The organism is Leptospira yasudae, from assembly GCF_003545925.1.
GTDB lineage: Bacteria > Spirochaetota > Leptospiria > Leptospirales > Leptospiraceae > Leptospira > Leptospira yasudae.
In genome coordinates this window covers 210,515-325,857 of the sequence record NZ_QHCU01000004.1, presented here as the reverse complement: position 1 = coordinate 325,857, position 115,343 = coordinate 210,515, and the positions used below count along the sequence as shown (strand labels likewise).

Below are 115,343 nucleotides of genomic sequence, written 5' to 3'. Positions count from 1 at the left end.
TCCTTTACTCAGAGCAGGCTTATCATGAGAGGAAGGCAGAACTTTGACGAAATTACGTTCAATTATACCACCGGTTCGAATCCTACCTTTCAATTCGACAAGGAAGGAAAGACCACGCAGCAGATCGTCTTGCCGGGATTCGGGATTACATACGATCTTTTCGATCATTTTACCTGGTTTTCGGGAATTCATCGCGGTTTTGCGCCTCCACGCTATGAATCCGCAATTTCCCCTACGGCACAAGACCTCGCCCTAAAGGCTGAAAAATCCTGGAATTATGAAACGGGTGTAAGGGGAGATATCACTGAGTATCTGAACTTACAGGTGGTCGGATATTTTCTGGATTTCCAAGACCAGATCATCAACAGTTCCGCAGCGGGAGGAAATTTAGGCGCACGACCGATAAACGCGGGAAAATCCCAACACAAAGGTGTGGAAACTAACTTTACGTTCGATTTCGGAAACTTCTTTCATTGGAACATGAACGTTCCGTTAGACGTTATTTACACGAGAAACGAGGCGAAGTCGAACCAATACACCTACAATCTAGACGCATGGATCAAAGGTAATACGGACCCTCTCCTCCATAAAGACACGAACGGAAATTGGCTTCCTTACGTTTCAAAGGACGTAGCGACTCTTGCCATCGGGATCATTATGAAATCCGGTTTTTACGTAAGGGCGGAATGGCAGTATTTTTCCAAGCAGTTTCACGACTTGCAAAATACCAGATCCGTTTATTGGTACGACACTGCGGCCTCGGACAGTCAAATAAAGAGTTTGCTGGAATATAACAATATCAAGTCGGACTCTGACGGTCTTAACGGAGTCATTCCCGCTTACGAACTTGTAAACGTCAACATGGGATATAAAAAGAATAACTGGTCCTTATTTATTTCCGGAAAAAATCTGCAAGACCGGAGATACATCTCGACTCGGCTTCCGGAAGGAATCCAACCGGGCTTGTTTCGACAAATCAACGTCGGGTTTACGATTCATCTGTAGATCCCCGTTCGATTGAGAACCCACCCTGTATTTCAAACCGCGCGGATGATCCCGATTTCGGGCCGCGCGGTTTTTTGTTTCCTATAAGAACGCAACTCGCAATCATTCCGGTCCGTTTCGAAGCGGAACGAAAAAATGGAATGAGCGCGTCGCTTCGCTAACGTTATGCGATTTTGGATTCTTTTTTGAGAACTAAGGTAGGAGTCACTCGGTCCGTGATCACTTCCGCCGTGATGATGACTTCTTCGATGTCCTTGCGGGAAGGAATATCGAACATCAGATCCAGCATGATGTTTTCCACGATCGCTCTGAGTCCTCTTGCACCGGATTCCCGTTTGATCGCGAGTTCTGCGATTTTGTCGATCGCATCTTCGCGGAATGTGAGTTTCACGTTTTCGAGTTCGAGCAGACGAGTGTATTGTTTGAGAACGGAGTTCTTCGGTTCGCGGAAGATTTGTTTGAGCATATCCACGTCCAACTCCTGTAGAGTCGCGACGATCGGAAGTCTTCCGATAAATTCGGGGATTAAACCGAACTTGATCAAATCCTCGGGAATCACCTGTTCCATCAAAGAATCCTTGCTGTCGGCTTGGATTCTTTGTTCTTCCGAGCCGAAACCGATCGTTTTTACGCCGGTTCTGGATTTGATGATGTTCGGAAGATCCACAAAGGCTCCTCCAAGGATAAACAGAATGTTCTTCGTATCTACTTGTAAATATTCCTGATGCGGATGTTTTCTTCCGCCTTGCGGAGGAACGTTCGCCACAGTTCCTTCGATGATTTTTAAAAGAGCTTGTTGAACGCCTTCTCCGCTTACGTCTCTCGTAATCGAAGCGCTGTCGGATTTGCGGGCAATCTTATCGACCTCGTCGATGTAGATGATTCCCACTTCCGCTTTTTTGATGTCGTTGTCCGCGTTTTGAATCAACTTGAGAATGATGTTCTCCACATCTTCTCCCACGTAACCCGCTTCGGTAAGAGCGGTCGCGTCCACGATCGCAAACGGAACCTTTATGATTCTTGCAAGTGTTTGTGCGAGAAGGGTTTTTCCGCTTCCGGTCGGTCCGATCAAAAGAATGTTCGATTTTTCGATTTCGATATCGGATTTCTTTTCTTTCAGATTCACGCGTTTGTAGTGGTTGTAAACCGCTACGGAAAGGGCCTTCTTCGCGTGATCTTGTCCGATCACATACTGGTCCAAAATGGATTTGATGTCCGCGGGACTTGGAACCTCGCTGAATACTTCCGACTTCTCGTGAGTATGATCGTGATCTTCCGCTATGATTTCGTTACAAAGAGAAATACACTCGTCACAGATATAAACACCCGGACCCGCGACTAAACGTTTTACTGCATCCTGTTCCTTTCCGCAAAAAGAGCAGAATAGTTTTTGTTTACCGTTGGTTCCCGGTGTTTTCTTAGCCAAGGGATTTCTCCTTATTAAGCCTGTTTGCGGTCGATCTGAATGACGGTGTCGATGATTCCGTAATTCTTCGCTTCTTCCGCAGTCATATAAAAGTTTCTTTCGGTATCCTTCTGAATTTGCTCAACACTCTTTCCCGTATGTTTGTGGTAAATGGAGTTGAGAATTTCTTTCAGCTTGAGAACTTCTCTTGCTTGGATCTCAATGTCGCTCGCCTGTCCGGTCGCTCCGCCCATTGGCTGGTGCATCATGATTCTTGAATTCGGAAGCGCGGAACGTTTTCCGGCCGCCCCTCCCGCAAGAAGCAGAGCCGCCATGGAAGAAGCCTGTCCCAAACAAAGCGTTCTTACATCCGGTTTAATATACTGCATTGTATCATAAATTGCAAGACCGGAAGAAACGTATCCGCCGGGAGAATTGAGATAAAGATAAATGTCTCTTTCGGGGTTTTCGGCCTCGAGGAATAACAACTGCGCCGTAATCACGTTCGCGTAATCATCGTTGATTGCATTCCCGAGAAAGATGATTCTATCTTTTAAAAGGCGGGAAAAAATATCATAGGATCTTTCCCCTCTACTCGTCTGCTCGATCACATACGGGATTACACTCATGCTTTCTGTTCTTCCTTTTGGTTCAGATAGTCTTTCACTTGCGCAATACTCAATTTGTCAGTGTATTTCTTTTCTACAAGATCAAAGAGGGTATCATCCACCTTTTTTGCGAAAAAATTCTCTCGATAATTATCCATGAGTTTTCCCTTTTCCAGCTCTTTTTTAAGATCGGACAGGGAAATTTGGTAACTTGACGCAAGTTTTTCTAAATCTGCATCAAAATCCGCATCGGAATAGGTGATATTCTCGGTTTGCGCGATTTTTTGACGGGTAAAGAAGTGCTTGAGACGGGTTTCAGCCAGATTCTTAAAGGATTCTTGAACTTCCTTCAGATCCTTTTTGATCATCTCGGCGTATTTTTCCATGGTAATGTGCGGAAGTCTGAATTCGTGGATCATGTTATGGAACACGTGCTCGGATTCTTCCTTCACGTACGAATCAGGGAAGATATACTTGGAATCGTCGATGACTTCCTTGTAGATCTCCTCCATCTTTTTATTGCGGATTCCCTCTTCGAAACGTTCCTTCAGATTTTTGCGGATCTTGTCCTTGAGAGAATTTAACGACTCGGAACCGTCGAATTCGGAAGCGAGATCGTCGTCCACAGCGGGAAGTATGTTCGCGTACAAAGCCTTGATCGTAACGGAATATTCGAAGGTTTTACCTGCGACTTCGTTTTGGGAATAATCGTCCGGGAATTTATGGGAGAATTCCTTCTTATCTCCTGCTTTCAAGCCGTAGAGGTTTTCGTCGAATCCTTTCAGATTGCTTTCGTGACCCAGGTGATAGTCGTTGGAAGTATTGCTCGCGTTTTTCGGTTCCTGGCCCGTTTCATGAACCGTATATTCCATATCGATAATATCTCCGGAAGCGGCTACTTGCCCTTCTTCCTTGAGCTGTTTGCGTGCGAGTTGTTTGCGAATTGCTTCGATCTCGTCCGCAACGTCCGAATCCGCAACCGCGACTTCGGGAAGTTTTACTTTTACTTTTTTATATTTTCCGAGGGTAACTTCCGGATTGGTTTCATACACCGCGGTCGCGACGAGAGTTTTACCCGGTTGATAGTCTTGGATTTCGAATTTCGGAAAACGAACCATCGGATGTTCGAGTTTGGTAAGAATGGAAGTCATCCCGTCGATGATGAGATTGTTGATCGCGTCACTCGCAACCGCGTCTCCCAGTTGTTTCTTTACCAGGTTGAGAGGAGCCTTTCCTTGACGAAAGCCCGGAATTTTTACGTCTTTCTGTTTTTCTGCGTAGGTTTTATCAAAAGCTTTTTCGATGTCTGCAGCTTCGAAGGTAAGTTTAATATCAACGGTAGCGTTGGAATTTTTTTTTGTTTTATAGTCCATGATGCAAATCGGCCTGGGGAAGGGTGATATAAAAGAAAAAGCGGGAAACGGGATTCGAACCCGCGACCCCCTCCTTGGCAAGGAGGTGCTCTACCACTGAGCTATTCCCGCGATTATTTCAGGTAGATCCATGATTTTCCCCAAAAGTCCGGTGTAAACACACTTTTTGGAGAATCATCCTTTCTTCAGAATTTTTTGAACAAAGGGGAAAAGATTTTTCGCGAGGATCCGATGTCCTTCCGCAGTGGGATGAATTCCGTCTTTCTGATTCAGCTTTTTGATTCCCGCAACCCCGTCCATAAAGAACGGAACGAGAGGAAGATTCTCTTCCTTGGAAAGTTTCGGATACACGGCTTCGAATTTCTGACGGTATTCTTTTCCTAGGTTCGGAAACGTTTTCATCCCCACGAGAAGAATCTTCGCTTTCGGATTTTTCTTTCTCACTCTTGCGATGATCTCTTTTAAATTCTTCTGCGTTTGATCGGGAGAAATTCCCCGCATCGAATCGTTCGCTCCGAGTTCCAAAACGAACACGTCGAACCCGCCCGACATCGCCCAATCCAAACGCGCGAGACCGCCCGAGGTCGTGTCGCCGCTCATTCCCGCGTTGATCGCTTGGGAAGAAATTCCATTTTTGGAAAGTTCTTTTGCGATCAGATGAGGAAACGCTTCTTCGGGAGAAGAGAGCCCGAGCCCCGCAGTCAAACTGTCTCCGAAAAAAAGAATTCTTACCGGAGAGGAATTCGAATCCGCATGGATCGAAGTGAAACACAAAGAACACAGAATTATAAGGTAGGATTGGAAACGGATCATAACGAAGGTTACCTCCCGGAATTTGTTTTTACAGAATTCAAGGTTTTCCTATTCTGTCAAACTATGATCCGACGATTTTCCTTTGCGTTCCTTCTTCTTTTGGGTTTCTTAGCCGTGTTTTACTACGTGAGTTCTTACCAACAAGAACTCCAAGCCGATAGCTGGGACGGATATTTAGAATCCCAAGCGAAAGCGATCGTAGATAAAATGACTCCCGAAGAATTGACCGGGCAAGTCATCCATGTGGCGATTCCGGGCAAGTCCTTGGATCAAACCGCTGAAAAGGAAATCGAAGAGATTCTTCCGGGAGGAATCATTCTGTTCGGAATGAATCTCGGAAGCAAACAAGAAATCTTAAAACTCAATTACGAATTACAGAAGAAGAGCATGGAATCCTCCAAACTTCCTCTTCTCATTTCCGTGGATCAGGAAGGCGGAAGAGTTCTCCGCGTCAAAGACGGAGTGACTCAGTTCCCCGGCGCAATGGCTTTGGGACAAACCAAAAACGCGGACTACGCGTACAAAGTGGGCTTCGTCACTTCCTATCAGCTGCGTAAACTCGGACTCAATTTCGTGTTCGCGCCCGACTTGGATATCAACAACAATCCCGATAATCCGGTCATCAACACTCGTTCTTTGGGAAGCACGCCGGAGATGGTTTCCACCGCTGGAATCGGTTACGAAAAAGGTGCGAGAGTCGGAGGAGCGATTCCTACGATCAAACATTTTCCGGGACACGGAGATACGAACGTGGACAGTCATCTCGGACTTCCGAAAATCGACAAGACCTTGGAAGAACTCGAGAAGATGGAACTCATTCCGTTTCAAGAATCCATTCGACAAGGTGCGGAAGTCGTGATGAGCGCGCATATCGTGTATCCGAAATTGGATCCGAACTTTCCGGCGACTCTCTCCTCCAAAATTCTCACCGGAATTCTCCGCGAAAAGATGGGATTCAAAGGAGTCATCATCACCGACGCGATGGAGATGGACGCGATCGACGTTCATTACAAGGACAGCGATCCGGGAGTTCTTGCAATCTTGGCGGGCGCGGATATTCTTTTGATGACGAGCTGGGGTAAGACCACGCGCGATATGAAGAATCAAATTCTCACAGCGTATAAAAAAGGAACGTTTCAAAAGGGAGAACGCGATCTTTTGAAAGAAGCCGCATACAGACAGGTTCTTTTAAAACTCAAACACGGAATCGTGTACGAATTCTCTCCGAAGAAATCCGCAGCGAAAGAAAAACTTACCGAACTCGAACAAAAGGAAATCAACTTCTTCCAAGAACAACTCGCGGAACGGGAAAAAAGTTTCTTGGAAATCTTTTCTCCGACTTTGAACGCGGAAGTTTCCAGAGCGTCCATCGTTTCCTTTCCGACTTCTTTGAATCCGACATCGGTCAAAGCGGAAGAAACGATCTTTGCGGTGCGCGGAAAGGAATTCGAAACCGTTCTTACCGAAAAAAATCTTCCGAACTTCAACTCCGGTAAAATCACGGCGCTTCTCAAAGAAAACAAATACAAACGCGTGGTAGTTACGACCTTCAGCCAATTGGAATTGGATCTGGCAGCGGGTCTTGCAAAACGTTATTCGGACATCGAAGTCGTTGCGCTTCACTACGGAACTCCATTCTTAAAATTGAATACGCTTTCGAACCTGAAAATTCTATTCTCGTTTTCCCCGACCGTAGAATCCAAAAAGGCCCTGTTGTATTCGGTCGTGGAAAGGACTTCTCCGATCCCCGTCGTGGATTTGATTCTGAAAAACTCGAGCGACAAAACCGCATCGAAAAAACAATGACGCCTTCTCCCGGAAATCCTGTGGCAAAAACGGGAATTCCGGGAATCTACGTCCACTACCCCTACTGCATTCAAAAATGCGAATACTGTGACTTCTATTCGATCGGGAACGGAAAAAATCCGATCCCGGACGAAACCTCCCTCTTTCGCAGATACAAGGAAGAAACGGAGCGCAGAATCGCGGACAATCCCTCCATCCTCGACCTGAAATTCGACACGATCTTTTTCGGAGGCGGAACGCCTTCCCGCGCGGACGTCTCTCAAATCGCGGATCTGATCGGTTTTTTCAAAAAAAACATTCAACTTTTAGAATATTCTGAAATTACGATGGAATGCAATCCCGAGGACATCACGTCCGATTTCCTGCGATCGATCCACCAAGCGGGAATCAACCGTATTTCCGTCGGAATCCAGAGCTTTGATCCGGCAAAGCTGAAATTTTTAGGAAGACACTACGATCCGGATCGATACGGAAGCATTCTCGAAACGGTAAAGAATTCTCCGATCTCCAACTTTTCCGCCGATTTGATCTACGGAATTCCGGGACAAACCGTGGATGCGATCGTAAAGGACGTCGTTCAGGTTTTGTCCGCGGGAGGAAAACACATCAGCCTCTACGCGCTCACCGTGGAAAAAGGAACCGAATATTCAAGAAAGGTAATGGATCACCTCGTCCCCGGACCCGAGGAAGAAATCCAGGAAGAAGTTCTCAAATTATTGCCGGAAATGTTGGCTCCGCACGAGTTGTTTCAATACGAGGTGAGCAACTATTCCAAACCCGGATTCTTTTCCAGACACAACCTCAAGTATTGGACGATGGAATACTATTTGGGAATCGGTGCGGGCGCACACGGTTATCTGCCTTCGGGAAGATATTCCAATCCGAGAAACGTGGAGACTTACAAACGAAGAGAATTCTCCGTCGAATACGCCAAACCCGATCTTTACGAAGAATTGATTCTATCTTTGTTCCGATTGTTCGGGCCGATTCAAATGGAAACTTTTTACGAACTGATTCCCGAAAAGAAAGAAGTTTTAGAACGACATTTGAAAGAACTCGCCTCTTCCGGGCTTTGTGATTTTTCCAATGGAATCTTTCGTTGGAAATCGGAAGCCGTTCTCTTTTTGGATACTTCCATCCTCAAACTCTCCTCCTTATAAGAGCCCGTTCCCGGAGCCGCCCTTTACGAATCGCAGCTTCCGATACGGAGCTTTGCAGCTTGTCTTTTTATCAAAGTAGAATTCGGTTTAAAGAAACGCCGTAAAGTAAAAAGAATTTATTTCCATTTTATAATCCACGTGCTTCACAAATCGCGCGCTTGAAAAAATGGAAACAAATTCGGACGTATTTGTTACTCGAAAACGGATCATTTACCGAAACTACGAATCATGTGTCATCCGATCTATTGGATAGAATATTCAAAAATAATTGTATACAATTTTCAATATATATCAGAATCATAATTGATAGGAGACCCAAGAAGGACGAACTCCGTTTTGTATCCAAACGATTAACACGCAACAAAACTAGATCAAAACGGTTTTCAAAGCAAAATCAGGAACGCATTCTTTTTATACCAAGCAGTTAGACAAAAGAGAGAACCATGATTCAATCCCATACAAAAACACACCAATTCGAAACTTCCTTCGCCAAACAACAATGTGACGCGAACGGAAGTTTAAACATAGAAAATGCGCAGAAACTTTTGAACGAAGCCAGAAAGGAGGCTTTAAAACAGGCGGGTTTCGATTCTTCCCAAACAAGTACGGCTCATATAGAACCGCTCGTTCTCTGGTCGGAAAGCGATTATAGAGGAACGATTCAATTTCCCGATTCGATTCTCATTCAAACCGAGTTTCGGATGATTACGAACGCACGGTATCGAATTCTTCAGAGATTGATTCGAAAATCGGATCGCAAGGTCGTATGCAATTCGAATTCTTTTTGTATACTTTTCGATTCCGATCGTAAACGACCTTGGAAACAATCCGTTTCCTTGCGGGCTGTTTGAGCTTTTAAAAGAAAAGATCGATCGGATCTTTTATCGATACGATTTAAGATCCGATGCTTCTGTATCGGAGCGCGATTTGTCCGGTGCGGACGATTTCCTCGATTCCGTATTTGGAAAGAATTTCGACGATCGCGTTTACCTTTCTGGAATTCCCGGAATACTCGATCGTGATCGAAGTGTGCGTAAGATCCGCGATCTTCGCTTCGAACACTTCGCATACGGAAAGAATTTCCGTTCTGGTCGCTTCCGTGATCTTCAGCACGAGCAATACCAATTCTCTGCTGACACAATCGTGATACGCGAGGTCTTCCACTTCCAACACGTCCGGCAATTTCAAAAGTTGTCTTTTTACTTGATCGACCGTGGACTCGTCCCCTTTGACCACGATGACCATGCTGGAGATCTCCGGATTCACCGTAACTCCCACAGCGATCGAATCTATATTATAACTTCTGCGAGTGAATAAGCCCGAAACGTGGCTCATTACTCCCGGATGATTGTTTACCAGAATTTTTAGAATGTGTTTCATGCTTTTTTCAGTCCGGCCAGATCCTTGAATTCGATCATATCTTTTTGCGATTTGCCCGCGGGAATCATAGGGAATACTTTTTCTTCGGCGGGAATCATCACTTCCAAGAAAGCGGCTCCGTCGTCTTTTGTGAAGAATTCGATCGCTTTGTCGATTTCGGATTTATCCGAAATCTTCATCGCGGGAATCGAATAGGCTTCCGCGAGTTTTACGAAGTCGGGATTGAAGTTCCATTCCGATTGAGAGAATCGTTCTTCGTAAAAGAGTTCCTGCCACTGACGAACCATTCCGAGAAAGTTATTGTTGAACACGAGAACTTTTACGCCGAGTTTGTTCGCGGCGATGGTTGCCAATTCCTGAATATTCATCTGAATCGAACCGTCGCCCGAAACGCAGATCACCATCTTATCCTTTCTTCCGAACTTCGCTCCGATCGCTGCCGGTAATCCGTACCCCATCGTTCCGAGTCCTCCGGAAGTCAGCCAATTGTTCGGCTCGTCCAAAAGATAATACTGCGCGGCCCACATCTGATGTTGTCCCACGTCCGTGGATACGATGGCCTGACCCCGAGTTTTTTTATAAAGACGTTCCAGGAAGTCCTGCGGTTTGATCGTGGAACCGGAGTTGTCGAAATCGAGAGGATGTTCTTTCTTTAGGTTTTGAAGATAAGAAACCCAGGAACCGTGATCCTGTTTTTTTACGAACGGAAGAATGGCGTTTAACGCGTCCTTCAGATCTCCGTGAAGAAGATAGTCCACTTGAATTCGTTTATTAAATTCGGCCGTGTCGATGTCGATATGCGCCCGTACCGCTTTTTCGGCGAATTCGCCGATTTTTGCCACGCGGTCGTCAAATCTTGCTCCAAGATTCAGGATATAATCGCATTCCAATACGGCTTTGTTGGCCGCTGCGGTTCCGTGCATCCCGAGCATTCCCACGCTCAAAGGATGTGTGCCCGGAAAAGAACCCAAACCCATCAAGGTTGTCGTAACGGGAATTCCGGCTTTCGTCGCAAGTTCGAAAATTTCTTTCGAAGCCCCTGCGTTGATCGCTCCCCCGCCCACGTATAGAAGTGGTTTTTTGGCCACGTTAAGCGCTTCCGCAAATTCTTCCACGTTTCCTTTCACTTCGGGCTTTTTATAATGATGCGGAGCGATTTTCAAACGGGTCGCCTTGCGAACGTTAGTCAGCTCGGTTTGAACGTCCTTCGGAAAATCGAGCAGAACGGGTCCGGGACGACCGCCTAACGCGATCAAGGTGGCTTCCTCGAAATGTCTCGCGATATCGTCCGCGGATTTCATGAGTGCGTTGTATTTCGTGATGGGGATCGTGATTCCGAAAATATCGGCTTCTTGAAACGCGTCGGTTCCGATCGTGTTGGTTGCGACCTGTCCGGTGATCGCGAGAACGGGTACGGAATCCATCTTTGCGTCGGTAAGTCCGGTTACCAAGTTGGTCGCGCCGGGTCCCGATGTTGCAATGCACACACCGAGTTTTCCGGTGGCTCTTGCGTAGCCTTCCGCCATGTGAACGGCGCCTTGTTCATGTCTTACGAGGATGTGTTTGATCTTTTTGCTTTTATAAATTTCGTCGTAAAAGGGAAGAATAGCTCCGCCAGGATAGCCGAAAACGATTTCTACCCCGTATTCTTCCAGAAGTTCCACCATCAGTCTGGCGCCTGTAATTCTTCCTGATTCTGCGGACATGATTCTACCCCTTATCGTCCATAAAGATACCGGAAAGGCTACTGTCAAGAGGAACCGTGTTCTTAGATCCGCTGTTCTCCCGATGAAAAACGCGTTTCCCAAAGGTTCCCATGTTCAAAAAATTAATGAGCAAATCGGAATCGGTCCGACGGTTTTCACAGGGAGACGACGTTGTTTATTCCAACTCAAATTCTTCGATTCAAAACATAGTTGCTATTGAATGAACATTTTTATAAAAAAGAGAAACGGAAATTTTTTTCCAAAATCTAATAGATAGAAAGGACTAATTTTTCGCTCAAATCACTTTTTATTTTAAGAATGTAGCTATCTGTTCTTATTTTCTTTACAGAATATTTGAGCCTCAAAAGAATATTCAATGAATCTTGTCCGTCGAAAAATAATAATGCGAATTCCAAATTTGGAAGAACGAAATTTAAAAAAGAGAGAATCAAATGGAAAATCCTAATATTGAAAAAGAAGAAGAGGACAAACAATTCGCAATCATCAAAGGCCTTGCAAAAGAAGCCTATAAACTTTTAGATTCTCACCAGTATCCTAAAGCCGAAGCGAAGCTTAAGGAACTTCTGGAAAAAGATCCGCATAACACATACGGTCTGGTCGGTATGGGCGACCTCTTCTTCAAGAAGAAAGACTACAAAAACGCCATCGAATATTATCATAAATGTATACAAGAAGATCCCTCAAACAAGTTTTCTCTGATGGGTCTCATGAACTGCTACCGCGAGATGAATCTTCTTTCCAGAGTGATCGAAGTCGCGGAGGATTACAGACATATCACGATCACGGACGCTTCCATCCTGAGCCGCGTCGCGGACGCGCATCGCAAACTGAAGAACTTTAAAGAATCGGAAATTTATTATATGCAGGCTCTGCAGATCAATCCTAAGGATCAGTACGTGATCGTGGGTTTGGGCCACCTCTACTTTGCCTGTCAGAAATACAAGGATGCGATTCACTGGTGGGAAAAACTTCTTCTCATCCAACCGGACAACATCAAGATTCTCACCGAAATCGGAAACTCCTACCGCAAAATCAAGGATTACGACGAGGCGATCCAATACTATCACAGGGCGGCCGAACTCGATCGTAAGAACTTTTTCGCGTTATACGGTCTTGCCGAAAGCTACCGCGGAAAAAAAGATTTCCACAAAGCCAATCAATATTGGGAAAGAATTCTCGAGTTCGACCCGGACAACAAACTCATCATCAACCGTTATGCGGACAGTTTGCGGGGGATGGGAGAATTCGACAAGGCCCTCGAGTGCTTCAACCGGATTCTCGCGGAAGGAGAAGACTACTTCGCTCTACTCGGTAAGGCTTCTTCCCTCAAGCTCATCGGCAAACGCGACAAAGCCGAAGAAATTTATCTCGATCTTCACAAGAAATTTCCGATGGACCCGAGACCCCTTCTCGAACTTTCGGATCTTTATGTGGAAATCGACAAACCCACCGAAGCGGTTCGTCTTCTCGAAGACTTCCAGAAAAAACAACCTCTCAACGAGGAAGTAAAACACAAACTGGAAAGCATTCGAGGCGAATAACGAACTCCGTCCGTTAAAACCGAGTTAGGCGAATTAGAAACAAACCCGTTTTGCGGAAAGTGTAAGCATCGGGTTGATCACGACCCTCGTTAATTGCAAATCGAAATTCGATTTTAGAATTCTTCGTAAGTAATTCCTGGAAAGAGAATTCTCCTTGTGCTTCCGAGCCTTCGTCTTGAAATTTACCTCAAACAAGACAAAGCGCATAACGCGTAAACGGCTTTGGAAAGCAACGTATGAATGATATCACCCGATCGATCCGCAATTTCACCTTTCAATTCATTTTAGTAACCGAGGTAATCGGCTTCTCTCTCGCGATCGTAGCCTCGATTGTCTTTTTCAGATCCTTTTTGGAGCTGGATTCGAGTCAGCTCCAGAACGCGATTCGTTTGACCTTGGGTGTTTCCGTTTTCACTCTCGCCTTTACCGTTTATTCCGATCTGAGAAAGCTGAAACCGATTTTAAAATACCGCAAGGTCGTCGAACAGGGAATCATCGATCGGGAAACTGCGTTTGCGGCGCAGAGATCTCTGACCCGACTTCCTTTGTTTCATGCGATCGAAATTTCCGCGCGTATCTTCGTCACCGCCACGCTCATCATTCTTCTTAGAAGTTTCACTTCTTCCGTGGAGATCGCCGACTTTTACAACCTATTCGCGATTACTACGATCCTTTCTTTGTCGCTCGGGGTTTATACGTTTTTAACCACGGAAAAATTGACGACTCAGCTGATCGAGTCCGGGGCCTTCAGCGTGATCGACGCTTCTTCCTTGTTGAAGATTCGGTTGACGACCTCGCTTACGATGATCTTTATCTTTATCGTTTTGATTCTCGCGGTGGGAGTTTCGAGTCTTGTGTATAAGTTCAATTACGCGGCGGTTCGAAAGTCTTACTTCAATCAGATGATCAACGTGAACGAAACGCTTCACATTCTCACGGAATCGATATTCGACGAAATGAAATCGGATGCGGAAAAGCTAATACACGATCCGATCTTTCTTTCCTATGCGGAGAATTACAAGCTGAACGAGGCGGAACGTTTTTTGGAAACGCTTCTCAGCCGTTCGCCCAAATACGAATCGATCTCTTTGCTCCAAGCCGAGGGAGAATCCTGGAGAATTCTTTCGGGAACCGGAACTCTCGCAAAAGAAGGAGAATCCCTTTTAAAACAGTTCCATCTTCCCTCGGCGAACAAGGTTCTGGAATCCGTTTCCGCAGAACGAACCTTTGTCAGCGAACCGACGGCTTCTCCGGTTTCCGGAACCCCGGTCGTTCTGATTCTGACACCGATTTCGTCTAACGCGAAACTTTACGTCGCCTATTCCCTTCGAATCGCGGATCTCACGAGCAAACTGATCGGTTCGATCCAGATCGGAAAAACGGGTTATCCCGGTCTTTTGGGGGCGAGCGAAGTCGTTCTCAATCACGTGAATCCCGCCTTGAATCTCAAACGTCTGCAGGACTTTCCGTTTTACGAGCAGGTTAAAGACTATCAGGACAACGTTCCGGTTCGTTATCTCTTCGGCGGAAAATACAAGTACATGATTCTTCTGAAGAACAAGAAATACGGATTCATCACGTTCGCCTCCGTGGAAAACGAAGAGATCACGGGAGAAGCGATCGTCGCCGTGTACGCAATGGCGGTGATTTCCTTTTTCGGTTTGATTTTGATCGGAATTCTCATCCACATCATTCTTAGAAAAAAACTGAAACCCCTCGAGGAAAGCCAAGAAGTTCTCGAATCGATGGCCGAAGGGAATCTTACGCAGTCCCTCAAAGTTCTCGCATTGGACGAAATCGGAGAAATGTCCATCTCGATCAATTCGTTTAACAAAAAGGTGAAAACGGTTTTGGGTAAGATCATAAACGCCTCCAACAACCTCGCGACTTCCTCGGATGAAATGTCCGGAGCACTGAATTTCATTTCGGATAACGCGCAGAACCAAGCGGCTTCTTCCGAACAAATCTCCGCATCGATCGAAGAGATTTCCGCGGGAATGGACGGAGTGGAAGCGCAGACCAAAGAACAGGTCGGTCTTTTGAACAAACTCGCTTCGGATATGAGACTCTTCTCCGATTCGATCCACGAAACTTCCAGAAACTTGGACAAGACCTTATTCGAAGTCGAAAAAATCACGCAAGACGCAAAGAAGGGCGGAAGTTCTCTCGAACTCACCAATCAATCGATCACTAAGATCAGCAGCAGTTCGGAAGACATCGCGGGAGTGATCGAAATCATCAACACGATCTCTGAACAAATTCATCTTCTTGCGTTGAACGCCGCCATCGAAGCGGCAAGAGCGGGAGCCGCGGGGAAAGGTTTTGCGGTCGTCGCCGACGAGATTTCCAAACTCGCCGATAAAACTACGAACAGCATCAAGGATATCGAACAGATCATTCAGAGTAACGAAGCGGAGATCGGAATCGGAATTCAGAACATCACCGATACGGTGACCGTGATCTCCGGTATCATCGCGGGAATTTCCGAAATCAACAGTCAGATGAAGGTCGTGAATCAATTTATGGAACATCAGCTTTCCAAAAACGATCAGATGAACTTCACCGCAAAGGAAGTCAAAGACAGATCCGACGTGATTCAAGGTGCGGTTCGGGAACAGAAAATCGCGATCGAAGAAATTTCAAGGACGATCACGACGATCAACGATCTCAATCAATCTTCCGCGGCTTCCTCCGAAGAACTCAGCTCGAGTTCGATCGGTTTAGCGAAATTAGCCGAGGATCTGAAACGAGAAGTGGATTTCTTTAAACTTTAAACCGCGCGTCGGGGAGAAGACCGACCCGACATCGCAAAAACCCTTGATTTTTCCCCCCGTGCTTTTACTTTGCACTTTATGGAATGGGAAAAGATACTCAGGGACTCCGTTAAGGACAATAAGATCAAGGAATTGCATCTTAGAAAAGTCCCAACCCTCAAGACCTGCGACGATTGGAGCAAGGTCCGGGAGATCGGCCTTATCGATCATAAAACAAAATACGCACATTATAAAGGTGGATTGGTTAAATACGGAGAAGCGCTTTTCTTCGTAACCGACGAAAGACTGCAAGCGATCGCTCCGTATCGCAAGTGGGAATTCAAAACCAAAATCAAAGTGGAAGAATAATCTTCCCGATTCCGAGCCCTTCGGCTCGGAAAAACATTCTCTCTACGACCCTCTTCGTATTTTCGCTTTCAGCATCGCCGTCGCGACGATCTTTCCTAGAATACAAATCCGTACATCAAAACCGGAAAGGATTTCGGTTTGAGCCGGACAAAACACGTCGAGTACGCGGAAGCGTACGCGCATGCGGTATTTCCATTTCGGATTAACGGGTGAGATTTACGATGAGATTGAGTTTTTCGGAAACCGTGATCACGTCCTGAACGCGGTTTTTGTCCACGAGAACCGCCGTTGGACCGATTTCGTCCAACACGATCTTCTTTCCTTTGATCTGTCCCAAAAGAAGTTCCATCGTATTTTGGTCCTTCGTACGAACGAGAACACAATCCTCGGTGATGTCGACGACCGGAAGATTTCCGCCCCAATCTTCCAATAAGAAGAGAAGGTTCTGCGCGAGATCCGCCTTGCTGGAATTCTTTAAGAAGTCGATGAACTCGGTCGGTTTGTATCCGAGCAGAATTCCCAATTGGAACGCTTCCTTGGTAAGAACGAAGGTATAAACCCGATCGTAGTCTTTGAGTTCGGTAAACGCTTTGAGAATATGAAGTCCGTGAATGGAAACACGATCCGGAAACGCGATGATCGTAAAGTCCGGATTGATCGTAATCCCGCCTTTTTCCGTTTTGTGGGAAAGTTCTCCGGTTTGGAAAAAGTATTCTCCCAATTTGGAAAGTCCGAGGAAACGGTTCGGATATTCGATTTCCAAAAGCCCGAAGAGATGCAGATAAAAGATCGCGCTCATGATTTCCTTGCGGAGTTCGGCGAGATCGGACTGAAAATTCTTCGTTCTGAATCCGGGAGAAAGAATCATGTGCTCCCGAATGATATTGGAAAAGATCACCGAAAGATGAATGCGTTTCGCCTTGATGATAAGGCTCACGCACTTGTCGAGAATCGGCTTATCGTAAAAAGGCATTTCCGTCGCGGTGAAAACTTCCGCAGGCACGACCCGTTTCATACGGGCTTCGTTGACCTCGTGAACGACGAGTTTCATGATTTCGAAAATATCCTTCTCGTTAAAACCGTTCACGTCTCCCTTGAGAATGATGTTTTCTCCCTTGATATCGACGAGGTTCAAGAGTTTCAGAACCGGAAGAATCAATTCCATCTGATAGATCTGACTCTTTTCCGGAAAAATTCCGATATCCGGATTGAGAAGTTCCTGTTCCGTCCGTTTGTGATCCGCTTGTTTTACCTTTCCGGATTTTGCAAGAACCAGCCCTTTGCGGCTGATGTAGGAAATCAGTTTTTTGATATTGAGAAAGAAGTCTAAATCGTTCGCCGCGAGTTTTTCCGTTCTTTGTTTCGTTCCTTTTTTGATCGAAGGAAGAATCGGATGCGTCTGAACGTATTTTAAAATTTCATCGGGGATCGCGAAAACGCGGACGAACTTCTCGTCCACAAAACAAACGTCCACTACCAACCCTTTCGCGATCAGCGCGGGAACGATCTGTTCGTATTTGCCTCGGCTCGTAACGACGTAACTGCGGATGTCTTCCGCTTCGGAAACTCCACCGCTCAAATAGATACGGACGAGAGTGTCTCTTTCCAAATCGGCAAGAGATTGAAGGTTGAGATCGATTCCTTCCTCGGAAGCGGCAATGGAATAAAACTTTTTGATCGAATCGAGTTGTTTCGGAGCCTTAACGGCAGCCTTCCACTCGTCCGCGATTTCGGTCGTCTTCTTGCGATCGAGATACTTCTCCAAAGAGATCTTGTATTTGTCTCCTTTGAGATTTTGATCCAAAGGAACGAGATCGGCGATCTCCTCAAACGCATGATATTTATCTAAATTGTTTGTAAGACGTTCGCGGTTTTTTCTCTGATAGACGAGCTGATATTTCCGGAGAAGGTTCAACTCCATCTCGACGTTGATCGGAGGAATGTTCACCTTTCTCGAAATTTCACCGAGGGTGAGAACGTTTTTATTCTTAAGAATGCTGGTATAAATCGTAACCTGAAGCTGAGTCAGCTTTTCCAAAACTCCTTTCAGATAAAATTCATCCTGAAAGGTTTCGTAAAGGTAGGCTACGTTCTTATTTTTTTCTTTATAAGGAAGTTTTGCAAGATTCCAGAGAGTCGCGACTTTCTTCAGATCGTTGAGTTCAAGTTTATCGAGTTCCTGAAGTAATACTGAATCGTTGCTCATAAGGAAAGATACGCCGGACGGTGTATTTTATGTAGCCATAATCAGAATTTGAGTTCGTTCGTAAACAAAAAACCAGTTTTGACCCGCAGGCAATTCGGGGAATTCTCCGGTTTTTTGAACCCCCTTTCTGTTGTTGTCTTTTGAAAGGAAGTTCAAAATCTTTGTGATTATGGCCGGTTTTTTTGATTCCCTGAAAATGGGTTTTGGCGGTGCCACCCGAATCCTCAATAGCGGTTTTGTATTCTCCACAAAGACCATTCTCCTTTTAAAGGATCTCGCCTTGGGCGGAGATTCGATGGAGACCTTTCCGATCCGACTTCGGGAGGCCTTTGAAGAGTTAGGCGCCACGTACATCAAGTTAGGTCAATTCATCGCGTCGGCTCCTTCCCTATTCCCCGACGAGTTCGTAACCGAAATGCAAAAATGTTTGGATTCGATTCGACCGATTCCCTATGCGACCGTCGAAAGAATCATTCAGAAGGAACTCGGCGGAAAACTCAGCGATCATTTTTACAGCGTGGAACCGGTTCCCATCGCTTCGGCCTCGATCGCGCAGGTTCATTCCGCGGTTACGAAAGACGGCTTGGACGTAGTCATCAAGGTTCAAAGACCGGACATAGAATCCACGTTATCCGCCGATTTAAACCTGATCTACTTCGCTTCGGTCTTGTTCGAACGATTCGCTCCGGGCCTTAGCAAATCCGGAATCTCGGACATGGTCGAACAGTTCCAAACATCCATATTAGAAGAAATTGATTTTTACAAAGAAGCGGATAACATCGAAGAGTTCGAACGGGAACTTCTTGCGATGGGCGAAACAAGGGCCCGCGTTCCGAAAGTTTACAGAGAACTTTCCACGAAGAAGATCCTCACCATGGAACGTTTTTACGGCGCTCCGATCACGGATGAGAATTCGATCCGCAAATATTCCTCCGATCCTCAAAAGACCCTCACCGAAGCTCTGGAAATCTGGTTTTCCACGTTGGCTCGCAACGGTTTCTTTCACGCGGACGTACATGCAGGAAATCTAATGATCCTTCGGGACGGAACCGTCGGTTTTATCGACTTCGGAATCGTGGGAAGAATTTCTCCTCGCGTCTGGGACGGTCTGATGATCTTTTTGGAAGGTTTAAGTCTGAACAGAACCGAAAAGATCGCGAAGGGTTTGATCCAGATGGATTCCACGGCCAAAGGAGTGGATGAAAAGAAACTCGCCAAGGATTTGGAAGCGGTTTTTTCCAGAATGACCGAAATGGTGATGAAGGTTCAGATGGGCGATCTAGAATCCTTGGACGACAAGAAGCTGAACGCGATCCTGTTCGAGTTCCGCGAAATTTCTCTGCGCAACGGATTGAAGATTCCGAAAGAATTCGGTCTTTTGATCAAACAGATTCTTTACTTCGATCGTTACGTCAAAACGATGGCTCCGGACATCGACCTCATCCGCGACCGTGATAAATTTCTAATATGACGAAATTGTTAAACGAACTCGAAAAAGGTCAGGAAGGTTCGATCCTTTCCCTTCTTCCGAAACCCGGAAAGGAAGATCTGTTTCGAAACATCCTCGACATCGGACTTCTACCGGGAACGAGAATTCTCGTTTTGGAAAAATATCCGACTCAAAAGAAAATCGTTCTTCGCGCCGGTGAAGTGGAAATCGCGATCCGGGAAGGAGAAGCGGAGCTCATCCAAATAGGAGAAGTTCGTGGGTCATTCTAACGTGGAAGCGCACGCAAAAACCTCCCGAATCCTCATGGCGGGAAATCCGAACTGCGGTAAATCGACCTTATTCAATCGCCTAACAGGGCTTAGACAAAAAACCGGAAACTATCACGGGGTCACCGTGGAAAAAGCCGAAGGGATTTTGGGACACGGAGAACATTCCCTGAAGGTTCTGGATCTTCCCGGTGCGTTCAGTCTCGGAGGAAACTCCGAAGACAAACAGATCACGAGCCGTGTTCTCATCGGTCACGAAGAAGGAGATCGGATTCTTTTCGTGATGGACGCGTCTCTCGCGGAAAGAAGTCTTCAGTTTCTGCTTCAGATTTTGGAACTCGACGTACCCGTGTTAGTCGCCGTGACGATGCGGGACGTTCTCGAAAAAAAACGGGTTCACTTGGATCTGGACGTTCTCTCGAGGGAATTCGGAATTCCGTTTCAATACGTGAATCCGAAAAACGGCGATGGAGTCCAGGAATTAAAGGACCTTCTCGTTTCTCCCGGAGCCTTCCGTCTTCCGATCCGTTCCTTCTCTTGGGATAAGGAACGGGAGAATTTTACGAACGCACTGCTGCGTTCGCTCGACTCCGAACATTCAAAATCTCTTAAATTCGTTTTATTGAATTCGTTGAAGGAACTTTCGGGAGAGACGCTTCAGAAAGGTCTTCCCGGTCTTACTCTGTTTTCCGAAGATTCTCAAAACTTGATCCGAAAAGAATTCTCCCGTTTCGGGAAATCGTTCACGTATCTCGAGGAACTCACTCAAAAATCCATTTACGTCAAAAAGATATTGGGAAACGCCCTCGGTGGAAACCCGCTTCCGAACGAACGCGTTCTTTCCAAGGCAGACAAGATTCTACTGCATCCGTTTTGGGGATTGGTTTCGTTTTTGGGAATCATGACCTTGATGTTTCAAGCCCTTTTCACTTGGTCGGAAACTCCGATGGATTGGATCGAGTCGAGCGTCCAAAGCGTCGGAAGTTTTGTCGGCGGATTTATGGAAGAAGGTCCGTTGCGTTCTCTCGTTCAGGAGGGGATCATCGGAGGAGTCGGCGCGGTTCTCGTTTTTATTCCGCAGATCAGTTTGTTGTTTTTCTTTATCGGAATTTTGGAAGAGACCGGTTATATCGCGCGCGCTTCGTTCGTGATGGATCGTTTTATGAGCAAGTTCGGTCTTTCCGGAAAATCGTTTATCCCCCTTCTTTCCTCCGCGGCTTGCGCCGTGCCCGCGATCATGGGTACAAGAACGATCGAAAACAAAGCGGATCGAATCACTACGATTTTAGTTTCACCTTTGATCACTTGTTCGGCGCGGTATCCGGTTTACATTCTCGTGATCGCCGCGGTGTTTCCCGCGACAAAAATCTGGGGAATTTTCAGCGTGCAGGCTCTGACGATGCTCGGCTTGTTCCTTGCCGGACTGATCGCATCCATGCTCGCGGCTCTCGTTTTCAAAAAGACGTTCTTTCGATCGGACTCTTCTTATTTTCTGATGGAACTCCCCGCGTACAACACGCCTTCGATCAAAAGTCTTTTGTTAAACGTATTCAAAAAACTGAAAGCGTTTTTATCCACCGCGGGTCAGATCATCCTTTTTATTTCCGTTCTCCTTTGGTTTTTGGCGAACTATCCTCGAATCGATTCCGCGCAATACCCGAACGCGACCGAAGCGGAACTCAAAAAAATCCAAATCCGCGAATCGTATGCGGGAGACGCGGGAAAATTCATGGAACCGGTTTTAAAACCGATCGGTTTTGATTGGAAGATGGGAATCGGAATCATCACTTCGTTTGCGGCGAGAGAAATCATGGTTTCCACCCTTTCCATCATCTACGGAGTCGGAGGGGAAGAATCGGAAGACGATCTCAAAGAAGCGATCCGCAAGGACAAGGATGAAAACGGAAAAGAAGTCTGGGGTTTGCGGAACTCGGTGAGCCTTTTGTTGTTCTTCGCCTTTGCCTGTCAGTGTATGTCCACGCTCGCGGTGGTCAAAAAGGAAACCAACTCGGTCGCCTGGCCTCTCTTTTTATTCGGATATATGACGTTATTAGCATATACTACTTCGTTTATCGTTTTCCAGGTCTGGAATCTGTTCTCCTAATATAGATTGCGGATGTTCCAAAGAATTCCTTCCAATCTCAGGATCTTTTTCGGTTATACGATCGGCTTTCTGATCCTGTTTCTGCTCTATCGGCTTTGTTTTTGGTTCGCCTTTTCTTCCAAGTTCGCGGCGGCGAATGTCGGGGAGATTTTACTCGCGTTGATCGCTGGATTCCGTTTTGACCTTTCTGTGTGTGCGATTTTACTGGGCCCATTGGCGATCGCATCCGCGATCCATCCTTTGAATCGCTTTCGGACGTATTCGTTGTTTTGGGGAATCGTTCCGATCGTTCTTTTCTTTTGGGTCTTCGGACATTTGATCGGAGACATTTTGTATTTCAGCGAAACGAACAAACACTTGGGTTATGAAGGATTCGTTTTTTTAGGTTCGGAATTTTTCATTCTTCTCAAGGCTTTTTTCTCGGGCAATACTTTACTCGCCTTTTTATCTTCGACCGCGATCTTGATTCTGCTTCCGCTTGCGAGCGTCCGGTACATTCAAAATTATTCCTATAGGTTCGATTCTTCGTTTCGAAAGCGCGAACTATGGCAGCTGCTGATTCTTCCTCCGGTTTTGTTTTTGTTTGCGAGGGGCGGGATTCAAGCAAGACCCTTACGGGCCAGCGACGCGATGATCTCGGAAACTCCGATCGTAAATCAGCTCGTATTGAACGGGGTTTTTACCTCCATCATGGACCTTAAAAATCAATCGATCCCGGCCAATCTGCGGCTTTCTTATACGGAATCGATCGACGTCGTCCGCAAAGAGATCGAATATCCGGGCGCGACCTTTATCTCGGAGGAATTTCCGATTCTCAGGGAAACGAAGGAAACGAATTCCCGTAGGCCGCCTAACATCGTTTTGGTGCTTCTCGAAAGCTGGACCGGCAAATACGCCTATTCCCAAGGACAAATTCTTCCCGAAGGAAAAAAAATCGCCCCTCACTTTGAAACGCTGATTTCCCAAGGAACCTACTTCTCTTCCTTTTTTGCGAGCGGAGGAAGAACCACGAACGGGTTGTTGTCCACGTTAACCGGAATTCCGGACGGTCCCGGTTTGACCGTGGTACGAACGCCGCAAATCTTAAGCCGTTTCGGAGGACTCGGAACGATTCTCAAGCCGCTGGGATACAAAACTCTCTTCGTTCACGGAGGAGACGTCAACTTTGACAACATGGGTTTTCTCTTTTCCCACTGGGGTTTCGATACGATCCTGGGTCAGGATTATTTCGACTCGTTGCGGAAATACGAACGAGGCCCTTGGGGTTATTACGACGGAGATTTGTTAAACGAATTTCATGAAATCCTAATGCAACAAAAGGATTCTCCCTTTCTTGCGGTCACTCTTACATTGACTACGCACTATCCTTACAAAACCCCTTCGAACGAATACGAAATCTTTTCACCGAAAACCGAAGAAGCGGAATACTTCAACGTCTATCGTTATGCGGACGCTGCGATCCATTCCTTTCTCGAAAAAGCGAAAAAGTCACCTTACTTTCGCGATACCGTCTTTATCTTCGTAGGCGATCACACGCATCATAGAAATCTGGATTATTTCGAGGATCGAAACGTTCCCTTTTTGATTTACGCTCCCGGAAGAATTCCCGCCAAGATCGATCCCCGCATTTCCTCTCAACTCGACGTCATACCCACCATCCTCGGAATTGTGGGTAAGAAAGTTCAATTCTCCGCAATGGGACGCGACCTCCTCGACCCCAAGCTGCCAGGAGGAATTGCCTACTTTGCGTTCGGCAACTTTATCGGTTGGATCGAGGGGAATTGGATTTTTTACAGCCTTACGGATAAGATCCGCATTTCTCCGTTTTCCATCTCTCCTAGAATCGGCGAAACGGAAGAATGCAAAACCGATCCGGCAAAATGCGACGCGTATCATACGAAAGCGAAATCATTTTGGAACTTAAGTTATGAGCTAATGAACCGAAATCTTATATATCCACTTAAAAAATAAAAGTACGAAGAATCACATGACCTTTCCAAAAGAATTCACCATCACCCCCGAACTTCCCGTCGGACCCGCGCATCCGCCCGTTGTCGTCGCCGAAATCGGACTCAATCACAACAACGACGAAGAAATCGGAAAACGAACGATCGCCGCCGCCAAAAAAGCGGGAGCACAGGCGGTAAAATTTCAATCCTATGTTACGGAAGAATTCATCGACGTTCACAATCCGGACGCAAAGATCCTAGTGGATATATTCAAAAAATATGAACTATCGGAAGCGATGCATAGGAAGTTTCAAAAGGCGGCCGAAGACGAAGGACTCGTCTTTTTTTCGACCCCTCTTTGCGTGAGTTCGCTGCAAATGCTCGTAAACCTAAAGGTTCCCGCGATCAAAATCGCAAGCGGAGACGTTACCAACAAATCGCTTTTAACGGAAACGGCGCGCACTAAACTTCCGGTGATCCTCTCCTCCGGCGCGGCGGATTTTTTCGAACTCAGCCGAGCGATCTCCTTTTTGGAAAAAGAAGGAACGGACAAACTTTGTCTTTTACATTGTGTTTCCTTATATCCGACTCCTCCGGAAAAAGCGAATCTGAAGGTGATAGAAACATTCAAAAATCTGTATCCGTTTCCGGTCGGTTTTTCGGATCATACTGCGGGAAGCGTCGCCTCGAGCGTAGCGGTTTCGCTCGGCGCCTGCATGATCGAAAAACATTTTACCTTGGATCACAAGTTGGACGGACCGGATCACGGAATTTCGGCCAACCCCGAAGAACTCAAAGCGGTCTGCGATACGGCTCTGACTTCCTGGAAGATGAAAGGAAACGGAGAAAAGAAACCTTGGCCGGAAGAAGTCGGCGGAAGATTTTTCGGAAGAAGATCCTTATACGCGGATGCGAAAGGCGCGCCGATCGCGCTCCGTCCCGATCTGACGCAAAAAGAATCCAAGTTTCTCGATTCTTGGGAAACGGAAAAAGCGAACGGACTCAAAGCGGAATCGGGCAAACCCTTTCATGTTTGATTCATTCCGTTTTTCTAAATTACGAAATCCGATCGTTACGATCGGATTTTGGTTTCTTCTCATTTCGACTTCCGGAGTCGCCGCTCCCGCGGCGTACGGCAATCTCGGTTCGGAAGTGGACTTTATCGATTTCGGAAGATGGACCACGGCTCCCTTTAGTTATTCGGTTTCTTCTTCGTTTTCACCCGAATACGGAGGTTTTAATCTTTTCGATTCGGACCCGAACACGCACTGGTATTCCTCCAACCGACCGGGGGCAGAATGGATCATCGTGGACTTCGGTTCCAAACGTCTGATCAACGGCCTGGAAATCACGGTTCCTTTGTTCCGCAAAGAGCGCGCCGTGAAAAAATACGAGATTCAGGTTCTGATCCGGGACGACTGGAGAACCATATTCACGAATCAGAATGTGGAATTGAACAACTTTCACAAGCTGGAAAGTCTGGACGCCTCGGTTTTACGGATTTATTTTCCGGACACGACGGACAGAGGCGTGGTGATCAGCGACCTCAAACTTTTTCTCAATCAAAGACTGTTGAACGGAATCGATCCCCGGCTCCGCGGATACACCTTTCCCGTTTCCGGCGGACTCATTCCTAGTTTCGATTTTCAGCTTCCGAACGCGCCCCGAGTGTATCGAAACGGGGTTCATAAGGGAATCGATATATACAAAAAACGAGATACGGACGGCCAGATTCGAAATCTGAACTTTCAAGACGAAGCGGTCGCCCCCGGGGACGGAACGATCGTACGTGCGGATCTGAATTATTCTCCTATGACCTTGGCCGATTACGAATATCACACGGCTCAATCGCAAAAAGGTACGGTCACCTTTGTCGAAAAGGATTTCGGCGGCAGACAAATCTGGATCGATCACGGTCACGGAGTCATGACGAGCTTCAATCATCTTTCCTCGATTCGGAAGAATCTCAAAGTAGGAGATAAGGTCAAACAGGGAGAAGTCATCGGTACGGTGGGCAACTCGGGTCTCATCGAAGAAGCGAAAGGAATCCCCGACAATACGCATCTTCACTTTGAAATCTGGGTGGACGGCGAATTTTTCGGAAACGGAGTCGCTCCGGCTCAAGTGCGGAAGATGCTTCAGTTCTTTTTCAAACGATCCGGATCGGATTGAATCCTCTCCGTTCCAACGAATCACAAGGCTCCGTAAGCCACCGCGAAAGCGATGGATATAAACTCAACAGAACGGCTTTCTATGGATCGCCGTTCTGGAGTCAAAAAATTGAAATTCAGAAACTAGAATATTCAAAAAATCAAATTCAATTTTTTGACTAAAGCCGAGAGCGCGGTTTTTCACCGCAAAGCGGTGAAAAATTCGCCCGCCTTTCACTACACAAAGATTCAGTACCCGATTCGTTTTTCTAAACACATTCAAAATGACGAATGAACGCGTTCCACTGCGCTTAACATTTGTGTACCGAAGGAAATTTTTCTAAAAAAATTTGAAAAGGGATTGTACTTTCTTTCCGATATTTGATTATGTCCCGTATTGTAAATTCGGTGGAGATTCGTTATGCCTGAGCAGTTACAGAAAATCTTAAACAACATCCGGGACTTTTTCACTTCCCTGGATACGACTAAAAAGCTTATACTCGGAGGGGTGGCGTTAACCGTTCTCATCGCGATCGGAATTCTTTCCACGATCTCCCTTCAAAAGAACCGAGTGGTTTTGTTTAAGGACTTAACGAGCAAGGACTTTGCCGAAGTCACCAAAAAACTCGATTCTCTCGGCTACCAATACGGCAGTTCCGATACGAGCATCATCACGGTCGATCCCGAACAAAGACAAGAGATCGTAACCAAACTCGCCCAGGAGAATTTAATTCCCGCGGGAGTTCAAGGCTGGGAACTATTTAATGTGGATAAATTCACGGAGACCCAGTTCGACAAGGACATCAAAAAATACAGAGCGTTAAAAGGCGCGATCGAACAATCCTTGATGACCCTTCGTTCCGTGGACAAGGCCTACGTCAACATCGCCTTTCCGGAAGACGAACTCTTCACGTCGAACGCTTCTCCCGTTAAGGCTTCCGTAATTCTCCACTACATTCCGGGCGTCGAATCTCTTTCCAGAAAGGAAGTCAAAGGGATCGTAAACTTGGTTTCCAGAGCCGTTCCCAAGTTGAAGCCGGAAAACGTAAGCGTTGCGGACGCGGACGGTAAGATCATCAGCGATTTCGAAGAGGACCTGGAAAAAGAAAGACTCGAACTCAGAATCGTTCAAGAGAAGTTGAGAATCGGCGAAGAACAGCGAATCCAACGTTTGATCGACATGAGAAACACCCTTCGCTGGCTGCTCGGCGGAGAAGAAAGAGTCGACATTACACGTTTTGAATATAACTTAAATTGGGACAAGGAATCCTACAAAGACAATTCCGTTTCTCCGGTTGTCGCGATTCCCGATAACCCGAACACCCCTTACTCCGAATTAAAACTCGTGGACGGATATTCTCTCAAAGTTTCCTCCAAAGAAACCAAAGAAGACTTCAAAGGAAGAGGTTTTACTCCGGACGGCCCCGCGGGAACCGAGCCGAACATTCCTCCCGGATACAAGGACACGGACTATCAAAAATCGGAATACAGCAAATCCGAAAACATCAACAACTACGAATTCAACAGAAGAGTTTCCGAAGTTCAAAAACAACCTTGGAAAGTGGAGAAGGTAAATCTCTCCGTAGTCATCGACGGTATGTGGGAAAAGAAAGAGAAAGAAGACGGAACCGGTTACGATCGTAAATACATCCCCGTTTCCGACGACGAACTCAGACAGATCCGCAAAAACCTGGAAGCAGCCGTCGGAATCGACAAGGCAAGAGGGGATCAAATCTCCGTCATCACGATTCCAAAAGACAGATCGGCTCAGTTCGCGGCGGAAGACGAAGAACTCCGCAAACAGAAAGCGATCCGTCAGATGATCATCGCATCCTTAATCATCATCCTTCTCCTGATCGTAAGCATCCTGGTTTACAGAGCGGTTAAGAAAGAAATCGCAAGAAGAAGAAGACTCAGAGAAGAAGAACTCGCCGCACAACAGCAAATGATGAGAGAAGCGGCACTCCGCGTCATGGACGAAGGCGGAGCCGAAGTCGAACTCTCTCTGGACGAAAAATACAGAAGAGAACTTCTCGAAAACGCGATCAACCTCGCCAGAGAAAAACCGGAAGAAGTCGCACAACTTCTCCGCACATGGCTCTCTGAAGAGGAAGCAAGCTGATGAACTCCCTGTCGTCCAGACAAAACAGAGCGGGAAGTCTCCTCCGGATCTTGGGGGAGCATCTCCCGCCGGAAGTCTACCGCCATCTGGGTCCGGAAGCGACGGGGAAACTTCTCGAAACGTTTCACAAAACCGGAAAGCCGGATTCGAAAGAAGAGAGAGAGGTTCTCTCTTCTTTCTTAAACTCTCTCACAAGAATTCAAAAAGAAGAAAGCATCGATCCCGAAAGTCTCAACCTGATCCGGGAACTCGAAGCGCTTCTCAAAGAGGAAAAGGAAGAACGGGATCTTCTTCAAGAGCTAAAGACAAAGAGCGCGGACGAAATCTCCAGAATCGTTTCCGGCGAAAACTCGGATATGATCGCCTTGGTTCTTTGTTTCGGAAATCCGGACGCTGCGGCCGCGGTGTTAAACGACTTCCCCGAAGCGAGAAAAGAGGAGATTTTGATCCAGATCCACGACTTGGATCTTTCCAGCGAATACGAAAAGAACCGCCTGGAACGCTTTCTTAAATTCAAACTCGAAGCCTTGGCTCTCGAAGAGAAAAGTCTTCCGATCAAAAACCAGAGGGGCAAAAAGGCGGCCGACCTTTTGGGCCGTTTACAACCCGGAGATTCGCAAAAAATCTTCGATCGTATCCGCGAGAAGCGCCCCGGTTTTGCCGAAAATATAATTGAACACTTCTTTCGGATGGAAGATCTGTTATTCTTGGAAAGGGACCCATTGAACCGGTTCTTTTCCTCCTTTCATCCGATCGTCCTCGCGTGCGCCTTGAAAGGCACGGAAACGGAAGTTCAGATCGCCATTCTTGAAAAACTGGAACCGGCCCTCTCCTCTTCCATCCGATTGGAATCCGATTCGATGGGACCGATCAGTCTCGCCGAAATGGAGACCGCTCAGAACGGAATCCTGGAAAGACTCCGGGACGCGATCGAAGAAGGAAGTATCAAATTTTGGAGAGCGACCTAACTCATGGCTAAACTCGTCTTTAAACCCATACAAATCGCAGACATCAAAGATCAGGTCGAATTAGCGATTCCCGATAAATACAAAAAATTCCACAGGGATGAAGACGCCGAAGAGTTCGAAGTAGACCAAGAAGGAAATATCATCGAACAATACCAGGGCCCTTCGATCGAAGAGATCGAGGCGGAGCTGAGCCGTTACCGCGAAGAGAACGAGGAACAGGTTCGTAAACTTCTCGAGGACGCAAGAAGAAAGGCGGAAGAGATCGAAGAAGAAGGACGCAAACGCGCCTTCCAAATGATCCAAGACTCGAAGGAAAAAGTTAAACTCGAAGAAGACACCGGTAAGGCGAAGGCCGAACAGATCCTCGACCGCGCCAAGATGGAAGTCGAAAGAATGATCAAGGAAGCCGAGATGAAGGTCGCCGAGATCGAACACGAGGCTTACTTAAAAGGATACGATGCGGGCCGCGAAGTCGGTTTCAAAAAAGGTCAGGGAGAGGTAAGACGACTCATCGACCGTTTGGGAACCATCGTAGGTAAGGCTATCGATATCCGCGAAGAAATCATCCAAGCTTCCGAAAAACAGATGGTGGAGATGATTCTCATCATCGCGCGCAAGGTCATCAAGGACGAGATCATCGAAAGAAAGGAAATCGTTCTGAACAATATTAGAGAAGCCTTAAAGAGAATCAAGGACCGCGACCGTGTGGACATCCGAGTCAACTTCGCGGATCTGGAACTCACGACCGCACACAAAGACGAACTTATCAAACTTATGGAATCTCTCCGCAAGGTCAATATCTACGAAGATTCGCGCGTGGATCGGGGCGGCGTCATCATCGAAACAGACGTGGGTGCGATCGATGCGAGAATTTCCACACAGCTCAAGGAAATCGAGGAAGCGATCCGGAATGCGGAGCCGATCTAAACTCGAACCTGTTTCGGCATCCGACGCCGTTGTCGGTCGGAAGCCTTTGTCTTTTTTCTCGGTTCGGAATTCGCTTTCGAGCCAAGACATTCTTCTCCCTTCTTATCGATCTCCCGGGAAAACCGGGAGATCTTTTCTTTTTGTGGGAGATCCTACAAATCCGTTCTTCGGAATTCGTGCGGGAGGACGTTCTACGTTCTTCCCCTTGCATTGTATGAGTTCCCACATTCACGGATGCACCGATTCACAGGAAATTTCTTCGGAAGAATTTTGTAAGAGTTCCCACAAATCCGATCGTAAACACAGTCGGCGTATGAGTTCCCACAAACCGGCACGGTTAGGACAGAATTCCTGTGGGAACTCACACAGCCCCTTCTTCGTAAGCGACATAATTCTTTTATTTTCCCATAGATACTTGACTTTCCGGGAAATTCTGGATACCAAGAGATATTCTTACGGCCTATGATTGAAAAGAAGTTTCACGAGAAAGTGGACGTAATGTCCAAATACTTCCTGATCATGGATCGCACCGAAACGATCCGTAAATCGGGGAAGGTCATCCGCGTTTCCGGAAACGTCATCTATTCCGAAGGTCCGCCCGATTCCAAAATCGGGGAACTCATGGACGTCCAGAAGAGCGGCAAAGAAGGCTACCTCCAATGCGAAATCGTAGGCTTTGAAGGCCACGTTTATACCCTGATGCCTCTCGGACCCGTGGAAGGAATTTATCCCGAAGCGTTCGTATTTTCATCAGGCCGTAAACTCGCAATCCCCGTCGGAAAAGAACTTCTCGGTCGTGTCCTAAACGGCGTCGGAAGACCGATCGACAAAAAAGGTCATATCATCACAAAGGAAGAACGTCCTCCCGACAACGACGTTCCCAACCCGCTCGATCGACCGATCATCCGCGACATTCTGATGACGGGGGTCCGAGCCATAGACGGAATTCTTACCATTGGAAGAGGACAACGCGTCGGTATCTTTTCCGGTTCCGGCGTCGGTAAATCCAGTTTGCTCGGAATGATCGCGCGTTATACCGACGCGGACGTAAACGTGATCGCTCTCGTCGGAGAACGCGGACGAGAAGTGAACGAATTCATCGAACTCGATCTCGGTAAAGAAGGTCTTCAAAAATCCATCGTCCTCGCGGCGACATCCGATTCTCCCAAAATGGAACAGGTCAACTGCGCCCTGCTCGCAACTTCCATCGCCGAATATTTCCGCGACCAAGGAAAACACGTGAACCTCATGATGGATTCCTTGACTAGATTCGCGCAGGCCAATCGGGAAATCTCCGCATCCAATCACGAACCTCCGATCACGAGAGGTTTCAGTTCTTCCGTGTTTTCTAAACTCGCAAAACTCGTGGAACGTTCCGGAACTTCCAAGTCGGGCGGAACGATCACGGGGTTTTACACAGTTCTTACCGAAGCCGACGAGATGGAAGATCCGGTCGCCGATGCGGTTCGAGGTTATATAGACGGCCATATCATTCTCAGCCGAAAACTCGCGGAACGAAATCATTATCCCGCGATCGACGTTCCCGCTTCGCTTTCCCGGGTCATGGTAAGAATCGCACCGGAAGATCAAAACCTGAGAGCGGGAATGATCCGCGAACTCATCAGCGTTTACAACTCCGCCGAAGAATTGATCCGCTTGAACGCATACGTTTCCGGTTCGGACCCGCGCGTGGATCTTGCAATTCGCAAGAAGGACAAGATCGATCGTTATCTGAAACAGAAAATTCAGGAAAGAAGCAACTACGCTCAGGCTTTAAAAGGTTTGAAAGACGTCCTCGACGACGAACAGGAAGAAGAGGAATTCTAATCCTTGAAACGATTTCGCTTTAATTTAGAGCCCGTTTTGAATCTCCGCAAGAAGAAGGAAGACGAGAAACTCAAGGCATTCTCCCTGATCGCGGGCGAGATCAATCAGATCCGGAATTCCATTCAGGAGAACGAGAAACAGATCGAACTCCTCACGGGAGAATCCTATTCTCTCAGCGGGGCGTCCTTGCGCGACTATCAACTGCATCAGGGTTATATTCGTTCCCTGATCACACAAAACGAGAACCTGGAATCCGATATCGAAAACCGAAGACCGGAACTGGACTCAAAACGCGCGGAACTGATCTCCGCTCAGAAGGACCGAAAGATCCTCGAGATTCTCAAAGAGAATCAATACAAAGCTTACAAGAAATCATACTTCAAAAAAGAAAAGTTCGAACTTGAAGAACATTACAATCAGCTAAAATCCATCCAATGGAGACAAATGAATGAATCCTCTGAATCTGAACCGGCTCCGAGAGTCTTTACATACGATACGGGATCAAGCTCTGAACCCGCAAACGACGACTCGGGAGCTTCCGAACTCAAAAAGATCTACGACCGATTCAAAAAGTGAGTCTCTGTTTCAGAAAATTCTAAACGTGGCGGGCGGAAATTCTCCGCAACCGACGGATTCCATACTCAGCCTTCAGAAGAAAATTACCGATTTTCAAGAAAAGGCCGAACGTTTGGAGAACAAAATCCAAACCAACCGGATCGATCTAAAGGTTTAAAATGGCATCGTTAAGCGACAAAGCAAGAGCTACCTATCTCGTCCTTCTCATCTTTTTCTTATTGGGAATCGGTTTTTTCGTATTTGATTACTTTCAGATCATCAACGCTTCGGAAATTTTTCCGTTTCTCCGCAAGGAACCCGCGCTCGTAAATCAGGACAACGAATCTCCTTCCGAACTTCAAAAACTCGAATTCGCAAAAGCGCAGGAACGTTTTGCGGAAGAACTCGACGAGTTGGAAAAAAGAAAAGCCGAGTTGATGAACGAAAAAGGCCGCCTCGAAGCGGAAATGGAAAAACTCGAGGAAATGCGCAAAGGTCTCATCGCAAAAGAGAAGGAGATGAAGTCCTCGGACGCGGAAAAGAACAGCCGTCAAAAACTCGTGAAGGTTCTCGCCGATAAGGTCGGAAACATGCCGCCCGAATCCGCGGTAGGAATGCTCGTAAACTGGCCGGACGGAGATATCATAGACGTTTTTATTCAGATGGACAAGGACGCAGAGGAAGACGGAAGACAGACGATCACGACCTATCTTTTGACCCTCTTCCCCGCGGATCGAAGAGCCATGATTACGAACAAATGGCTGAGCAGATCGGGCGGAATCAAAACTCCCGATATTCCCGACGACGCGGTAGAAGCCAACCCTTAATTCGGAGAACCCATGAACCAGAAATTAAATTCAATTTTTATAATATTCTTTGTAGTTGCGATTGCGGCGTTTCCGATTTCCGCAAAAAAGAAAACGAATTCCGCACCTCCGAAAGTGAGCGGTTACGAACTCGTTTCCAATCCGTCCGCGGCTTTCGGAAAAACGATTCATATCTCGGGAACCGTTTCGGAAATTTTATACAAGGGAAACTCGATCCGCTTTGTGGTTTATTTTTCCGGAAAACCGGTCGCACTGGACTCGGACGCTTCCAACCTCATTTCCAACGTTCAAGTGGGAAGCAGCGTTTCCGTTTGCGGATTTTATCTCAAAGACCGCGAACTGAAGGTGAACGGAACTCCTACAACGATGCCGTTCATTTTGGTGGACGCCCCGGATTGCAGATAAGGTAGAAATTCGATCGAATAGGATAGAATTTTTTATAGAATGCGGTTGAACCGAACGAACCTTAGGAGCGAAAGTTCGAGTTTCGGAAAGATTCCGCCGCGTTCATTCTTTCGTATTTAACGTTTCCGATTTTCGAAATCGTTCTTAGAGATTCCGAAGACCCAGACTTTTCCGAGTTCTTCGTTCGGTTCTTCGGATAAGAATTTCATTCCACATTTTTTCAAAACTGAGTTCGATGCGTTCTCTTCCGCCAAGGTAGTCGCCTTGACTTGAAGCACATTCGGTTGTTTGAATGCGAATTCGATCAGCTCGTTGGCCGCAAGAGTCGCATATCCTTGATTCCAAAATTCGACGGCAATTTCATAACCGATTTCCACGGAGTTTGCGGAATCCGGAGCCCCCGTGTAACCGCCGTTTCCAACCAAACTTTTGATGGTCGGGTTAATAAAAAAATAACCGCCCCATAGATTCGGTTTTTCCGATTCATCCGTTTTCAAATCTCGATCGGAAACTTGAAATGCCTCCGGGAATGTCGGCCAGGATTCGGGAATGTTCAAACCTAAATAGTCGGCGAGTCGGTCTTTGCCTTCCAAAAGTTTTACTTTATGGATTTTATGAACGGGAATTAACGTTAGATTCATTTGTATCTTTATTTTTAAGAATGCCGTTGAATGATTTTGGAAGATTGAGATTTCAACGTAAAAACCGCTACAATCAAATTGAATAACATTTAAATAGAAAGATTTTTGCGGTATTTCCTGAAATCTTCGAGCGCTTTCGCAACCATATCAGGCCTCAGCTTTTCCGTAAAAATGGAATAAAAGACGTTAAAATTCTTAATTCCATAACTTACTTTTATTTCCGGATAGGGATATCCTATGAATACGAAGCTGCCTGAAAAACGGTTGAATGTTACGAATTGAATATCGTTCCACGCGATCTTCTTTACTTTCGAAGTAAAAACCTTCTCCGTCAAACCGATCGAATCCACACATAGCGTATAAAATTTTGAATAAAAAATCATGTAAATTCCCAGCAGACTGAATCCTGCGAAAATTATCGATACGTAATGAAAGTTTTCGTTCTCGGAATAAGCCGAAACATGAAAGGCTACGGAGAGCAGAGCAAAAAGAATCGTTAACAGAGCTCCGGTTACGACAAAGCTTTCCGGAAATACGAAAACATTCTTTTTCGAATCGAAATCGTTCGTGGAATCGGAAACGAATAATTTCCGAATCCAATATCGTAGCAAAATTGCGGCTATTATATTGCCTACGATTCCGGTAAAGATTACGGTTATAATTTTAATCGATAGTGGAAACATTCAAAAATCGAACGTTATACGCTCATCAAGTCTACGATCCTTTGTTTGCGGTTGCGCAAAAAGGTTTTGAAAAACAGAAATCGATTCTTACTCCTCTACCTGGTTTTCTTGCGTTGAAACATGACTTCGGAACGATTTGTCGTAGTTCCGACGATTTTTCCGTTCTACAAAGCGCGCCCCCACCCTCGTTGGGTGGTGGTGGCGGGTCCGCGGGAAATCCCGGCAAATTTTCCAATAACAGAAAAATCCCCACGGATCAACAAAAAATTCCTGTCCTAATTTGTGGGAACTCCTACTTCGAATTCGATAGAATAATGCTTTCCAATTCCCCCAACGCCTTTTCCAAATCGTCGTTCACGATTTTATAATCGAATTCGTTCTGACGTTCCAATTCGAGTTTTCCGTTTTTCATCCGCTTCGCAATGCTTTCTTCGGAATCGGTTCCACGGCCGCGCAATCTTCTTTCCCATTCCTCTTCGCTCGGAGGTAAAATAAAAATCGTAACGATCTTACCGGGAAGTTTTTCCTGAATGATCTTTGCGCCCTGCACGTCGATATCCATAATCACGGACGAACCGTTAGCGAACGCCTCTTCGATAAACTTCAAAGGGGTTCCGTAGTATTGATCGTGAACGAGAGCCCATTCCAAAAAAGCGGACTCCGCAATTCCCTTTTCAAATTCTTCCTTCGTTAAAAAGAAATACGTTACGCCCTCTTTGTCTCCGGGACGGGGCGCGCGGGTCGTGCAGGAAATCGAGAAAAGGATTTCCGGATGTCTTTCTCTGAGTTTTTGAATGAGAGTGGACTTCCCTCCTCCGGCGACGGAAGAGAGAACGAAAAGTTTGGGAGAATTCAGTCTAAGTCTTCCTCTTCGGAAGCGATCGAGTTGTCGCTGGATTCGATTCGTTTTGTGAGGGACTCCACTCTCAAATTGGAAAGAATGAGATGGTTGCTGTCGGTCACGATGATCGAACGGGTTTTCTTTCCCTGAGTGGCGTCGATCAGGCTGTTATTCGTCTTGGCCTCGTTGCGGATCCGTTTGGCTGACGCCGAATCCGAATGAATGATGCTGACGATCTTAGAAACCAGAACGATATTCCCGAATCCTACGTTCAATACGCTAAACTGGGACATCAGAACCTCCTATTTCTATCCAACCTGAATCTTTCAATGATATCCACCTCGCCGAGTGCGAGATCCAGAACTTCCGAAATTTCTTCATGAGTATATTTTCTTTTTAAAAGGAAAACAACTTTCTCGATTTTCGTGGAATCTTCTCCGATTTCGAGTAGCGCCCCTTCGGCGGAAATACGGGTGGAATCCGGCTTAGGCGGCTTGTAACCGTTCACGTTATCCTGGAGAATTCTTCCGAAATCCGCTTCCTTGGACTTGAGATTGTCCTTGAAAGAAGGTGTTGCGCTTAACGTGCTTTCCGTATCGGCCGTCGGAGCGAACGGGTCCTCGTCCAGGGAAATATCCAAAGTGGAGTTGCGGGTTCCCGGAAAAAAATCGTTCTCGGAACGTTCTTCTTCCGCACGAATCGTTTTGATTTCCTGAATTCCGAAAAAGCGGCGAACCCCTTTCCCGATCGTTTCCAAAACGAGGTTGGAAGTGGAACCGCTCGCTCCGGGAACTTCCTTGGTTTCGCGGGGTTGAGACGAAACTCCTTTTTTCGGTTCTTCCGCTTTGTTTTTCGGTTTTTGAATATAAGAATTTTGTAACGTTTGATTGCGAACGGGAGAAGCCGCCCGATTTTGCGCGGTCGCCGAAGCAAAGGAAGAAGCATCCGCAGAAAGCGATGTCTCGTGTTCTTCGCGGACCAGATCCAAATTCTCCTTGTAGATATGTCCGATTCCTTGTTGAACCGAACCCGCGATCTTTGCGGCATTCGTAGTTTTGAATACGGGCTTTTCTTCGTCCTTCGAAGCGATCGTAGAAAACGGATCTTGACCGGAACGTTGAATCGGTTCGGGGGAAATCTGAATCCGGTTTAGGATATCGGGAGTCGTAGCTTGTTCGATTCGTTTGACGAGTTCTTCCACCTTGGCCGTCATTTCCTTAAAGGTAAGAATTCTCGATCCGATCAGATCGACTTGGCGGAGCGACTCCGTTTCCAGTTCGTCCACAAAATCCCGGATTTCTTCGTTGATCTGTTTGAGCATGTGCGTACGAATTCTTTCCGTTACTTTCGAAGTAATCGTATAATATAAAACCACGGAAATGACCGCGTTGATCGCTAAAACTGCAAATAACTCCATACCTTTTCCCCCGGTATTGTCTCCAACAACATCCCTTTGGAAAAGATTAAGCGAAGAATTCGATTCTGCCCCGATTGGCGGGTGCGTTAGACGCCTTTTGACCGCCGGCGGAATACGTCACCAGTTCGGTCCGATCTCCGGAAGCCGGCTTGTATGTTTTTAACCGGTCCTTGATCTCGTCGATTTTTTGATTTCTGGCCGAAGCCAATCTTTCCCTGGATTCCGGAGAAAGAGAGAAAACGTCCGTATACAACTCGACCGCGTATTTTCTGGTATCGTTGTATTCTTTGACCACCCGAGCGGTTTCGGAGATCATATGAGGCATGGTGAACGGATTTTCCACCTGTTGCTTCCGGATTATATCCGGAGCTTGACCGTAACCCAAGAATGTGTCGCTCAGCCTCATCCTATGGTTTAATTACCACGGTTTCGTTTTTTTCTCCAGTCTTTTTTATTGTCCGGATCGGGGTCTTCGTAAGGCACCTGGCGGATCATTCCGTTCTCTTCCACGAAGGTCTTGTTCTTGATTTCGTTCCGAGTCTTGTAATCCGAGTTTCGGATCTTCATCGTCACGCCGCCGTAGAGAACCTTTTCGATGCTGATCTTCCCGTGAGAAGACTTCTCTTCCATATAATTTTTGAGATTGTTGATTTCGGTTTCGAATTCCTTGATCCGAGAATCCAGTTTTTCAACCGCCTTCTGCATCTTGCCGAGCTGATTCTCGTGTTCTTCCGTAAAGGAAGCCGGATCGGATTCTTTTCTTGCCTGAAGCGTCTTGAGACTTTTAAAAACCTGTTCGTGTTTCGACTGACTCTCGTGCATCTTCGCTTCGTAGTCCGCGATCTGCTTGAGAACTTTCGGATCGATCCCCACGACGAGTTCGGTTGCCGGGTTCGCGGGAGAACCGATGCTTCGAGCGCCGATGAGTTCGGAGGCGCGTACGGTTCCGCCCACGATCTGACCGCGTTTTCCGTTGCACAAAATCTTCCCGCCCGCGCTCACGAACGAATGGAGAATTCCCTCTTGAACCAGAACGTCTTTTTCGGTGATCACTGTCGCGCTCTGAATGAACTTGGCGATCACGTTTCCTCCGGTGGATTCGATATGCGCTTCTTCTCTTCCCGAAATTCCCTGACGAATGATGATGTCTCCGTCGGCTTCGACCCTCGCCTTTTGAACGGTTCCGTAGATTTCGATATTGCCCGCGGCCTTTACGGAGTAATTGTCTTCCACGTTACCCGTAATCACGATCGAACCGAGAAAGGTCACGTTCCCCGTTTTGATTCCCACGTCTCCGTTGACCCGATAAACGGTTTCGACAGAAAGTCTTCCCGTTGCGAAGACGACTTGACCGTTGACTTCGGCTGTGAGTTTGCTTCTGTCTTCGGAAAGAATGGTTCCCTTTCCTTGTTTGAGATCCGTATCGGTTCCGTCTTTTGCGGGAAGAAGTTCGTTGAATAAAGTGCGACCGTATTTTCCTTTTTCGGCGGGAATTTTTTCGGCGAGCAGCTGACCGACGACTACGTTTTCGATGAGATCCAAATCCTTGAAGTCCACTCTTCCCGATTCGTCCTCTCGGAACGAAACGTTTTTGGAAGTGCGGACGTGATAGATGATCTGCGCGTTTTTCCCGTTGATCGGATAATCCCCTTCCGCAGCGAGAAAGGGCTGGTTGTAGAATTCCTCTTCGAGTCTTCTTTGGATGTCTTCCTCTTTGAATCCGTATTTGACGCCCGCGTTCTTGAGATGATTGACGATGTCCTTTACGTCCAAATCCCTTCCGCCCGGTCTCGGAGGAAGAATGGTGACTTTCGCCTTCATCTTATCGGACGTGATGTCGAGTATGAGTTTAGCCTCCATACCCGGTCTCGGTTTTTGATCGGAGATCAGAATCGGTTCGCCCTTTGCGTCTTTGACGATTTTGCGGACGAGTTTGTCGTCTTCTCCCGTGACTCCTTTGAGAACGAGTTTTTTGGAAACCTCGTCGATTTCCACGGGACGACCTTCGCCTAACGGAGGGAATACGGTGAGATACACACCGTTGCGGAGAATCTGAACGAGACTTCTTCCGTTTCTATCCTTTGGTTGAATGAAATCCTTGAGGTCCTTGGATACGAGTTTGCCGGAACCTCCGGTGAGTTTCTGATCGAGTTCGGTGAGTTCGTCGAGAAAGTTGTCTTCGGGAAGAATGGAAACTCGGATATGCCACGGTTCGTGACCGAACAGTTTCTTCTTGCCTCGTTTTAAAACGACGTAGTCGAGTTCGTGGATCTGTTTTTTAAGATGTTTAGCAGCGAGACGAAGAGAGTTTTCGAGCGTATCTCCGTACACTTCGACCTGCTCTTTCTGGATTCGATCCAGTTCCCTGCCTTGATCTTCTAAGAATGGTAAAAGGGAACCCATACATTAGCCCCGTTGAAAAGATTACTTTCGAGAAATGACGGACTTTACTTTACCGAGTTTGCTTCTCAGTCTGGAAACCGCTCTTGTGTGAAGCTGCGAAATTCTGGATTCGGTCACTTCCAACACTTCTCCGATTTCCTTTAAAGTTAGATCTTCATAATAATATAATACGATTACTTTCTTTTCCTTTTCGGGGAGGGTTTTGATCGCTTCCACGATCACGTTTTTGATTTCCTCTTTTTCGATGATCGTGTCCGGGTTCATGTTCATCGGAGATTCGAGGGTTTCCATAAAGGAAACTTCGTCGTTCTCGTCGCCGAGAAACCAGATGTCGTTTAACGATACGAGGGAAGTTCCGCTGATCTTGGTAAGAAGGGAATTGTACTCTTCCATAGAAATTCCCAATTCTTTCGCGATCGCGTCGTCGTCGACTTGCTGGCCTTCTTTATTTTCCAGCATACCGATGATTTGTTCGAGTTGTTTTGCTTTTTGACGGATCGATCTCGGAATCCAGTCGATCGAGCGAAGTTCGTCGAAGATACTTCCCCGAATTCTCGTCATTGCATAGGTTTTGAATTTGATCAAACGTTCGGGATCGAATTTTTCGATCGCATCCAAAAGTCCGAACACTCCGTAGGATACGAGATCGTCAAACTCGACGTTTTGCGGCATTCCGATCGCGATTCTACCCGCGACGTGTTTGACTAACGGAGAATATTTCTCCACAAGATAGGATCGGATGTCTTGGTCTTTGGTATCCCGATAGGATTTCCATAGTTCCGTCTCATCCTGCTGGTTATATTTCTCATATTTTTTGGACATAAGCTCGGATCTGGAAAAACCTTGACCTTCATTCTAAAGTGTCGAGCTTCTCAGAAAATTGCAATAGCATTTTTTAGGGCAAAAACAGGGAAATCAAGCAGTTTTTTGTCTCATTCACATTCTAAGCCCGATGCGAAGGAAATTAAAGGGAAGTCTCTTACTTTTCTCCCATGTCGTCGCGAGCCAACATCGTTCGAATCGCTTCGGCCATGAGTTTCGGTTCGTTTTTGATCGCTATATTTTCGACCATGATGTGATCCCCGAAGTTTCCGCTTTTCTGACGTTTCGGAGTCGCGGAAGCGAAGACTTCCGTGTTGGAGGCGCTGTCTCCCGATGAGAAATCCGAGTCGCTTGCGTGACTTGTGTAGTCGTGTCCGCCCCCGCCTGCTCCGTCCGCATCGGAAGAAGCCGGAACGAATTCTCCGCCTATGTTGGAAAGGAAGTCGAGAAATTCGGGAACTTTCATTTCCAAGATCGCGTGTACTCCGAATCCGAGAACGGCGAACGCGACGACGGAAAGAACCGAGACGAGAATGACATGTCCGAAGGAATTTCCGGTAAGAAATCCGCACACTGGGCTCACGATCATTGCGATCAGAGCGAAAACACCGATAAAAACAATCTGAAGGTTCAAGACTTATTCTTCGTCGCTTTTATCCAGCTCTTTGTCGCGGACGTCCATAAAGTTGAAAAACTTTTTGAAGAATCCGCTGATGCCGGCGTCTTCCAACGGCTCCATTTCCTGATTTAAAAGAGAATACGTAATTCGGTTCAGACAAGCGGCTGCCTTGCTTTTCGGAGAATTGATGATGTAAGGCTTTTGTTCTCGAATGCTCTTCTCGACTTCCTCGTCCTGAAAGATAAATCCGAGGTTTTCCACCTTCACTTCGAGGAATTGTCCGCTGATGTCGATCACTCGATCCGCGACCTTCTTTCCTTCGATCGCGCTGCGAACACGGTTCACTACCATCTTGAGATTCTTATCGCGGCTTTGGGAAACGATTGCCTTGATGAGTCCGTACGAATCCGTGATCGCTGTCGGCTCGGGAGTGGTAATCACGATGACGTCGTCCGCGGGAAGGGTCAGGCCGATGACGTTGGAACTGATTCCGGCTCCGGTATCGATGATCATAATATCATAATTGTCTAATTCGGAAAAACCCTTGATCAGGGAATTTCTCTGCGTGTCGTTCAGGTTCGCGAGTTGAGAATAACCCGAAGCTCCCGCGATGATGTCCACGCCTTCCGGGGTTTGGATGATGATGTCCTTGAGGCTTTTATGGCCTTTGACTACGTGATACAGATTGTATTTGGGAATGATTCCTAGGATGACGTTGACGTTCGCGAGTCCCAAGTCCCCGTCGAACACGAGGACTTTTTGACCCGCGCGGGCCATAGAGATAGCGAGGTTGACGGAGATGGTACTCTTTCCAACTCCTCCCTTCCCGGACGCGATCGCTATGATCTTTGTCGTGGGCTTTCTGGATGACAGAACTTTAAGACTCGTGTTCCCCTCGGTGAGTTTCCGTAAATGAGTCGCCTGGTCCATTCTTTACCTCTTCAAAAGCTTCGGAATCAGCCACCGGCAACGGTGAAAACTTCTCCTCTCAGCTCTGCAATTTTCTCCGGAGTCACCACACATTCCGCCATCAGGTTCTTTTCCGCAGGAAGAATGTCGAACGGAACCTCTTGCCCCACGCTGTAGTATGTGAAACTCTTAGAGTATGTATCGGCCAGTTCGAGAAAACCACCTAAAAAATCTGCCTCGTCCAATTTCGTAAGGAGAATTCTTCGGTAGTTTAGAGACTCATAGGCTTTCAATACCGCACTTGTATGATGGTAGGAAGAAGTCGCGGAAAGGACAAGAAGATTTTCCACCGAGTCTTTTTCACCGAAACAGGAAAGGTAAGAATTCATTCTTTCCAACTGCTCCATATTGCGATGACTGTACCCCGCGGTGTCGATCAAGATCAGTTCCGACCCGTCTCGAGCCAGAGTTTCCTTGAATTTTTTTATGTCCTTAACCGGGTAAAACGGCATTCCCATTGTGTCTGCGTAACGTTTGAGCTGTTCGATCGCCGCGATTCGATAGTTGTCTGTCGTATAAAGCGACACGGATCTTCCCATGTGCAGGAAGTATTTCGCCGCGAGTTTAGCCACGCTCGTCGTTTTCCCGGACCCGGTAGGACCTACGAGAAAGACGACCTTTCTCTGATTCTTTCCGGTTCCGCGGAACAAGTCCGGGTCCACGCTGACGCGCTCCTTCAAGATCTCGACCGCTCGTTCTGAAACCGCATGGTTGCGTCCTTGATCGATGGGCGAAAGCCGCTCTTCGATCTTGGAAAGAAGTTCGTCCACATAACCTTGGCTCATTCCTTCCCGAACCCACTTCTCACCCAGACGGGTTAAGGGAGAATCCTTTCTACCTCGAACGGGGGAAGTTTCTCTGCGAGCGGGAGAAGTTTTGTCAAAAAGTTCTTTCTCAAACGACAAGCCGACTCTTTCGGGTTCGGTCGTGATGTCTTCGATTTCCCAGGAATCCTCCGCGACCGCGGTCGCGGCTTCCTTTTCCTCCAGGGTTCTGGAAAGAGGCTTTAAGGTCTGAAGAGTTTTCTTTCGTTCCGCGGGAGCGTTGTAGGACTTCTGCTTCAGAAGATCCTTAAGATCCTGAAGTTTGCGTTCTATCTTTTCGCGGGAAGCCTGTTTTTCGGGAATTCCGATCTGAATCTCGATCATCTTCTTTGCAAGAAGACCGGTTCCCATCACACCGCCTTCGGTGACCACGGTTTGAGAAATCACGGTCGCCTCCGATCCGTATTTCATTTTCATTTCCATCAAACAGTCTTGGTAGCTTTTACCGCGAATTTTAGCGAATTCCATTTTCAACTCCCTGATCCTGGTTTATAAGCAAGATCGAATATTCTAAATAGTTCATACTTCTTCCCCGACTCCCGCCGTCGCGGTCTGTGTCTGAGGAAGTTTGAGCTCGGCCTCGATCACCGAATCCACGGAAGAATGAATTTCCTCGTAGGCGAGAACGCCGAAGTTTCGAGGAGGAAATTCTTTTGCCAAAAGATACGAGAAAGGCAAACGAACTTCTCGGTTTACGACGAAGATCGGGAACTTTCCTTCCGTTCTAAAATTGCGGTAGAGTTCCGCGACGCTGTCGATCAGCCTTCTGTAAAAATCGGGAGCCAAGGACAACACGTCCCTGTTCTCGATCCGATCCTGAGTGATCGATTTATTGAGTCGGTCGAGAATTCTACTTTCGAGCGTGATGACTCGCAGTTTACCGTCCATCGAGAGATAATCCCGAACCACGGTTCTCGAAATCGATTGTCTTACAAGCTCGGTGAGAATGTAAGGATTTTGATACTTAGGCAAATTGTTCGCGATCGATTCCAAAATCGGAACGAGGTTGCGGATTCCCAAACCTTCGCGTAACAAATTCTGCAATACCTGCTGAATGATCCCCAAGTTGCCCGGCTTGTCCGCGTCGAGTTCTCCGATGAGAGTCGGATAACTTGCCTTGTAGTGATCCAGAAGTTTTTTGACTTCTTCCCTTCCGAGCAAGGTGGATGCGTGCGTTGCGAGAAGTTCCTTCAAGTGAGTGACAACGACCGTGGAAGCGTCGACGACGGTATAACCCTTCGCTTCCGCTTCGGACTTGTCTTCGGAAGAAATCCACTTCGCTTTTTGACCGAAAGAAGGTTCTAGGAAATCCTCTCCTTGAATCGACTCCGCGGTCCCCGGACTTGTGTTGAGCGCCATGAGTTTGTCCGGCTTTACAGTCGAAGTTCCCACTTCGGTTCCATTGATCTTGATCGAATACGTGTCCGGATTCAGATCCAGATTGTCCAAGATTCTTACCGGAGGAATCACCACCCCGTTGTCTTGCGCGAACTTCTTACGCAGGTTGCTGATCTGATCCAAGAGCGCGCCTCCCTGCGAAGCGTCGACCAATGGAATGAGATGATAACCGACTTCGATTTCGATCGGATCGGTTCTGAGTTCTTCGTAGAAGTCTTTCGGTTTGCGATCCTGACCGGATTCTTTTTCCTTTTTCTCGATCGACTCGAGTTGTTCTTTGACCGTCTGCTCGAGAGAATATCCGAGATAGGCGATTCCCGCAGAAAGAAGAACGAGAGGAATAAACGGAAGTCCCGGAATGAACGCGGCAAATCCCAAACTTCCCGCGACCACGTAGAGAACCTTAGAATTGCTGAAGAGCTGGCTTTTGAACTGCGTAGCAAGATCGGATTCCGAACCGGAACGGGTTACGATGATACCGGTTGCAACCGTCGTTAAGAGCGCGGGAATCTGCGATACAAGACCGTCCCCGATCGTGAACTTACCGTAGGTTTCGATCGCTTGGGTGAAGGATTCTCCGCGGATCGAAGCTCCGATGATAACTCCGCCTAACAGGTTTATGGCGGTGATGATAAGCCCCGCTCGTACGTCCCCTTGGACGAATTTACTCGCTCCATCCATGGAACCGTAGAAGTCCACTTCCGCTTCGATCTTCTTCCTTCTTTTTTTGGCTTCTTCCTCGTTGATGTTTCCGGAAGAAAGCTCCATGTCGATCGCCATCTGCTTTCCGGGCAATGCGTCCAACGTGAACCGGGCTGCGACCTCGGAAATCCGCGTCGCACCTTTGGTGATCACGAGAATCTGCACCAAAACGAGAATGATGAAGATGATGAATCCCACCACGTATTTCGAAAGACCGGATTCGCTTCCGATGATAAACGAACCGAACGCGTCGATGACGTGACTGTTCATCGCCGGACCTTTGGAAAGAATCTGCCGGGTCGTCGATACGTTGAGCGCGAGTCGATACAAGGTCGTAATCAGCAAAAGGCTCGGAAAGATCGAAAAGTCGGCCGGTTCGTTCACCGAAAGGGACGTCAAAAGAACCAAGAGACCGATCGCCAAACTGACTATAATCAAAATATCTAATATGAATCCGGGAAGGGGAATCACGAGCATGGCTACGATCGCCACGGCCCCGATTCCCAAGATCACGTCGGATTGATTCCACCACTTCTTTTCCATAGTTTCCTCTTACACCGCTCTCCGGAAGGATTCCAAACGAGAGAGAATGGTCGCAATCGCGCGATAAAATTGTTGTGGAACCTCCGCGCCGAGTTCCACTTCTTCGTAAAGTCCTCTTGCTTGAAGACGATCTTCCACCGTGGGAACGCCGTTTTCCCGCGCGATCCGAATGATCAGAAGAGCGAAGTCGTCCACCCCTTTCGCGATCACGATCGGCGCCTTGTGAATCCCGGGTTTGTATTCGAGCGCGACCGCAAAGTGAGTCGGGTTCGTGATGACTACGTCGGCTTCGGGAACCTTCGCGAGCATTTTGCGTTTGTTCATCATGTCCCGCGCGAGTTGTCTCCTTCTGGCTTGAAGGGACCGGTCCCCGTCGGATTCCTTGGCTTCTCTCTTCGCTTCGGAAGGAGTCATCTTTAAGGATTCTTCATATTCGTATCTTTGATACAAGAAGTCCACGATGCTGATCGCAAGAAGAATGATCCCGACCACAAGAAAGATCTTGAACGAACTGCTCATGACGAGGGCCACCGCTTGTTCGAGTCCCATTTCTCCCGAAAGTAGTATGGGAAAAAAATCCTTGCTGATGATGATGTATGAAACCCAAGCGATGAGTCCGACTTTTGCGAGGGACTTTCCTAAATTGAAAAGAGTCTGACGCGTGGGCAGAACCTTTTTAAAGTTCGGCTGAACTCTGCTGAAGTTGAAACTGAGCGCGCGCGGTGTAAAAATAAATCCGACCTGCGCCACGTTTCCGATCACCGCGCCGACGAACGTGATACCGAACAAAGGCCAAAGAAGAGTGAACAAATCCGTGGAGGCGTTTTTTAAAAGTTCCGTTACGGACTCGGGACTGATATCGGTTCTGAGTCCGACGCCGTGAATGTATTTGCGAAGAATGTAAAACGTTCTCATGAAAAAATATTCTCCCATGAGATACACGAGAATCACTCCCGCGAGAAGGACGACCGCGGCCGGAAGCTCGGGAGATTTGGGAACGTTCCCTTTTTCCCGTTCTTCTCTTCTTCTTCGTTCGGACCCGGGTTCGGTTCGGCCTTCGTCTTCCGCGGCGAATAGCTGGAGATCGATCCGAAAATCCGCCGCGTTCGGAGTCGCCAAACATGGATTTGTGGGAGCTCCTACAAATTGCGGATGGGGAAATCGGAATTGACTTCCAAAAGATTTCGTGATAGAGAAAAATCTTCCGATTCTTCCCACCAACCCGCCACCACCGCCCAACCAGGGTGGGGAAATGGTTCTATCACGGAAGATGTCGGAACTACGACGTTCCTTTTTCCACCAACGCATCTCTTTCACTTCGGCCACTCCTGCAACATCAGATTGACCTTGTCGAAAGTAAGATCGAACGCCGCACCCATCTGCGAAACCAAATACGGCGTGATAAAGATCATCACGATCAAACCGATCGTCACTTTGATCGGAAACGAAAGCTGGAGAATATTGAGTTGCGGCGCGGCCTTTCCCATGAGCGCCTCGGAAACTGTAACGAGTAAAATGATTCCGAGAACCGGCAAAGACAATTTGAACGCGACCAGAAACATCGCGCCGACCGCGTCTTCCATCGCCTTATAAATTCCGTTTTGGATTTCCGGAGTGAAACGCAGCACTTGAATCTTTTCAAAGGAATACGCAAGACTCTCGAACATGATTCGATACGCGCCTAACGTTAAAAAGAGCAACATCCCCAAAAGATTCTTGAGAGTGCTGATCACGGGCAAACTGGTTTGAGTCACCGGATCCAAAATCTCCGCATAACCGAAACCGAGCTGAACGTTAAAAAATTCTCCGGCCATCTGAAAGGCCGCAAAGATCAAGCTGATCAAAAAACCGAGAAGCATTCCGATCAAGGCTTCGGCCATCACGACGAGACCGTAGGTTCCCATGTCACCCGGAACCGGAGGAAGAAATCCCGCCGTGACCGGAAACAGAATCACGGAAACCAAGAAGGAGAAAATCATCTTCTGAGGAACGCTGATCGAAGGATAAGAAAACACGGGCGCGACGGATAACAATCCCATCAGCCTCGAAAGGATCAGCAGAAACACCTGAAAATGATTGATGAAGTATTCCATACTTTTCTAAAACTTCTCGATCATTAGGAATAAGTTGCGCGTATAATCCGTCATCGTCTGGATCATCCAGGACGAAAAAATCACGATCACGATAAAGATCGCCACGAGCTTCGGAACGAACGCGATCGTAGGCTCCTGAATCGAAGTCGTAGTCTGCAGAATCCCGATGATCAATCCCACCACAAGCGCGGTCAAAAGAATCGGAGAAGAAATCTTCAGCGTAATGTAAAGAGCATCCCGAATCAGGGTCATGGCGTCGAGTTCCGTCATTTATAACTCCTTACCAATTCGTAGACGATCAGGTTCCATCCGTCCACGAGAACGAACAGAATCAACTTGAACGGAAGACTCACCATAACGGGAGGAAGCATCATAAGACCCATAGAAAGAAGAGCGGAAGCGACCACGAGGTCGATCACGATAAACGGAATAAAGATGATGATCCCGATCCAAAACGCCTTTTTGATTTCGCTTAACATAAAGGCCGGAATCAGAACGTAGGACGGAACGTCGTCGAAGGATTCCACCTTCTCCACCTTTCCGATTTTTAAGAATAAGGCGACGTCCTTGGCGCCGGACGTTCCGATCTGACGCATCATAAATTCACGGATCGGGACCATTCCCTTTTCAAAGAACGCGTTCGTATCGATCTTACCTTCGAGATACGGAGTCAACGCGCGTTCGTTCACCGTGTTCAAGGTCGGAGCCATGATAAAGAACGTCATAAACAACGCGAGGCCCATCATCACTTGGTTCGGCGGGAGGTTCTGAATCGACAACGCCCTTCTTACAAAGTCGAGAACGATCACGATCTTCGTAAACGAAGTCAAAGACATCACGATCGCCGGAGCTAAGGAAAGAATCGTGACGAGAAACAAAACCATCAGAGACAAACTCGTCTCTCTCGGACTCTTCGCCTCGTTCACGTTGATGTTCAAGTTCGGGATCGGAATCCGAGTTCCCGCGGACTGCGCCTCCAAGGTGAAAAAAGAAGAACCCAAGGACAAACCCGTGACCAACAGCAGGATCCATGTTATGTTCTTTATAAGTTTTTTATGTCTCATTCTCACCTGAAAAAAATTCCTCAAATCCGATTTTTGTCCGCGTCATCTCAAATCGAAAAGCCCGCTTTCGAGCGAGCTTGTTTTTTCTTTGAGTTCGTCCAGTTTTTTGCGGGCTTGCCTTCGTTTCTCTTCCCGAGCCGCCCCGCCCTTTTCGCTCGTCTCCGGCGGACCCTCCTGGGTTCCGGAAATCCGAGAGTTTAAGTCCTTGATCTGTTCCAGGACCGTGACCAAAAATCCGCCTTCGGGCGGTTGAAAGCTTTCTTTCTTCTGAAGAATTCGATGCTTCACTTCCGGATCTTCGATCTCCGTGATCAGATTGATTCCGTTATCCGCCACACCGAGAACCAAAAGTCTTCCGGAAACTTCCACGATCTGAAGCTGCTTGTTCGGTCCGAGCATCAAACTCGAAAGAACGTTCATCTCGCCGCGGACCGGCAAACGTCCTTCCCGATTTTTAGATACGTATTTTAGAATATAGTAAAGCGCTGCACAGAGAAGTCCCAGAATGAAAACGACCCGAAACAAAGTTCCCGCGATTCCCGGCCCGTCGTCGCTCGGACGATACCGTTCTTCCACCGGATTCGGTTCCGTCGAGGTTCCGCCTGTATTCGTCTTCTCAGAGGAAGAATTCGCCGAAGCGTCGGATTTTTTTTCGGTTCCGGAAGACTCGCCATTCTTCTTTTCGTCTTTGGAAGAAGCGGATTGTCCGGATTGTCCTAATTCTTTTTTGAGAGCCTCGTCCATAAGCTCGCGCTCGGACTGGGCCTGCAAAGAAACAAAAGAAAAGCTGAATATAAGAAAAACGGAAAGTAGGAACGCGGCCTTCCTTCCGTTTGCCGGGAAGGATTCTAAGAATTTCACTTGCCCTCCGGCTTGATCCGATCGGTAGGACTTACGATATCCGTTACGCGCACCCCGAAGTTTTCGTCGATGACCACGACCTCGCCCTTGGCGATCAGCTTTCCGTTGACCAACAGATCCACAGGCTCGCCCGCGAGTTTATCCAACTCGATGATCGAACCTTCTCCCAAACCCAGAATGTCCTTGATATACATCTTGGTTCGACCGAGTTCCACGGTGACGCTCATCTGAACGTCCATAAGAAGGTTCAAGTTCGGCGTACTCGAAGCACCGCTTGCGGTTCCCAAATTTGGAAACGCGACCGACTTGACGGACATGGAACCGGCGGACATTCCCATTCCACCCATGCCGCCCATTCCCATTCCACCCATATCTCCGCCGCCGCTTCCGGAACGACGATATAGGTTCAAAAGATCGGACGCAGTGGAAAGGGAGAGAAGAAACTGAACTCGAAAGGAAGGAATACTTTCGATCGTTAAATTGAAAAAGACTCGAACGATACTTTCCCCGTCCGGCAGCACCAAAGCTGCAGGAGAAGTTACGTTTCTCGTTTCAGAAGGAGATCCGTTGACGCCTCCTCCGGTTTTTGTACTGATCTGGGAAATCAACGCACCCATCACCGGAGTCAGAGAATCGCGGAGAGTCTGCATCTGTGCTTCGTCCAATTCTCCCGAATCAAAACCGCCCATCATAGAATTGGCGATCTTGACCGCGTTTTCGGCGGACATCGCAAGAACCACTCTTCCGTTTACGCTTCCGGATAACGTGGAATATAAAAGAAAAGAACCTGATTTTAATTCGGACTCGACGTCCTTACGCGATCTTGTTTCCACATTCGGATTTAAGAATGCGGAGGAACGGGAGAGAACGGCGCCTAACGTGTTCCCGGCGACTTGAAAACAGGAAGCAAGAAGATCGGACAGGATGTCCCTGTCCACGGGAGACATTCCCGGAACTTCTTTTTGTGCGGCCGCAGAAGCTACCGCCCCCGGATCAAACGTATCGCTTGCACCGGCTAATAATGCGTCAATTTCTTCCTGTGAAAGGGAACCTTCGCCCATTTTGGGAACTCTCCCGGGAATTTTAGTTAATGGGACATAAGAAAAGAGTTTTTGTCACCTCATTTTTTTCGTCCCAACTTGATTCCACCCGTTTTTCGGGTTAAAACAACCTTTTTTTCGAAAAACGCCCTTCGTCGTCGGGCTCAAAGAGTGAGGTCGCCCCCCAATCCGTCCGCGAGCATTCTTAAACCGTCGAAGGAATAAATTCCGGTTTGATGATTGTCGCTCCATACCGGATTGATCGCATATCTTCCGACCTTGTTGATCGAATAGAGTTTGATCGATTGAATTCCGCCGGTGGTAGTTCCCACTTTTCCTCCGTGTCCGCCCTTGCAGACGACGCACGGACAACGTTTGCGGAGATCCAAAAGCTCGAAGGTGGACGTAACTCCGTCCTTCCAGGTGATCTTCAGATGATTGTCGTCGAAATCGATCTGATCGGGAGTGGTTGCTTTTAAGCTGAGTTGAGTCATTTTGGTTGAGTTCCTACATTTCCAAGATCTCGCGATTCCGTGTGAGTTCCTACATTTCCCGAATTTGCAGGAGTTCCCACACGTTCCCCGATTTCAATAAAGAATCACTTCGGAAGTTTGCACTTCTTCGCCAAAAACTTCCCGATCGGAGTTCCATACGTGATCTTTTCGTTCACGGAAAGCGTCTCGAATTGGAACGTATCTTTTTCCATCAAAAGAATCACGGTCGATCCCATCTCAAACCGTCCGAGTTCCGCACCCTTGTCGATCATGATCGAAACGTCCTTATATTCGACGTTTCTCGCGGTCCGAATGAGCGTGTTTGTCACGATCTTATTGTCGTAGGTCACGCGGATTCTTCCTACGTTCGACGCTCCGACTTTGATGACGGCGACTTTCCCGTATTCGGTTTGCAGATACGTAATCAATCGTTCGTTTTTCGGAAAGAGCCCTCGAATCCCGAAAACCGCAAGTTCGTTCACCGGAAATAATTTTCCGGGCTCGTAGTAATACCCTAAGATTTTTCCGTACGCGGGTGAATGGATTCTATGATAATCCTGCGGAGAAAGATAGAACGTGATGTATTTTCCGTTCGTAAAGTCGTCGATGTATTTCGACAATCCCCCGCCCAGAAGTTCCTTGAGATTGTAATCCACTCCCTTGGCTTGGATGATGATTCTCTGATTGATATCCCCGTATCCGGTAACTCTCGCGTCGACGGGAGAAACCATTTCATTATCCGCGGAATCGATGATTCTCGCTTCGGCTTTCAAGGCTCTCGTAAAGAATGCGTTGAGGGAATTGTATTCCTGAATTTCAAGTTCCGCTTCGTCCAGATTGATCTTATACGCCCTTGCAAACGCCTTCAGAACGGGAATCATCACAAAACGCGGAAGACGGGAAGAAGCCAATAATCCGAACAAACGGGAAAGAAGATTCTTAGGTACAAGAGAAAGAACGAGAAGATAAAAGTCCTTCAACACTTCATAGCGCGCGCCGCTTTCCGTTAAAAAACGTTTCAACTCGGTCCTTGCGATCTTCTCAAGCAAAACGAGAGAAATCAAAACCGGAACGGCGGTGATGATCGACAAGGAATATCCCAAACCGAACGCTTCGAACACGATCTGTTCCCCGTTCTTCACATACAAATAGGCGGCCAAAAGAATCGTCACGAGAAAGAGCATTCGAAAGAAGTTCGCGAATTTTTCTCCGAACACATAGAGCGCGTTTTGTTCTCCGGTATAAAACCAACCCGTGATCGATACGACTCCCAAAAGCAGAAACGAGCCGAAGAACGCCATGTTGATCGGATTCGTATGTCCTTGAAAAAGAGCGTTCACAAAAAGAAGCTGCTCTTCCATCTTAAACGCTCCGTAAGAAGAAAGAGCGTAGATCACGAGAGTCGATACCACGAATCCTTCGAAGAAAGTCGCAAGCATGCTCACGAGTCCTTGTTTCGCGGGATAATCCGTTCTTACAACCCCGGACAACCCTGCGCTTTTCCCGATTCCCGTTTCGGTGGAAACGAAGAAGATTCCGGAAGCGGTACTGAAGGTTCTTGCGAGAACGAAACTTCCTCCCGCGATCGCGGTCAGCGGCTGAAACGCATCCTGAAACGAAAGCCAGAGAAAGTCCTTGAAGTTCATTAAGGAATTCTTAAATAGAAAGAAGTAACCGGAAAAAAACAGAAGGATCGCGATCGGAGCGAGATACGCGGAAACTTTTCCCACCCTTCTTACGCCGCCTAACACGATAAATACGAGAATCACGGACAACAAAAACGGAACCGTCATTCCGCTGACTTCGAACGCACGATTGGCGATATGGGTTACATACAACATCGGAACCGCGCCGCCCATAACGAGAACGGTCAAAAGTCCGGCGATCGCAAAACTCACCGCGAGCCATCTCGCTTTGAGAGCGCTTTCGATAAAATACATCGGGCCGGAAAGATATCTTCCCGAAGCGGTCTTGGTTCTAAATCGGATCGCAAGAGTCGAAGAAACGAATCGGAGAGGCATGATAAAAAAGGAAGAAATCCAAATCCAGAAGAGAACCCCCGGACCGCCGATCATCAGAGCGAGGGCCGAACCGATCACCGCCCCCGGAACGAGTGAGGACGCTGTTCCGGAAAAGAAAGCCTGCGAGTGAACGAGCCTTCCCCGCGAACCTTTGTAGTCCATGTTGCCCGAAAAAATTTTTACGGCGAGAAAGAGGAACCGAATCTGGGGGAACCGGAGTCTGAGTGTCAGATAGATTCCGATAAAACTCAGGAAGTAGAAATACGGTTTGAGTAAATCCCAATCAAAGAACTGAAAAAACTGAAATTGCAACATGTCTCCGCCCAATACGAAAGAAAATCCGCTTTTTATAGAAGTCCTTGCTAGAAATCCTGTAATCATGCGCGCTACCAGCAAAATTTTCGGGATCTCATTCTGTGTTGTACTTTTTTTCCAGCTTCTCCCCGCCCCTTCTTCCTCTTTGAACGCCGAAACGGAGCTTCCGAAAACGAAGTCTCATTCCCGCAAACCCGCGCTCGAAATTCCTCCCGAAGAGGAATCGTATTGGGAACTCGGACTCCGCGCCGGAGTCGGATACAAGGGAGAAGACAGGCTCAATTCTTTTCTGCGGGGATTTACGGATACGTACGATCCGAGGGTCGCTTCCAAAACCAAGCTCGACCCGCCGTCGAACGTTTCTCAGGGAGAATTGTTTTTGCGTAGAAAGATCGCGCCCGAGAGTCAAATCGGTTTCATCGGAGGTTATCGCGAATGGCAGAAGTTCGGATTGAAACAGGTTTCGTCCGAACCGTTTTACACCGATCTGACCTTTAAACTTTCCAATCCGTACTTTCTTCTGATGTATTGGCACGAATGGAATTACAAACGATGGATCTTTCAAGGCGGACTCGGAGCCGGAATGTCGCAAGTATATTGGGACACGAAAGGATACGCGACTTCGGGAAGAGAAACCTTTCGACAAGAAGGCTCTTTGACCGGAACCGGAATCGAATTTCGTTTGGAAGGTTCGGTCAATCGAAGAATCACCGATTCCACGAGCCTTCAACTGGGGATCGCGCTTTCCTGGATCAACATTCCTTCCTTAAACGGAACGTTCAATGGAGAATCAGCCAGCTTTTATTTGAGGGAAGACGGACGGGTCACTCCTCTGACAGAATCGAACAATCAAACCGCGATCTTGGTTACGAATCAATTTTCACGCAAACTGGAGTTCCAAGTCTTGACTACGACCTTGTTTTTCGGAGTCGCACAGAAGTTCTAAACGTCGAAGGAAGTTTTTTCCCGTTTGTATCGAAGCGGTTTTTTCAGATATTTAATCAGAAGAACCCGGTTTCCTTTTTCGTTAAACCGAACGATATCGAAGACGCGTCTCGTCATCACGATTCCCCGTCCGTGCGTCAAACTCGTTTCGTTCAGTTTTTCGATATCTAAGTTTAGAATTTTCTTATAATCAAAACCTTCTCCCTCGTCCGAGATCAGAAATCCGATCCTGCGGGCGTTGAGAGAATACGAAACCTTTACGGTTCGATAGTTGTAGAACGGTTCCTTTTGTCTTTTTTGGATGAATTCGAGATAACGACCTTCGGCGAGCGCCTCGGTTTTTTCGTCGAAGCTGATCGCAAGATTTCCGTGTTCGATCGAATTGATGACGATCTCCCGGATGCAGGTCCGAATCGCGATTACGATCTCGGTTCCGACGAAACTGGAAAGATTGACGGTTAAAAGTCGGCTTAACAGATCCGCGTTCCGCAGATAGTTGTTGAGAGTAAAGTGCATGGATTCGCTTACGATGAACTTCGAAAGAATATCCTCGTCGAGTTCATAAGCCTTTCCTAATATTCCTTTCCGATCGCCCAAATCCAAGAGCTGAAGACGAACCCGAATCTGCCTCGGCTCCAAAACGAATTTCTGTCTGAACTCGACCGCGAACTCCGAACTTTTCCCGGTTCGCAAGAGTTCGTCGATCTTATCCTTCGCCAAAATTTTTGCGTAGGCGGCGTCCCCGCCGGTTGGAACGAAGATCAGATCTAGAAAATCCCAACCGATCACCTCTTCCGGATCGAAACCGAGAAGTCTCCCGATGGCCTTGTTCGCGTTTCGGATTCTCCCGTTCGTATCCATCGTGAAAAGGAATTCCTCCGATTCTTCGAAGAGATTCTTAAACCGTTTTTCGGATCGTTCGGCGACGAGTTTGGTGGAACCGAGTTCTTTGATTTTCGCGGACAAAACCTTGGACAAAACTTTTACACGGTCCGCAAGACCCAACCCCATTAAAACGACATGAAACAGGGACGCGATCTCGATGACCCAAAATTTTAAACCGAAGTTGCGGAACCAACCGCTGTGCAAAAACAAAAATAGAATCGATCCTAAAATCAGAATTCCCCAGGCGGAAAGAAAATACGACGCGTTCCCTTGATTCCAAGCGATGCTTCGGATTCCGTTGATAAACAAAAGAATCACGCACGCGAACGTGCAAAACAATCCGATCCAAATTCCGAAACGTTCGGGAATCCAAAGAGAAACGAACGCGCAAGTCAAGAATACCGCTTGCGAATATTGGAATATACGATGAGAGATTTTAGAACGGTTTTTCAAATCCAAATATACGTTCACGAACAGACACATCAAGGTCAGGCAGATCAAAAGAAAAAACGGAACGCAAGCATTGGTCCAAGCGACCCAATTCGGCCAGAGAATCTGAAATCCGAACCCTTCCAAAACGAATTGAAATAGGGAAAATCCGAAGATGTAGATCGCAAAGAAGAAATAACTTCTTTCTTTTGTGGAAGCGAACAAAAGAAGATTGTAAAGCGCCAGAACGAGCATCGCTCCGAAAAACAATCCGAAAAAGAATTGTTCGTAGATCACCTTTTGATAAAATCCGAGCGCGCCGTAGTAACGCAGGGAAAGCTGGATTCTCGAATCGGATTTGATCCGTAAAAAAACGGACTTCTTGGTTTTCGGAAGACCGACCGAAGGAAAGGCCGGGTTGCGGTATTGAATCGGTCTAACCCCGAACGGAATCGAATCCCCCGCCCTGTAAAACGGGGCTTCCCCTTTTTTTACGTCGTAGTATTCGACCAAATCCGCGTTCGGATATTGATATTCCACGATCCATCGGATCGGCTGCGCGGAGGAATTCTCCACGTTCAACCGTATCCAAACGGAAGCATTCGTATATCCTAAAGAGCTAATATTCCCGGAATTGAATTTACCCTGATCCGCCAAAGCCCGGATCTGTTCGAAACCGAGTTCGTTCGTAAAGTCCTCGTAGTATTCGAAGGAATCCTCCGATCCCACGGACGAATCGTCCAAACGAACCAAATCGATCCCGAACGCAGGAACGGAAAAAAACAGAAAACCAACGGCGAAGATTTGAAATAACTTTTTGAACATGAATGCGACTCGTCGATTCCCCAATCAAACCATGATTTCAAATTCTCTCCCGGCTTCAACACCGGTTCAAAGAAAAAACAGGATCCAACCGATCAGCGCCGTTCCGATCGGCAACAAGATCGTCCATATTCTTCCCAACGTTCTTCCGTCAAGAACCAATGCGGTATGTTTGAATCCGTAAAAGACGTATAAAATGACCGGTAGAATTTTCCAAAGTTCGAGCGCGCCCGATTTGAAAAATCGAACCAATGTTAGGGACAAAACGGTCCAGAAAACGAATTCCGTAACGCCGAACCATTTCCGAGCCGACGGGACGACCGGATCGAATTTCAGATAACGGCTCCGATCTACTTCTTCGGGAATCAAAGACGGTCCGATGCTCGCGGGTCTCCAACCCGGCGGTTTAAGAAGAAGGAGAAGCTTGTCTTTAACGTTAGGCGCCTTTCGCATTAACGAAATAAGCTCCTCGTATACGTGCAAGTTCGTATAAACCGGATCGAAGGTCGTGACCGGTTTCGTTAAACCGTAGACCGGTTCCTCCTCTTCTCTCGCAAACGATCCGAAAATCCGATCCCAGAAAATGAGGATTCCTCCGTGGTTCTTGTCGATATATTTCGGGTCCCTTCCGTGATGAACGCGATGATGAGCCGGGGTCACGAGTATTTCCTCTAAAAAACCTAACTTTCCGATCAGTCTTGTGTGAACCCAGAACTGATAGATCTTTAAAATTCCGTGCGCCAAAAGAAACGCCTGCCAAGGAACTCCGCAGAACGCGATGCTGAGATTGAAAGCGTATTCGAAAATTCTTTGAAAGCTGGATTGACGCAAGGCCACGGAAAGGTTGAATTCCTCGCTCGAATGGTGCGTAACGTGACAAGCCCAGAGGAAATTGACTTCGTGGGTGGCACGGTGAAACCAGTAATACACGAAATCCACCGCCAGAAATACGAACACCCATCCCGCAAAATTCCTAAGATCCCCATGAAAACCGGTTGCATCCTTCCAAATCGGCGCGCCCAGAGGAATTTCGGGAATCCCGAACAAAGTCTGCAAAGAGTAGTATATTCTAAACTTCTCATATACCCAAAGCGAAGCGATGGTGACGAGAACCCCCGTCAGAGAAAAAAGGATTCCCGTGCTTAAATCGGCGACCGTATCGTTCCACCGATAGACTTTTTTACCGGAGATCCCGGAATAAAAAACCTCCACTCCGATCAGGAGCAGAAAGAAAGGCACCGCTAAGTCTATAATGGATCCTTGCATACGATCAACCGTTTTGATTTAAGAATTTTGCGATCTTGCGAATGATGAATCGAGGGGTTATCCGGACGCTCTGCGCCAAAATTTTGTTCAAAGTTCCCGAGATCACGACCGGCTTTCCTTTTTTCAAGGCGGCGTATCCGATTTCCGCTACTTTTTTCGCGCTCATGATCGGGGCCATCGGATTATTCAGAAGTTTCGATTTCGTGATTTCGGCTCTTTCAAAAAATTCGGTTTGGGTAGGACCGGGACAAAGAGTGGTAACGGTGACTCCGTCCTTATACACGTCTTCGTAAATCGCTTCCGAAAGAGAAAGTACATAGGCCTTTGTCGCATAATAATTCGCCATGTTCGGTCCGGGTTGAAACGCAGCGGTAGACGCGACGTTCAGAATTTTTCCGCTCTTGCGTTCCACCATACCCTGCAAAAAGAGATGGGTCAACTCGGCGAGAGAAGTGACGTTGACTTGGATCATCGCGAGTTCTTTTTTCAGATCCATCTTGTCGAATCTTCCGCTCGTCCCAAAGCCCGCGTTGTTCACGAGGACTTCCACGACCGCCTTGGATTTTTTCGCGAAGTCGAAAATTTTCTTCGGAGCCTGGCGGTCCGCAAGATCCACGGAAAGCGTATCCACTTTCACTTTGAAAGACGATTCGATTTCCTTCTTTACCGATTTGAGCGTTTTTTCGTTTCTTGCGACGAGGATAATATCGTATCCGTCTGCTGCGATAAGTTTACTGAGTTCGTAGCCGATTCCGACCGTTCCGCCCGTGATGATTGCCGTTCTTGCCATTTGCACTTTTCCTTTTGTCGGTCGAAAATATTCCCGGGAAAAAAGAGAGAAAGACTTTTTTCAAGCGAAATCATCGATTGAGATCGGGATCGAGTTTTAGAGAAGACTCTCGGCAAAGTGAAAAGGAAGAGACACAAAAAAAGCCGCCTGGTGTTTTTCCAAGGCGGCTTTCGTTTAAGATCGTTCGTAGTCGTTCGACTACTTTGGAGGAAAGATTCCCTGAACTAGTTTCACTACGCTCTCTTGAAAGTTCGGCTTTACGATATCCGCATACGTCCAAGGAACAAAGATGCTGGAAATCCGTTCGCTTTCTCCGCTTTGAACTTCGATCAGCTGCAAGCGAACGCCGACGATAGATCCCGCTTCGAGACTGGAAGTGGTACGCGTTTGAGTCGTAGTTCCCCCTCCGCCTCCGGAATTATTATTGTTGTTGTTCTGCTGAACCGAAATCGTTTTCGTAAACAATTCGTTGCCAGGCGTGCTGTACGCATACGGAACCAAAACGTATTCTATGTTTTTCTTTTTCAGTTCGTCGCGCAGACCGGAACTCAAAGGAACGAAAGGATTCTTGAACGTCTTTTGAATTTCCGGCGTTAAGCGTTTTTCGTCCTTTTCATCCAGATACTGTACCGAAGGATTCTCAGTGGAAAGAACGTTTTTCAGAGTGGAATATAAGGTTCCTTCCAGAAACATTTTGAAACTTTTACGAGCGGGAGAATCCTGAAATTGTTTTCGGGGATCCACGGAAATCTCGACGATTCCGTCTTTCGACTTCGGCTTGCTCAGCGCATTCTTTCTTTGACTGTCTTGAAACGGAGTGTGATACACGTCTTCCGAAATGTAATCGCTGTAATTCGGCAAAATCAGAAGAATCTTCGAACCTTTTACGTCCTTTCCTTCCGCTAAATAATCCGCTTTATAATGCGAAAAAGAAATACAATTCGCGAGAATCAGAGCGGAAGCTCCCAACATTATGGTTATAGATCGATTCAATTTCATCTTAATTCTCCAAAACTTGCATGAGCATTGCGTCGATCTGTTGGTTGGATTCTTCCACGCCGCCGGAACCGAGAACGGAACGGATCGTGCGGATATTTTTTCCGGACTTCAGGTCTACGACGAAATAAGTCATAGTATAATTTTCTAATACTGTTTTTCCGATATAAACGGGAAGCGCGATAAACCAAACGTCGGTTACGGAAACGGTCGGTCTATAGTCCAAAAGAACCGGAAGGATCGCGTAATCTTCCTTCAACTTTAAACCTTTAAAATCCCCTTCCAAACCTTTTAGATCTTCTACAAAGAAGTCATCGTTGGTTTCGATGGGCTGCATTCCCGTAACGTTCGCCATTGCAGGATCGCTCATGGCCCTTACCATCGCCGCTTGCAAAAGTTCCTTACCGGTTGCTAATGCGACCCTTGCCGATTTTTCTCTTTCCCAAACGGATGTATAAATCTTGGAAAGAGACTTCGTGAACGCCGCGTCTTTCAAGGACTTCTTAATATCAGCAGGAGTCGACTGAACGTAAGCAGATCGACTCGCCTTCAATGCGTCCAATCTACCGTCAATCTCGTTGCCCACCGCAGCGGCCGGATAGACGTTCAACGTAGGAAGGATCGCCCATTTTTTCGTTTTCAACTCGTTCAGCTTCGGAGAAGGAACGGAAGAATACACTCTCGCTCGATAGGGAACGTTAACGCAGGCCGCACTGATAAAAAGTGCGCCCATCAAAATCAAAGTCAGTTTTACACTTCTTTTCATATTAGTTCGCCACCTTTGCGCTTAACAGGCCGTCTACGAGAATCGAAGCTAACTTTCTTCCTCTTGCAGGTCCGTTCACGGGAGAATCTTCGGAAGAGATGAATTCTTGAAAAATTAAATCCGCCGATTTGAGTTGAATCAAGGAAATGGAATGAAAAATTCCTCTTCCATGTCCGACACTGGTCGAGATAACCGCACCGGAACCGAAATACATAAATGAATCCGATTTAGGAAACGCGTCTTCGTCGGAATATACTACGATCACATTGTCCGTACCGAGTGCGCTCGCTAATTTCGCAAGAACAGCGGGGTTGGCCTTTAATGCGACCGGATCGTGCAAGTTGAGTTTTGCGATGTCGGAATCGAGCTTGGCATCCTGGATTCTTTTGCGGCTTTCTCGAAAGGAAATGAGTTCTAAGCCCTTTTCATCTTTGAGTTCCTCTTCGAATTCCTTCAGGAATATCTTTTCATCCACATAACCGTATCGTTTTACGAGATGGTTTTCATGAACCAATGCAACCTTTCCCTCTAATTGGACGGTGGGTTGCGCTTTAAATTGTTTTCCAACCCGAAATCGATGACAGTTGCTTAGGAAGGAGACTGCTACCGGAATCAGGATTAGAAACAGAACGAGTTTTTTCAGTTTCATACAATCCTTTTGCTCAATGATGAGTTTGTGGCATGTTATAAACTGCGATCATTGATTGAACACTATTTTTTCTAATCAGGAAATCGAATAGGATGCAAAATTTCACTTTTCCAGTCTACGGTCGATTTTCAAATTCTACCCACTTCTATACTCTTGCGGACCAAACTCGGACATTCTCCCCAAAAAACACTTTCCAAACCGAAGCGATCGATCAACTTCCTTTCCATGATCAAACTGCATGGCGCAAGCATCAGCAATTACGTAAATAAAGTAAAGTTAGGGATCTTAGAGAAGGGATTGGAATACGAACAAATCAGGGTGGCTCCCTCGCAAGAAGAGGATTTCTTAAAGATCAGTCCTATGGGAAAGATACCGGTCTTGGAACTCGACGGAAAATTCATATTCGAATCGGGAGCTATTTTAGAATTCTTAGATACGATTTACCCGCAAGAACCCAAGTTACTTCCGAACGATCCTTGGGAAGCGGCCCGAGTCCGGGAAATCACGACGATCGTCGAAACCTACATCGACATTCCCGCGAGAAGAATTTATCTGCTCTCGACCAGAGGAAAAACGATCGCACCCGAATTGATCGAAGAAATCCATCCGATCCTGATCAAAGGAGTAAAAGCCCTTCAAAGGGTGGTGCGATTTTCTCCGTATATCGCGGGACCAAATTTCACTTTGGCGGATTGTTCCGCGTTCGCAAACTTAAGCGTGATCGACGAAGAACTCAGGTCCATCTATCCGGACAATCATCCTTTGGATCAACTCGCGGGTTGGAAAGAATACTACGAATTTATGAAAACGAAGGAAGGACCCGCGCTTGTGGAAAAGGAAAAACAAACTCTTCGAAAAATTCTCGCGCGAGCGAAAGCGAAAATCGATTAGAACGGAAATTCTTACCCGGTTTCTTCCAAAATTGATTTGACTCTCCCGGTACGGGAAATAGCCTGCTCTGGTCTTTATGGAACCAGAAAAAGTAATTTCGATCCCGATCCGGGAACTTCCCCACCTCAAAGTTCTCTTGGCCGGCTGGTATAATTTTCTAAAAGAAAGCTACGATCAAAAAGTGATCAACCAGAACGAATTCAAAGACGCACTCAAAAGCAACGTGGTTTACAATATCGATCAGGACCAGGTCGAAGTGTTGTTGGCGGGAAAGGAATCCCTGCTCCAAAGTTTCAGAAAAAGCCTTTCCTAACTCGAATCCTAAGCCGCGTTTTTCAATCCGTACAATTTGAGAAGGGACCCGACTTCGGGATCTCTTCCTAAAAACCGTTTGAAAAGAACCATCGCGTTTTCGCTTCCACCCTTCTCTAAAATTTCCGTAAAGTATGCGTTGCTCAGCGAAGCGTCGAACACACCTTTGTCGACGAACGCGAAGAATGCGTCCGCACTCATCACTTCGGCCCATTTGTAGCTGTAATACCCTGCGGCGTATCCTCCCGAAAAGATATGGGAGAATCCGTTTTGAAACCGGTTGTATTCCGGCGGAATCACGACGCTCACTTCCTTTCGGACGTTCTGAAGAATGGAATGAACTTCCTCTTCGGTATGACTTTTTTCGTGAATGAGAATGTCGAAGAGGGAAAACTCGAGTTGTCTTACGATTCCCATCGCGGAAAGAAAATTCTTCGTTTCTTTGAGCTTTGCGATCATCGCATCGGGAATCGTTTCTCCGGTTTGATGATGTTTGCCGAAGATTTTCAGAACGCTCGGCGCATGCGCAAAGTTCTCCAGAAACTGCGAAGGAAATTCCACCGCGTCCCATTCGACTCCGTTGATTCCGCTGACCGGAGGTTCTTCGATTTTCGTGCAGAGATGATGCAACGCGTGGCCCATCTCGTGAAAGAAGGTGACCACGTCGCTGTGTTTCAAAAGAGAAGGAGAAGTCGCCGTGGAAACCGGAAAATTGCAGACCACGAACGCAGTGGGAAGAACTTCCCGATCTGCGATCCGATTTCTGGAATACCAGTTGTGCATCCAAGCCCCGCCCTGTTTGTCCTTGCGCGCTTCGAGATCCAGATACAAACGGGAAAGAAGTTTTCCGTTCTTGTATAAATCGAATACCTGCACCTTATCTTCCCAGACGAGCGCGGATGTTTTGCGGAATTCCAAACCCAAAAGTTGATTCAAAAATTGGAATGTTCCCGAAACGACTTTTTCTTTCTCGAAATACGGACGGGTTTGTTCCTCGTCGAAATCGAAACGGGCTTTCATCAGTTTTTCGCTGACAAAGGCGGTATCATACGCTTGTAAAGAATCGATTCCCAAAGTCTTTGCGAAATTCGCAAGATCGGTAAATTCCTGTTCGGCGATCGGTTTCGCTTGTTGGGCCAAGTCGCGCAGGAACTTCAAAACCGTCGTTCCCGAATCGGCCACCTTGGTCGCTAAAGACAATTCCACGTAATTGGGGTACCCTAACAGTTTTGCGAGTTCGCTGCGAAGAGCCAGAATCTTTTCGATCAGAATTCCGTTTTGAGGAGCCTTGGTCGTATACGCTTTGTATAAGGTTTCTCGAATGGAACGATTCGGACCGTGCGTCATATACGCGATGTAACTCGGCATCTGAAGGGTAAAACGCCATTTTCCGTCTTCCGTTTTGGCCGCGTTCAGGTCGGATTCCGGAATTCCTTCCACGTCCTCTTTGCGGTCTAGGATCAGTTCGAACGCGTTGGTCGCATCCAAAAGATTTTGCGAGAATTGATTGTCCAGGTCGGAAAGAGAGATTTGAATTTCCTGGATTCTTTTTTTGATTTCCGGTTCGAGACCGATCCCGCTGAGTTTAAACTGTATGATGGAATCTTGAAGTACTTTTTTTCTCGGTCCGTCGAGAGTTGCTTCTTCCTTCTTTAGAATTTCCTGATATGCCTGATTGAGTTCCTCGTTTTGACCGAGATCGGAATAAAACGCGGTGATTTCCGGAAGCACTTCCGTATAAAGCGCCTGGATTTCTTTGGAATTCTTTACGCTGTTCAAGTGAGAAAGAACGGTGAATTCGATCTGCATTTCCTGCACGAGGTCGTTCAAAGGACGAATGACGTGATCGTACGTTCTTTCTTGTTTCGAAAGAAGGATCGGAAGTTGTTCCCGGATCGTCTTGATTTTTTCTAAGATTTCGTTTTTAGTGCGTTCGGGGGCGTTCGCTTTGAATTCTGGCAACATCAAAGTCAATCTCGTTCTCCCCTTGCGAAAGTTCATCCACTTTTTCCGGTTTGACTATCAGCCGCCGCGTTTTAAAACACGAATCTATGTTTGTACGATACATTCTTCCATTCGGAATCCGGATTCTTCTTATAACCGTAACCGGCACGGCTTGTTCCGGTCCCAAGAACGAATTGCCGACATTCTCCCCCAACTTGGAATGCTCCGAAAAAGAAATCCCTCTTTTGATCCAACCCGCGCACGACATCGAAGACGGCAACCGATTGGAAGTCGTTTATTGCAACCAAAGGGAAACTCCTTCCGGAAAACGGATCGAACTCAGTCTCGTCTTTCAAGACGAACGACATCCGGCGAAATGGAAGGATGTCCTTTATAGAATCTACCGCGGATTCAAATACGGAAGAAACAAGGACATTGAAAGCTTCCGTCTTCAATTTTCAAAAACGGGAGAATTGTCCACGGTTCATTTAAAGAACGTCTACTCGGGCGATCAAAGATTCAACGAAGATCCGGTGCAACACTTCGATTCCGTTTTAAAAGCCGAACAACTTAGGAAGGAAGAAGGAAAGCCGGTGTTATTCATCAACACATGGAATCACATGTTTTCGGAAAAGGATCAGAACCCGGAACTCGCCAAGAAAAAACTTCAGGGAATCGAACTCAGAACGGGGAGCAGAGAGGAATTGGACGCGTTTTATCAGGGAAAATAAACTTTTCCCTTGGATCGCAGACAAAACACTGGAAAAAACCGAAAAAGATCAAGAGGCCTTTAGTCATGACAAAAGTTCCAAACAAACCTTTTGCGGAGCTGGCTCCGAGCACTGCAGTATCCAAGGATCAAGTAAAACGCAATATTTACGGAAGATATCTGGAAGAATTCACCGAAGGTGAAATTTTCGAACACCCGAGAGAGATCACGATCGATCGAGCGTTCGCGCAAGAATTCGCAACCACCTTTATGGATGCGAATCCTCTTTTCTTATCCGCGGCGTACGCACAAGCGCACGGTTTTCAGGACATGCTGGTTTCCTCTCTTCAAGTTTTCAACATCGCGCTTTCCCTCGGAGTTCAGAACGATTCCGAAAAAGCGCTCGCGAACCTCGGTTACTACAACGTTCAATTTTTAAAACCCGTATATCCCGGCGATACTCTTTCCGCGAAAACCAAAATTCTCAAAGTGGACGACAAAGGACCGGACAAACCGGGAATCGTAAGCGTTCGCACGATCTGCTTAAACCAAAAGAAAGAATTGGTTCTTCAGTATGAAAGAAAGATCATGATCTATCAATCCAACGGAAAACCGAAAGGAAGTCCGAAGCCGGTGATCAAAGATGCGTTCTTTCCGGAAACCGACGCTCCCGTCATCGAACTTCCCGCTCTGAAATTTCCTACCGAATTCAAATCGGCGACCTGGTCCGATACGTATTTCGAAAATTTCAAAGCCGGTCAGATCTACATCCATCAAAACGGAAGAACGATCACCGACGAACATTTCCCTTGGACCTACAGAGTCGGAAACACGCACCCGCTTCACTACGATAAACTTTACTCCGCGGGAATTTCCGGACCGATGGGCGGCGAACCCGTGGTTTACGGAGGACTCGTCTTCGCGTGGTTATGCGGAATGGCTTCCAGAGACATCACGGAAAACATGATCTGGGATCTCGGATTCACGGAAGGATATCATACACAACCTTCTTTCAGCGGAGACACGGTAACTGCGATCACGAGAGTTCTTTCCGTGGAAGACCGCGGAAACGATTTCGGAATTCCCGCAGGAGCGGTTCATCTGCAAATCATCGGCTTGAAAAACATCAAGGCGAACGACGCGTTCGAGAAGTTCGGCGAAGATCTGTTCTTAAAGGAAAACGATAAGAAGAAACACGGAAAAGAAAAACTTCCCGAAAAGATCTTCGAAATCGAAAGAAAGATTCTCGTTAAGAAAAAGGGTTAATTCTTTCCAACGTTTCGACGGCATCCGCACGGAGTTACAAACGTGCGGGGAGACGATTACGAACGCTTCCGGTAAAACGGGAGCGTTTTTTATTGGAACAATTTCGAATCACGAAGATTCTGATCTACGCTGCCCCGCCACAAAAAAATTCGGAATGCGTTTCGCATAACGCGGGTTCACCGGAATTGGAAAATTCATTTTTTGAATGGTACAATTTCGGTTTGTCAACGTAAAATTTTCAACATTTGGTCCGACAAACCTTCACGAAATAGAATTGCTTTCTGTAACGGGTATCGCAAGGAGCAACGACAGATTGAATCTACAATTTTGTCTTCCAATCCTAAAAACAAAACGAGCAAAAAGAATTAGCCTTTCTTCCCTCCTAAAACCTCTTGCATCTCTCCTTTCAGCTCTTGTAGATATTCGGTTTTTCCCGTAATTCGAAAAAGCTGGGAACTTCCCTGAAACAGCTTGAGAATCTTTTTTGCCGCGGCGTGGCAATCCAAGGAAGAATCCAGATTTCCTTTTTTCTTTTCGGATTCGAAGTAGGATTCGAAAATTTGAATCCAACCGTGCAGAATTTTTTCCGCCACGAGTTCGAAGTCCTCGTTCTTCTCTTCTACGCTGTTTAAAAAGCGCGCAATGGGACATCCGATGAACTTACCGCTCTTCACCTGTTTCAGCAAAAGGGAATTCCAAGTATGAACGAATTCTTCCCAAGTTTCTGCGCGATCCATCATTCTTTGCAGACCGTTCTCGAAATTCTCCCCTTGGAGCTTTAGATATTCGAGAGCGATCTCTTCTTTGGATTGAAAATAACGATAAAAGCTGGCCTTGTGAGTTCCGGAATCGGCGATCAGCTGATTGGTGGAAGTCCCCGAATATCCGCGGTGGTAAAAAAGATCGAGCGCGGAGGTCATCAAACGATCGTATGGATTGCTCTGCTTATCGAGATTGGAAGCCATTCTAAAGAATCAGAATATCAACCCCCGAAAAAAGTTCAACAAAAACCGAAAAAAATGATAGACTAAATAGTCTATATCGAACTTTTTCAGGATAGACCGCATAGTCTACCAAGGAGATTTACATGTCCGAGCTGATTCTCACGGAAAAAAAAGGACACATTCTTCACATTATCATCAACCGACCCGAGGAAAGAAACGCGTTCAATGTAGACATGCTCTACGCTCTGAGCCGCGCCTACGACCAATTGGAAGCGGACCCCGAAATCCGAGTCGGTTTGGTTTATGCAAACGGAAAACATTTCACTCTCGGCCTCGACTTAAAGAATGTCGCGGAATTTTTAAAGAAAGAAAAGCGCTTCCCTCTTCCACCCGAAAGCGTCAATCCCTGGGGAACCACGGGTAAAACCAAAACGAAACCAGTCGTAGTGGCCGTACACGGAATGTGCATCACCCTCGGAATCGAATTGATGCTCGCGAGCGACATTCGCATCGCCGCCAAACGCACGTTATTCGGTCAAGTCGAGGTGCAAAGGGGAATCTTCCCGTTCGGAGGAGGAACAATGCGCTGGCCCGCGCAATGCGGTTGGGGAAACGCGATGAAATACATTCTCACCGGAGAACCGTTTGAGGCGGACGAAGCGCTTCGGATCGGACTCGTTCAGGAAGTCGTAGAAAAAAGCGAACTCATCGAAAGAGGAATTCTACTCGCCGAAAAAATCGCGGCGCAGGCGCCGCTTGGGGTTTATGCGACTCTAAAGTCGTCCCTCGAATCCGTTTTATACGGAGAACCCAAGGCGGCCGAAAATCTTTTTCCGCAGCTTTTGGAATTGATGGATACGCAGGATGCGGAGGAAGGACTCGCCTCGTTCGTGGAAAAAAGAAGCGCTGTATTTCAAGGAAAGTGAACTTACTTTGAAACGTTCTTACGAAGTTTTTCAATTTTTAGATCAGAGATAAGGTGAATTATGAAACGAATCGTATTCAAAAAGAAGCATGTATTAGAATGGGAAAACGTTCCCGAACCTAAGATTCAAGGCGCAAATCAGGCGATTGTAAAACCGATCGCGGTTTCGCGCTGCGATCTGGATCTTCCCATCGTAAACGGTTACACGTTGTTTCGACCGGGAATTCCGATCGGACACGAATTCGTGGGAACGATCGAAGAAACCAGTCCCGAAATCGCGGCTGAATATCCGAAAGGAACCAAGGTAATCATTCCGTTTCAGATTTCCTGCGGACTTTGTCCGGACTGTACGGGCGGTCGTTCCAAGGCCTGCACTTCTATCCCGTATGCGAGCCACTACGGAATGGGACCGTCCGCAAAGGAATTCGGAGGAGCTTTATCCGAAAGAATCTGGATCCCCTTCGCCAAACAGATGTTAATTCCTATGCCTTCGAATATGGACGCGATCGCACTGGCTTCGATCAGCGATAATATCGTCGAAGCGTGGAAACTGGTGGGACAGTGGCTTGAGAAAAAACCGAATTCTCCCGTGATGATTTTGGGCGGCTTAGCCTCCAGTATCGGCTTGTATTCGGCTTCGCTCGCGGTCGGAATGGGCGCGTCCGAAGTTCTGTATTTGGACAACGATCAGGAAAGACTCAAAATTGCGGAGAATCTGGGTGCGACCGCGGTTTCCTATACGACTCTTCCCAAGGCCTGGGAGAAAAAATTCCCGTTGATCGCGGATTGTCACGGACTGAAAGAAGGAATGGACTTCGGATTAAAATCCCTTTCCACCGAGGGAGTGTACGGTTCCGCATCGATCTTCTGGACCAATAAATTAGAAATTCCTTATTTAGATTTGTATAATACGGGTGCGACTTTGAAGATCGGACGGGTGGATTCGAGAGAACATATTCCCCATATCCTGAATAAGATCTCCGAAAAGAAAATCGAACCGGAAAAGATCGTAACCAAAACCTGTTCGTTCGAAGAAGCGGCCGAGGCTTGGCTTGAACCGGCGATCAAGCTCGTCGTGAAAATGGACTCCTAACCTTGCGGAATTTCGTTGCTTCTTAGATTGATCGCGGTTTAAGGAGCAACTTCTTTTTGAGTCCTTTGTCGGAGGTACGACAAAAGAAATCGTGGTTGTAAAAAAAGTGTTTTTTTGATAAGGAGATTTGTCCGGATTCTTCCCGCCGCCTCTCCACCACCACCCGAGCCTGGGTGGGGCCGCCTTTGCTTACTACAAGACTTTGTCGGAACCCCGACCAATTCTTACTTTTCCAGAGTGGCGCTCATGGAACCTTTTGAATTGCTCATTCTCGGGTCGGCGCCGTAGGTCAGGATTCTTTCTTGAACGTGTTCCGCGTGTTCGAATTCTCCCGAAAAAACGACGGTGCGTTTTTCCTGATCGACTTGAACCGCGTGTAAAAAAGCTTTTTCGACGGTCATCGTGCAGATTTCCATCAGCATTTCGATAACGTATTCGTAGGTATGTTCGTTATCGTCCCAAAGAACCACTCTCCAAGGTCCTCCGGTCGATTTCGTGGACTCCTCGGTAATTTCATTTAAGTCAGGAGTTTGTGTGCCCGCCATCTCGCTAATCAACCCAGGAAAATTTGAGTCAAAGGATTCTTTCGGAAAACTCTTCCGCTCCTTCGTTCTTCTTTTAAAAAGAAAAAAGAGTAAGCGAAAATCCGTTTAAGTCAAGTCATCCGATCTTATTTTTTGAGAGCGATCGCCTTTTTCGCGGTTTCGACGATGTTTTTGGAACGGAGACCGAAGTAGTCCAAAAGTTCCTTCCAAGTTCCGGACTTTCCGAATTGATCCTTCATTCCCACCTTCAAAACGTGAACCGGATATTCTTCCGACAAGAACTCGCTAACCGCGGAACCCAATCCGCCGAGAACGTTGTGCTCTTCACAAGTAACCACGGCTCCGCATTCTTTTGCGTATTTTAAAATCGCATCTTTATCGATCGGCTTGATCGTCGCCATATTCAGAAGAGTCGCGTTGATTCCTTCTTTCGCCAATTCTTCCGCGGCCTTCATCGCCTCATTGACCAAAACCCCGTTTGCGATGATGAGAACGTCTTTTCCTTCTCTCATCACTTCGGCCTTTCCGATCTGAAATTTATAATTTTCGCGTTCGATCACGGGAACGTTCGGACGGCCTACGCGCACGTAAACCGGACCCTTATAATCCGCAATCGCATGAATGATTTGTTTGCATTCGTTGTAATCCGAAGGACAGATCACGGTCATCTCCGGAATGACTCTCATGATCGCAAAGTCTTCGATACATTGGTGAGAAGCTCCGTCCTCTCCTACGGTAACGCCGCCGTGAGAAGCCACAAGTTTCACGTTCAAAAACGGATAAACGACGCTGTTCCGAACGATTTCCCAAGCTCTTCCCGAAAGAAACATCGCAAAGGAAGAAGCGAACGGAACCAATCCGGACAATGCCAGGCCGGCCGCGTGACCGACTAAGTTCTGTTCGGCGACACCCACGTTGAAAAAACGATCCGGGTAGCTTTTCGCAAACTTATTGGTTTTTGTGGAGCCGGAAAGATCCGCGTCCAGGACGACTACGTCCTGACGGGAAGCTCCCAGTTCATGCAATGCGTCCCCGTATCCGTCACGGGTTGCTTTTTCGGTAGCAGTGGATGTACTCGGAGCTCCCATTTTCTTCTTATCCCTTTAATGCCGCAGCTTTGTCGGTTTCTTCCCAAGTAAACGTGGAACCCTTTCTTCCGAAGTGACCGTAAGAAGCGGTTTCTCTATACTTTCTTCCTTTTTCGAGAAGTTTCAGAGATTCGATGATTCCTCTTGGAGTCAATTTGAAGTTCGCGCGGATTCTTTTAACCAATTCTTCTTCGGAAATTTTTCCAGTTCCGAATGTGTCGACGTGAACGGAAACCGGTTCCGCAACACCGATCGCGTAAGCAAGCTGCACTTCGCACTTGTCCGCAAGACCGGAAGCCACTACGTTCTTCGCAATATAACGTCCCATGTAAGCCGCGGAACGGTCCACTTTGGAAGGATCCTTACCGGAGAATGCTCCTCCCCCGTGTCTCCCGTATCCACCATAAGTGTCTACGATGATCTTTCTTCCAGTCAAACCGGCATCTCCGTGCGGTCCGCCGACGATGAACTGACCGGTCGGGTTGATAAAATATTTCGTATTTACGAGGAGATTCGCGGGAATCACCTTCTTGATACACTCTTCGATCAGAGCTTCTTCGATTTGTTTATGAGTTACATCGGGAGAATGTTGTGTGGAAATCACGACGGTGTCGATTCGAACCGGTTTTCCGTCCTTGTATTCCACGGTGACCTGGGACTTTGCGTCCGGTCTTAAGAATTTCAGTTTATTTCCGTGTCTGAGACCCGCTAAGTATTTCACCAATTCGTGAGAATAGTAAATCGGCATCGGCATGAGTTCCGGAGTTTCGTTGATCGCGAAACCGAACATCAACCCTTGGTCTCCCGCGCCTTGCTCTTTGAAAAGACCTTCTCCTTCGGTTACCCCTTGAGAGATATCCGGGCTTTGCGCGTGAACGTGAGCGGAAACAACCGCAAAGTCCGCGTCGAAACCCATGGTAATATCGTTATAACCGATATCACGGATTACGTTTCTTGCGATTTCCTGAGCGTCTACTTTCCCCTTGCTTGTAATTTCACCTGCGATCACGACCAAGTTTGTGGTTACTAAGGTCTCGCAAGCGACTCGAGATTTAGGATCCTGTTCCAGGTATGCATCCAGAACCGCATCGGAAATTTGGTCGCAGACTTTGTCTGGATGGCCTTCGCCGACCGATTCCGAAGTAAAAATAAAATCTTTCAAAGACATTTGTTCTTCCTGATGGGTGAAAATTGACGGGAAAGTCCGGAGGAAACCCGCTCTGATCCCAAAAACCTGCGGATTCCTTCAGTGTCAAGAAGATCCAAACTATGTTCCTTCCGCATTCTAGAACAAATTGAGCAACCTAAGTCAGAATTGAATTGAAGCGCAGGCACCCCGAATATTTTTGAGAAACAATGAAAATTCGAGTTTCGGACATCAAAGTTAAGAATCGTATTCGCAAAGATCTCGGGGACCTCCGCCCTCTCAAAGAATCCATCCAAAAGCTGGGACTTCTTCATCCTATCTTGATCGATCTAGACAACACATTGATTTCCGGCGAAAGAAGACTCGAAAGCGTAAAAATTCTGGGTTGGGAATACGTGGATGTTCGAATCGTGGATATTCGAAATAAAAAAGAAAGAGTTCAGATGGAAGCGGAAGAAAACAATATTCGTTTAGAATTTACTTCCGAGGAACAGGATCGCGTCCAAGAGCTCCTAAAAAGATATTCATACACAACCATCTTTGGAAGAATCTTTGCTTGGATTTTGGATCTTTGGGACTGGTTAAAACGGTTTTTTCAGAAAAAGTAAGAATTCAGGCTGACAGAACGAATTCCATCTCCTTTCAAAATTTCTCAAGTTAAAATCTGCAAGGATTTCATTCCCCGGCGGCCGACGTTTTTTCCCTGTTTCCGTCCTTCCGTATTTATCAATCAGAACTTAAATCACGTACTTTCAGGCAAAAAATTATCCAATATTGATTTACAAAAAGTTCACGAGTTCATACCGTGATCTTCCTAACTAAGGAGAGTCTATGAAAAAACTTTCGATTTTGGCTGTCTCCGTTGCACTCTTTGCAAGCATTACCGCTTGTGGTGCGTTCGGTGGTCTGCCAAGCCTTAAAAGCTCTTTTGTACTGAGCGAGAGCACAATCCCAGGAACAAACGAAACTGTAAAAACGTTACTTCCATACGGGACTGTAATCCATTACTATGGATACATCAAGCCAGGACAAGCGCCGGACGGTTTAGTCGATGGAAGCAAAAAAGCATACTATCTCTACGTTTGGGTACCTGCTGTTATCGCTGAAATGGGAGTTCGTATGATTTCCCCAACAGGCGAAATCGGTGAGCCCGGCGACGGAGACCTAGTAAGTGACGCTTTCAAAGCTGCAACTCCAGAAGAAAAATCAATGCCAAATTGGTTCGATACTTGGATTCGCGTTGAAAGAATGTCTGCTATTATGCCAGACCAAATTGCAAAAGCTGCGAAAGCAAAACCACTTCAAAAGCTCGATGACGATGATGACGGGGACGATACTTACAAAGAAGAGAGACACGCAAAGTATAACTCTCTTACAAGAATCACCATCCCTAATCCTCCGAAATCTTTTGACGAACTGAAAAGCATCGATACTAAAAAACTTTTAGTAAGAGGTCTTTACAGAATCGCTTTCACTACCTACAAACCAGGTGAAGTGAAAGGATCTTTCGTTGCATCAGTAGGTCTGCTCTTCCCACCAGGTATTCCAGGTGTGAGCCCTCTGATTCACTCAAATCCTGAAGAACTGCAAAAACAAGCAGTAGCAGCTGAAGAGTCTTTGAAAAAAGCAGCAGCTGACGCAACTAAGTAATTTTTACTTAGAGCTTAAACAGCTTCTATAAGGTGAAAAGCCACCGCAAGGTGGCTTTTTTATTTTCTTTTAGGTTTCGCAGCTTCGACGATCCAAACGATTCTACTCGAATCATAATTCAACCTTTCCTTTCGTTTTACCATAGACTGGAAATTACTTTCCAAGGTGCCCGCACCCGCTTTCCGCCGCAAAATCGAAACGTCATCCCGATCGATTCTACTTGCAAAGACCTGCTAGAATGCGTTACAATAGAAGCGATTCTCCGCTCCAAACGGCGTTCGATACGAAGAATTTCGGTTTTCAACCGAGAAACGCGGTTCCTGAGTGGTAAAGAATCGAATACAAAGCTGAACAGCAGTTCACAAAGGAATTGAAATGATCGAGAATAACTATTTTTTAGAAAACCAAGACTTGCAGGAAAACTTCCAGTCGATCGTCGATTGGAAAGAGATCATCGACGGTTTCGAAGGCGATTTCGAAGATCATAAGGAATATCAAAAAAGCGGCAAGGAATCCCTTGCGATGGCGCCCGGCTCCTATGAAGACGCATTAGAATATTATAAATCTATTTTAGAATCGGGAGGCGATATTGCCGGAAAACAGATCGCCCCGCTCGCCAAGGATATGGACGTCGAAGGTTTGAAGTATTCCGCCGGAAAGGTCACGTTTCCGGAAGCGATGATCAAGGGAGTCAACCAAGTCAAAGACGCTGGAATTCTCCCTTACAGCATCGGAAGAAAACACGGCGGACTCGGAATCCCCGCAACCGTTCAAACGATGATGATGGAACTTTTTTCCAGAGCCGACGGATCGTTTGCGATCACCCTCGGTTGCCTCAATCTCGCGGAAACGATCGAACGATTCGGATCCAAAGAAATGATCGATGAATACGTTCCCAAAATGGCGAACGGAGAAATTTTCGGTGCGATGGCGTTGACCGAACCGAACTACGGATCGGATCTTCCGAACCTGCAAACCAAAGCGGTCAAAGACGCGAACGGAGTCTGGAGATTGACGGGAGCGAAACGTTTTATCACGCACGGTTGCGGTTTCGGAGATATTCCCGCGGTGATTTTGACTCTTGCAAGAACGGGCGCGCCCACGAGCGGAGCGAGAGGACTTTCCTTCTTCTTAGTGAAAAGTTCGGACGTGTTTATCGCCGGAATCGAAAAGAAGATGGGACTTCACTGTTCGCCGACTTGCGAAGTCGTGTATGAAAACACTCCCGGAATTCTGATCGGTGAAGAAGGATACGGCTTGGTTCGTTATTCCATGGCGATGATGAACGGCGCGAGACTTTCGATCGCCGCTCAAGCGATGGGAATCGCGACCGCAGCTTATATGGAAGCGAAGAAATACGCGGCCGAACGCGAACAGTTCGGCAAAACGATCCAAAACATTCCCGCGGTTCGCAAAATGTTGACTACGATGGACCGCGAAATCGCCGGAATGAGAGCGGTCTTGATGGAAGCGTCCCGCTCCATCGACCTCTATCACTGGAAATCCGAAAGAATGAAGGAACACGGAGTCGACGAACGGGAAATCCGCAAGGACGAATCCGTCAAAAAATGGGAAAAACTGGCCAACCTGTTTACTCCATTATCCAAATATTATATTACGGAACTTGCAAATAAGATCGCGTATGACGGTCTGCAGATCCACGGAGGAGCCGGATTCACGTACGACTACGACATCTCCCGAATCTACAGAGACGTCCGGATCACGAACATCTACGAAGGAACGACTCAGCTTCAGGTCGTGGCCGCGATCGGAGGAATCGTTTCCGGTATGACGGCAAAGGGACATCTTCGTCAATACTTCGAGGAAGAATTCTCCAAAATCGGAGGCGGCTCTTCTTTGTTAAACGAAAACAAGGAAACCCTCGAAAAGATCCTGGAAGCGTATTCTGCGATCGAAAATTCCTCTTTGAGAGACGAGGTAGCGTTCGAAGTGGTTCAATCGACCGCGAGAATTCTGATCGGAATGTTGCTGGAAAGAGGAGCTTCCCGACTCAAAGGAGAAGCGAAGGAAAAACGCGAGGCGCTCGCAAAAGAATACAACTTGGAATCCAAGGCGATACTTCTTTCCAACCGGATCACGATCGAAAACCGTCAATCGCAACTGACGTTCGCGTAAAACGAATCGTAAAACTCTCCGAATTCACCGCTTTGTTTCGCGTAGGCTTCGGAGAGTTTTTGAATCGGTTGCATTGATTCGAATTCGAAAGAATTTCGATTCAACGAAATTCCGCGAACGATCTACCGAACTTTTTCCGATCGTCTCGATCACCGTTCTCCCGTTCCCATTTCGGATGCTGTCGAAGATCTGTTCTCGATTTCGGAACACGAGAAAGGAAGATCGAATCAATTTCCTCCCACGGCCTCGATTCGATCCGATTCTAAAATACGAACCCCGGAAGGACCTTTTTGCGCGATACGGATCATCGCTTTGGCGACCGTTCTTCCGTGAATCGATCTGTATTTCCGAATTCCGCCGAGCAACAACGGATTGATGATCTTTGCAAAAAATTGACCCACGGCTTCGCCGGGTCGGGTTTCTTCCCGTTCGCCTTCGAGAAGAGAAGGTCTGAATATTCCGAGAAACGGAAATCCGATCGTTTCTAGATCCTTCTCCATTTCCCCTTTGACCCGATTGTAAAATACGAAAGACTTGCTGTCGGCGCCCAAAGCGCTCACGACGAGAAAGGATCGAACCCCTTTTTCTTTCGCGAGTTTTGCGATCTGCATCACGTATTCGTGATCCACTTTTTTGAAATTCTCCTGGCTTCCGGCCTTGGAGATCGTTGTCCCCAAACTGCAATAGACTTCCGTAATCCCTTTCGGAAAGGAAGAAGCGTTTAACGCATCATAGTCGACGACGATTTCTTCCGCGCCGCTAACGGAACCGGGCTTACGTACGAGTGCGTAAATTTTTTGATACTCGCCGGAAGAGTTCAACTCTTCCAAAAGATACTTTCCGATCAATCCGGTCGCACCTGCTACCAAAGCCGCTTTTTGAGCCATGTTTCGTTCTTCTCCTGAACTGCGAAAAGAATGCGGCGGTCCGTTTTTTATGAAAGAATTTTTTTCAAATGTCCTTCCCTTTCCCGGAAAGAATTGATCTTGAATCCCGAAATTTCTATCCTGAACTTTGTGAATCTACTCCGATCGATCAAGCAAGCGTTTCAAATTCTGGACCGAAAGTCCATGCCGGATTCCGTTCTGGATGTTCTCAAAACGGAGGAAAGAAACGGAATCATCATCACGAATTACTTCCGTTATCTCATCGCGCTTTTTTTTCTGGTCCAGATCCTCGTCAACGTCGGCAGCGGAGACAGCGAAGCGAATCTCATCGCGTTCTCCATCTATCTCGTTCTGACCCTCGCCCATACCATCATTATCCGCGTTTGTCCCGATTCGATCGTGAGCATTTTCAATTACGTTACCCTGTTTGCGGAATATCTTTTGATCCTGGGCGTTCTTCTGTTTTACACCTTCACGACCAAAAACGTGAATTTAGGTTTCGCTCTGAAGAATACGATCAATCTATTTTTTCTATTTCCGATCATCTATTCCCTTTTGCAGTTTCGAATCCGCTTCGTGTTCACAGGTTTGTTTTTGTTCTATGCGATTTACTTTTCGATTCTTTGGATCGCCATCTCGACGAATCAACTGACGTTCACGAACGACTGGGGCCGTTATATCAGCGGGCCGGACGTTCTTTTGGAAGACGTCGTTGCCGGTAAACCCGGTTTGTATTTTTGTTTCGCGGTGATGATCTCCATGGGGATTTTTCGTACGGTTTCCATGGTGCGAAGAATCGGAATCGCGGAAGGACAAAAGACGGAACTTTCCCGTTACTTTTCTCCGAAGATCGTCAACGAGATGATGGAAAATCCTGAAACACTGCAGAGCGGCAATCGTCAGATCGTGAGCATTCTTTTTTTGGATATTCGAAACTTTACCGCAATGTCCGAGAACATGGACCCGAAGGAACTCGGAGAGCTTCTATCAGAATTTCGTAAAATTATGATGGAGTGCGTTTTCGAAAACAACGGAACCTTGGACAAATATATCGGCGACGCGGTGATGGCTACGTTCGGAACCCCTCACCCATCTCCCTCAGCGGAAGTCGACGCAAGAAACGCGGTCGGTTGCGGAGTGATCATGCAGAAACGTCTCGCGGAGTGGAATCTGTTTCGAAAGTCGCAGGGCAAAACTCCGATCGCGATCGGAATCGGAATTCATACGGGAGAAGTGTTTGCGGGAAACATCGGAAGCGATCTTCACAGAGAATATTCGGTGATCGGAGACGCGGTCAACACGGCTTCTCGAATCGAATCGCTCTGCAAGGTTTTGAAAAAATCCTTCCTCATTTCCAAAGACACCATGGAGCTGTTAGGCGGCAAATACACTCTCACGCGAATGCCCCGCGTCAAAGTCAAAGGCAAAGAAGAACCACTTCAGGTTTACGAGGTCATGTGGGGCTGATTCACGCCCCATAGGAAGTGAATCAGGCTAAAGCGAAGCGACAGCTCTTTGCGAAGCAAAGAAATGCGACCTACGTTGTGACCCATAGGGAACAACGTATTGAGTTAGGGAGCGAAGCAACGACTCTTTGCGAAGCAAAGAAATGCGACCTGCGTTGTGACCCATAGGGAACAACGTATTGAGTTAGGGAGCGAAGGCGTCATCGATATCAATACGAGCCGTTTTGAAATGAATAAACGTTTCGGATCAAATTCTTCACTTCAAAAAATTCTCCCGAAGAGTAAATTAAGGCATCGGAAATTTTCGCGAGATGCGCTTCCAAAGAATCGACGACCTTCCAATCCTCTTCCGCGATACTGACAGGATCGACCTCTACGACGAACATCTGAACGGATTTCAGAATCCGATCCATAACTTTCTTTCCCGACACATTTGTCGGCTCCTCGCGGAGAACTTCTAAAATTTCGCGTTTCGTCTCCGTAAAAACCTCATGATCGCTCGGATAAAAGGAAACGACAAAGGGTTTCTTTTTCGGTTTATAACGAACTTTTAGATCGAAGAAACCAGATTGGGAAAGATTTCGCTCGAATTTGGGACCCGGTTCCCAATAGGAACCTTCTTCCAAAAATTCCTCAATGTCTTTCGGTTTTACCCCGGTTATCTTGTTGCAAAATAGGAGAATCGAAACGCTCATTCTTTTGTTTCAGAGATTCAAAATTCTACTCGAATAAGAAACATTCCTAAAACAAAAGAGTTGAACGAAAAAAATCGGATTGTTTTCTTCGAACTACTTCTTGCCGATCTTTTCCAATTCCTTTCCGATCTGTCCGGTGAGAATGTAAAAATACATCACCCAGTCGCCCATAAAGGATTTAAACGGATACGTGAACGTAGCGGGACGGTTTTTTTCTACGAAGAAATGTCCGATCCACGCAAAGAAATATCCCGAAAACAAAGCCGCTAGGATGTAATACGGATTGAGATTGATGATGGCCGTCAAGATCCAACCGATCGCAAAGGAAGTTCCCACGAAATGCAATGCACGGTTCACCGGATGCGAATGTTCTCCCAGATAGAAAGGCCAAAATTCTTTGAAAGTCGTATACGTTTTTGGAGCTGCCTCAGTTGTCATAAGTACCAATCCTCTTTTTCTACGATTTTAGGGTCCGCGGTTCTAAAAATCAAGCATTTGACTCAAAACAGATTCGAGCCGTTTCCTTCCAAAGATTCCACGTATTCGAAGTAGGACTTGAGTTTGAATTTTTTAGCGGTCGATTCCGATGACATATAACGAATGTTACCGAAAACGTTTCGTTCCGGAAACCAAGGCCGATCGAACAAACCGAAACACCATAAGATTCCCGTATACGAATTCGGATCTCTTCCGTCGTACGCGTATTTGTTGTTTAAGTCCTCAAGGATTTCAAACGCGGTTTCGTAATCGGCGCTCCACTCGATGACCTTTTTCCCCCAGAGCATTCTTAAGTAATTGTGCATGCTTCCGGTTAAGACGAGTTCCTTTTGCGCTGCGTTCCAAACCGCGTCATGCGTCTTTGCATTCTCAAGCTGCTCCTTCGTATAAAGATACGGACGAACGTCGTTTTTGTGAAAGTCCAGATTCTTCTGCAGCCATTCGGGAAGAATGGTAAGATTTTTTCGAAACGAAGGTTGTTTCCAAAACATCAGAAACCCCACGTCCCTCCAAGTGACGAGCTCGTCCAGGAAGGAATTCACGTTGTCGTCCGGATGATAGAAACCTTCCTTTCGATTTTTATTTTCGGGAACGATCACTCCCGGATTCCAAGGTTCGTCCAAGTTCCAATCTAGAACGGCGCTTACGACTTCTTCCTGAGAAATATGACCGAAGTGGAGATAGGGAGACAACAAGGAAGAATACGATTCTTTCGGATCTCGAGGCTGACTTCTAAGTTCCGCATAACCGCTCAGTCCTTGTTTCAAAAAACGTTTGAGAAGTTTCAACCCCTCTTCCCTTCCTCCGATTTTTTCCGCAACGGGCAAAACTTCCGGACAAAGAAAATTCACTTTTTTGCATATAGTTTCGATCTTCTTCTCATCCCCATCGAACCAAACGATCTTGGAAAACGGAGAATCCGGATTCTCCCTAAGCGAAGATCCGTTCGTGCTTGTGTACGGTTTGCCCGGTTTACGGGAAGATCGAAACTTCCAGGCTTCGGCGAACAATTTATGGACTCGTGGGCGTAGGATTCTCGCGGCAGATGCGAATTCTCCGTAAAGATCGAGAGGGATGATGGAGTTCGAATCGACGGCGAGCAGTTTGCATTCGATTCTTTTGCCGACTTCGTTTAACAATTCGGGAACGATGTAAGCCGGATAATCGTCCGTGACGATAAGGGCGGCCGCGGACGAAATTCTCCCGAAAACCTCCGCGATCGGATTGTCCGAAGTTTCCACAAAGGCGCGGTAATTCAACCCGAGCTTGTTCGCCTCTTTCGTATTCGCCGCCATTCCTTCGAGGATAAACCGATGCAGCCTCGGCGAACTCCAAGGATAATCCATTTTCAGAGGTTCGTAGATCCAAAGTTCCTTTTCGTATTTTTGGGAAAGATGAATTGCGTAATCCAGGGAATGATTCCATGCCAGCCTTCTCGCCATGGACATCCAATACAGAAGAATCGGCTTTTCCTCCCGAACCGGCTTTTGATTGAGATCGCGGACTCGAATCAGATTTTCTTTCGGAAACATTTTCTCCTTTTCATGCGCTTCGGAAGATTTTTCCTTAGACGCAGAAAGAATCGATTCGTTTTGAAATTTCTTCCCGATTCTTTTTTTCTCGTCATCGAATTTTAGCACTCTCTTACCGAAAGTGCTTGACCCTTTTTTCACGAATTTTTTTAATGGAAACGATAGTAAGCACTCTTACTCATGCAGTGCTAAACCACGATTATAAGGAGTTAGTCTATGGCATCGATTAAACCTCTGGGTGACAGAGTCCTCGTAGAACCAAGACAGGAAGCCGAGGAAAAGATCGGTAGCATTTTCGTTCCTGACACGGCAAAAGAAAAACCTCAAGAAGGGAAAGTCGTAGAAGTCGGAAGCGGCAAATATGAAGACGGGAAACTCGTTCCTCTCGAAGTGAAGGTAGGCGACACCGTCCTTTACGGAAAATATTCCGGAACTGAAATCAAATCCGAAGGCAAAGAATATCTCATCATCCGTGAGAGCGATATTCTCGCCGTTGTTAAAAAATAATCAGGAGTGAATCATGGCTAAAGATATAGAATACAACGAAACAGCAAGACGCAAGCTCCTCGAAGGTGTGAACAAACTCGCGAACGCGGTTAAAGTTACCCTCGGGCCTAAGGGTCGCAACGTAGTGATCGATAAAAAATTCGGCGCGCCTACCATCACTAAGGACGGCGTTACCGTTGCGAAGGAAATCGAACTCGAAGACGCTCTGGAAAACATGGGCGCGCAAATGGTGAAAGAAGTTTCCACAAAGACGAACGACGTCGCCGGAGACGGAACCACTACCGCAACCATTCTCGCTCAATCCATCATCAACGAAGGTTTGAAAAACGTAACCGCGGGCGCAAACCCGATGTCTCTCAAAAGAGGGATCGACAAAGCGGTTGCCGCTGCCGTGGAAAGCATTCAAAAAAGAGCGGTTAAGATCGAAAACAAAAAAGACATCGCAAACGTTGCGACGATCTCCGCGAACAACGATACTACGATCGGGAACCTGATCGCTGACGCGATGGACAAAGTCGGTAAAGACGGAGTCATCACAGTGGAAGAAGCGAAGTCCATCGAAACCACTCTCGACGTGGTGGAAGGGATGCAGTTCGACAGAGGATACATTTCTCCTTATATGGTGACCGATCCGGAAGCGATGACTGCGACTCTGAACGATCCTTTCATCCTGATCTACGACAAAAAGATCTCCTCTATGAAAGATCTGATCCACGTTCTTGAAAAAGTGGCTCAAGCGGGAAAACCTCTCGTGATCATCTCCGAAGAAGTGGAAGGAGAAGCTCTTGCTACGATCGTAGTCAACACTCTCAGAAAAACCATCTCTTGCGTTGCGGTGAAAGCTCCAGGGTTCGGCGACAGAAGAAAATCGATGCTCGAAGACATCGCGATTCTGACCGGCGGACAAGTGATTTCCGAAGACCTCGGAATGAAACTCGAGAACACTACTCTTCAAATGCTCGGCCGCGCGAACAAAGTGACCGTGGATAAAGAGAACACCACCATCATCGAAGGCAAAGGCCAAACGAAAGAAATCCAAGGAAGAATCGGTCAGATCAAAAAACAGATCGAAGACACGACTTCCGAGTATGACAAGGAAAAACTCCAAGAAAGACTCGCAAAACTCGCAGGCGGGGTTGCGGTGATTCACGTTGGAGCGGCTACCGAAGTCGAAATGAAAGAGAAAAAAGCCCGTGTGGAAGACGCTCTTTCCGCAACTCGCGCAGCGGTGGAAGAAGGAATCGTTCCAGGCGGCGGTTTGACTCTTCTCAAAGCGCAAGAAGCCGTGGGCGGACTCAAACTCGAAGGCGACGAAGCGACCGGAGCAAAAATCATCTTCAGAGCTTTGGAAGAACCGATCCGTATGATCACTTCCAACGCAGGTCTGGAAGGTTCCGTAATCGTAGAACACGCGAAGGCGAAAAAAGGAAACGAAGGTTTCAACGCTCTTACGATGGTTTGGGAAGATATGATCCAAGCCGGAGTCGTTGACCCTGCGAAAGTGGTTCGTTCCGCTCTTCAAAACGCAGCTTCTATCGGTTCCATGATCCTGACTACCGAAGTTACGATCACTGACAAACCGGAAAAAGACGCTCCAAACCCGATGGCGGGAATGGGCGGCGGTATGGGAGGAATGGGCGGAATGATGTAATTCATCCGAACCTTCTTTACCAATCGCAAAAAGGCGGTCGAGGTTCCCCTCTTCCGCCTTTTTTTGTTTTCAAGGATCGGATTTTCCAAAAACATTTCCGAACTATGAACCGATTGAAACTGATTCTTCTTACGTTATTCGTCGTTCCCGCATTGGGAATTTATTCCGAGAACAAACAAACCGTAACCGTCTCGGGAAGCGGAACCGCGGTCGTGGAAACCGACTATATCCAGATGACCTTCGCGGTGGAAGTCGAGGAAGCGAACGCAAAAACGGCGCAGGAAAAGAATCTTGAAAGAACGTCTAACGTGATCCAGGCGCTCTCCAAAGAATTCAAAATTTCTCCCAAGGACATCTACAGCACCGATTATACGCTGCAAAGACAATATCTTCAGGACGGAAAACAAAGACCGTATCTTTCCACGTCCGGAATTCTTTTAAAACTCAGAAACTTAAAACTTTATAAAGAAGTATTGCTGGAACTCCAAAAGTTGGGAGTCAACAACGTAAGCGGAATCGAATTCAAATCGGATTCCACTTCCAAACAGGAAAAAGACGCGCTCGTATCCGCATACGAAGACGCAAAGAGCAAAGCCTTGGTTCTCGCCAACGCGATCGGCAAAAAGGAAGTCGCTGCGATCAAAATCATCGAAACCGATTCCACTGGTTTTCCGCAGGTGGTCTATCAGATGAAAGGAAGAGAAAGCGATTCTTCACCGCTTTCCGTGGGGGAACGAAAGATCCAAGCCAAGGTTTTAATCGAGTTCGAAGTCCGCTAAGAACTCTTAATTCTTCTTGATTTCTATTTCGAAACCGACTCCACTGTTTCGCCATGAGTAAAGAAAAGTTCGAAACCTCCAAACGGGAAGGCGTCCACAAAGAATTCGAATCCTATACGGGGAATTGGAAAGGCGTCAACCAGATGATGTTCAAAGAGGGAGAGGTCACCGACGAGTCTCCGATCGCGGGAACCATCAAACTCGTATTAGGCGGAAGATTTCTTCTGCACGAATACAAAGGAAGTTACGGAGGCGAACCGTTCGAAGGAATCGCGATCTACGGATATCATATCGATAAAAAACGATACGAGTCCGCTTGGATCGAAAGTTTCGGAATGGGGAGCGGAATCCTATTCTCGGAAGGAGTTCCCGGTGCAAAGGAATGGTCCGTTACGGGACACTACGGCGGAGACACTCCAGAAACCAGTTGGGGCTGGAGAACCAGTCTGGAAAAAGACGGAGACGATAAGTTGATCATCTTCTCCCAAAACCTCAGACCGAACGGAGAAAAAGCCGGAGGAGTTCGAATCCTCTACGAACGCGTTTCGTAAGTTTCGCAAGCGCAGCGGGCGCGGGAACTCTTCCGCCTTCTTTACGACGTTTCTAAAAAACCGAATGTATGTTTGATAGAAAGAGAAACCGCAAGAAGCGGCCCCAGGTCGGAACGGCTTCTTATAAAAAAGAGAAACAAATTCTTTCTAAGCCCTGAATTTTGACGATCTTCGTCCATTCGTTCTCCGTCCAACACACACGCGCGTAAAACGCAAAAAGGAGACGGATGGAAACCGCAATCATTACGAAAACGGAATGGGACCCGAAACAAAAATTAGTCAGCACGAGGATCAGCGGCAAAGTCGAAATCGAAGACGTGGAAGCCTGGGAAAAATCCCTTCTCGATTCCCTCGCACAAATCCCGGACAACGGAACGTTTAAGATCTTCATCAACTTACACGGGTTCGAGGCCGCCAACCTCGAAGCCCACAAACGCTTTCGATCGATCATACCGCAAATCTTATCGGACTACGGATGGAAGGTCGGTTACTTGAATCTCTTTGAAGAATCCAAATCGATGCGGTTTCAAAATCTCCGCGGAATCCGTTGCCTCGCGGCGGTTCACGTTCATCAAGACGAAACGAAGATCGGAAACTACGAGGAAAAATTCGGAAAGGAGAACGAGCATTTCTATACGGATCCGATTCGAGCCAAGAACTGGATCGAGTCGTACGTTCTTAGCGCTTAAAAATCCTTTGACTTTCTCCCCGCCCTAAAAGAAACCTATGGGAAATGAAACAAAAGGGGCATTTTCTTTCCATAGGAGCCGGGACCAATCAGGTTCCCTTAATCTCCGCGGCGATACGCCTGGGTTATTCGGTGATTGCGGTCGATCAAAACGATCGCGCTCCCGGTTTGGGGATGTCCTCTCTTCGAATCATGGAGTCCGTTACAGAATATCGTAAAATTCTAAAGACGGTTTCCGAAATTCCTTTGCACGGGAGAATTCTCGGAGTAGGAACGCGTTCCTACGGAAAGGCGACGTATACGGCTTCTTACATCGCCGAAAAACTCAAGCTGCGTTATGCGAGCTTGGACTGCGTGGAAATCTGTTCCGATAAAAATCTTCTGAAAGAAACCGCGGCCAGAGTGGGAATTCTCGTTCCCGAAAGCTACGATACTCATTCGAACTTATCCAAAAATCAGTTTCCGTTCGTATACAAACCCGTTCGAGGAAACAGCAAAGAAGGAATCCGAACCTTTCACGAACCCGAAGAATGGGAAACGTTCTTAAAATCCAAAAAGAAATCGCCGAAATCGAAAACGTCCCTTTCCAAAAAGAAGACAAGCGCGTCTAACGCGGAAAAGGAAGATTGGATCGCGGAGGAATACGTTCCCGGTTTCGAAATCACGGTCTGCGGACTGGTTCAAAACGGAAATTTCTTTCCCGCGTCGATTTCCCACAAGGACGTCACGAGCTATCCTCCTTATTTAGAAATCGCTCATACTCTTCCGTTTTTACACACCGAATTGATCGGAGAAATTCTGCTCAACTGCCGCGCGCTCATCGCAGCGACCGGAATGAACGACTGCCCGTTCGTGGCGGAATTCAGAATCACTCCTCAAGGAGAAATCTATCTGATCGAAGCGGTTCCCGAAGTGGGCGGAGAATTTTTGGCGGATTCTCTCATCCCGAATTATTTCGGATCGGCCTACTTCGACAACTTGGTGAAACTTCTGGTGGGCGAACCGATTCGTCCGTTCGAGAATTATACGGGAGTTCCCAAGAAATACGCGGGAATCTTTTTCTCCACGCCGCCCGAAGGAAAATCGAAACTTGCGGGGCATTCGGAATTCGCCGCGGCAGGAAAAGAAAAACTTCTCTTTGACCGCAAACTCAAGGAACAAGGCGACATTCTCAAAACCTCCGAAGGAAACGGAGTTCGCACGCGCACCGTCGGACTCGTAGGTCCCGAACAAAACGAACAGACTTTGGAAGAATGGAAGGCTTCCGTTCTTCAAAGACTGGAAGGTAAATTTGAATCCTTCTGAACCTTCCTCCCAGTCCGCTTGGAACACGCATTATACCCGGAACAAATCCAGACTCGGTTATCCGGATGAGAATCTGGTGCGTATGTTGTCCAAGATCGGATCGGAGCAGACGGAATCTTCGGAACAACGGAAGGCGCTCGACTTCGGAGCCGGTTCGGGAAGACACTGCGTTTTGTTAAACGAATTCGGTTATCAAGTCTATGCGACGGATTATACGGAGAATTCGGTCAAAACGATCTCGCAGGAATATCCTTTCGTCAAAGCGTCGATCCACGAACATCCTCCTTTTTCCTATCAAGACGGCTTTTTCGACGTGATCGTAAGCTGGGGAGTTCTGCACTACAACTCCGTAGAACTCGCAAGAGAAATCCTGAAGGAGAAAAAAAGGATTCTCAAACCCGGAGGATTTCTCGCGGGTTCGGTGCGCGCCGTCGGCGACACGCATCTTCAGGCGCAGGGAACCGTGATTCAAACCCCGGATTTAAAAGGCGCCTATTCCCGTTTTTATACATTAGAAGAATTGAAAGAAGATTTGAAAGGATTCTCCCGGGTGGATTTCGGTTATACGGAACGGACGCCTTTGGGAAAACTCGAAGAAAGGATCTGTCATTGGATTTTTCTGGCCAAACTATAGACGAAACCTGCCCTTGCTGTCAAAGAAAAGATTGGAAATTTCTATACCATTCTTCCTTTCAAAATTATAATATTCCAATATACCTCTGTATTTCCTGCGGGCTTCAGACCCAATACCCGAGACCGGAACCCTCTTCGCTTTATACGGAGGAATATTATTCCGGCAGGGCCGACTTTTCCTATCGCGACGAACGACAAACCGAAACGTACGATCGATACGTTTGGAAGGCGCGTCTTTCCAATATCCGCAAGTTCAAACGCAAGGGAGAATTTTTGGACATAGGATGTTCCTTCGGCGGATTTTTAAACTGCGCAAAAGAAGCGGGCTTCGGCGTGACCGGAGTGGAAATCTCCTCGTATTCCGCGGAGGTCGCAAGATCGCGCGGATTCAAAATATACACGGGAGAATTTTTAGACGCGGATTTACCCGAAGCGTTTTTCGACGTGGTGACTCTTGTGGAAGTCATCGAACATCTTTCCGAACCGGAGAAGGTTTTCGAGAAACTAAATCGGATCTTAAAACCCGGAGGACTTCTTCTTCTGCAAACCGCAAACTTCGAAGGCTGGCAAGCGATCGATGCGGGACCAAACTATCACTACTATCTTCCGGGACATTTTTATTATTATTCGGAATCGAATTTGAAAAAAATTCTTGATCGTTCGGGTTTTACGAATCATATCACGTATCCCGGAGTCGATTTTTCGCTCCTTGCAAAATTGCTCAAGTCCAGAGGAAGTTTTCGTTCCTGGAAAGAATACTGGAAGTGGATTCGAATTTCGATCTATCACTGGAAGAGCAAACTCAAAAAAAACGGCAGACCCTTGACCTCGTCCATGGTTCTGTACAGCTTCAAGGCGGAATGAACGATGCAGCATCTTTTAAAACCGGGTTGGCTTACCGATTCGGATCGAATTCCCGAAAAAGGTTTTTTAAGAATTTTCGTACTCTCGATTCGAGTCATCGTCGGTTCCGCCTATCGTTTCATCAAAGACGATTGTTTGATGCAGGCCTCCGGAATTTCCTACACTACGATCGTTTCCTTGATTCCGATGTTGACCGTCGCTCTTTCCTTGATTACGATCACTTCCGGTCTGGAAAATCGTAAGGAAGAAATCTTCGATACGATCAACACGTTCATACTCCAGAGCAACATCAACGTGGACATCAACACGTATCTCGAAACGATCGGCGACCTGATCGACACCGCGACTCAGATCGGAGCCATCGGTTTTGTGATCTTGGTTTTTTCGGCGACCGCCGTTTTGCGTTCTTTGGAGAACGCGTTCAACGGAATCTGGAGAATCAGCTCCAACCGTTCCCTCTTTCAAAAACTCGTATTTTACTTTTTCGTGTTGGCGATCGGTCCTCTTCTTTTCGTGATCGGAGAAGGAGTCGCCGAAAAGACGATCGATTTTTTCAGACCGCCTCACTACTTCTCCATGGAAAAAGATCCTTCAGGAAAAATTTGGGTCAGCGGAGAAAACGGAACCCTCTTCCGCATGGATTCCAATCTCAAAAAAGAATATTCCATCCGGGAAGACGAGATCGATTTCGAAAACATGAAATGCCTCGATAACCTCGGAGGCCGTCTCGACTTTTGTAAAAAGCCGGACATCGGGAGTTCGGATTTTATCAGGATCCGAATCCGAGAAGGTTTGATCTACGCACTCTCCCGCAGAGGTGCGCTTTTGATCAAACCGATCGAATCCTCCGTCTGGACTCTGACGTCCTTTGAAGGCGTCGAACTCCAGGACATTGAAATCGTAAATCTAAATAACATTTTCATTGTATTCAAAAACGGCGAAGTTCTTCATTACATTCCCGAAGGAATCTCCTTCAAACCGATCTTCAAGGATCGCCTCAAGATGAACGCGTCCAAGGTGTATTTTCCGGACGCGCTCAACGGATATATCGCCGACGAATCGGGAACGGTTTGGACGAGCAACGACGGCGGATTCAACTTCTATCCGAACCGTCTGACTCATTTAGCGTTTCATGATATTCATCGTGCGGACAACGGTGAGATTTTTCTCGCGGGAGAACGGGGAGTCATCTACCGTTCGAGGGACGGCGGAAACAGTTGGATCGAACTCAGTCACAAACGATACAACTTCATCCGAATCTGGTCCTTTACCGGAACCGACACGATGGAACTCTTTCTCATGGACAGTCTCGGACATATCCTGATTTCCACGGACGGAGGCGATCATTGGAACCCGTTCTATACTCCGATGAACGGAAAACTTTGGGCCAATCTATTGCTGGAACGTAAGGAAAACGGAAAGATCCGAATGCTCAACATCGGAGAATACAAGACGATCAGCATCACCGAATCCAAGGATCAGAAGTTTTCCACAACGACGATCACCGGCGGGGACAGCGTTTTTTCGATTTATTCCTTCCTGAGAATTCTTTTTCCTCTCTCCGGGATCTGGCTGTTTTTCCTCAGTCTTTATTCTTTGATTCCGAACACGAAGGTTCCGCTGAAAGCGTCGGCGGCAGGAGCGGCGGTTACGGGCGTCATCTTCCTCGTGTTTCTCTGGGGATTTCACGTATATCTTTCCTCGTTCAGCGAAACGACGATGATCATCTACAAGGCGTTAGCCGCCGTTCCGATCTTTCTTTTGGGAGTATATTCGCTTTCTCTAATCGTATTATTCGGAGCGGAGATCACCGCGTCCCTGCAATTCCGCGAACGGTATCTCGCTCCTCTTCAGTCCTTGGACGAGCTGCACAGTTCTTCCAGCAACGAGTTCCGTAAATTGATCCTGACCTTGAAGTCCGCGTATAAGATCCAGAAAGAAAAGAAAATTCCGTCTTCTCCCTTAGAGCTTTCGCGGATTTCCCGCTTAAAGGAAGAAGAGATTCCCGTGTTGACCAAAAAACTCTGCGAACTGGAATTTCTATCCGAGACGAGAAAAAACGAATTCGTTCCGATTATCGCGCCGGGAGATTTGAGCATCGGAGACGTTTACAGAAAGATTCCGGAACCTCTTTTGACGGGGGACAAGGAACTCAAACTGTTTCCGGGAAACATCGGTTCCAAGGTCGAAAAGACGGAAGAAAAACTGCAAAACGACTTGGACGGAATCAAGTTCGCCGATCTGATCGACTAACATAGATTAGCCGTTTTAAAAGCGGGAACCGAGAAAAGAAAAAACCGGCGACCGCCTTTCAGGAAGAAACGAACCAAGGACAAGTCGTCCCTTGCATAGCCTTCTTTCAGGCTTTGCGATCGGTTTTGGTTCCGGCGTTGACCGGAGGAATATTGGAAGAAAGCGATTGATAAATCTGTTCCGCAAGCCCCAAGGAGGAATTCGCCGAAAGGTTTTTGGAGTATTCGTCGTAGAGCATGTCTTCGAAGATCTCTTCCGCGTGACCGCCGTCGATCAAGCCCGACTTGGACACGGTCTTTTTCATTTCGCTTAACATCATCTTGACGAAGATCGATTCGAATTCCACGGAAGCGGAATACAGTTTTTTACGATACGGATCGGCCGCGGTTTCTTCCTTGATGTTATGCGGCATACGAACTTCGGAAGAGCTGATTTTACCGGAAAGTTTCTCGTTGAATTCTTCCCGAAGCTGTTCCGGAAAGGAAACGTTCCGTTTTTCCTGATTCGATTTTTCGATGTTGATCAGACTTCTTACTTCCGGCTTTTCCACCAGATTCAGCTTATTCGTATAATCTTGAACGGAATCGATTCTCATTGTATTTCCAGCTCCGCGTGCAACGCGCCCGATTTTTTCAACGCTTCCAAAATGGCTATGATATCTCGCGTGGACGCGCCCACTTTGTTCAGGGCTTCGACCACGTCCCCTACGCTCGTGGATTCCTCGATCACAAAGGAACTTTTGACGGGTTCCTGTTCCTTTCCGAGCCAGTTGCGTCTTCTGTTTTTATCGGTCACCGAAAGATTCAAACCCGAACGGGAAACGGCGACTTCTTCGATGGTGATATTACCGCCCATCACGATTACGCCCGTTCTTTCGTTGATGACCACCTTCGGTTTCACCTGAGTTTCCACGGTGAGATTTTCAATGTCGCTTAATAAAGTTAAGAAGGCGTCCGACTTGTTCTCGAACGTTTTTCCGAGAACGATATTGATCTCCGAAGGAGAAACGGGAACCACCGATTCCGGTCCGATTCCGTGTTTTCCGGGAAGAATCGAACGAATCTGAGAGATCACCGCGTTCAGAGTCGTAAAGTCCTGATTGTCGAGCTGGATTTGCACCCGTTCCGATGCATAAAAATTCTGATCCAACTCCTGTTCTACGATCGCGCCTCCGTGAACCAAGCCCACGGTTTTTTTATTTCCCCGCGCGCTGCTTCCCCGTTCCTGTTCTTGTCTTCCGCCGAATGAAATCACGCCCGAAGCGACCGCGAACGTTTTATCGCCCGCGGTTTTCAAAGGGGATTGTAAAAGAACTCCTCCTTCGAGGGACTTTGCGTCTCCGATCGACGAAACGACCACGTTCAGCTTATCGCCTTTCCGTGCGTAGGTGGGAATCGTAGCGGTGATCAAAACCGAAGCGATGTTTCTCGTTTGATCGGGTTTGAGATTCGCCTCGACTCCCAGATTTTTTAAATAGTTCTTCATGCTCTCCGAAGTGAACGGAGTTTTACTGTCCCCCGTTCCGGGAAGACCGACCACGATTCCGTAACCGGTGATTTGATTTTCCCGAATTCCTTCGATGCGCGCGATGTCTTTGAGACGCAACTCCGCGGCTTGCAGGGAAGCGAAAGAAATTCCGATCGACCCGGCTAAAACGAAAACCACGGAAAAACGGACCAAAAGCGAAGACCCGCGAAACGAGAAAAAGCGCGGCGAGAACAAAAAAGCGCGGGATACTAATCCCGAAAAATAGAAAACCGTTTTATTCAACATGCAAAGAATAGAATATTCAAATTTCATTGCGATTCTCCCAAAAGCCGGTTCAACTGATCCAGAATCAGCCTTTGTTTTTCCTCTTCGGAAAGTTCCGCCTTGACCGTCACGGAGCCGTCCGGATTGGTCACGGATTTCAACGCGATCGGAGGATTGACTTGTTGGCGTTTGATTCTTCCGTTAAAATTGACCTGAAGATTGGCGATCTTATCCGCGTTGATGGAGGAATCCTTTTCCACGAATTCGGGGGAAACCGTTCCCGAAAGGGCAAGACTGTTCTCTTCTCCGTTGATCACGTTCACCTTTTGTCCTTGGATCGTCAAAAGCCCGGTATTGGGATCGACCGCGGTTACGAGCGCGGTGAGATTTCCCTTCACTTTTCCGAGGGACTTGATCTTGCCCTTATTTTTGCGCGTGATCGTACGATCGTTGTTATACGAAGGCATATCGGGAATGATCTTTTTATCGGGCATGGATTTGAGAGTGATCGTTTCGTCCGCGTTGGATTCGAGTTCGAACTCGGCCTGCAAACCGTTCGTGATTCTCACGTAAAGAGGAGAACCGACCTTGATGCTCTGACGAACGGAATACGGATTCTTATCCGTCCAAAGAGAAGCATCCTGCGCCTTGAGACCGGAGCCGCTTCCGGTAAAAATCAATAAGATCAAAAGAATACTTAAAAGGACCGCGCCGAAAATTCCGGGGATCAATTCTACGATCATCTTAGAAAGGGAATTCAGTTTCATTCCGTCACCACCGTATTCTTATCCACGACCTTGGCTTTCATCTGCCCTTCTCTCGAATGAGTCGTCACTTGAACATCTTCTCCGATATTACCCGAACTCAAAGCCTTTACTTTCGTTTTGAGGACGAGACTTCCTTTGTGATAGATCATCAGAATTTCCCCTCCTCTTTGAACGTCTTGAATTTTGCGAACGTGTTTTTTACGGAAGATTTCTCCCTCGTTCATGTCCTTGAGAAGAGTGGAGCCGAGAAGGTCCGCTCCGGGAGAATCCAAAATTTCCTCGGGAGTGAGAACCGCTTCTTCTTGAAAGTCCTCTTCGGTGATTTTGATTCCCTTGTTCAAAGAACGTTTCGCCTTGAGAACCTTAACGTTCTGTTCCACTTGAAAACGGATTCTAAGGCTATGAACCTTTTTGCCTTGAAAGAAAATTTCGAGAGAAGCCATCAGTTGTCCCGGATGCAGACGGGAAGAAAGATTGGCCCAGCGCAACTCGACTCCCTCGGAGGGAACCTTGGTTTCGCCGGAAATAAACGTTAGACGAAATTCTTCGTTCGGATGTTTTTTGCGGATTTCCTCGCTTAAGGATTCCGTGATTTCGTTCGGTTCGAGAGCGTGATTGAGGGGAAGAACCAGGGTTTCCTTTCCGGTTACGTTCGGTTCCAGATCCCCGTAAACGTTCAGGATTTCTTTGGAACCGATGTAGATCGGACGTTTTAGATTCTTTACAAGAACCCGATCCTCGAATCCGTCCGGGATTCGCGCGACGGAAGAAAGAAGAACATCTTCTCCGTCCACGATCGCGCGGCCTTTGAGATAAATTCCGGACACTCCTCTTCCCAAAAGAGGGTTTGCCGCAAGCAGGAGAAACAGGAAAATCCGAAATACGTTCATAAGAAATTTATAAAATTCTTATCTCTTTAGGGAAATGGCGGTGGACAACATGTTGTCCGAAGTTTGGATCGCCTTGGAGTTGGATTCGTACGCCCTTTGCGCCACGATCATGTTCACCATCTCTTCCACGATTTTTACGTTACTCATTTCCAAAAATCCCTGCAGGACGTTTCCGAATCCTTCCATTCCCGGAGTTCCAGGAATCTCGGGACCGGAAGCGACGGTTTCTTGAAATAAGTTTTTTCCGATCGCAGTAAGACCGGCCGGGTTTACGAAACGATATAATTCCACTTGTCCGATCACGATGGGACGGATGTCGGCTCCGACTTTTACGGTGACTTCTCCCTGTTCGGAAATCATGAGAGTGTTTAAGATCGCGCCTTCGGGAAGAATCAAAGGCGGTTCGAGAAGATATCCGTTCGACGTCACCACTTGCTGGTTCGAATCGATCTTGAACGATCCGTCTCTGGAGAACGCAAAACTTCCGTCTGGCATCTGGATCTTAAAGAATCCCATCTCGCCGGTGATCGCCATATCCAGTTTGTTTCCGGTGGCTTGAAACGATCCGATCTCGAATAATTTTTGAGAAGCCGCGGCTCTCACCCCGTGACCCACGTTGACTCCGGTGGGAATCTCGCTCACGGAAGTGGCCGGAGTTCCGGCCAATACCTGGTGTTGATACACGAGGTCTTCAAAGTCGGCCCGGTTCTTTTTGAACCCGGTCGTGTTTACGTTTGCTAAGTTGTTTGAAATCGTATCGATATGAAACTGCTGGGCAATCATCCCCGTGGCAGCCGTCCAGAGTGAGCGCATCATATTCCGGTAACCCTCTTCTTAGTTTAAGTCGGTCGATTTCCGAAATTGGTGAAGGGGAAAGGGGCGAATTTCCGAGAAAAAGAGACAGAATTCGGAAAATGTGTGAGAAGAGGAAGTCCCCTATAAATACGACCCCATAGGGAGTGTTTCGCTGAGCTTTATGAAAAGAGGCTTACGTTAACCCCTGTCGAGCGCCCCATAGGAAGCCAGACAGCGAAATGGGAGCGGAGCGTCGCCAGTTCGCTCTTTGCAAAGCAAAGATAAACTAAAAACGTATGAGTTCCTACATTGTTTTTCAGTAAAACCTTCGGGAAAACGAAGGAGTTCCCACATCGTTCCACAGTAAAATCTTCCGGAAACGAAGGAGTTCCCACATCGTTTCACAGTAAAACATTCCGGAAACGAAGGAGTTCCCACATCGTTCCACAGTAAAATCTTCCGGAAACGAAGGAGTTCCCACAACCGCAAGCGACACGCAGGGTTTAGTCTAAACGCGCGATCCAAAGTAAGAGTCGAATTTTAGAAAATTCCTTCTCCGCGTTTAGACCGAGCGAGACTTCGCGAGCCCGAAGTGGCGCGACCGCGTCAGCGGTTGCGGCCTGAAAACGTGTGGGAGTTCCCACACCTTCTTTTTATTACTTGTAATTCCGAAATACGACGCAGCGGTTCGAGTTCGTTCCCTTTTCGTTGTTCGAAACGTTCCAGCAATTCGAGAGTTTCGTGAATTTCTGATCATTGATGAAGGTGGTTTCCCATTCCAAACCGGAACCGGTCGCCGCTTGAATCACGTATTCGTCCAAATTGAAAACGGTCGCACCCTTTTTGATGTCGCCCACTTCCATCACGCAAACTCCTTCCGGCTTTAGAACGCGCGAAAGTTCTTCCAAGGTTCCGTGGATAAAATCGGTCCAAGCGCTAAGCGTGGAAAAGATGCTCGGCTTTTTGTGATCGGGAAGTTCGATTTCCAAAAACCAATACCGAAGCCAATTGTCTTCCTCATAGTTCACCTTGTCCAAAAACGGCGGAGAAGTTACCACCAAGTCCGCGACCGAATCTTCCAAAGATTCCAGATGCAGGGAGGAATGATTGGTGTAACGATTTCTTCCCGAAAACTCGTGATAAAACGGAGGAAGCGGAGTTTTCAGATCGCGCTTCATCTTCTGCAGAATACGCGACTTGATCTCCTTGTATTCCGGTTTGATTCCCTTCTTTTCGTTGTTTCGTTTTTGAGCCGAAGGCGGAATGGAAATCTGAGGAAAACTGTAAACGGAAAAGAATCCGTCGCTGTGACCGTGCAATCGGGAAAGGGCCGTAACTCCGATGTATTGAATTTCAGGCGAAGAATCCTGGGAAAGAATCCGTTTGAGATTCTTGATTTCGTTCAACGTATCCTTGTGATAGAACGCGAGTAAGTCCTTGTCCTCTTTTTCTTCCTTCGTTTTTTTTCTCAGATCGAGACGATCCAAAATTCGTTCCATACTTTCCACCGAAGGAATCGTTTGTCTGGACTTGGCGAGAAACAAGGACATCGGACTGATGTCGTTGTGAATCGCGGTATGCCCTTCTAAGTTCGCTTGGATGGAAGTGGTTCCCCTTCCTCCGAACGGATCGAGAACGACTCCCTTGTGTTTGGAAAGATATTTGTCTAAAAAGAACGCCGGAAGTTCAGGTTTGAACGAGGCGCGGTAACTAACGCTGTAGTGAATGGAATGGGATTGTCTCTGGCGGGAAGTCCAGAATTCTCCGGTTTGAATTTTTCTTTCTTTTCGTTTGAGTGCGGTCGACATGCAGGAAGCCTCGTATGAAAAGATTTTCGGTAAGCCCGTCGGTTTCCCGGCGTAGAAAAAGAGAATCGGATTTGAAATCGAAAGCGGAGCTTTCCGAACGGCCGTGAAGGATGCGACATAGGCTCCGAATTTTCTTTTCGGGGAAGAATTCGACCGCGATTTGATTTGTCATTTCAAGCCCCGGGTTTTGCATGGATGAAGAAGGGTATATTCCTTTTTTTGAATTTACTACCGATGGCTCTCCCGAACACAACCGCGCCTTCCTTGGAAACTTTGGATCTCGAATTTGAAAGAGAAGTCTATTGGAACCGCTTTTTGGAACGCGCGGGTTTGATCGTGGGTTACGGAGCCTATGCGGTTTGTTTCACAATCGTGTTCGGTTTAAAATGGGAAGCCGTTCAATACGCGTCCCTTTTTTATCTCGGACTTTTCACCCGTTTTTCCAGTCTGTTGATCGGGAAGTTCTACGAAATTCCCATGGTGTTTCGCAATCTGTTTTCGGAAAACGAAGCCCTCGTCTCCGCGAGCAAACGCTATCTCGAAGTACATCGCGAAAAAGCCCTGAAACGTCTCGCCGGAAATCTCTACGGGATGAACGACGCTTCCGATCTCTACAACGCGAACGAAGAAGCGCTGAAAGAGATGATCCGTCCGAAACTCGAAAAGCCCTGGAAGAAGGCCGGAAAAATTTATTTCTTCTTTTTTTATATCCCCGTCGCGGTCATTTTGATTGGAATTTCCGCTCTCCTCTGATTCACTCGAAATTCAAGTGAAACGTCCGATCGTCCTATCGTTGTTTTTCGTATTTGCGTTCGCCTTCTCCGCCTGCAAAAGCGAACCTTCCGTCGATGCTCCGCCTCCCATGCCTTTTTCCGAAAAGAATCTCGTATCGGAAGGCAAGTTCGTCTGTGCGGTTCTCGCGAATCTCACTTCGCGTAACAAAATCTACTTTCAAAAAGAAGAATGTTTTTTGAAAACTCCCCCTTCTTCTCTCTTTCATCCTGTCCTTGCTCTTTCCGCATTGGAAAGCGGTTATCTAAAGGAAGATCAATCCCTCTTTTTTTGGGACAAGACGAGACATCCGTACATTCGGTGGCAGAAGGATCAGAATCTCCGTTCCGCACTGGAGTATTCGGTGCATTGGTATTTTACGAAACTCTGGAACGATATCGGTCCCGAAAAGGGAAAACCGCATTTGGAAAAGTTAGGAGCGTTTTCCAATCCGGTTCCGTTTACGAGAAACTCGTTTTGGCTCGACGGTTCGTATATGATTTCGCCCGCAGAATTCGCGGATTTTTTAATCCGACTTCAGGAACCGTCTCCGCCTTTCCGCAAAAAGACGATCACGACCGTTTGGGATCTTCTCAAACGAAGTCCCGGCTCGCTTTCGAACGCGAGCGGAAGCCACGATCTCTCGGGGGATTGGAACGGAGTCGAAGAGTATCGATCGGATTCCGCGTTTCATTATACGCAGGAAGAAGCGAACTCTTGGTTTTGGGTTTCGTTTCAAAAGTCGAACACGCGTTGGCTGCTTCTTACGAGAGTGCGCGCAGTCGGCCAGCCCGCCTCTCCGCTCGAAGCCGCGAAGCTCGCTTCTAAGATTCTACAAGAAGAATCCGTTCTTCCGTAAACTTAGAACGGTTCAGCGAGTTTCAAATCCGCAAACGTCTAAAAATCTGAATGACGGATTCGGAATTCGATCTCAGAATGCTCCCATATAAGGGTTTCCTTCATGAAAAAAATATCAGTATTTTACGTTTTTCTAATCTTCTTATTTATCGTTTCGTTGGGTTTTATCCTTCAAACCGGACGCGGTCTCGAATTGAAAAAGGAAATCTTCCATTCTTCGCAGATCGATTCGGCTAAAAAAACGGAAGAAGCCGCTTCCGCCGCGAAAGCCCCCGTGAGCCGTCCTGACTTTTTGGATGTGGAAGCGGTGGGAAAGATGTTTTCCGGTCATTTGAAACAACCGATCTCCAGACTTCTTCTGCAGTTGATGATAATCATGCTTGCCGCCCGCTTTTTCGGAAAGTTGGCTACGATGGTAGGACAACCTTCCGTGATCGGGGAAATTCTCGCGGGGATTTTACTCGGCCCTTCCCTGCTCGGACTTTTATTTCCGGAAGGATTCCAACTTCTGTTTCCTAAGGAATCTCTTTCCACTCTGCAGATCTTGAGTCAGGTCGGTCTTCTGTTGTTTATGTTCGTGATCGGGATGGAACTCGATCTGAAAATTCTAGTGAACCAAGCCGAGTCCGCCGTCGTTATTTCCCACTCGAGCATCATGTTCCCGTTTCTTTTGGGAGCGGGACTCGCCTACTTCATCTACGTACCGTTAGCTCCACAGGGTGTGGATTTTATCGCTTTCTGTCTTTTTATGGGAATCGGAATGAGCATCACCGCCTTTCCGGTTCTTGCAAGAATCATTATGGAGAAGGGACTGACAAAAACCACGTTAGGCAGCCTTGCTCTGACCGCGGCGGCAGCGGACGACGTGACCGCTTGGTGCGTTCTCGCGATCGTCGTGACGATCGTAAACGCGGGTTCCTTTTCTTCGGGAATTCTGATGATTCTCATGTCCGTCGTTTATATGCTCCTGATGTGGAAGGGAATCCGTCCTCTGATGAAACGCGCCGGAAACCTATACACGACCAAGGAATCGATGACCAAGACGATCAGCGGATTTTTCTTTTTGTTCATCTTCGCCTCGGCTTGGCTCACGGAAGCGATCGGAATTCACGCATTGTTCGGCGCCTTTCTTGCGGGCGTCGTCATGCCGGATAAAAAGGAACTCAGAAACAATCTCGTCGATAAGATCGAGGACTTCAGTCTTACGGTTCTTCTTCCGTTGTTTTTCGCGTTCACCGGACTTAGAACCAAATTCGGTCTTTTATCGAGCGCGGGTCTTTGGCCGGTTTTCTTTTTAATCCTATTCGTCGCCGTCTTAGGAAAGTTAGGCGGAAGCGCGATCGCCGCGCGTATGTCCGGCAAAAACTGGAAGGATTCCCTTTCCGTGGGAGTTCTGATGAACACCCGCGGTTTGATGGAATTGATCGTGCTCAACATCGGTTACGATCTCGGAGTTTTATCCGAGGAAATTTTCTCCATGATGGTTTTGATGGCCCTCGTGACGACGGTTATGACCGGTCCAGGATTAAGACTTGTGGAACGTTTTTTTGCGACCAAAGAATCCATTTCGAAGCCTTCCACAGGCGCGGGAATTCTCATCTCCTTCGCGCAGCACTCCAGAGGATTGGAATTATTAAAAATCGCTTATGGACTTTTTCCGGAAAAGAAAAAGGATCGAGAAGTCACGGCGGTTCATCTGTCTCCGGATTCGAACATATCCGAATCCCACGCGGAAAAATACGAATCGTCCAGTTTCACTCCTTTGAAAGAACTTTCCAAGGACTTGAACATCCATCTGCAAACGATCTATAAAACTTCCACGAACATCACGAAGGACATCCTTCGAATCGTGGAAGAAGGAAATTACAAACTTCTTCTGATCGGCGCGGCGCGCTCTTTCTTTTCGGACGATATTCTCGGCGGAAAGATCCGCACGATCCTGAACGAAACGGATTGCAACGCGGGAATTTTGTTTTCTTCCCAACTCGAAGACGTAAAGAACATCCACGTTCTTTTCGGAGGAGAAAAGGATCTTGAACTTCTTCAGATCGCAAAACGCCTCGCGGGAAATTACAACTCGAAACTTTCGGTCGTGGACTTAAACGGTTCCATCCATCAAGTTCCGTCCCGCGTCAAACAGAACCTCAAACGAGACAAGGTGAAGATTTTGACTCCGGGTTCGAGCGCATCCGATTGGAAACAATTCGATTTGATTCTTTGCGATTTGGATATATGGGAGAATCATCCCGAATTCAGAGTGGACGAACTTCCGAAAGGCGGAGGACTTCTTCTGGTCCGCTCCTTAAACGGCGGATTTTTAGCCGAATCCTAAGAACCGTTCGAAAAATGATTTTACATTCTCCGATTCTCAGCGAGAATCTACGATCTTCCGCGATGCGGATCAGAATTTTCGATGAGCCTTCGAAAAAAAATCACTCTCTATCTTTCCGGCGCCGTATTGTCCGCGTTTCTACTCATAACGATCGGACAGGCGATTCTTACTTATACGGAATTTAAAAAAGACGAACGAAGAATCGTCCTGATCGAATCGATCCGCGTTCAAAGAGAAGTGGAAGTTTCCTTCGGAAGACCGTTCGATCGTCTGCTCGGAATCCGGGACGTCGCACAGATCTCCAAACAAAGCCGCGGAGAAATCTTAGCACTTTTAAAAACGCTCGCTTCCGAAAACGAACTCGTATTCGGAACCTGGACGATCTGGGAACCGAACGCATTCGACGGTTCCGATGCGAGATATAAGAACGCACTCTTTCACGATTCCACGGGAAGACTCAACTACTACGTAAACAAATCGGATTCTCCCCAAAACCTGCGCGTCGATCTGAACGTGGATTACGAATCGGAAAACGATAAGAGCAGCAAGTTCTACTTCGCTCCCAAACGAACCAAGAAGGACGTGGTGATGAGTCCGTATCTCTATTACGCGGGCGATCATAGAATCTGGATCGTTTCCCTCATCACGCCCATTTTGCGAAACGGAGTTTTTGCGGGAGTGTTCGGAGTGGATTATATCCTAAAGGACATCTCCGAAAAGATGAAATCGTTCAAACCGCTGCAAGGAAAGGGTTACGCGAGAATCATCTTTCCGGACGGAACGTTCCTCCCTCCCACGGTCGGAGACGAACCTCCGGTTCCTTCCGAAGAATTTCTGAAAAAGGAAACGGGGGAAACGCATATGCTCGACGAGGAACGTTATTTCAGGGCGATCCTGCCGATGCGTTTTTCCGGTTCGGGAACCCAGCTTCATATCGAAGTGGGTATACCCCATTCCATCTTTTACGAGGAACTCGCTTTCCTCATTCTGAAAAACACGATCCTCGTCTTCGTGTTCTCCTTAATCGCATTAGGAGTTCTTAATTTCGTATTAAAAAAATGGTTTTTAAACGGACTTTCGCAGGCGGAAGCGTTTTCCAAGGAAATCGAAAAGGGAAATCTGAACGCCGCGATTCCGCATACCGAAGACGACGAACTCGGAACCCTCGTTAATTCTTTGGATTCGATGCGGAGAAGTTTAAAGAACGTCCTCGCGGAACTGCAGCTTTCCAACGCGATCATCGGAAAGAACAACGAGAAACTCAGAATGGCCCTCGTAGGCGCAGGGATGGCGACCTGGGAACTCGACTTCAAAAGCGGCATCATCTTCTTTCCGGAGGGAGAAGTTTCCTTTCTATCGGTGAGCGAATCCAGAAAGATGAAGGTGAAGGACTTCTTAAAAAGATTTCACCGCGCGCAGAGAATGGAAATGCTTCGTTACGTTCAAAAATTTTTCTACGGAAGTTCGAACGAAATCGAAATTCTTTTCCCGAACGTTCTTCCGGAAGGGGTTCGCTGGTTCAGGGCAAGAGGCGGCTGGGGCAACGCAAACGAGATTCCCAATCGGGAGAAACTTTCCGGAACCCTTTCGGGAATCGTTTTCGACGTCACCGATTGGAGACAAGCCGAAGATTTACGTAAGGCGAACGGAGAAATTTTAATCCGAACTCGGATCATCGAAATCCAAAAGAAAGAATTGGAGGACGCTCTTCAAGAACTGAAAAACGCGCAGAACAAACTGATCGCCTCGGAAAAATGGGCCAGTCTCGGTCAGCTGGTTACGAGCATCGCGCACGAGATCAACAATCCGTTAGGCGCGATCAAGGCCGGTCTACAGACGATCGAAGCGGTTTCCCAGTCCTTTCAAAACAAGATCTTTCAGGTTTCGGTCACGATTCCCCGTTTGGGCGAAGAGGATAGAAATTCCTTTTTCGAAATCTACGCGATCGCAATGGATTCCAAAGAACCTCCTCTCGGCTTCAAGATGAGGCAACAGGCGAAGTCTTTAGAAAACGCATTGAATTTTTATAATGTTTTGCACGCGGAACGCGTTTCGATCCTTCTTACCGAGCTCGGTTTACAGGACGTTCACGAACGTTGGGCGCCTTTCTTGAATCATCCGGACGTGTTCGAACTATTGAGCTTTATCGACTCCACGCTTTCCTTTTTGAGAAATATCAGCGTTATGCGCCTTTCTGTCGAAAAGACGAGAAAAACCGTCTTTGCCCTCAGTTCTTATTCTTCCCTTTCCGCAAATCGTTCTCCGCGACCGATTCAAATCGGTCGTTCCATTCAAAAAGTATTGGAAACCAATCTGAAACTTTCCTTGCGGGACACGCTCATTCGAATCAAACTCTCCAATCTTCCCACGATCGATTGTGATCCGGAGGAAATCACGCAGGTTTGGACTCATTTGATTCTCAATGCGGTCCAAGCGACGGGGGGTGCAGGAACGGTGGACATTTACGGTTCCGTGATTCCCGATCGAAACCGAGTCCAAATTTTCATCCAAGACGACGGACCCGGAATCCGCAAAGAAATTCAATCCAAGATCTTCGATCCTTTCTTTTCCACAAAGGAACAAGGAGAAGGAATCGGACTCGGCTTGGACATCTGCAAACGCATTCTGGAAAAATACGACGGAAGCATCGAACTGGTTTCCTCTTCGGTCGGCGCTTGTTTTCGAATCGAATTTCCGATCTCGAATTCCTATCTCGTAAATCCTTCCTCGGAAGAATTCAAGTCTTCATCGATCAAAGAGGAAGTTTAAATCGTTTTTCGAGCAACACATACCGAGTAGATTTCACTTTTTGCAAGGCCTCGTCCAGATGTTTCGCTTCGTCGTCCCCGATCTGAAATTCCTTTTTCTGATCCGCATTCCACTGAAACATCCGAACATAAAACTCGTCCGGCTCCACGACCGCTGAAAAAAGAATCTCGTCTCCTTTCTTGAATGCGGAATGCGTTATGCTCTCTTGCAAAACGACCTCTTCTCCGGGGGAAAGCCTCGTATCCTCGAACTCGTGTTCCAGATCGATGTCGGTGACTCTTCCGATCGTCTTTTCAGAAAGAATCCGAAACGGTTTTCCATTCCGAACCCAGGAAAGAGTCAAAAAAATTTTAGGAACGGAATACGTGGGAAACTTATGACCGGCGCCTGTGTTTTTTAAGGACGCGCTCAATCTCCATTCTTCCCCTTCTCGCCGAACGTCGAGGGATGAAGAAACCGCTTTTCTCGTCGTTTCCGGATCGTGAATCCCTTTCCATTCGTGCAAGCGATTCGGCATATGACAATTTTGGCATGTGATTTGTTCTTTCGCGAACCGGCTTTGTTTCCATTCTTGAAACGTTTCCATCATCCGTTTTCCGTTTAATTTTTTTCCGGACTCGGGAGAATCGTGACAAGATACGCAGAACTCGGAACTTTCGAATTCGTTTCGAACCTCGTAACCTCCGTGTGCTGAGTAAGAACGCGGCGGAACGGAATTCCGGGAAGGGGGACCGTAACGAACGTGATTGCGGACGTGGCAAGAAGCGCAAAGAATTCCGTTCTTCTCTTCGCCCGATTTTAAATACGTCTGAATCGGTTCGAGATCGTTCGCAATCCCGAACGCAGATCGATTCCAATAACTCCTTGTTTCGGCTAACGGAGAATGACAGGAAAAGCAAGCTTGCGAAGCTTCCGGCCCGAGTCGTTTCAACTGCCATCGCAAACCGGGACCGGTCGCCTTGGAATGCGGACTAACATTCCATTTTTCGAACTGCTCCTTGTGACAGGTTCCGCAATCCCGCGGACTTAAACTCTTTTCCAACTCGGAAAAGGTGGAAGGCGGTTGTCCTTGTTCTGCGAGAGGCCTCTTCCAGTGGGATTCCAAAAAATTCTCCCTGCAAGCGAGTCCTCCCGCAAAAATAAGCAGGAATTCGAATATTCTAATTCCTTTATATATAAATAAAGGAGCCAGGCTTATCCGCCGCAAGCGTTTCCGCCTCCTCCACCGCCCCCACCTCCGGAGCCGCCGCCTCCGCTCGAACCGCCACCGCCGCCCACAGTGATCAGGTAGGTTTTATCTTCGTCGATCAGATTGTTCGCGCTTCTCGCAAAGGATTGAGCGGTCGTAAAGTTGTATTTCGCGACGTTCGCATCGGGATTCGCGGTTAAACTATCGGTGACCGCTGCGGTATTCGTTCTCCAAGGAGAAACCGCGGAAAGATTGGACCACTTTTGATCGTCGCTGATCGCACGCGAATCCGTCGCCAAAGATCCCCATTCGATCCAAGAGCCGTCGTAGTAACGAGTGGGAACTCCTAAAATGGAAATCGAAGCGAATCCTGTAACCGTGGATCGAACGTTGGTTCTGCAGTATGTGATTACGGTTTGTCCGCTTTGATAACCCGCATTCGAAAAGATCGTGCGAATCTCGGCCTTCGTTCTAAACTGAACGCTGACCGCCGTATCTACGAGAAGGTTTGCAAACGGAATGCTGACCGCACCTTTGATATGTCCTTCGATCGGAGTCACGCAAGGGGGAGTCGCACACGTTTTACCGGCAGGTCCCGCGGTGCTGGAAGCGACTCCGTTGTATTCGGCGGCCGATCTCGCATCGAGCAGAAAGACTCCTTTGCTCGGAATCGGAGTCACCTTTTGAAACATGGTGTTCCCCGACTTTACGATATGCAGAACGTCCGCAACCGTTGCCTGTAAAATCGTATTGTCCGTCCACAGAGTTTGAACGCTCTTTCCACCGCCCGCAACCGGAGAAAGAAACAAAGTCGTAAAGAAATTTCCCTGCGACGCGTGATACGAAACGGCTCCGTTTAAAATCGCCAGACTCTTCGCGGGAGCGCCCCAATAACGCAAAGCATACCAACCTCTCAACGCCTGTTGAAGATTGGAAACGGTCGGAGTGTCCGCGGCAAAAACGACAAGATCGGTTTGCAGATCGATTCCGTATTTTTTTACGAAAGAATCGATCACGCTCCCTTGAGGAACCATCGTTTCCGTATCGATGACTCCGTTGTTCCTCGTCTGACCGAACGAAACGTCCGCGTCTAACACCAAATAGACGTTCACGCCGCTTCCGGCCTTGGGAAAAATATATTGTCCGGAACCGGTTCCTCCGGTCTGCACCTGAAAGATATGGAGTTTTCCGTATACTCCCGCAGGTTTGCGGTTCGGCCAATCCTGGATCCAGCGATTGATCGTTGAATACGTAATCAAACCGAAATCATTTTGGTTATAATCCTCCGCGGACGGACTCGCGAGTTCCTCGGCGGTGTTTACCTTCAAAAAAATCGGTACGTGCAGCTTGAACGCAGCCGGAATAAAGTCGTAGTTCGAGCTTTTTCCGCCGCAGCCCCACAACACCGGAAGAATTAAGAAAGTGTAATACATAGTTTTTAAATGTTTCATCCGAATTCTCCTATAGGTTGAACGGGAAGTTTACGATAAACCCGATCGTCTGCAGCTTCGCGGTGTTGTATCCCGCGTAGGTTTGCGAAAAGTAAAGGTTGTAAAAGTTCCCGTACGAATCCGTATATCCGAGGGAAGCTTCGGCGTTATGATAATCCTCCCTTCTTCCCCAAGCGGGCCGTTCGTTCTGAACCCAAAGATCGTAGAGATTCACGCCCGGAATCGTATCCGGAACGGTTAGGTTGAAGTAGTTGTAAGGAGGGGCCTGCCTCGGATCGGCAAACGCATATCCGCCTTGTCCTTTTTGTCCTCTCGCTCCGATCGTAAAAAAGAAACTTTCAAAAAATCGCAAATACAGTCCGCTATAATACAGAACGTCGTCCGGCACGGGATGCTCGCGTCTGCGATAGCTGAGTTCTCCCAAAGCGCCGAGACCGTGAAAGTCGAAGTCCTTTGCGAGATACAAATTGACTTCTCCACCGCTGGCTCCGTCGCCGAGCGATTGAGGGTTTCGATCGTAATCGCCCTTTTTGATCGCACCCGCGCGTACCGAAATCGTGGGAATCCACCATTTGTCGTGGTCGAATACGTCCAGGAGTTTATAACGAATTCCGATTCTCGTATCCAGATATCCGTATTTATCCGGACTTTCGGGAATCTGCATCAAACCGCCGTATCGATCGACGAGTTTCGCCCTACCCAATTTTCCGAAACCGGTTCCGAAATCGACCGTTAGGCGATCCGTGATTCCGTATTCCAAAACGATGTTCCCCGTGTTGATCCGAATATCGTCGTCGTAGTTCGCCTTGGCGTTCGCGAGAAAAGCGGAGTCGTATCGGGAGTGGATAAAAACGGTGCGGACCCAAAGCTGCCTCTCGTAAGGAGACCAAGCCTGTTGCGCGCCGACCGCGGTGGAAGCCGCCAAAAACGCGGCTCCGAAAATTAGTTTATAATTCATTCAAAATACCTAATATTCAAAAAATGGATATTCTCAAAGGAGATCATTCCTTCTTTTCCTCGAGTTTTACGTTGTATCGGACGCTGACGAAGTATTCGAGCGCGTCCAACTGCTCGTTGGTGAGCTTTCCCGCAAAGTCCTCGAGGTTGATTCTTTGTTTTTCGCTGTTAGGCAGTGAACCCTGCAGATATTCCAAACGAATCTTCTGAGGTTGAATTTTGGCGGGATCGGCGGCCGTCGCGATTTCGATTTCCTTGTTGTAAACCGATTTACCGAGATGATATTTTTCCCGGTCTTTTCCTTTGGGAATCTGAGCGACTCCTCCTCCGCCGAATCCTCCCGAGGCATAGGAAGGAAAAATAAAAAAACCGATCAGGCTTATGATAAAAATTGCAAGTAGTCTTTGTCTCACTTTCGTTTCTCCGATTTTTTATGATTCAAACGCGTTCGACGGAGTCCGATTGAACGCCGTCGAACGCGCATTTCGCTTAACAAGTTTATTGGATCTTGTAATTCCAGTCGTCGATCAGAGTCTGACGCGAGGTCGTCGCGTTCGGATTGATGACTGTTTTGTAATTCGCCGCGTTCGTGGTGTTGAACGTAGGTCCGCCGCCGCTTCCTCCCGTGCTTACGGTAAGATCGACCGTATCGGTCGCAAACGGAGAACCGGCCGGAAGGGTTCGTTTCGTCGGATCGGGATGGTTCGCCGAAAGTCCGTTCCACTCTATAAAGGAATTCTCATAGAACACGCTCGGTCTTCCTAAGATCACGAACGTGGACAGACCGGTAACCATCGATCTTGCGTTCGTGCGGCAATAGTGAAGATAGGTTTGGCCTTGTTGATAGCCGGAAACGGAACCGTTCTCCGCGTGTCCCCAGCCGGAAGGATTGGACCAAAGTGCGGCGATCGCTGCCTTGGATTTGAATCGTCCCGTCGTTTGATCGACGACCTGAAGCCAAGGAGCGAAGAACGCGCCTTTGAGGTGACCTTCGGTAAGAGCTTTCTTACCGCTCTCGATTTCGTTCGCGCCCGTTCCATCCGTCGTTCCCACGAACTCTCTTTCCGTCGAAGTAGTGTTGTGTCTTGCGTCCGCGATAAACACGGAAGAGGTAAGGCCGCTTACTCCGTGAGAATTCGGATTGCGAACGATCTTGATGATGTTCTCGACCGGTTGAACCAGAACGGAGTTGTCGACGGTGCGGAAAGATTTAACCGAGAAGGTTCCGTCGTTCGGAGGAGAACTTTCCGTTCCGACCGCGGTCAACTCGGCTGCAGAGAATTGCGTATCGATCGGACCGTCTAAGACCGCGACGTGTTTCGCATCCGCACCCCAGTATCGAAGCCAATACAACCCTCTTCCCAGAGTTTGATACGTGGAACCTTTCGGACTTGCAGTCGTACCCGCTCCTGTATCTTTACCAGATGCGAAGACGACCAAGTCTTTGGAAAGGTCGATGCGGTAGAGTTTTAAGAAAGCGTCCGTTCTCGCTCCATCGGGAAGTCCCGTTTGAACGTTTTCGAATAAACCGTTGTTGCGTCTTTGTCTGAAGTTGATGTCGGTTCCGCCTCCGTTCGGCCAGTCGTAGACATAGACTCCCGATGTCGGTTTAATAAATTCCTGACCTACGGTGGCTCCTTGTGTGGATTGGAGAATGATCAAATTCCCCGTGATAGCGGCGGGCTTTTGGTTCGCCCAATCGCTTCTCCAGCGTTTGATCGTAGTTGCGGTAACTAAACCGTATTCGTTGTTATCGTAATTGTCGTTCGATTCAACGGCAAGTTCGGCGGCCGAGTTTACCTTCACTGAAGTTGCGGCGATTCCCGCGAGCGCGAGAAGAATAGTATCGTTATTCTTCTTTTCGTTGGGCTTACAGGAGGATCCGAGAAACCCCGCTAAAGCCAGCACAATTCCGAATATACCAAGTATGCGATTCATGGTTGATTTCCTTACGTTAGTTTCTTCCTGCGGGGTTTCTTTTCCCAAAGGAAGTTAAACCAACCATTGAAAGCAAAGGTTTGAATCTCAATATATTTCTGTTTTAACGGATTTAATTTTTACTATAATAGATGAATCGATTACCCTATTATCCAATATCTTTATCAATGAGCGACTAACGCAGATCGAAAACATAGGAGAAATCTAAATGGAAGAAAAAAGTATGAAATGATAAAAAGATATAAAAAGCCCCGACGGAGAATTTTCTCAGCCGGGGCAGAAGGAATGGAGATTTTCCATTAAAGATTTGCTGTGGAACTGATCCAATAGACGACCGCTTGGGTTAAAGAAGGATTCGAAATTTCCTGAAGATCTTGCGCGAGAAAAACGGCGCTGTCACCCGGTGAAAGCAGATTCTTCTTACCCGCAAAAACAAGATCGACCTCTCCTTCGATTAAAGTCACCGTTTGCACCTTTTGTTTTTGGAACCAAGTCGGAAGCGGGAAGCTTCCCTGAGCCAAACGGATTTCCAACACTTCCAGATGATTTTCCGAGTCCTTATGTAGAACGCGTGCAATCAGCTTATCCTTGTATAATGCGAGGGTTTTGGATTCTTCTTTTCTGAGAATTTTCGGACCGTGCAAGGAAACGTCGGGTAAAAACTCAGCCACCTGAGTACGAAGCGCCTTGGACAATTTCCAAAGAATCGCGATGCTCGGGGTGGTTTTCCCGGTCTCGATCAGCCCAAGCATCCCTCGGCTGACCTGCGCGATCTGGGCGACCTTCTCCATAGAAAGTCCTAATTCCAATCTGCGTTTTCGAATTTTCTCACCCAGAAAACTGGTCAAAAAATCATCCGAGTTTTTTCCGGTTGAATGAGAACCGTTCTGATTTTCTAAACTGCGAGCCATGATCGTATGCAAAAGAGCCTCCTTCCCGACTCTAAAAAAAACCCGGGAATCCCGGGGTAGAATAGGGTCTTTTTCAGAGAAAGTTAGAGTTAGGACGGATGTGTTTCACATCCGTCGATTAGAAAATTCCTCTAAGATATTAGAATGTCAACGCATATTTCACTATAGCATAACACATTGTTATATATATTGAATTTATTGAAAAGTATTCTGCTCTTTCTGTAAGATATTTTGGACAATGAGGGCTAAAAAGACGAGCGAATACTCGATACCGCGAACAACCAGCGGATTTTCGTAGAGCTGCAGTCCCCATTCCTCCGCAGCCAAGGTTCTACCGGAGATCGTCGCCAAACAAACCGCAAAACAGAAAACGATTCCGGGAAGAATCGGATGACGCACCCAGAAAAAGAGAGGCCAAAGTAAATACCAAACGTTTACAACGGGTGAAAGCAGAAAAAACCAGAGAAAGGTTTTTGAAACGGCCGAGGCATCCCCTTTTACAAACGATAATACATGAAAAATTCCTAATATACCCCAGGAAACAAGGCAAACGACCCCGGCCGCAATTCCGGGATTCCAATTCGAAAAGCCGAAACCCCATTTGATCAAAGAATACAAAGAAGAATTGAATTCCCAGCTTTCCAAAAATATGAGAAGACCGTCTCCCCCTACTCCTCCCTGAACTCGAAAAAATAGATAAGGAATTAGGAAAGCGGAGATCAAACCGGCTATATAACGCGGCCGATTTGATTTCAAAAAAAAGAACGGGACCAAAATCCATCCGAACGTTTTGATTCCGCAAGCAAGTCCTAAAAAAATCCCCGAAGACAAAGATCCATTCCGAGACAAACAGATCGCCGATCCGGTTAAGAACAACAACCCTAGAAAGTCCGGATGAGCCTGCACATACGTTTCGATCACGAGCAGAGGACACCAAAACAGAATGGTAAATTCTCTTTTTGTAATATTCTTGGAAAGCCAAACCCAAAAAGGAAGTTCGATCGCAAGATATATCAGCTTTAATCCCCAGAGCGAACCGGGAAAACAAAATGCGGCCGCCAAAAATACGAACTCGAGCACGGGTCCATAGATCGTGGGAACGTCCGGATGATTGATTCGACTCAAAATCTCCGTCGTCCAGGACGGTAATCCTTCCGCCCTAAAAAACGAAGCAGGCGTTTTCCCATACGGAGTTCCCGTTTGCAAGGTTTGATAACCGTCCCAAAGAAAACGCGCCCAGTCGTCCTCCCAGAGCGGAACGGCAAAAATACACGTTATGCGAAACAGAATCCCCCAGATCCAACTATTCGCATTGGATGTTTTCCTTTCGGTTCTTTTTGAGAAAAAGGGGAAAAACGCGATTCCCATAAGAATCCAATACGTTCCGAGAAAGAAAACCAATCCGATCTTACTCGGAGTTTGTGCGGAAACATAAAACAAAGCCCCGTAGAGAACCAGGGAAAACAAACCGCAGAAAGGAGCGCGGTCTTCGGAAAAAAGAAATTTCAGCATCGGCAATTTCCGGCTTCGATTTCGAAATTCTTATCCGATTCAAGGAACGAAAGAATCCTTTCGGAGGATCGAAACGGACGAATGCCGCAAAATCGTTTTGAGTGGACAGAGAAAACGGAGATCGGGATTCTATGGTTTAGAATATGAAACGGACGATCCACAAAATTCTCCATAGGGACTCGAGGGAAACGTTCCCCATCGAATCCGAAAGCGTGGATCTGATCCTGACCTCTCCTCCGTATCCGATGATCGAAATGTGGGACGATCTGTTTTTCGGTTTTTCCTCCGAAATCAAAGAAACGTTCGCAACCGATCCACTTCTTTCCTACGAAAGAATGCATAACGAGCTCGATAAGGTTTGGAAAGAATCCTTCCGCGTTTTGAAGGACGGAGGATTTCTCGTGATCAACGTCGGCGACGCCACCCGAAACACAGCGTTCGGCTTCCGTATTTTTATGAATCACGCGAGAATTCTCCAGGGATGCAACGCGATCGGTTTCCAAAGTCTTCCCGGAATTCTTTGGAGAAAACAGACGAATTCTCCCAATAAGTTTATGGGTTCGGGAATGCTTCCGGCGGGCGCGTATGTGACCTTAGAACATGAGCATATTCTAATATTCAGAAAAAACAATAAACGGAAATTTCCGTCCAAAGCGGACAAACTTGCCCGCGCGGAAAGCGCGTTTTTTTGGGAAGAACGGAACTCCTGGTTTACGGACGTCTGGGATTTCAAGGGCAAAAAACAGGGTTTGAGTTCGTTGGCGGGTCGTGAAAGAAGCGCCGCATATCCGTTGGAACTTGCAAATCGAATCATTCTGATGTATTCCCTCAAAGGCGATCTCGTTTTGGATCCGTTTCTCGGAACGGGCACGACCGTTTGGGCGGCGCTTGGAAATTGCAGAAATTCGATCGGCTTCGAATTGGATTCCACTGTCCTGCTGGATCGTTTCAGCGATCTCCAAGCCCTTTCCGAAGAACTCAACGTCTTAGTCGAAAAAAGAAAAATCAATCACGATCGTTTCGTGCAAAGCAGACTAGACGAAGGAAAAGCGCTGCTCCATTTCAATCAAAATCTGCAAACTCCTGTCGTTACAAAACAGGAAAAGTTCTTAAATCTGGAAAGAATCTCCCGGCTTTTCCGCAACGATGCGGACGAGATCGAAGCGGAATATGCGCCCCTTCTTCAAACGGTTGCTCCTCCGCAACTGGATCCCGCACCGGCCGTACAGCCGTAGCAGTGTTCGTGGACCCGGATCTTTCTTTTTTCCAGAGCGCCGGCATCGTAGTCGCGTATGTTCTGCACGCTTCCTTCCAACTTCATATCCAACATCTGGTTGAAATCGCAGTCATACAATGTGCCGTCGCAACCTACGCTGAACGTATTCCTGCACATTACTCCCTGAGCCGCGATCGGATTGTAGGAAGTCACGAGCTTTTCCATATATCCGTCCAGATTTCCGCTTTCGATCAGATATTCCAAATATCTAGAAATCGGCATATTCGTAATCGTGAATAAAGAATTAAACCGAATTCCGAATTGTTTCTGAAGCGAGATTTTGAATTCGCGTTCGAGCGTCGCCTGTCCCCCGGGTAAAAAGGCGCCCGCGGGATTGTAGACGAGATTCAACACGAGTCCCGAATCGGGATCGCCGTAACCTACCGCATTCAATCGTTTCAGTGCTTCGATCGAACGATCAAAAACGCCGTCCCCTCTCTGTGCATCCGTTCTTCTTTTTTCAAAGTAAGGAAGACTGGATACGACCTCCACTTTTTGATCCGCGTAGAATTGCGGAAGATCCTTATAACGCTCGCCTGCAAGAAGAATCGTAAGATTGCACCGAACCATCACCTTCTTTCCGAGACTCCTAAGTTCGGATACGAGCCAACGAAATTCGGGATTCATTTCCGGCGCTCCGCCCGTGATATCGACCGTGGAAATCGGACTTACGGCAAGAACACTCAAACAATGAAGCATGATCTCCTTACTCATGATTTCTTTTCGATCCGGTCCTGCGTCCACGTGACAATGTTTGCAGGTTTGATTGCAAAGTTTTCCGAGATTCATCTGAAAGATTTCGGTCGTCACCGGACGCAACTCTCCGACTCCCGATTCGATCAGACGATCCGTAAAAGAAGGAAGATTCTTCCGTTTAAAAACTTCCTCTAAGATTTCGAACTGTTTTTCGGGAGAAACGAGTTCGCTTCCTCTGGACTGAAGGGATTTCAAGATGATTCTTCTCCGCTAACCGATCACATTCCCAGTTCTTTGACCTTATTCATCATCTGAACCGAATGAACGAGAGAAGCGCCGCCGCGGATCGCCGCCGCAACGTGAACCGCTTCCATCAAGCCGGCTTCGCTCACTCCTTTTTCCAAAGTATCGGTCGTATATGCGTCGATACAATAAGGACATTGAATCGCATGAGAAACGGCCAAAGCGATCAGGGACTTTTCACGCGCGGTCAAGGCTCCTTCCGCAAAAACGTCTCCATAGTAGTCGAAAAATTTTTTCGCAAGACCGGGTTGAAACTCACCGATGTTTCCGAATTTCTTGAGATCTTCGGGAACGTAATAGGATTCTTTAGACATATCGATTCCTTTTTTAAACTTTATAAAACTCTAATTTACCTTTTTCCATTTCAGCTCGCTGAGTCGGTCAGGATTGTTTCGATGGAAAGGTGAGATTGTTGCATTTTTCGCAGACTTCCTGCGGTATAATTCCCCATCGCATCAAATAACCGAAAACGAAACAACCGGCGCAAAAACCGACAAAGGATTCCAAACCGGAAAAGAATATCAGAATTCCGAGTACGATTTGAAACGCAAGAATCTGTCCCTGTAAGAGCAGAATCAGAGACGTTAGGCTAAACAGAAATCCGATCGACTGCGCAAAACGTTTCGGCGGTCCTGCGGTTTCACGGTTTCCCAAACCCAATAAGGGAACGATACCATGAATCGCGATCTTCGCAAAGAGAGAAAATTTCGGGCCGTATAAAACTCTCGCCGTAAATCCGTAGAGCAACGCGAGATTCAACCAAATCGATTGCGTCAATACGGTCGCGATCGTCAGAAAAAATACAAGTCCGGCGACCGATCTCGCGGCATATTCATTGACCGAATCGGGAAAACTACCTAGTTTAATCATAAGTCCACCATCCTCTTGGATAACGTCAGTCCTCTTCTTTAGACCTATCATTCAACCAGAATAATCACCTCCATTTCTGCAATAACTAAAAATTTTTACTATAACATTAAAAATTCTGTTATAACGGATTTAAGCTTGCTTTTTCGAAAATCGATTTTTCAATCGGCAAAATGAAATTGTTGGAACTCTTTTTTGATTCTAAATGATAGAAGGAAGAGATTTCCAGAAACAACGGAAAAACTATATGAAATCCAAATCGCTCTTTTACGCTTTAATACTTCTGGTTCCGACCCTGCTTTGGTCCCAAAAATCCGAATCTTGGATTTTAACTCCGGGAGAAGCGAAGGCGATTCTTACGGGCAGCCTCGTGCTGGACACAAGATCGCGTTCCGTATTTTACAGAGAACATATCAACGGGTCCCGTTCGGTGACTTGGGAAGAATTCTCCGTTTCGGAACTTCCTCACAAAGGAAATCTCCTCCCCCTCGACGTTCTTAAAAAGAAACTCGAAGCCTACGGGATCAGAAACGATCAACCCGTTCTCGTAATCAGCGAAACCAAAAACAATTGGGGTGAAGACGGAAGAATCGTGTGGATGCTGCGTTCGCTCGGACATCGCAACGCGTTTCTTGTCGACGGAGGTTACTCCGCCTTAAAACAGTTAGGCGTCTCCGTTTCCAATCAAGGCGAAGCCCAACAAGCCGGCTCGTTCAAGATTCAATTCGACTCGAATCTGAACGCGACTTCTTCCGAGATCAGATCCAATCTCAAAAACAAACGATACGTCTTTCTGGACACGAGAGAGGAGCGCGAATTCAAAGGCGAAACTCCCTACGGGGAAGCGAGAGGCGGTCATATACCCGGTGCCAAACATCTTTACTACAAGGTTTTGTTAAACGAAGACGGAATTCTTCTTCCCTCCGAGAAGATTTCCGAAAAGATCAAGGAACTTGGGATTTCCAGGGATTCGATCGTCGTTTCCTATTGCACGGGCGGAATTCGCTCCGCTTGGGTGACTGCGGTGTTGCGAAACGAAGGTTTCAACGCTAAAAATTACGCGGGTTCCATGTGGGAATGGTCCTCCGGAAACGAGAAGGAATATCCGCTGACCCTGAAATGAGCCGTTTTGATGATTTATATTTTTTGAATATTCTAAAATCCTATAGAACGGTCGCGATTATATTCGGAATTTCGACAACCGTTTCCTCCGTGTTTTTATGCAAAGGCTCCGCGCCAATCCTATCGGTGGAGGAACGGTTTCCCGGTAAACCCTGGGCTAAACCCGTGGAAGTATCGGAGGTCCTCTCCGGAATCGCGGGACTCACCGCCAAAGATTGCGGAAACTGTCATAAGGATCACTATGAAGAATGGAGAACGTCCACTCACGCGAATGCGTTCACAGATCTTCAGTTCCAATCCGAACTTACGAAACGGAATTCTCCGCGTTGGCTTTGTCTGAACTGTCATATTCCTCTTTCCGGTCAAAGAAGCGAAATCACAACCCATCTCAAAAACGGGGACGTCTTTCAGCCGATCACGGTTTCC

General features: G+C 47.2%; 105 protein-coding genes and 1 tRNA gene (2 of these 106 running past the window's edge). 47 read left to right on the top strand and 59 right to left on the bottom strand.

Annotated elements, in window-relative coordinates:
* Positions 1 to 1,005 carry the 3' end of a TonB-dependent receptor family protein gene (locus DLM76_RS13105; protein ID WP_429945159.1) on the top strand. Its footprint begins 1,452 nt before the window's first position, so the window shows 1,005 of its 2,457 coding nt (coding positions 1,453–2,457); its start codon lies off the left edge, out of view; the stop codon is at positions 1,003 to 1,005.
* Between the two features lie 163 nt (positions 1,006 to 1,168).
* Here DLM76_RS13105 and clpX read toward each other — a convergent pair whose 3' ends face one another.
* From clpX to DLM76_RS13080, 5 genes are all read right to left on the bottom strand, one after another.
* The gene (clpX, locus tag DLM76_RS13100) at positions 1,169 to 2,431 is read right to left on the bottom strand and encodes an ATP-dependent Clp protease ATP-binding subunit ClpX (RefSeq protein ID WP_118955870.1); all 1,263 of its coding nucleotides are present in this window, start codon (positions 2,429 to 2,431) and stop codon (positions 1,169 to 1,171) included.
* Between the two features lie 14 nt (positions 2,432 to 2,445).
* Positions 2,446 to 3,039, bottom strand: a complete 594-nt coding sequence (gene clpP / locus DLM76_RS13095) for an ATP-dependent Clp endopeptidase proteolytic subunit ClpP (RefSeq protein WP_002626411.1) — start codon at positions 3,037 to 3,039, stop codon at positions 2,446 to 2,448.
* Positions 3,036 to 4,391: a trigger factor gene (gene tig / locus DLM76_RS13090; RefSeq protein ID WP_118965460.1), complete on the bottom strand. Its 1,356-nt coding sequence runs from the start codon at positions 4,389 to 4,391 to the stop codon at positions 3,036 to 3,038. Before tig ends, clpP begins: the two co-directional genes overlap by 4 nt.
* 39 nt (positions 4,392 to 4,430) lie before the next feature.
* Positions 4,431 to 4,502, bottom strand: a tRNA-Gly gene (locus DLM76_RS13085).
* 63 nt (positions 4,503 to 4,565) lie between these two features.
* Positions 4,566 to 5,204: an arylesterase gene (locus DLM76_RS13080; RefSeq protein WP_118956070.1), complete on the bottom strand. Its 639-nt coding sequence runs from the start codon at positions 5,202 to 5,204 to the stop codon at positions 4,566 to 4,568.
* A 63-nt stretch (positions 5,205 to 5,267) separates the two neighbouring features.
* Between DLM76_RS13080 and DLM76_RS13075 the strand changes: the two genes are divergently transcribed.
* The 3 genes from DLM76_RS13075 to DLM76_RS13065 all read left to right on the top strand — a co-directional run bounded on the left by DLM76_RS13075 (position 5,268) and on the right by DLM76_RS13065 (position 9,021).
* Positions 5,268 to 7,010 carry a glycoside hydrolase family 3 protein gene (locus DLM76_RS13075; RefSeq protein WP_241548244.1) on the top strand — a complete coding sequence of 581 codons (1,743 nt, stop codon included), beginning with the start codon at positions 5,268 to 5,270 and terminating at the stop codon, positions 7,008 to 7,010.
* Positions 7,007 to 8,170, top strand: coding sequence for a radical SAM family heme chaperone HemW (gene hemW / locus DLM76_RS13070; RefSeq protein WP_118965458.1), 1,164 nt, complete (start codon positions 7,007 to 7,009; stop codon positions 8,168 to 8,170). Before DLM76_RS13075 ends, hemW begins: the two co-directional genes overlap by 4 nt.
* Positions 8,171 to 8,613: 443 nt before the next feature.
* Positions 8,614 to 9,021 (top strand): acyl-CoA thioesterase, encoded by a 408-nt coding sequence (locus DLM76_RS13065; RefSeq protein WP_118955873.1) that lies wholly within the window; start codon positions 8,614 to 8,616, stop codon positions 9,019 to 9,021.
* A 43-nt stretch (positions 9,022 to 9,064) separates the two neighbouring features.
* Here DLM76_RS13065 and ilvN read toward each other — a convergent pair whose 3' ends face one another.
* Both ilvN and ilvB read right to left on the bottom strand, forming a co-directional pair.
* Positions 9,065 to 9,550, bottom strand: coding sequence for an acetolactate synthase small subunit (ilvN, locus tag DLM76_RS13060; RefSeq protein WP_118965457.1), 486 nt, complete (start codon positions 9,548 to 9,550; stop codon positions 9,065 to 9,067).
* Complete coding sequence (gene ilvB, locus DLM76_RS13055; RefSeq protein WP_167450767.1) at positions 9,547 to 11,256, bottom strand: biosynthetic-type acetolactate synthase large subunit; 1,710 nt, start codon at positions 11,254 to 11,256, stop codon at positions 9,547 to 9,549. Before ilvB ends, ilvN begins: the two co-directional genes overlap by 4 nt.
* Before the next feature lie 452 nt (positions 11,257 to 11,708).
* Between ilvB and DLM76_RS13050 the strand changes: the two genes are divergently transcribed.
* The 3 genes from DLM76_RS13050 to DLM76_RS13040 all read left to right on the top strand — a co-directional run bounded on the left by DLM76_RS13050 (position 11,709) and on the right by DLM76_RS13040 (position 15,940).
* Positions 11,709 to 12,818 (top strand): tetratricopeptide repeat protein, encoded by a 1,110-nt coding sequence (locus DLM76_RS13050; protein WP_118955875.1) that lies wholly within the window; start codon positions 11,709 to 11,711, stop codon positions 12,816 to 12,818.
* A 236-nt stretch (positions 12,819 to 13,054) separates the two neighbouring features.
* Positions 13,055 to 15,592 carry a methyl-accepting chemotaxis protein gene (locus tag DLM76_RS13045; RefSeq protein ID WP_118965456.1) on the top strand — a complete coding sequence of 846 codons (2,538 nt, stop codon included), beginning with the start codon at positions 13,055 to 13,057 and terminating at the stop codon, positions 15,590 to 15,592.
* A gap of 78 nt (positions 15,593 to 15,670) precedes the next feature.
* Positions 15,671 to 15,940, top strand: a complete 270-nt coding sequence (locus tag DLM76_RS13040; RefSeq protein ID WP_002993672.1) for a hypothetical protein — start codon at positions 15,671 to 15,673, stop codon at positions 15,938 to 15,940.
* A 202-nt stretch (positions 15,941 to 16,142) separates the two neighbouring features.
* Here the strand turns inward: DLM76_RS13040 and DLM76_RS13035 are convergent, their stop codons facing one another.
* Positions 16,143 to 18,146, bottom strand: coding sequence for a helicase (locus tag DLM76_RS13035; RefSeq protein WP_118955877.1), 2,004 nt, complete (start codon positions 18,144 to 18,146; stop codon positions 16,143 to 16,145).
* A 169-nt stretch (positions 18,147 to 18,315) separates the two neighbouring features.
* On the opposite strand from DLM76_RS13035, the gene DLM76_RS13030 reads away from it, so the two are divergent.
* The 13 genes from DLM76_RS13030 (at position 18,316) to DLM76_RS12965 (ending at position 33,696) form a co-directional block, all read left to right on the top strand.
* Entirely contained in the window at positions 18,316 to 19,617 is a 1,302-nt protein-coding gene (locus DLM76_RS13030; protein ID WP_118955878.1) for an ABC1 kinase family protein, read from the top strand.
* Positions 19,614 to 19,865, top strand: coding sequence for a FeoA family protein (locus DLM76_RS13025; RefSeq protein WP_118955879.1), 252 nt, complete (start codon positions 19,614 to 19,616; stop codon positions 19,863 to 19,865). Before DLM76_RS13030 ends, DLM76_RS13025 begins: the two co-directional genes overlap by 4 nt.
* Positions 19,866 to 19,899: 34 nt before the next feature.
* Positions 19,900 to 21,966: a ferrous iron transport protein B gene (feoB, locus tag DLM76_RS13020; protein ID WP_167450776.1), complete on the top strand. Its 2,067-nt coding sequence runs from the start codon at positions 19,900 to 19,902 to the stop codon at positions 21,964 to 21,966.
* Between the two features lie 12 nt (positions 21,967 to 21,978).
* Positions 21,979 to 23,937 (top strand): LTA synthase family protein, encoded by a 1,959-nt coding sequence (locus tag DLM76_RS13015; RefSeq protein ID WP_118965454.1) that lies wholly within the window; start codon positions 21,979 to 21,981, stop codon positions 23,935 to 23,937.
* Positions 23,938 to 23,953: 16 nt separating this feature from the next.
* The gene (locus DLM76_RS13010) at positions 23,954 to 24,952 is read left to right on the top strand and encodes an N-acetylneuraminate synthase family protein (protein ID WP_118965453.1); all 999 of its coding nucleotides are present in this window, start codon (positions 23,954 to 23,956) and stop codon (positions 24,950 to 24,952) included.
* On the top strand, positions 24,945 to 26,087 hold the full coding sequence (locus DLM76_RS13005) for a M23 family metallopeptidase (RefSeq protein WP_118965452.1): 1,143 nt from the start codon (positions 24,945 to 24,947) through the stop codon (positions 26,085 to 26,087). The genes DLM76_RS13010 and DLM76_RS13005 overlap by 8 nt, the downstream gene beginning before the upstream one ends.
* A 399-nt stretch (positions 26,088 to 26,486) precedes the next feature.
* Positions 26,487 to 28,187, top strand: coding sequence for a flagellar basal-body MS-ring/collar protein FliF (gene fliF / locus DLM76_RS13000; RefSeq protein WP_118955885.1), 1,701 nt, complete (start codon positions 26,487 to 26,489; stop codon positions 28,185 to 28,187).
* On the top strand, positions 28,187 to 29,155 hold the full coding sequence (locus DLM76_RS12995; protein ID WP_118965451.1) for a FliG C-terminal domain-containing protein: 969 nt from the start codon (positions 28,187 to 28,189) through the stop codon (positions 29,153 to 29,155). Before fliF ends, DLM76_RS12995 begins: the two co-directional genes overlap by 1 nt.
* Positions 29,156 to 29,158: 3 nt before the next feature.
* On the top strand, positions 29,159 to 30,082 hold the full coding sequence (fliH, locus tag DLM76_RS12990) for a flagellar assembly protein FliH (protein ID WP_010574499.1): 924 nt from the start codon (positions 29,159 to 29,161) through the stop codon (positions 30,080 to 30,082).
* Between the two features lie 462 nt (positions 30,083 to 30,544).
* Entirely contained in the window at positions 30,545 to 31,909 is a 1,365-nt protein-coding gene (fliI, locus tag DLM76_RS12980) for a flagellar protein export ATPase FliI (protein WP_118955887.1), read from the top strand.
* Between the two features lie 3 nt (positions 31,910 to 31,912).
* A complete protein-coding gene (gene fliJ / locus DLM76_RS12975) occupies positions 31,913 to 32,485 on the top strand; it encodes a flagellar export protein FliJ (RefSeq protein WP_118965450.1) in 573 nt (190 codons plus the stop codon).
* Positions 32,486 to 32,643: 158 nt separating this feature from the next.
* A complete protein-coding gene (locus DLM76_RS12970; RefSeq protein WP_118955889.1) occupies positions 32,644 to 33,291 on the top strand; it encodes a periplasmic-type flagellar collar protein FlbB in 648 nt (215 codons plus the stop codon).
* Positions 33,292 to 33,303: 12 nt separating this feature from the next.
* Complete coding sequence (locus DLM76_RS12965; protein ID WP_118955890.1) at positions 33,304 to 33,696, top strand: TOBE domain-containing protein; 393 nt, start codon at positions 33,304 to 33,306, stop codon at positions 33,694 to 33,696.
* Between the two features lie 116 nt (positions 33,697 to 33,812).
* Here DLM76_RS12965 and DLM76_RS12960 read toward each other — a convergent pair whose 3' ends face one another.
* The 20 genes from DLM76_RS12960 to asd all read right to left on the bottom strand — a co-directional run bounded on the left by DLM76_RS12960 (position 33,813) and on the right by asd (position 53,446).
* Complete coding sequence (locus tag DLM76_RS12960) at positions 33,813 to 34,337, bottom strand: GNAT family N-acetyltransferase (protein WP_118965449.1); 525 nt, start codon at positions 34,335 to 34,337, stop codon at positions 33,813 to 33,815.
* An 89-nt stretch (positions 34,338 to 34,426) separates the two neighbouring features.
* Positions 34,427 to 35,020 (bottom strand): hypothetical protein, encoded by a 594-nt coding sequence (locus tag DLM76_RS21575; protein WP_158586390.1) that lies wholly within the window; start codon positions 35,018 to 35,020, stop codon positions 34,427 to 34,429.
* Positions 35,021 to 35,312: 292 nt separating this feature from the next.
* A complete protein-coding gene (locus DLM76_RS12950; RefSeq protein ID WP_118955894.1) occupies positions 35,313 to 35,876 on the bottom strand; it encodes a guanylate kinase in 564 nt (187 codons plus the stop codon).
* Positions 35,873 to 36,154, bottom strand: coding sequence for a DUF370 domain-containing protein (locus DLM76_RS12945; RefSeq protein WP_118955895.1), 282 nt, complete (start codon positions 36,152 to 36,154; stop codon positions 35,873 to 35,875). Before DLM76_RS12945 ends, DLM76_RS12950 begins: the two co-directional genes overlap by 4 nt.
* Positions 36,154 to 37,278 (bottom strand): hypothetical protein, encoded by a 1,125-nt coding sequence (locus tag DLM76_RS12940; protein WP_118965447.1) that lies wholly within the window; start codon positions 37,276 to 37,278, stop codon positions 36,154 to 36,156. The genes DLM76_RS12945 and DLM76_RS12940 overlap by 1 nt, the downstream gene beginning before the upstream one ends.
* Positions 37,279 to 37,324: 46 nt before the next feature.
* A complete protein-coding gene (locus DLM76_RS12935) occupies positions 37,325 to 37,684 on the bottom strand; it encodes a hypothetical protein (protein ID WP_118955897.1) in 360 nt (119 codons plus the stop codon).
* An 8-nt stretch (positions 37,685 to 37,692) separates the two neighbouring features.
* Entirely contained in the window at positions 37,693 to 39,681 is a 1,989-nt protein-coding gene (locus DLM76_RS12930) for a FapA family protein (RefSeq protein WP_118965446.1), read from the bottom strand.
* A 21-nt stretch (positions 39,682 to 39,702) separates the two neighbouring features.
* Positions 39,703 to 40,503 (bottom strand): RNA polymerase sigma factor WhiG, encoded by an 801-nt coding sequence (gene whiG / locus DLM76_RS12925; protein ID WP_010574489.1) that lies wholly within the window; start codon positions 40,501 to 40,503, stop codon positions 39,703 to 39,705.
* Between the two features lie 157 nt (positions 40,504 to 40,660).
* A complete protein-coding gene (locus tag DLM76_RS12915) occupies positions 40,661 to 41,137 on the bottom strand; it encodes a hypothetical protein (RefSeq protein ID WP_118955900.1) in 477 nt (158 codons plus the stop codon).
* Between the two features lie 3 nt (positions 41,138 to 41,140).
* Entirely contained in the window at positions 41,141 to 42,052 is a 912-nt protein-coding gene (locus tag DLM76_RS12910) for a MinD/ParA family protein (RefSeq protein WP_100763086.1), read from the bottom strand.
* Positions 42,053 to 42,078: 26 nt separating this feature from the next.
* Positions 42,079 to 43,383, bottom strand: coding sequence for a flagellar biosynthesis GTPase FlhF (gene flhF, locus DLM76_RS12905; RefSeq protein WP_118955901.1), 1,305 nt, complete (start codon positions 43,381 to 43,383; stop codon positions 42,079 to 42,081).
* A 51-nt stretch (positions 43,384 to 43,434) separates the two neighbouring features.
* On the bottom strand, positions 43,435 to 45,558 hold the full coding sequence (gene flhA / locus DLM76_RS12900; protein WP_118965445.1) for a flagellar biosynthesis protein FlhA: 2,124 nt from the start codon (positions 45,556 to 45,558) through the stop codon (positions 43,435 to 43,437).
* Positions 45,559 to 45,567: 9 nt separating this feature from the next.
* Positions 45,568 to 46,866, bottom strand: a complete 1,299-nt coding sequence (locus tag DLM76_RS12895) for an EscU/YscU/HrcU family type III secretion system export apparatus switch protein (protein ID WP_241548254.1) — start codon at positions 46,864 to 46,866, stop codon at positions 45,568 to 45,570.
* 5 nt (positions 46,867 to 46,871) lie between these two features.
* Positions 46,872 to 47,651: a flagellar biosynthetic protein FliR gene (fliR, locus tag DLM76_RS12890; protein ID WP_118955903.1), complete on the bottom strand. Its 780-nt coding sequence runs from the start codon at positions 47,649 to 47,651 to the stop codon at positions 46,872 to 46,874.
* Between the two features lie 6 nt (positions 47,652 to 47,657).
* Positions 47,658 to 47,921, bottom strand: a complete 264-nt coding sequence (gene fliQ / locus DLM76_RS12885) for a flagellar biosynthesis protein FliQ (protein WP_010574483.1) — start codon at positions 47,919 to 47,921, stop codon at positions 47,658 to 47,660.
* Positions 47,918 to 48,715, bottom strand: coding sequence for a flagellar type III secretion system pore protein FliP (gene fliP / locus DLM76_RS12880; protein WP_174714583.1), 798 nt, complete (start codon positions 48,713 to 48,715; stop codon positions 47,918 to 47,920). Before fliP ends, fliQ begins: the two co-directional genes overlap by 4 nt.
* A 42-nt stretch (positions 48,716 to 48,757) precedes the next feature.
* On the bottom strand, positions 48,758 to 49,576 hold the full coding sequence (gene fliO / locus DLM76_RS12875) for a flagellar biosynthetic protein FliO (RefSeq protein WP_118955904.1): 819 nt from the start codon (positions 49,574 to 49,576) through the stop codon (positions 48,758 to 48,760).
* Positions 49,573 to 50,637 carry a flagellar motor switch protein FliN gene (fliN, locus tag DLM76_RS12870; protein WP_118965444.1) on the bottom strand — a complete coding sequence of 355 codons (1,065 nt, stop codon included), beginning with the start codon at positions 50,635 to 50,637 and terminating at the stop codon, positions 49,573 to 49,575. The genes fliO and fliN overlap by 4 nt, the downstream gene beginning before the upstream one ends.
* A 143-nt stretch (positions 50,638 to 50,780) precedes the next feature.
* On the bottom strand, positions 50,781 to 51,110 hold the full coding sequence (locus DLM76_RS12865) for a DUF971 domain-containing protein (RefSeq protein ID WP_118955906.1): 330 nt from the start codon (positions 51,108 to 51,110) through the stop codon (positions 50,781 to 50,783).
* Positions 51,111 to 51,214: 104 nt separating this feature from the next.
* Positions 51,215 to 53,446, bottom strand: a complete 2,232-nt coding sequence (gene asd, locus DLM76_RS12860) for an archaetidylserine decarboxylase (RefSeq protein WP_118955907.1) — start codon at positions 53,444 to 53,446, stop codon at positions 51,215 to 51,217.
* A gap of 64 nt (positions 53,447 to 53,510) precedes the next feature.
* Here asd and DLM76_RS12855 point away from each other — a divergent pair, with 64 nt between their 5' ends.
* The gene (locus DLM76_RS12855; protein WP_118965600.1) at positions 53,511 to 54,392 is read left to right on the top strand and encodes an LIC_11366 family protein; all 882 of its coding nucleotides are present in this window, start codon (positions 53,511 to 53,513) and stop codon (positions 54,390 to 54,392) included.
* On the opposite strand, the gene DLM76_RS12850 is transcribed toward DLM76_RS12855, so the two are convergent.
* From DLM76_RS12850 to DLM76_RS12825, 6 genes are all read right to left on the bottom strand, one after another.
* Positions 54,389 to 56,530, bottom strand: a complete 2,142-nt coding sequence (locus tag DLM76_RS12850) for a 7TM diverse intracellular signaling domain-containing protein (RefSeq protein ID WP_118955908.1) — start codon at positions 56,528 to 56,530, stop codon at positions 54,389 to 54,391. The genes DLM76_RS12855 and DLM76_RS12850 overlap by 4 nt on opposite strands.
* Before the next feature lie 66 nt (positions 56,531 to 56,596).
* The gene (locus DLM76_RS12845) at positions 56,597 to 57,793 is read right to left on the bottom strand and encodes a sterol desaturase family protein (RefSeq protein ID WP_118965443.1); all 1,197 of its coding nucleotides are present in this window, start codon (positions 57,791 to 57,793) and stop codon (positions 56,597 to 56,599) included.
* Between the two features lie 4 nt (positions 57,794 to 57,797).
* Positions 57,798 to 58,583 (bottom strand): SDR family NAD(P)-dependent oxidoreductase, encoded by a 786-nt coding sequence (locus DLM76_RS12840; RefSeq protein WP_118965442.1) that lies wholly within the window; start codon positions 58,581 to 58,583, stop codon positions 57,798 to 57,800.
* A 198-nt stretch (positions 58,584 to 58,781) separates the two neighbouring features.
* Positions 58,782 to 59,582 carry a hypothetical protein gene (locus DLM76_RS12835; RefSeq protein ID WP_118965441.1) on the bottom strand — a complete coding sequence of 267 codons (801 nt, stop codon included), beginning with the start codon at positions 59,580 to 59,582 and terminating at the stop codon, positions 58,782 to 58,784.
* Position 59,583: 1 nt separating this feature from the next.
* Positions 59,584 to 60,345, bottom strand: a complete 762-nt coding sequence (locus DLM76_RS12830) for a hypothetical protein (protein WP_118965440.1) — start codon at positions 60,343 to 60,345, stop codon at positions 59,584 to 59,586.
* 1 nt (position 60,346) lies between these two features.
* Positions 60,347 to 60,994: a hypothetical protein gene (locus tag DLM76_RS12825; RefSeq protein WP_118965439.1), complete on the bottom strand. Its 648-nt coding sequence runs from the start codon at positions 60,992 to 60,994 to the stop codon at positions 60,347 to 60,349.
* 225 nt (positions 60,995 to 61,219) lie between these two features.
* Here DLM76_RS12825 and DLM76_RS12820 point away from each other — a divergent pair, with 225 nt between their 5' ends.
* Positions 61,220 to 61,885 carry a glutathione S-transferase family protein gene (locus tag DLM76_RS12820; protein WP_118965599.1) on the top strand — a complete coding sequence of 222 codons (666 nt, stop codon included), beginning with the start codon at positions 61,220 to 61,222 and terminating at the stop codon, positions 61,883 to 61,885.
* A gap of 76 nt (positions 61,886 to 61,961) precedes the next feature.
* Positions 61,962 to 62,198 (top strand): hypothetical protein, encoded by a 237-nt coding sequence (locus DLM76_RS12815; protein ID WP_118955914.1) that lies wholly within the window; start codon positions 61,962 to 61,964, stop codon positions 62,196 to 62,198.
* An 8-nt stretch (positions 62,199 to 62,206) separates the two neighbouring features.
* Here DLM76_RS12815 and DLM76_RS12810 read toward each other — a convergent pair whose 3' ends face one another.
* Entirely contained in the window at positions 62,207 to 64,162 is a 1,956-nt protein-coding gene (locus DLM76_RS12810; RefSeq protein WP_118965598.1) for a M3 family metallopeptidase, read from the bottom strand.
* 50 nt (positions 64,163 to 64,212) lie between these two features.
* Between DLM76_RS12810 and lsa23 the strand changes: the two genes are divergently transcribed.
* Together lsa23 and DLM76_RS12800 are read left to right on the top strand one after the other, a co-directional pair.
* Positions 64,213 to 64,872, top strand: coding sequence for a surface adhesion protein Lsa23 (gene lsa23 / locus DLM76_RS12805; RefSeq protein ID WP_118965438.1), 660 nt, complete (start codon positions 64,213 to 64,215; stop codon positions 64,870 to 64,872).
* Between the two features lie 65 nt (positions 64,873 to 64,937).
* On the top strand, positions 64,938 to 66,116 hold the full coding sequence (locus DLM76_RS12800) for a MaoC family dehydratase (RefSeq protein ID WP_118965437.1): 1,179 nt from the start codon (positions 64,938 to 64,940) through the stop codon (positions 66,114 to 66,116).
* Positions 66,117 to 66,481: 365 nt separating this feature from the next.
* Here DLM76_RS12800 and DLM76_RS12795 read toward each other — a convergent pair whose 3' ends face one another.
* The gene (locus tag DLM76_RS12795; protein WP_118965436.1) at positions 66,482 to 67,081 is read right to left on the bottom strand and encodes a TetR/AcrR family transcriptional regulator; all 600 of its coding nucleotides are present in this window, start codon (positions 67,079 to 67,081) and stop codon (positions 66,482 to 66,484) included.
* Positions 67,082 to 67,203: 122 nt separating this feature from the next.
* Here DLM76_RS12795 and DLM76_RS12790 point away from each other — a divergent pair, with 122 nt between their 5' ends.
* Together DLM76_RS12790 and DLM76_RS12785 are read left to right on the top strand one after the other, a co-directional pair.
* Positions 67,204 to 67,986 (top strand): crotonase/enoyl-CoA hydratase family protein, encoded by a 783-nt coding sequence (locus tag DLM76_RS12790; protein ID WP_118965435.1) that lies wholly within the window; start codon positions 67,204 to 67,206, stop codon positions 67,984 to 67,986.
* 60 nt (positions 67,987 to 68,046) lie between these two features.
* Positions 68,047 to 69,078, top strand: coding sequence for a zinc-dependent alcohol dehydrogenase (locus DLM76_RS12785; RefSeq protein WP_118965434.1), 1,032 nt, complete (start codon positions 68,047 to 68,049; stop codon positions 69,076 to 69,078).
* Positions 69,079 to 69,302: 224 nt separating this feature from the next.
* Here DLM76_RS12785 and DLM76_RS12780 read toward each other — a convergent pair whose 3' ends face one another.
* From DLM76_RS12780 to metK, 3 genes are all read right to left on the bottom strand, one after another.
* Positions 69,303 to 69,623, bottom strand: a complete 321-nt coding sequence (locus DLM76_RS12780; RefSeq protein ID WP_118956078.1) for an ATP-dependent Clp protease adaptor ClpS — start codon at positions 69,621 to 69,623, stop codon at positions 69,303 to 69,305.
* Between the two features lie 125 nt (positions 69,624 to 69,748).
* Entirely contained in the window at positions 69,749 to 70,711 is a 963-nt protein-coding gene (locus DLM76_RS12775; protein ID WP_118955920.1) for a transketolase family protein, read from the bottom strand.
* A 7-nt stretch (positions 70,712 to 70,718) separates the two neighbouring features.
* Positions 70,719 to 71,879, bottom strand: coding sequence for a methionine adenosyltransferase (metK, locus tag DLM76_RS12770; RefSeq protein ID WP_118955921.1), 1,161 nt, complete (start codon positions 71,877 to 71,879; stop codon positions 70,719 to 70,721).
* Positions 71,880 to 72,067: 188 nt separating this feature from the next.
* Between metK and DLM76_RS12760 the strand changes: the two genes are divergently transcribed.
* The 3 genes from DLM76_RS12760 (at position 72,068) to DLM76_RS12750 (ending at position 75,644) form a co-directional block, all read left to right on the top strand.
* A complete protein-coding gene (locus DLM76_RS12760) occupies positions 72,068 to 72,466 on the top strand; it encodes a ParB N-terminal domain-containing protein (RefSeq protein WP_118955922.1) in 399 nt (132 codons plus the stop codon).
* 223 nt (positions 72,467 to 72,689) lie between these two features.
* Complete coding sequence (lipL32, locus tag DLM76_RS12755; RefSeq protein WP_118955923.1) at positions 72,690 to 73,508, top strand: major surface lipoprotein LipL32; 819 nt, start codon at positions 72,690 to 72,692, stop codon at positions 73,506 to 73,508.
* Positions 73,509 to 73,883: 375 nt separating this feature from the next.
* The gene (locus DLM76_RS12750; protein ID WP_118965433.1) at positions 73,884 to 75,644 is read left to right on the top strand and encodes an acyl-CoA dehydrogenase family protein; all 1,761 of its coding nucleotides are present in this window, start codon (positions 73,884 to 73,886) and stop codon (positions 75,642 to 75,644) included.
* Positions 75,645 to 75,871: 227 nt separating this feature from the next.
* Here the strand turns inward: DLM76_RS12750 and DLM76_RS12740 are convergent, their stop codons facing one another.
* Entirely contained in the window at positions 75,872 to 76,531 is a 660-nt protein-coding gene (locus DLM76_RS12740; protein ID WP_118965431.1) for an oxidoreductase, read from the bottom strand.
* Positions 76,532 to 76,561: 30 nt separating this feature from the next.
* Here DLM76_RS12740 and DLM76_RS12735 point away from each other — a divergent pair, with 30 nt between their 5' ends.
* Positions 76,562 to 77,998 carry an adenylate/guanylate cyclase domain-containing protein gene (locus tag DLM76_RS12735; protein ID WP_167450765.1) on the top strand — a complete coding sequence of 479 codons (1,437 nt, stop codon included), beginning with the start codon at positions 76,562 to 76,564 and terminating at the stop codon, positions 77,996 to 77,998.
* 208 nt (positions 77,999 to 78,206) lie between these two features.
* On the opposite strand, the gene DLM76_RS12730 is transcribed toward DLM76_RS12735, so the two are convergent.
* The 3 genes from DLM76_RS12730 to DLM76_RS12720 form a co-directional block, all read right to left on the bottom strand.
* On the bottom strand, positions 78,207 to 78,692 hold the full coding sequence (locus DLM76_RS12730) for a hypothetical protein (RefSeq protein ID WP_118965430.1): 486 nt from the start codon (positions 78,690 to 78,692) through the stop codon (positions 78,207 to 78,209).
* A 93-nt stretch (positions 78,693 to 78,785) separates the two neighbouring features.
* Positions 78,786 to 79,130 (bottom strand): Mpo1-like protein, encoded by a 345-nt coding sequence (locus DLM76_RS12725; protein ID WP_118955929.1) that lies wholly within the window; start codon positions 79,128 to 79,130, stop codon positions 78,786 to 78,788.
* 62 nt (positions 79,131 to 79,192) lie between these two features.
* Positions 79,193 to 80,722, bottom strand: a complete 1,530-nt coding sequence (locus DLM76_RS12720) for a cryptochrome/DNA photolyase family protein (RefSeq protein WP_118965596.1) — start codon at positions 80,720 to 80,722, stop codon at positions 79,193 to 79,195.
* Between the two features lie 216 nt (positions 80,723 to 80,938).
* Between DLM76_RS12720 and groES the strand changes: the two genes are divergently transcribed.
* The 9 genes from groES (at position 80,939) to DLM76_RS12675 (ending at position 89,953) form a co-directional block, all read left to right on the top strand.
* Positions 80,939 to 81,229 (top strand): co-chaperone GroES, encoded by a 291-nt coding sequence (gene groES / locus DLM76_RS12715; protein WP_010574451.1) that lies wholly within the window; start codon positions 80,939 to 80,941, stop codon positions 81,227 to 81,229.
* 13 nt (positions 81,230 to 81,242) lie between these two features.
* Positions 81,243 to 82,880 (top strand): chaperonin GroEL, encoded by a 1,638-nt coding sequence (gene groL / locus DLM76_RS12710; protein WP_118965429.1) that lies wholly within the window; start codon positions 81,243 to 81,245, stop codon positions 82,878 to 82,880.
* A gap of 104 nt (positions 82,881 to 82,984) precedes the next feature.
* Entirely contained in the window at positions 82,985 to 83,659 is a 675-nt protein-coding gene (locus DLM76_RS12705) for an SIMPL domain-containing protein (protein WP_118965428.1), read from the top strand.
* A gap of 53 nt (positions 83,660 to 83,712) precedes the next feature.
* Positions 83,713 to 84,210: a DUF1579 family protein gene (locus tag DLM76_RS12700; protein ID WP_118955932.1), complete on the top strand. Its 498-nt coding sequence runs from the start codon at positions 83,713 to 83,715 to the stop codon at positions 84,208 to 84,210.
* A 227-nt stretch (positions 84,211 to 84,437) separates the two neighbouring features.
* Complete coding sequence (locus DLM76_RS12695) at positions 84,438 to 84,899, top strand: hypothetical protein (protein ID WP_118955933.1); 462 nt, start codon at positions 84,438 to 84,440, stop codon at positions 84,897 to 84,899.
* 44 nt (positions 84,900 to 84,943) lie between these two features.
* Positions 84,944 to 86,203, top strand: a complete 1,260-nt coding sequence (locus DLM76_RS12690; protein ID WP_118965427.1) for an ATP-grasp domain-containing protein — start codon at positions 84,944 to 84,946, stop codon at positions 86,201 to 86,203.
* A complete protein-coding gene (locus DLM76_RS12685; RefSeq protein ID WP_118955935.1) occupies positions 86,190 to 86,837 on the top strand; it encodes a class I SAM-dependent methyltransferase in 648 nt (215 codons plus the stop codon). Before DLM76_RS12690 ends, DLM76_RS12685 begins: the two co-directional genes overlap by 14 nt.
* On the top strand, positions 86,813 to 87,700 hold the full coding sequence (locus tag DLM76_RS12680; RefSeq protein WP_118965426.1) for a class I SAM-dependent methyltransferase: 888 nt from the start codon (positions 86,813 to 86,815) through the stop codon (positions 87,698 to 87,700). The genes DLM76_RS12685 and DLM76_RS12680 overlap by 25 nt, the downstream gene beginning before the upstream one ends.
* Before the next feature lie 3 nt (positions 87,701 to 87,703).
* Complete coding sequence (locus DLM76_RS12675) at positions 87,704 to 89,953, top strand: YhjD/YihY/BrkB family envelope integrity protein (RefSeq protein ID WP_118965425.1); 2,250 nt, start codon at positions 87,704 to 87,706, stop codon at positions 89,951 to 89,953.
* A 106-nt stretch (positions 89,954 to 90,059) separates the two neighbouring features.
* Here the strand turns inward: DLM76_RS12675 and DLM76_RS12670 are convergent, their stop codons facing one another.
* From DLM76_RS12670 to DLM76_RS12640, 6 genes are all read right to left on the bottom strand, one after another.
* A complete protein-coding gene (locus tag DLM76_RS12670) occupies positions 90,060 to 90,548 on the bottom strand; it encodes a rod-binding protein (protein ID WP_118965424.1) in 489 nt (162 codons plus the stop codon).
* Entirely contained in the window at positions 90,545 to 91,753 is a 1,209-nt protein-coding gene (locus tag DLM76_RS12665; protein WP_167450764.1) for a flagellar basal body P-ring protein FlgI, read from the bottom strand. The genes DLM76_RS12670 and DLM76_RS12665 overlap by 4 nt, the downstream gene beginning before the upstream one ends.
* Positions 91,750 to 92,472 carry a flagellar basal body L-ring protein FlgH gene (locus DLM76_RS12660; protein ID WP_425528947.1) on the bottom strand — a complete coding sequence of 241 codons (723 nt, stop codon included), beginning with the start codon at positions 92,470 to 92,472 and terminating at the stop codon, positions 91,750 to 91,752. The genes DLM76_RS12665 and DLM76_RS12660 overlap by 4 nt, the downstream gene beginning before the upstream one ends.
* The gene (flgA, locus tag DLM76_RS12655; RefSeq protein WP_118965423.1) at positions 92,469 to 93,362 is read right to left on the bottom strand and encodes a flagellar basal body P-ring formation chaperone FlgA; all 894 of its coding nucleotides are present in this window, start codon (positions 93,360 to 93,362) and stop codon (positions 92,469 to 92,471) included. Before flgA ends, DLM76_RS12660 begins: the two co-directional genes overlap by 4 nt.
* A gap of 18 nt (positions 93,363 to 93,380) precedes the next feature.
* On the bottom strand, positions 93,381 to 94,175 hold the full coding sequence (gene flgG / locus DLM76_RS12650) for a flagellar basal-body rod protein FlgG (protein WP_118955940.1): 795 nt from the start codon (positions 94,173 to 94,175) through the stop codon (positions 93,381 to 93,383).
* A gap of 638 nt (positions 94,176 to 94,813) precedes the next feature.
* Complete coding sequence (locus DLM76_RS12640) at positions 94,814 to 96,043, bottom strand: DNA methyltransferase (protein WP_343286566.1); 1,230 nt, start codon at positions 96,041 to 96,043, stop codon at positions 94,814 to 94,816.
* Positions 96,044 to 96,199: 156 nt separating this feature from the next.
* Here DLM76_RS12640 and DLM76_RS12635 point away from each other — a divergent pair, with 156 nt between their 5' ends.
* The 4 genes from DLM76_RS12635 to DLM76_RS12620 all read left to right on the top strand — a co-directional run bounded on the left by DLM76_RS12635 (position 96,200) and on the right by DLM76_RS12620 (position 102,695).
* Entirely contained in the window at positions 96,200 to 96,718 is a 519-nt protein-coding gene (locus DLM76_RS12635) for a hypothetical protein (protein ID WP_118956083.1), read from the top strand.
* A gap of 16 nt (positions 96,719 to 96,734) precedes the next feature.
* Positions 96,735 to 97,595, top strand: a complete 861-nt coding sequence (locus DLM76_RS12630; RefSeq protein WP_241548243.1) for a penicillin-binding transpeptidase domain-containing protein — start codon at positions 96,735 to 96,737, stop codon at positions 97,593 to 97,595.
* A 102-nt stretch (positions 97,596 to 97,697) separates the two neighbouring features.
* A complete protein-coding gene (locus DLM76_RS12625; RefSeq protein ID WP_118965419.1) occupies positions 97,698 to 99,926 on the top strand; it encodes a cation:proton antiporter in 2,229 nt (742 codons plus the stop codon).
* 81 nt (positions 99,927 to 100,007) lie between these two features.
* Complete coding sequence (locus tag DLM76_RS12620) at positions 100,008 to 102,695, top strand: ATP-binding protein (protein WP_118965418.1); 2,688 nt, start codon at positions 100,008 to 100,010, stop codon at positions 102,693 to 102,695.
* On the opposite strand, the gene DLM76_RS12615 is transcribed toward DLM76_RS12620, so the two are convergent.
* The 7 genes from DLM76_RS12615 to DLM76_RS12585 form a co-directional block, all read right to left on the bottom strand.
* A complete protein-coding gene (locus tag DLM76_RS12615) occupies positions 102,679 to 103,800 on the bottom strand; it encodes a multiheme c-type cytochrome (RefSeq protein ID WP_158586389.1) in 1,122 nt (373 codons plus the stop codon). The two genes, DLM76_RS12620 and DLM76_RS12615, sit on opposite strands and share 17 nt — an antisense overlap.
* An 89-nt stretch (positions 103,801 to 103,889) precedes the next feature.
* Positions 103,890 to 105,335, bottom strand: coding sequence for a sulfurtransferase (locus tag DLM76_RS12610; RefSeq protein ID WP_118965416.1), 1,446 nt, complete (start codon positions 105,333 to 105,335; stop codon positions 103,890 to 103,892).
* Positions 105,336 to 105,345: 10 nt separating this feature from the next.
* Entirely contained in the window at positions 105,346 to 106,293 is a 948-nt protein-coding gene (locus tag DLM76_RS12605) for a hypothetical protein (RefSeq protein WP_118965415.1), read from the bottom strand.
* A 43-nt stretch (positions 106,294 to 106,336) separates the two neighbouring features.
* Positions 106,337 to 106,705 (bottom strand): hypothetical protein, encoded by a 369-nt coding sequence (locus DLM76_RS12600; protein ID WP_429946418.1) that lies wholly within the window; start codon positions 106,703 to 106,705, stop codon positions 106,337 to 106,339.
* A gap of 85 nt (positions 106,706 to 106,790) precedes the next feature.
* Positions 106,791 to 108,230 carry a rhodanese gene (locus DLM76_RS12595; protein WP_147455797.1) on the bottom strand — a complete coding sequence of 480 codons (1,440 nt, stop codon included), beginning with the start codon at positions 108,228 to 108,230 and terminating at the stop codon, positions 106,791 to 106,793.
* 299 nt (positions 108,231 to 108,529) lie between these two features.
* Positions 108,530 to 109,078 carry a helix-turn-helix domain-containing protein gene (locus DLM76_RS12590; RefSeq protein WP_241548242.1) on the bottom strand — a complete coding sequence of 183 codons (549 nt, stop codon included), beginning with the start codon at positions 109,076 to 109,078 and terminating at the stop codon, positions 108,530 to 108,532.
* A 258-nt stretch (positions 109,079 to 109,336) separates the two neighbouring features.
* Positions 109,337 to 110,653 (bottom strand): hypothetical protein, encoded by a 1,317-nt coding sequence (locus tag DLM76_RS12585; protein ID WP_118965412.1) that lies wholly within the window; start codon positions 110,651 to 110,653, stop codon positions 109,337 to 109,339.
* A 143-nt stretch (positions 110,654 to 110,796) separates the two neighbouring features.
* On the opposite strand from DLM76_RS12585, the gene DLM76_RS12580 reads away from it, so the two are divergent.
* Positions 110,797 to 111,888: a DNA-methyltransferase gene (locus tag DLM76_RS12580; RefSeq protein WP_118965411.1), complete on the top strand. Its 1,092-nt coding sequence runs from the start codon at positions 110,797 to 110,799 to the stop codon at positions 111,886 to 111,888.
* Here the strand turns inward: DLM76_RS12580 and arsS are convergent.
* From arsS to DLM76_RS12565, 3 genes are all read right to left on the bottom strand, one after another.
* Positions 111,837 to 112,880 carry an arsenosugar biosynthesis radical SAM (seleno)protein ArsS gene (gene arsS, locus DLM76_RS12575; protein ID WP_118965410.1) on the bottom strand — a complete coding sequence of 348 codons (1,044 nt, stop codon included), beginning with the start codon at positions 112,878 to 112,880 and terminating at the stop codon, positions 111,837 to 111,839. The genes DLM76_RS12580 and arsS overlap by 52 nt on opposite strands.
* Before the next feature lie 23 nt (positions 112,881 to 112,903).
* A complete protein-coding gene (locus DLM76_RS12570) occupies positions 112,904 to 113,242 on the bottom strand; it encodes an arsenosugar biosynthesis-associated peroxidase-like protein (RefSeq protein WP_118955953.1) in 339 nt (112 codons plus the stop codon).
* Between the two features lie 67 nt (positions 113,243 to 113,309).
* Positions 113,310 to 113,798 carry a DUF4395 domain-containing protein gene (locus DLM76_RS12565; protein WP_118955954.1) on the bottom strand — a complete coding sequence of 163 codons (489 nt, stop codon included), beginning with the start codon at positions 113,796 to 113,798 and terminating at the stop codon, positions 113,310 to 113,312.
* A gap of 244 nt (positions 113,799 to 114,042) precedes the next feature.
* Here DLM76_RS12565 and DLM76_RS12560 point away from each other — a divergent pair, with 244 nt between their 5' ends.
* Together DLM76_RS12560 and DLM76_RS12555 are read left to right on the top strand one after the other, a co-directional pair.
* A complete protein-coding gene (locus DLM76_RS12560; RefSeq protein WP_158586388.1) occupies positions 114,043 to 114,918 on the top strand; it encodes a sulfurtransferase in 876 nt (291 codons plus the stop codon).
* Positions 114,915 to 115,343, top strand: partial view of a multiheme c-type cytochrome gene (locus DLM76_RS12555; RefSeq protein WP_158586387.1) — the 5' portion only. Its footprint extends 960 nt past the window's final position; only the first 429 of its 1,389 coding nucleotides appear in the window; its start codon is at positions 114,915 to 114,917; its stop codon lies off the right edge, out of view. Before DLM76_RS12560 ends, DLM76_RS12555 begins: the two co-directional genes overlap by 4 nt.

Excerpts from the sequence above, each read along its gene's own strand:
- clpP (WP_002626411.1), bottom strand. The coding sequence starts at position 3,039 with ATGAGTGTAATCCCGTATGTGATCGAGCAGACGAGTAGAGGGGAAAGA.
- tig (WP_118965460.1), bottom strand. The coding sequence starts at position 4,391 with ATGGACTATAAAACAAAAAAAAATTCCAACGCTACCGTTGATATTAAA.
- DLM76_RS13080 (WP_118956070.1), bottom strand. The coding sequence starts at position 5,204 with ATGATCCGTTTCCAATCCTACCTTATAATTCTGTGTTCTTTGTGTTTC.
- DLM76_RS13075 (WP_241548244.1), top strand. The coding sequence starts at position 5,268 with ATGATCCGACGATTTTCCTTTGCGTTCCTTCTTCTTTTGGGTTTCTTA.
- hemW (WP_118965458.1), top strand. The coding sequence starts at position 7,007 with ATGACGCCTTCTCCCGGAAATCCTGTGGCAAAAACGGGAATTCCGGGA.
- DLM76_RS13065 (WP_118955873.1), top strand. The coding sequence starts at position 8,614 with ATGATTCAATCCCATACAAAAACACACCAATTCGAAACTTCCTTCGCC.
- ilvN (WP_118965457.1), bottom strand. The coding sequence starts at position 9,550 with ATGAAACACATTCTAAAAATTCTGGTAAACAATCATCCGGGAGTAATG.
- ilvB (WP_167450767.1), bottom strand. The coding sequence starts at position 11,256 with ATGTCCGCAGAATCAGGAAGAATTACAGGCGCCAGACTGATGGTGGAA.
- DLM76_RS13050 (WP_118955875.1), top strand. The coding sequence starts at position 11,709 with ATGGAAAATCCTAATATTGAAAAAGAAGAAGAGGACAAACAATTCGCA.
- DLM76_RS13045 (WP_118965456.1), top strand. The coding sequence starts at position 13,055 with ATGAATGATATCACCCGATCGATCCGCAATTTCACCTTTCAATTCATT.
- DLM76_RS13040 (WP_002993672.1), top strand. The coding sequence starts at position 15,671 with ATGGAATGGGAAAAGATACTCAGGGACTCCGTTAAGGACAATAAGATC.
- DLM76_RS13035 (WP_118955877.1), bottom strand. The coding sequence starts at position 18,146 with ATGAGCAACGATTCAGTATTACTTCAGGAACTCGATAAACTTGAACTC.
- DLM76_RS13030 (WP_118955878.1), top strand. The coding sequence starts at position 18,316 with ATGGCCGGTTTTTTTGATTCCCTGAAAATGGGTTTTGGCGGTGCCACC.
- DLM76_RS13025 (WP_118955879.1), top strand. The coding sequence starts at position 19,614 with ATGACGAAATTGTTAAACGAACTCGAAAAAGGTCAGGAAGGTTCGATC.
- feoB (WP_167450776.1), top strand. The coding sequence starts at position 19,900 with ATGGCGGGAAATCCGAACTGCGGTAAATCGACCTTATTCAATCGCCTA.
- DLM76_RS13015 (WP_118965454.1), top strand. The coding sequence starts at position 21,979 with ATGTTCCAAAGAATTCCTTCCAATCTCAGGATCTTTTTCGGTTATACG.
- DLM76_RS13010 (WP_118965453.1), top strand. The coding sequence starts at position 23,954 with ATGACCTTTCCAAAAGAATTCACCATCACCCCCGAACTTCCCGTCGGA.
- DLM76_RS13005 (WP_118965452.1), top strand. The coding sequence starts at position 24,945 with ATGTTTGATTCATTCCGTTTTTCTAAATTACGAAATCCGATCGTTACG.
- fliF (WP_118955885.1), top strand. The coding sequence starts at position 26,487 with ATGCCTGAGCAGTTACAGAAAATCTTAAACAACATCCGGGACTTTTTC.
- DLM76_RS12995 (WP_118965451.1), top strand. The coding sequence starts at position 28,187 with ATGAACTCCCTGTCGTCCAGACAAAACAGAGCGGGAAGTCTCCTCCGG.
- fliH (WP_010574499.1), top strand. The coding sequence starts at position 29,159 with ATGGCTAAACTCGTCTTTAAACCCATACAAATCGCAGACATCAAAGAT.
- fliI (WP_118955887.1), top strand. The coding sequence starts at position 30,545 with ATGATTGAAAAGAAGTTTCACGAGAAAGTGGACGTAATGTCCAAATAC.
- DLM76_RS12970 (WP_118955889.1), top strand. The coding sequence starts at position 32,644 with ATGGCATCGTTAAGCGACAAAGCAAGAGCTACCTATCTCGTCCTTCTC.
- DLM76_RS12965 (WP_118955890.1), top strand. The coding sequence starts at position 33,304 with ATGAACCAGAAATTAAATTCAATTTTTATAATATTCTTTGTAGTTGCG.
- DLM76_RS12960 (WP_118965449.1), bottom strand. The coding sequence starts at position 34,337 with ATGAATCTAACGTTAATTCCCGTTCATAAAATCCATAAAGTAAAACTT.
- DLM76_RS21575 (WP_158586390.1), bottom strand. The coding sequence starts at position 35,020 with ATGTTTCCACTATCGATTAAAATTATAACCGTAATCTTTACCGGAATC.
- DLM76_RS12945 (WP_118955895.1), bottom strand. The coding sequence starts at position 36,154 with ATGTCCCAGTTTAGCGTATTGAACGTAGGATTCGGGAATATCGTTCTG.
- DLM76_RS12940 (WP_118965447.1), bottom strand. The coding sequence starts at position 37,278 with ATGGAGTTATTTGCAGTTTTAGCGATCAACGCGGTCATTTCCGTGGTT.
- DLM76_RS12935 (WP_118955897.1), bottom strand. The coding sequence starts at position 37,684 with ATGAGGCTGAGCGACACATTCTTGGGTTACGGTCAAGCTCCGGATATA.
- DLM76_RS12930 (WP_118965446.1), bottom strand. The coding sequence starts at position 39,681 with ATGGGTTCCCTTTTACCATTCTTAGAAGATCAAGGCAGGGAACTGGAT.
- whiG (WP_010574489.1), bottom strand. The coding sequence starts at position 40,503 with ATGTCCAAAAAATATGAGAAATATAACCAGCAGGATGAGACGGAACTA.
- DLM76_RS12910 (WP_100763086.1), bottom strand. The coding sequence starts at position 42,052 with ATGGACCAGGCGACTCATTTACGGAAACTCACCGAGGGGAACACGAGT.
- flhF (WP_118955901.1), bottom strand. The coding sequence starts at position 43,383 with ATGGAATTCGCTAAAATTCGCGGTAAAAGCTACCAAGACTGTTTGATG.
- flhA (WP_118965445.1), bottom strand. The coding sequence starts at position 45,558 with ATGGAAAAGAAGTGGTGGAATCAATCCGACGTGATCTTGGGAATCGGG.
- DLM76_RS12895 (WP_241548254.1), bottom strand. The coding sequence starts at position 46,866 with ATGCGTTGGTGGAAAAAGGAACGTCGTAGTTCCGACATCTTCCGTGAT.
- fliR (WP_118955903.1), bottom strand. The coding sequence starts at position 47,651 with ATGGAATACTTCATCAATCATTTTCAGGTGTTTCTGCTGATCCTTTCG.
- fliQ (WP_010574483.1), bottom strand. The coding sequence starts at position 47,921 with ATGACGGAACTCGACGCCATGACCCTGATTCGGGATGCTCTTTACATT.
- fliP (WP_174714583.1), bottom strand. The coding sequence starts at position 48,715 with ATGAGACATAAAAAACTTATAAAGAACATAACATGGATCCTGCTGTTG.
- fliN (WP_118965444.1), bottom strand. The coding sequence starts at position 50,637 with ATGGGCGAAGGTTCCCTTTCACAGGAAGAAATTGACGCATTATTAGCC.
- DLM76_RS12865 (WP_118955906.1), bottom strand. The coding sequence starts at position 51,110 with ATGACTCAACTCAGCTTAAAAGCAACCACTCCCGATCAGATCGATTTC.
- asd (WP_118955907.1), bottom strand. The coding sequence starts at position 53,446 with ATGTTGCAATTTCAGTTTTTTCAGTTCTTTGATTGGGATTTACTCAAA.
- DLM76_RS12855 (WP_118965600.1), top strand. The coding sequence starts at position 53,511 with ATGCGCGCTACCAGCAAAATTTTCGGGATCTCATTCTGTGTTGTACTT.
- DLM76_RS12850 (WP_118955908.1), bottom strand. The coding sequence starts at position 56,530 with ATGTTCAAAAAGTTATTTCAAATCTTCGCCGTTGGTTTTCTGTTTTTT.
- DLM76_RS12845 (WP_118965443.1), bottom strand. The coding sequence starts at position 57,793 with ATGCAAGGATCCATTATAGACTTAGCGGTGCCTTTCTTTCTGCTCCTG.
- DLM76_RS12840 (WP_118965442.1), bottom strand. The coding sequence starts at position 58,583 with ATGGCAAGAACGGCAATCATCACGGGCGGAACGGTCGGAATCGGCTAC.
- DLM76_RS12835 (WP_118965441.1), bottom strand. The coding sequence starts at position 59,582 with ATGAAATTGAATCGATCTATAACCATAATGTTGGGAGCTTCCGCTCTG.
- DLM76_RS12830 (WP_118965440.1), bottom strand. The coding sequence starts at position 60,345 with ATGAAAAGAAGTGTAAAACTGACTTTGATTTTGATGGGCGCACTTTTT.
- DLM76_RS12825 (WP_118965439.1), bottom strand. The coding sequence starts at position 60,994 with ATGAAACTGAAAAAACTCGTTCTGTTTCTAATCCTGATTCCGGTAGCA.
- DLM76_RS12820 (WP_118965599.1), top strand. The coding sequence starts at position 61,220 with ATGATCAAACTGCATGGCGCAAGCATCAGCAATTACGTAAATAAAGTA.
- DLM76_RS12815 (WP_118955914.1), top strand. The coding sequence starts at position 61,962 with ATGGAACCAGAAAAAGTAATTTCGATCCCGATCCGGGAACTTCCCCAC.
- DLM76_RS12810 (WP_118965598.1), bottom strand. The coding sequence starts at position 64,162 with ATGTTGCCAGAATTCAAAGCGAACGCCCCCGAACGCACTAAAAACGAA.
- DLM76_RS12800 (WP_118965437.1), top strand. The coding sequence starts at position 64,938 with ATGACAAAAGTTCCAAACAAACCTTTTGCGGAGCTGGCTCCGAGCACT.
- DLM76_RS12795 (WP_118965436.1), bottom strand. The coding sequence starts at position 67,081 with ATGGCTTCCAATCTCGATAAGCAGAGCAATCCATACGATCGTTTGATG.
- DLM76_RS12790 (WP_118965435.1), top strand. The coding sequence starts at position 67,204 with ATGTCCGAGCTGATTCTCACGGAAAAAAAAGGACACATTCTTCACATT.
- DLM76_RS12785 (WP_118965434.1), top strand. The coding sequence starts at position 68,047 with ATGAAACGAATCGTATTCAAAAAGAAGCATGTATTAGAATGGGAAAAC.
- DLM76_RS12780 (WP_118956078.1), bottom strand. The coding sequence starts at position 69,623 with ATGGCGGGCACACAAACTCCTGACTTAAATGAAATTACCGAGGAGTCC.
- DLM76_RS12775 (WP_118955920.1), bottom strand. The coding sequence starts at position 70,711 with ATGGGAGCTCCGAGTACATCCACTGCTACCGAAAAAGCAACCCGTGAC.
- metK (WP_118955921.1), bottom strand. The coding sequence starts at position 71,879 with ATGTCTTTGAAAGATTTTATTTTTACTTCGGAATCGGTCGGCGAAGGC.
- DLM76_RS12760 (WP_118955922.1), top strand. The coding sequence starts at position 72,068 with ATGAAAATTCGAGTTTCGGACATCAAAGTTAAGAATCGTATTCGCAAA.
- lipL32 (WP_118955923.1), top strand. The coding sequence starts at position 72,690 with ATGAAAAAACTTTCGATTTTGGCTGTCTCCGTTGCACTCTTTGCAAGC.
- DLM76_RS12750 (WP_118965433.1), top strand. The coding sequence starts at position 73,884 with ATGATCGAGAATAACTATTTTTTAGAAAACCAAGACTTGCAGGAAAAC.
- DLM76_RS12740 (WP_118965431.1), bottom strand. The coding sequence starts at position 76,531 with ATGGCTCAAAAAGCGGCTTTGGTAGCAGGTGCGACCGGATTGATCGGA.
- DLM76_RS12735 (WP_167450765.1), top strand. The coding sequence starts at position 76,562 with ATGCGGCGGTCCGTTTTTTATGAAAGAATTTTTTTCAAATGTCCTTCC.
- DLM76_RS12730 (WP_118965430.1), bottom strand. The coding sequence starts at position 78,692 with ATGAGCGTTTCGATTCTCCTATTTTGCAACAAGATAACCGGGGTAAAA.
- DLM76_RS12725 (WP_118955929.1), bottom strand. The coding sequence starts at position 79,130 with ATGACAACTGAGGCAGCTCCAAAAACGTATACGACTTTCAAAGAATTT.
- DLM76_RS12720 (WP_118965596.1), bottom strand. The coding sequence starts at position 80,722 with ATGTTTCCGAAAGAAAATCTGATTCGAGTCCGCGATCTCAATCAAAAG.
- groES (WP_010574451.1), top strand. The coding sequence starts at position 80,939 with ATGGCATCGATTAAACCTCTGGGTGACAGAGTCCTCGTAGAACCAAGA.
- groL (WP_118965429.1), top strand. The coding sequence starts at position 81,243 with ATGGCTAAAGATATAGAATACAACGAAACAGCAAGACGCAAGCTCCTC.
- DLM76_RS12705 (WP_118965428.1), top strand. The coding sequence starts at position 82,985 with ATGAACCGATTGAAACTGATTCTTCTTACGTTATTCGTCGTTCCCGCA.
- DLM76_RS12700 (WP_118955932.1), top strand. The coding sequence starts at position 83,713 with ATGAGTAAAGAAAAGTTCGAAACCTCCAAACGGGAAGGCGTCCACAAA.
- DLM76_RS12695 (WP_118955933.1), top strand. The coding sequence starts at position 84,438 with ATGGAAACCGCAATCATTACGAAAACGGAATGGGACCCGAAACAAAAA.
- DLM76_RS12690 (WP_118965427.1), top strand. The coding sequence starts at position 84,944 with ATGAAACAAAAGGGGCATTTTCTTTCCATAGGAGCCGGGACCAATCAG.
- DLM76_RS12675 (WP_118965425.1), top strand. The coding sequence starts at position 87,704 with ATGCAGCATCTTTTAAAACCGGGTTGGCTTACCGATTCGGATCGAATT.
- DLM76_RS12670 (WP_118965424.1), bottom strand. The coding sequence starts at position 90,548 with ATGAGAATCGATTCCGTTCAAGATTATACGAATAAGCTGAATCTGGTG.
- DLM76_RS12665 (WP_167450764.1), bottom strand. The coding sequence starts at position 91,753 with ATGAAATTTGAATATTCTATTCTTTGCATGTTGAATAAAACGGTTTTC.
- DLM76_RS12660 (WP_425528947.1), bottom strand. The coding sequence starts at position 92,472 with ATGAAACTGAATTCCCTTTCTAAGATGATCGTAGAATTGATCCCCGGA.
- flgA (WP_118965423.1), bottom strand. The coding sequence starts at position 93,362 with ATGAACGTATTTCGGATTTTCCTGTTTCTCCTGCTTGCGGCAAACCCT.
- flgG (WP_118955940.1), bottom strand. The coding sequence starts at position 94,175 with ATGCGCTCACTCTGGACGGCTGCCACGGGGATGATTGCCCAGCAGTTT.
- DLM76_RS12635 (WP_118956083.1), top strand. The coding sequence starts at position 96,200 with ATGGCTCTCCCGAACACAACCGCGCCTTCCTTGGAAACTTTGGATCTC.
- DLM76_RS12625 (WP_118965419.1), top strand. The coding sequence starts at position 97,698 with ATGAAAAAAATATCAGTATTTTACGTTTTTCTAATCTTCTTATTTATC.
- DLM76_RS12620 (WP_118965418.1), top strand. The coding sequence starts at position 100,008 with ATGAGCCTTCGAAAAAAAATCACTCTCTATCTTTCCGGCGCCGTATTG.
- DLM76_RS12610 (WP_118965416.1), bottom strand. The coding sequence starts at position 105,335 with ATGAAACATTTAAAAACTATGTATTACACTTTCTTAATTCTTCCGGTG.
- DLM76_RS12605 (WP_118965415.1), bottom strand. The coding sequence starts at position 106,293 with ATGAATTATAAACTAATTTTCGGAGCCGCGTTTTTGGCGGCTTCCACC.
- DLM76_RS12595 (WP_147455797.1), bottom strand. The coding sequence starts at position 108,230 with ATGAATCGCATACTTGGTATATTCGGAATTGTGCTGGCTTTAGCGGGG.
- DLM76_RS12585 (WP_118965412.1), bottom strand. The coding sequence starts at position 110,653 with ATGCTGAAATTTCTTTTTTCCGAAGACCGCGCTCCTTTCTGCGGTTTG.
- DLM76_RS12580 (WP_118965411.1), top strand. The coding sequence starts at position 110,797 with ATGAAACGGACGATCCACAAAATTCTCCATAGGGACTCGAGGGAAACG.
- DLM76_RS12570 (WP_118955953.1), bottom strand. The coding sequence starts at position 113,242 with ATGTCTAAAGAATCCTATTACGTTCCCGAAGATCTCAAGAAATTCGGA.
- DLM76_RS12565 (WP_118955954.1), bottom strand. The coding sequence starts at position 113,798 with ATGATTAAACTAGGTAGTTTTCCCGATTCGGTCAATGAATATGCCGCG.
- DLM76_RS12560 (WP_158586388.1), top strand. The coding sequence starts at position 114,043 with ATGAAATCCAAATCGCTCTTTTACGCTTTAATACTTCTGGTTCCGACC.